110 protein-coding genes and 1 tRNA gene (2 of these 111 only partly in view) are annotated in these 113,905 nt (G+C 64.1%); 72 read left to right on the top strand and 39 right to left on the bottom strand.

Going from position 1 to position 113,905, the window contains the following annotated elements:
• The 3 genes from OOJ09_RS09820 to OOJ09_RS09810 all read right to left on the bottom strand — a co-directional run.
• On the bottom strand, positions 1-586 hold the 5' portion of the coding sequence (locus OOJ09_RS09820; RefSeq protein WP_269905028.1) for an ABC transporter permease. It extends 335 nt beyond the left edge of the window; only the first 586 of its 921 coding nucleotides appear in the window; it begins with the start codon at positions 584-586; its stop codon lies beyond the left edge, outside the window.
• A 2-nt stretch (positions 587-588) separates the two neighbouring features.
• Positions 589-1,689, bottom strand: coding sequence for an ABC transporter ATP-binding protein (locus OOJ09_RS09815; RefSeq protein ID WP_269905027.1), 1,101 nt, complete (start codon positions 1,687-1,689; stop codon positions 589-591).
• Positions 1,690-1,830: 141 nt separating this feature from the next.
• Positions 1,831-3,510: an amidohydrolase gene (locus tag OOJ09_RS09810; RefSeq protein WP_269905026.1), complete on the bottom strand. Its 1,680-nt coding sequence runs from the start codon at positions 3,508-3,510 to the stop codon at positions 1,831-1,833.
• Between the two features lie 261 nt (positions 3,511-3,771).
• On the opposite strand from OOJ09_RS09810, the gene OOJ09_RS09805 reads away from it, so the two are divergent.
• Positions 3,772-4,425 (top strand): TetR/AcrR family transcriptional regulator, encoded by a 654-nt coding sequence (locus tag OOJ09_RS09805; RefSeq protein ID WP_269905025.1) that lies wholly within the window; start codon positions 3,772-3,774, stop codon positions 4,423-4,425.
• 23 nt (positions 4,426-4,448) lie between these two features.
• Positions 4,449-5,480: a histone deacetylase family protein gene (locus OOJ09_RS09800; protein ID WP_269905024.1), complete on the top strand. Its 1,032-nt coding sequence runs from the start codon at positions 4,449-4,451 to the stop codon at positions 5,478-5,480.
• Positions 5,481-5,517: 37 nt separating this feature from the next.
• On the opposite strand, the gene OOJ09_RS09795 is transcribed toward OOJ09_RS09800, so the two are convergent.
• Positions 5,518-6,711, bottom strand: coding sequence for a TMEM43 family protein (locus OOJ09_RS09795; RefSeq protein WP_269905023.1), 1,194 nt, complete (start codon positions 6,709-6,711; stop codon positions 5,518-5,520).
• 518 nt (positions 6,712-7,229) lie between these two features.
• On the opposite strand from OOJ09_RS09795, the gene OOJ09_RS09790 reads away from it, so the two are divergent.
• Entirely contained in the window at positions 7,230-7,940 is a 711-nt protein-coding gene (locus tag OOJ09_RS09790) for a helix-turn-helix transcriptional regulator (RefSeq protein ID WP_269905022.1), read from the top strand.
• The gene (locus tag OOJ09_RS09785; protein WP_269905021.1) at positions 7,937-8,707 is read left to right on the top strand and encodes a helix-turn-helix transcriptional regulator; all 771 of its coding nucleotides are present in this window, start codon (positions 7,937-7,939) and stop codon (positions 8,705-8,707) included. Before OOJ09_RS09790 ends, OOJ09_RS09785 begins: the two co-directional genes overlap by 4 nt.
• A 5-nt stretch (positions 8,708-8,712) precedes the next feature.
• Here the strand turns inward: OOJ09_RS09785 and OOJ09_RS09780 are convergent, their stop codons facing one another.
• The 6 genes from OOJ09_RS09780 to motA are packed head-to-tail and all read right to left on the bottom strand — an operon-like array spanning position 8,713 to position 13,587.
• Positions 8,713-9,189, bottom strand: coding sequence for a hypothetical protein (locus tag OOJ09_RS09780; RefSeq protein ID WP_269905020.1), 477 nt, complete (start codon positions 9,187-9,189; stop codon positions 8,713-8,715).
• Positions 9,186-10,268, bottom strand: coding sequence for a flagellar biosynthesis protein FlhB (gene flhB, locus OOJ09_RS09775; RefSeq protein WP_269905019.1), 1,083 nt, complete (start codon positions 10,266-10,268; stop codon positions 9,186-9,188). Before flhB ends, OOJ09_RS09780 begins: the two co-directional genes overlap by 4 nt.
• Before the next feature lie 9 nt (positions 10,269-10,277).
• Positions 10,278-11,288 carry a flagellar motor switch protein FliG gene (locus OOJ09_RS09770; protein WP_269905018.1) on the bottom strand — a complete coding sequence of 337 codons (1,011 nt, stop codon included), beginning with the start codon at positions 11,286-11,288 and terminating at the stop codon, positions 10,278-10,280.
• Between the two features lie 39 nt (positions 11,289-11,327).
• Positions 11,328-11,714 (bottom strand): flagellar motor switch protein FliN, encoded by a 387-nt coding sequence (gene fliN, locus OOJ09_RS09765; protein ID WP_091577758.1) that lies wholly within the window; start codon positions 11,712-11,714, stop codon positions 11,328-11,330.
• 17 nt (positions 11,715-11,731) lie between these two features.
• The gene (locus OOJ09_RS09760) at positions 11,732-12,679 is read right to left on the bottom strand and encodes a FliM/FliN family flagellar motor switch protein (protein ID WP_269905017.1); all 948 of its coding nucleotides are present in this window, start codon (positions 12,677-12,679) and stop codon (positions 11,732-11,734) included.
• A gap of 32 nt (positions 12,680-12,711) precedes the next feature.
• Positions 12,712-13,587 (bottom strand): flagellar motor stator protein MotA, encoded by an 876-nt coding sequence (gene motA / locus OOJ09_RS09755; RefSeq protein ID WP_269905016.1) that lies wholly within the window; start codon positions 13,585-13,587, stop codon positions 12,712-12,714.
• A 147-nt stretch (positions 13,588-13,734) separates the two neighbouring features.
• On the opposite strand from motA, the gene OOJ09_RS09750 reads away from it, so the two are divergent.
• From OOJ09_RS09750 to OOJ09_RS09600, 31 genes are all read left to right on the top strand, one after another.
• Complete coding sequence (locus OOJ09_RS09750; protein ID WP_269905015.1) at positions 13,735-14,856, top strand: DUF1217 domain-containing protein; 1,122 nt, start codon at positions 13,735-13,737, stop codon at positions 14,854-14,856.
• Positions 14,857-14,863: 7 nt separating this feature from the next.
• Entirely contained in the window at positions 14,864-15,586 is a 723-nt protein-coding gene (gene flgF, locus OOJ09_RS09745; protein ID WP_269905014.1) for a flagellar basal-body rod protein FlgF, read from the top strand.
• A gap of 3 nt (positions 15,587-15,589) precedes the next feature.
• Entirely contained in the window at positions 15,590-17,008 is a 1,419-nt protein-coding gene (gene fliI / locus OOJ09_RS09740) for a flagellar protein export ATPase FliI (RefSeq protein ID WP_269905013.1), read from the top strand.
• Positions 16,989-17,828 (top strand): hypothetical protein, encoded by an 840-nt coding sequence (locus OOJ09_RS09735; protein ID WP_269905012.1) that lies wholly within the window; start codon positions 16,989-16,991, stop codon positions 17,826-17,828. The genes fliI and OOJ09_RS09735 overlap by 20 nt, the downstream gene beginning before the upstream one ends.
• Before the next feature lie 84 nt (positions 17,829-17,912).
• Entirely contained in the window at positions 17,913-18,293 is a 381-nt protein-coding gene (gene flgB, locus OOJ09_RS09730; RefSeq protein ID WP_256751541.1) for a flagellar basal body rod protein FlgB, read from the top strand.
• A gap of 2 nt (positions 18,294-18,295) precedes the next feature.
• The gene (gene flgC, locus OOJ09_RS09725; protein WP_091577769.1) at positions 18,296-18,712 is read left to right on the top strand and encodes a flagellar basal body rod protein FlgC; all 417 of its coding nucleotides are present in this window, start codon (positions 18,296-18,298) and stop codon (positions 18,710-18,712) included.
• Positions 18,709-19,032, top strand: a complete 324-nt coding sequence (locus tag OOJ09_RS09720) for a flagellar hook-basal body complex protein FliE (protein ID WP_269905011.1) — start codon at positions 18,709-18,711, stop codon at positions 19,030-19,032. The genes flgC and OOJ09_RS09720 overlap by 4 nt, the downstream gene beginning before the upstream one ends.
• An 11-nt stretch (positions 19,033-19,043) precedes the next feature.
• Positions 19,044-19,832: a flagellar basal-body rod protein FlgG gene (flgG, locus tag OOJ09_RS09715; protein ID WP_269905010.1), complete on the top strand. Its 789-nt coding sequence runs from the start codon at positions 19,044-19,046 to the stop codon at positions 19,830-19,832.
• Positions 19,833-19,838: 6 nt separating this feature from the next.
• Positions 19,839-20,375: a flagellar basal body P-ring formation chaperone FlgA gene (gene flgA, locus OOJ09_RS09710; protein WP_420107506.1), complete on the top strand. Its 537-nt coding sequence runs from the start codon at positions 19,839-19,841 to the stop codon at positions 20,373-20,375.
• Positions 20,372-21,613, top strand: a complete 1,242-nt coding sequence (locus OOJ09_RS09705; RefSeq protein WP_269905008.1) for a flagellar basal body P-ring protein FlgI — start codon at positions 20,372-20,374, stop codon at positions 21,611-21,613. The genes flgA and OOJ09_RS09705 overlap by 4 nt, the downstream gene beginning before the upstream one ends.
• Before the next feature lie 3 nt (positions 21,614-21,616).
• Positions 21,617-22,204, top strand: a complete 588-nt coding sequence (locus OOJ09_RS09700; RefSeq protein ID WP_269905007.1) for a MotE family protein — start codon at positions 21,617-21,619, stop codon at positions 22,202-22,204.
• Positions 22,201-22,905: a flagellar basal body L-ring protein FlgH gene (gene flgH, locus OOJ09_RS09695; RefSeq protein WP_269905006.1), complete on the top strand. Its 705-nt coding sequence runs from the start codon at positions 22,201-22,203 to the stop codon at positions 22,903-22,905. The genes OOJ09_RS09700 and flgH overlap by 4 nt, the downstream gene beginning before the upstream one ends.
• Positions 22,906-22,924: 19 nt before the next feature.
• Positions 22,925-23,419: a flagellar basal body-associated FliL family protein gene (locus OOJ09_RS09690; protein WP_269905005.1), complete on the top strand. Its 495-nt coding sequence runs from the start codon at positions 22,925-22,927 to the stop codon at positions 23,417-23,419.
• Entirely contained in the window at positions 23,416-24,147 is a 732-nt protein-coding gene (gene fliP, locus OOJ09_RS09685) for a flagellar type III secretion system pore protein FliP (protein WP_091577780.1), read from the top strand. The genes OOJ09_RS09690 and fliP overlap by 4 nt, the downstream gene beginning before the upstream one ends.
• Positions 24,148-24,393: 246 nt before the next feature.
• Positions 24,394-25,389, top strand: coding sequence for a flagellin (locus OOJ09_RS09680; protein WP_269905004.1), 996 nt, complete (start codon positions 24,394-24,396; stop codon positions 25,387-25,389).
• Positions 25,390-25,674: 285 nt separating this feature from the next.
• Positions 25,675-26,742 carry a flagellin gene (locus tag OOJ09_RS09675; RefSeq protein WP_269905003.1) on the top strand — a complete coding sequence of 356 codons (1,068 nt, stop codon included), beginning with the start codon at positions 25,675-25,677 and terminating at the stop codon, positions 26,740-26,742.
• Between the two features lie 128 nt (positions 26,743-26,870).
• Positions 26,871-28,517, top strand: coding sequence for a flagellar basal-body MS-ring/collar protein FliF (gene fliF / locus OOJ09_RS09670; protein ID WP_269905002.1), 1,647 nt, complete (start codon positions 26,871-26,873; stop codon positions 28,515-28,517).
• A 3-nt stretch (positions 28,518-28,520) separates the two neighbouring features.
• A complete protein-coding gene (locus OOJ09_RS09665; RefSeq protein ID WP_269905001.1) occupies positions 28,521-29,147 on the top strand; it encodes a hypothetical protein in 627 nt (208 codons plus the stop codon).
• Positions 29,144-30,538 carry a MotB family protein gene (locus OOJ09_RS09660; protein WP_269905000.1) on the top strand — a complete coding sequence of 465 codons (1,395 nt, stop codon included), beginning with the start codon at positions 29,144-29,146 and terminating at the stop codon, positions 30,536-30,538. Before OOJ09_RS09665 ends, OOJ09_RS09660 begins: the two co-directional genes overlap by 4 nt.
• Positions 30,535-31,917, top strand: coding sequence for a chemotaxis protein MotC (locus tag OOJ09_RS09655; RefSeq protein WP_269904999.1), 1,383 nt, complete (start codon positions 30,535-30,537; stop codon positions 31,915-31,917). The genes OOJ09_RS09660 and OOJ09_RS09655 overlap by 4 nt, the downstream gene beginning before the upstream one ends.
• Positions 31,914-33,305: a flagellar hook-length control protein FliK gene (locus OOJ09_RS09650; RefSeq protein WP_269904998.1), complete on the top strand. Its 1,392-nt coding sequence runs from the start codon at positions 31,914-31,916 to the stop codon at positions 33,303-33,305. Before OOJ09_RS09655 ends, OOJ09_RS09650 begins: the two co-directional genes overlap by 4 nt.
• A complete protein-coding gene (locus tag OOJ09_RS09645; protein WP_269904997.1) occupies positions 33,235-33,822 on the top strand; it encodes a transglycosylase SLT domain-containing protein in 588 nt (195 codons plus the stop codon). The genes OOJ09_RS09650 and OOJ09_RS09645 overlap by 71 nt, the downstream gene beginning before the upstream one ends.
• A gap of 222 nt (positions 33,823-34,044) precedes the next feature.
• Positions 34,045-34,713 carry a response regulator transcription factor gene (locus OOJ09_RS09640; RefSeq protein WP_019860967.1) on the top strand — a complete coding sequence of 223 codons (669 nt, stop codon included), beginning with the start codon at positions 34,045-34,047 and terminating at the stop codon, positions 34,711-34,713.
• 79 nt (positions 34,714-34,792) lie between these two features.
• Positions 34,793-36,049, top strand: a complete 1,257-nt coding sequence (locus OOJ09_RS09635) for a flagellar hook protein FlgE (protein WP_269904996.1) — start codon at positions 34,793-34,795, stop codon at positions 36,047-36,049.
• Between the two features lie 26 nt (positions 36,050-36,075).
• Positions 36,076-37,530, top strand: coding sequence for a flagellar hook-associated protein FlgK (flgK, locus tag OOJ09_RS09630; protein ID WP_269904995.1), 1,455 nt, complete (start codon positions 36,076-36,078; stop codon positions 37,528-37,530).
• 3 nt (positions 37,531-37,533) lie between these two features.
• Entirely contained in the window at positions 37,534-38,577 is a 1,044-nt protein-coding gene (locus OOJ09_RS09625; protein ID WP_269904994.1) for a flagellar hook-associated family protein, read from the top strand.
• Between the two features lie 28 nt (positions 38,578-38,605).
• A complete protein-coding gene (gene flaF / locus OOJ09_RS09620; RefSeq protein ID WP_269904993.1) occupies positions 38,606-38,953 on the top strand; it encodes a flagellar biosynthesis regulator FlaF in 348 nt (115 codons plus the stop codon).
• On the top strand, positions 38,950-39,393 hold the full coding sequence (flbT, locus tag OOJ09_RS09615) for a flagellar biosynthesis repressor FlbT (protein WP_269904992.1): 444 nt from the start codon (positions 38,950-38,952) through the stop codon (positions 39,391-39,393). The genes flaF and flbT overlap by 4 nt, the downstream gene beginning before the upstream one ends.
• A complete protein-coding gene (gene flgD, locus OOJ09_RS09610) occupies positions 39,393-39,800 on the top strand; it encodes a flagellar hook assembly protein FlgD (protein ID WP_269904991.1) in 408 nt (135 codons plus the stop codon). The genes flbT and flgD overlap by 1 nt, the downstream gene beginning before the upstream one ends.
• A gap of 13 nt (positions 39,801-39,813) precedes the next feature.
• On the top strand, positions 39,814-40,080 hold the full coding sequence (fliQ, locus tag OOJ09_RS09605) for a flagellar biosynthesis protein FliQ (RefSeq protein ID WP_023761707.1): 267 nt from the start codon (positions 39,814-39,816) through the stop codon (positions 40,078-40,080).
• 352 nt (positions 40,081-40,432) lie between these two features.
• Positions 40,433-42,076: an MFS transporter gene (locus tag OOJ09_RS09600; RefSeq protein WP_269904990.1), complete on the top strand. Its 1,644-nt coding sequence runs from the start codon at positions 40,433-40,435 to the stop codon at positions 42,074-42,076.
• Positions 42,077-42,103: 27 nt separating this feature from the next.
• Here the strand turns inward: OOJ09_RS09600 and OOJ09_RS09595 are convergent, their stop codons facing one another.
• From OOJ09_RS09595 to OOJ09_RS09555, 9 genes are all read right to left on the bottom strand, one after another.
• Positions 42,104-42,472 carry a cupin domain-containing protein gene (locus tag OOJ09_RS09595; protein WP_269904989.1) on the bottom strand — a complete coding sequence of 123 codons (369 nt, stop codon included), beginning with the start codon at positions 42,470-42,472 and terminating at the stop codon, positions 42,104-42,106.
• A gap of 3 nt (positions 42,473-42,475) precedes the next feature.
• The gene (locus OOJ09_RS09590; RefSeq protein ID WP_269904988.1) at positions 42,476-43,861 is read right to left on the bottom strand and encodes an NAD(P)/FAD-dependent oxidoreductase; all 1,386 of its coding nucleotides are present in this window, start codon (positions 43,859-43,861) and stop codon (positions 42,476-42,478) included.
• A gap of 24 nt (positions 43,862-43,885) precedes the next feature.
• A complete protein-coding gene (locus tag OOJ09_RS09585; protein WP_269904987.1) occupies positions 43,886-45,001 on the bottom strand; it encodes an ABC transporter ATP-binding protein in 1,116 nt (371 codons plus the stop codon).
• Positions 44,998-45,795, bottom strand: a complete 798-nt coding sequence (locus tag OOJ09_RS09580; RefSeq protein ID WP_269904986.1) for an ABC transporter permease — start codon at positions 45,793-45,795, stop codon at positions 44,998-45,000. Before OOJ09_RS09580 ends, OOJ09_RS09585 begins: the two co-directional genes overlap by 4 nt.
• Complete coding sequence (locus OOJ09_RS09575; RefSeq protein WP_269904985.1) at positions 45,795-46,664, bottom strand: ABC transporter permease; 870 nt, start codon at positions 46,662-46,664, stop codon at positions 45,795-45,797. The genes OOJ09_RS09580 and OOJ09_RS09575 overlap by 1 nt, the downstream gene beginning before the upstream one ends.
• A 25-nt stretch (positions 46,665-46,689) precedes the next feature.
• Positions 46,690-47,769: a PotD/PotF family extracellular solute-binding protein gene (locus OOJ09_RS09570; RefSeq protein ID WP_269904984.1), complete on the bottom strand. Its 1,080-nt coding sequence runs from the start codon at positions 47,767-47,769 to the stop codon at positions 46,690-46,692.
• Positions 47,770-47,805: 36 nt separating this feature from the next.
• Positions 47,806-48,465: a helix-turn-helix domain-containing protein gene (locus OOJ09_RS09565; RefSeq protein WP_269904983.1), complete on the bottom strand. Its 660-nt coding sequence runs from the start codon at positions 48,463-48,465 to the stop codon at positions 47,806-47,808.
• Between the two features lie 159 nt (positions 48,466-48,624).
• Positions 48,625-50,406: a chloride channel protein gene (locus tag OOJ09_RS09560; RefSeq protein ID WP_269904982.1), complete on the bottom strand. Its 1,782-nt coding sequence runs from the start codon at positions 50,404-50,406 to the stop codon at positions 48,625-48,627.
• Between the two features lie 228 nt (positions 50,407-50,634).
• The gene (locus tag OOJ09_RS09555) at positions 50,635-50,934 is read right to left on the bottom strand and encodes a putative quinol monooxygenase (protein ID WP_269904981.1); all 300 of its coding nucleotides are present in this window, start codon (positions 50,932-50,934) and stop codon (positions 50,635-50,637) included.
• 115 nt (positions 50,935-51,049) lie between these two features.
• On the opposite strand from OOJ09_RS09555, the gene flhA reads away from it, so the two are divergent.
• The 7 genes from flhA to OOJ09_RS09520 all read left to right on the top strand — a co-directional run bounded on the left by flhA (position 51,050) and on the right by OOJ09_RS09520 (position 56,594).
• On the top strand, positions 51,050-53,137 hold the full coding sequence (gene flhA / locus OOJ09_RS09550; protein WP_269904980.1) for a flagellar biosynthesis protein FlhA: 2,088 nt from the start codon (positions 51,050-51,052) through the stop codon (positions 53,135-53,137).
• Entirely contained in the window at positions 53,134-53,886 is a 753-nt protein-coding gene (fliR, locus tag OOJ09_RS09545; RefSeq protein WP_269904979.1) for a flagellar biosynthetic protein FliR, read from the top strand. The genes flhA and fliR overlap by 4 nt, the downstream gene beginning before the upstream one ends.
• A 2-nt stretch (positions 53,887-53,888) precedes the next feature.
• On the top strand, positions 53,889-54,281 hold the full coding sequence (locus tag OOJ09_RS09540) for a hypothetical protein (RefSeq protein ID WP_269904978.1): 393 nt from the start codon (positions 53,889-53,891) through the stop codon (positions 54,279-54,281).
• 211 nt (positions 54,282-54,492) lie between these two features.
• Positions 54,493-55,035 (top strand): rod-binding protein, encoded by a 543-nt coding sequence (locus OOJ09_RS09535; RefSeq protein ID WP_091577808.1) that lies wholly within the window; start codon positions 54,493-54,495, stop codon positions 55,033-55,035.
• A 100-nt stretch (positions 55,036-55,135) separates the two neighbouring features.
• The gene (locus tag OOJ09_RS09530; RefSeq protein ID WP_269904977.1) at positions 55,136-55,561 is read left to right on the top strand and encodes a hypothetical protein; all 426 of its coding nucleotides are present in this window, start codon (positions 55,136-55,138) and stop codon (positions 55,559-55,561) included.
• 85 nt (positions 55,562-55,646) lie between these two features.
• The gene (locus OOJ09_RS09525; RefSeq protein ID WP_256751506.1) at positions 55,647-56,162 is read left to right on the top strand and encodes a hypothetical protein; all 516 of its coding nucleotides are present in this window, start codon (positions 55,647-55,649) and stop codon (positions 56,160-56,162) included.
• 147 nt (positions 56,163-56,309) lie between these two features.
• A complete protein-coding gene (locus OOJ09_RS09520) occupies positions 56,310-56,594 on the top strand; it encodes an SCP2 sterol-binding domain-containing protein (protein WP_091578059.1) in 285 nt (94 codons plus the stop codon).
• Between the two features lie 90 nt (positions 56,595-56,684).
• Here OOJ09_RS09520 and OOJ09_RS09515 read toward each other — a convergent pair whose 3' ends face one another.
• Positions 56,685-57,293 (bottom strand): GNAT family N-acetyltransferase, encoded by a 609-nt coding sequence (locus OOJ09_RS09515; protein WP_269904976.1) that lies wholly within the window; start codon positions 57,291-57,293, stop codon positions 56,685-56,687.
• A 97-nt stretch (positions 57,294-57,390) separates the two neighbouring features.
• Positions 57,391-58,524 carry an ornithine/lysine decarboxylase gene (odc2, locus tag OOJ09_RS09510; RefSeq protein WP_269904975.1) on the bottom strand — a complete coding sequence of 378 codons (1,134 nt, stop codon included), beginning with the start codon at positions 58,522-58,524 and terminating at the stop codon, positions 57,391-57,393.
• A 542-nt stretch (positions 58,525-59,066) separates the two neighbouring features.
• Here odc2 and OOJ09_RS09505 point away from each other — a divergent pair.
• From OOJ09_RS09505 to OOJ09_RS09485, 5 genes are all read left to right on the top strand, one after another.
• Entirely contained in the window at positions 59,067-60,263 is a 1,197-nt protein-coding gene (locus tag OOJ09_RS09505) for an amidase (protein ID WP_269904974.1), read from the top strand.
• 2 nt (positions 60,264-60,265) lie between these two features.
• The gene (locus tag OOJ09_RS09500; protein WP_269904973.1) at positions 60,266-61,165 is read left to right on the top strand and encodes a LysR family transcriptional regulator; all 900 of its coding nucleotides are present in this window, start codon (positions 60,266-60,268) and stop codon (positions 61,163-61,165) included.
• Between the two features lie 166 nt (positions 61,166-61,331).
• Positions 61,332-62,000, top strand: a complete 669-nt coding sequence (locus tag OOJ09_RS09495) for a DUF1007 family protein (RefSeq protein ID WP_269904972.1) — start codon at positions 61,332-61,334, stop codon at positions 61,998-62,000.
• Positions 61,997-63,187: a nickel/cobalt transporter gene (locus OOJ09_RS09490; protein ID WP_269904971.1), complete on the top strand. Its 1,191-nt coding sequence runs from the start codon at positions 61,997-61,999 to the stop codon at positions 63,185-63,187. The genes OOJ09_RS09495 and OOJ09_RS09490 overlap by 4 nt, the downstream gene beginning before the upstream one ends.
• 147 nt (positions 63,188-63,334) lie before the next feature.
• Complete coding sequence (locus tag OOJ09_RS09485) at positions 63,335-63,688, top strand: hypothetical protein (protein WP_269904970.1); 354 nt, start codon at positions 63,335-63,337, stop codon at positions 63,686-63,688.
• 15 nt (positions 63,689-63,703) lie between these two features.
• Here OOJ09_RS09485 and denD read toward each other — a convergent pair whose 3' ends face one another.
• From denD to OOJ09_RS09465, 4 genes are all read right to left on the bottom strand, one after another.
• On the bottom strand, positions 63,704-64,681 hold the full coding sequence (gene denD, locus OOJ09_RS09480; RefSeq protein ID WP_269904969.1) for a D-erythronate dehydrogenase: 978 nt from the start codon (positions 64,679-64,681) through the stop codon (positions 63,704-63,706).
• Between the two features lie 11 nt (positions 64,682-64,692).
• Positions 64,693-64,905: a hypothetical protein gene (locus OOJ09_RS09475; protein ID WP_091577817.1), complete on the bottom strand. Its 213-nt coding sequence runs from the start codon at positions 64,903-64,905 to the stop codon at positions 64,693-64,695.
• An 89-nt stretch (positions 64,906-64,994) separates the two neighbouring features.
• On the bottom strand, positions 64,995-65,978 hold the full coding sequence (locus OOJ09_RS09470; RefSeq protein WP_269904968.1) for a cation diffusion facilitator family transporter: 984 nt from the start codon (positions 65,976-65,978) through the stop codon (positions 64,995-64,997).
• 13 nt (positions 65,979-65,991) lie between these two features.
• Positions 65,992-66,678: a GNAT family N-acetyltransferase gene (locus tag OOJ09_RS09465; protein WP_269904967.1), complete on the bottom strand. Its 687-nt coding sequence runs from the start codon at positions 66,676-66,678 to the stop codon at positions 65,992-65,994.
• 82 nt (positions 66,679-66,760) lie between these two features.
• Between OOJ09_RS09465 and OOJ09_RS09460 the strand changes: the two genes are divergently transcribed.
• A complete protein-coding gene (locus OOJ09_RS09460; protein WP_269904966.1) occupies positions 66,761-67,945 on the top strand; it encodes a pyridoxal phosphate-dependent aminotransferase in 1,185 nt (394 codons plus the stop codon).
• Positions 67,946-68,077: 132 nt separating this feature from the next.
• The gene (locus OOJ09_RS09455) at positions 68,078-68,452 is read left to right on the top strand and encodes a YciI family protein (RefSeq protein WP_256751497.1); all 375 of its coding nucleotides are present in this window, start codon (positions 68,078-68,080) and stop codon (positions 68,450-68,452) included.
• Between the two features lie 33 nt (positions 68,453-68,485).
• Here OOJ09_RS09455 and OOJ09_RS09450 read toward each other — a convergent pair whose 3' ends face one another.
• From OOJ09_RS09450 to OOJ09_RS09440, 3 genes are all read right to left on the bottom strand, one after another.
• Positions 68,486-69,241 carry an SDR family oxidoreductase gene (locus OOJ09_RS09450; RefSeq protein ID WP_269904965.1) on the bottom strand — a complete coding sequence of 252 codons (756 nt, stop codon included), beginning with the start codon at positions 69,239-69,241 and terminating at the stop codon, positions 68,486-68,488.
• Between the two features lie 293 nt (positions 69,242-69,534).
• Complete coding sequence (locus OOJ09_RS09445) at positions 69,535-70,275, bottom strand: tellurite resistance TerB family protein (protein WP_269904964.1); 741 nt, start codon at positions 70,273-70,275, stop codon at positions 69,535-69,537.
• Positions 70,276-70,398: 123 nt separating this feature from the next.
• Positions 70,399-71,325, bottom strand: a complete 927-nt coding sequence (locus tag OOJ09_RS09440; protein ID WP_269904963.1) for a rhodanese-related sulfurtransferase — start codon at positions 71,323-71,325, stop codon at positions 70,399-70,401.
• A 177-nt stretch (positions 71,326-71,502) separates the two neighbouring features.
• On the opposite strand from OOJ09_RS09440, the gene OOJ09_RS09435 reads away from it, so the two are divergent.
• Positions 71,503-72,141 (top strand): 2-dehydro-3-deoxy-phosphogluconate aldolase, encoded by a 639-nt coding sequence (locus OOJ09_RS09435; protein WP_269904962.1) that lies wholly within the window; start codon positions 71,503-71,505, stop codon positions 72,139-72,141.
• A 413-nt stretch (positions 72,142-72,554) separates the two neighbouring features.
• Here the strand turns inward: OOJ09_RS09435 and OOJ09_RS09430 are convergent, their stop codons facing one another.
• Positions 72,555-74,384, bottom strand: a complete 1,830-nt coding sequence (locus tag OOJ09_RS09430) for a DUF882 domain-containing protein (protein ID WP_269904961.1) — start codon at positions 74,382-74,384, stop codon at positions 72,555-72,557.
• 450 nt (positions 74,385-74,834) lie between these two features.
• Positions 74,835-76,376 carry a sigma-54-dependent transcriptional regulator gene (locus tag OOJ09_RS09425; RefSeq protein WP_269904960.1) on the bottom strand — a complete coding sequence of 514 codons (1,542 nt, stop codon included), beginning with the start codon at positions 76,374-76,376 and terminating at the stop codon, positions 74,835-74,837.
• Between the two features lie 156 nt (positions 76,377-76,532).
• Here OOJ09_RS09425 and OOJ09_RS09420 point away from each other — a divergent pair, with 156 nt between their 5' ends.
• The 14 genes from OOJ09_RS09420 to OOJ09_RS09355 all read left to right on the top strand — a co-directional run bounded on the left by OOJ09_RS09420 (position 76,533) and on the right by OOJ09_RS09355 (position 91,270).
• A complete protein-coding gene (locus OOJ09_RS09420; RefSeq protein ID WP_269904959.1) occupies positions 76,533-78,371 on the top strand; it encodes a M3 family oligoendopeptidase in 1,839 nt (612 codons plus the stop codon).
• A gap of 375 nt (positions 78,372-78,746) precedes the next feature.
• Positions 78,747-79,541, top strand: a complete 795-nt coding sequence (locus tag OOJ09_RS09415) for a proton-conducting membrane transporter (RefSeq protein WP_269904958.1) — start codon at positions 78,747-78,749, stop codon at positions 79,539-79,541.
• 183 nt (positions 79,542-79,724) lie between these two features.
• The gene (locus tag OOJ09_RS09410) at positions 79,725-80,870 is read left to right on the top strand and encodes an aminodeoxychorismate synthase component I (RefSeq protein WP_269904957.1); all 1,146 of its coding nucleotides are present in this window, start codon (positions 79,725-79,727) and stop codon (positions 80,868-80,870) included.
• Positions 80,819-81,481: an aminotransferase class IV family protein gene (locus tag OOJ09_RS09405; RefSeq protein ID WP_269904956.1), complete on the top strand. Its 663-nt coding sequence runs from the start codon at positions 80,819-80,821 to the stop codon at positions 81,479-81,481. The genes OOJ09_RS09410 and OOJ09_RS09405 overlap by 52 nt, the downstream gene beginning before the upstream one ends.
• 42 nt (positions 81,482-81,523) lie before the next feature.
• Positions 81,524-81,811, top strand: coding sequence for a YciI family protein (locus tag OOJ09_RS09400; RefSeq protein WP_269904955.1), 288 nt, complete (start codon positions 81,524-81,526; stop codon positions 81,809-81,811).
• Entirely contained in the window at positions 81,808-82,746 is a 939-nt protein-coding gene (locus OOJ09_RS09395; protein ID WP_269904954.1) for a heme-dependent oxidative N-demethylase family protein, read from the top strand. The genes OOJ09_RS09400 and OOJ09_RS09395 overlap by 4 nt, the downstream gene beginning before the upstream one ends.
• Positions 82,747-82,876: 130 nt before the next feature.
• The gene (locus OOJ09_RS09390) at positions 82,877-84,322 is read left to right on the top strand and encodes a homospermidine synthase (RefSeq protein WP_269904953.1); all 1,446 of its coding nucleotides are present in this window, start codon (positions 82,877-82,879) and stop codon (positions 84,320-84,322) included.
• Positions 84,323-84,510: 188 nt separating this feature from the next.
• On the top strand, positions 84,511-84,888 hold the full coding sequence (locus OOJ09_RS09385) for a hypothetical protein (protein ID WP_269904952.1): 378 nt from the start codon (positions 84,511-84,513) through the stop codon (positions 84,886-84,888).
• Between the two features lie 35 nt (positions 84,889-84,923).
• The gene (locus tag OOJ09_RS09380) at positions 84,924-85,046 is read left to right on the top strand and encodes a hypothetical protein (protein ID WP_269904951.1); all 123 of its coding nucleotides are present in this window, start codon (positions 84,924-84,926) and stop codon (positions 85,044-85,046) included.
• Between the two features lie 31 nt (positions 85,047-85,077).
• Positions 85,078-87,165, top strand: coding sequence for a 5'-nucleotidase C-terminal domain-containing protein (locus tag OOJ09_RS09375; RefSeq protein WP_269904950.1), 2,088 nt, complete (start codon positions 85,078-85,080; stop codon positions 87,163-87,165).
• Between the two features lie 136 nt (positions 87,166-87,301).
• On the top strand, positions 87,302-88,366 hold the full coding sequence (gene hemH / locus OOJ09_RS09370; RefSeq protein WP_269904949.1) for a ferrochelatase: 1,065 nt from the start codon (positions 87,302-87,304) through the stop codon (positions 88,364-88,366).
• Between the two features lie 132 nt (positions 88,367-88,498).
• Positions 88,499-89,710 carry an NAD(P)/FAD-dependent oxidoreductase gene (locus tag OOJ09_RS09365; protein ID WP_269904948.1) on the top strand — a complete coding sequence of 404 codons (1,212 nt, stop codon included), beginning with the start codon at positions 88,499-88,501 and terminating at the stop codon, positions 89,708-89,710.
• 121 nt (positions 89,711-89,831) lie between these two features.
• Positions 89,832-90,782, top strand: a complete 951-nt coding sequence (locus tag OOJ09_RS09360) for an SPFH domain-containing protein (RefSeq protein ID WP_269904947.1) — start codon at positions 89,832-89,834, stop codon at positions 90,780-90,782.
• Between the two features lie 23 nt (positions 90,783-90,805).
• The gene (locus tag OOJ09_RS09355) at positions 90,806-91,270 is read left to right on the top strand and encodes an NfeD family protein (RefSeq protein WP_269904946.1); all 465 of its coding nucleotides are present in this window, start codon (positions 90,806-90,808) and stop codon (positions 91,268-91,270) included.
• A 4-nt stretch (positions 91,271-91,274) separates the two neighbouring features.
• Here OOJ09_RS09355 and OOJ09_RS09350 read toward each other — a convergent pair whose 3' ends face one another.
• Positions 91,275-92,276 carry a KpsF/GutQ family sugar-phosphate isomerase gene (locus tag OOJ09_RS09350; protein ID WP_269904945.1) on the bottom strand — a complete coding sequence of 334 codons (1,002 nt, stop codon included), beginning with the start codon at positions 92,274-92,276 and terminating at the stop codon, positions 91,275-91,277.
• Between the two features lie 252 nt (positions 92,277-92,528).
• Here OOJ09_RS09350 and OOJ09_RS09345 point away from each other — a divergent pair, with 252 nt between their 5' ends.
• Positions 92,529-94,310, top strand: coding sequence for an outer membrane beta-barrel protein (locus OOJ09_RS09345; RefSeq protein ID WP_269904944.1), 1,782 nt, complete (start codon positions 92,529-92,531; stop codon positions 94,308-94,310).
• 22 nt (positions 94,311-94,332) lie between these two features.
• Here the strand turns inward: OOJ09_RS09345 and galU are convergent, their stop codons facing one another.
• On the bottom strand, positions 94,333-95,235 hold the full coding sequence (gene galU, locus OOJ09_RS09340; protein WP_269904943.1) for a UTP--glucose-1-phosphate uridylyltransferase GalU: 903 nt from the start codon (positions 95,233-95,235) through the stop codon (positions 94,333-94,335).
• 205 nt (positions 95,236-95,440) lie between these two features.
• Between galU and OOJ09_RS09335 the strand changes: the two genes are divergently transcribed.
• Together OOJ09_RS09335 and OOJ09_RS09330 are read left to right on the top strand one after the other, a co-directional pair.
• Positions 95,441-96,664: a lytic murein transglycosylase gene (locus OOJ09_RS09335; RefSeq protein WP_269904942.1), complete on the top strand. Its 1,224-nt coding sequence runs from the start codon at positions 95,441-95,443 to the stop codon at positions 96,662-96,664.
• Positions 96,665-96,792: 128 nt separating this feature from the next.
• Positions 96,793-98,016, top strand: a complete 1,224-nt coding sequence (locus OOJ09_RS09330; protein ID WP_269904941.1) for a DUF459 domain-containing protein — start codon at positions 96,793-96,795, stop codon at positions 98,014-98,016.
• Positions 98,017-98,099: 83 nt separating this feature from the next.
• Here OOJ09_RS09330 and OOJ09_RS09325 read toward each other — a convergent pair whose 3' ends face one another.
• Together OOJ09_RS09325 and gltB are read right to left on the bottom strand one after the other, a co-directional pair.
• Positions 98,100-99,554 carry a glutamate synthase subunit beta gene (locus OOJ09_RS09325; protein ID WP_269904940.1) on the bottom strand — a complete coding sequence of 485 codons (1,455 nt, stop codon included), beginning with the start codon at positions 99,552-99,554 and terminating at the stop codon, positions 98,100-98,102.
• Positions 99,555-99,698: 144 nt separating this feature from the next.
• Positions 99,699-104,420, bottom strand: a complete 4,722-nt coding sequence (gene gltB, locus OOJ09_RS09320; RefSeq protein ID WP_269904939.1) for a glutamate synthase large subunit — start codon at positions 104,418-104,420, stop codon at positions 99,699-99,701.
• A gap of 474 nt (positions 104,421-104,894) precedes the next feature.
• On the opposite strand from gltB, the gene OOJ09_RS09315 reads away from it, so the two are divergent.
• Together OOJ09_RS09315 and OOJ09_RS09310 are read left to right on the top strand one after the other, a co-directional pair.
• Complete coding sequence (locus OOJ09_RS09315; RefSeq protein WP_269904938.1) at positions 104,895-105,944, top strand: threonine aldolase family protein; 1,050 nt, start codon at positions 104,895-104,897, stop codon at positions 105,942-105,944.
• Positions 105,945-105,967: 23 nt separating this feature from the next.
• Positions 105,968-106,867: an MBL fold metallo-hydrolase gene (locus OOJ09_RS09310; RefSeq protein WP_269904937.1), complete on the top strand. Its 900-nt coding sequence runs from the start codon at positions 105,968-105,970 to the stop codon at positions 106,865-106,867.
• A gap of 48 nt (positions 106,868-106,915) precedes the next feature.
• On the opposite strand, the gene OOJ09_RS09305 is transcribed toward OOJ09_RS09310, so the two are convergent.
• Positions 106,916-107,383, bottom strand: coding sequence for an Hsp20 family protein (locus OOJ09_RS09305; RefSeq protein WP_269904936.1), 468 nt, complete (start codon positions 107,381-107,383; stop codon positions 106,916-106,918).
• A gap of 479 nt (positions 107,384-107,862) precedes the next feature.
• Between OOJ09_RS09305 and OOJ09_RS09300 the strand changes: the two genes are divergently transcribed.
• Positions 107,863-108,840, top strand: coding sequence for an alpha/beta fold hydrolase (locus tag OOJ09_RS09300; protein WP_269904935.1), 978 nt, complete (start codon positions 107,863-107,865; stop codon positions 108,838-108,840).
• Between the two features lie 81 nt (positions 108,841-108,921).
• On the opposite strand, the gene OOJ09_RS09295 is transcribed toward OOJ09_RS09300, so the two are convergent.
• From OOJ09_RS09295 to OOJ09_RS09285, 3 genes are all read right to left on the bottom strand, one after another.
• The gene (locus OOJ09_RS09295; protein ID WP_269904934.1) at positions 108,922-109,434 is read right to left on the bottom strand and encodes a DUF1579 domain-containing protein; all 513 of its coding nucleotides are present in this window, start codon (positions 109,432-109,434) and stop codon (positions 108,922-108,924) included.
• 161 nt (positions 109,435-109,595) lie between these two features.
• On the bottom strand, positions 109,596-110,369 hold the full coding sequence (gene hisN, locus OOJ09_RS09290) for a histidinol-phosphatase (protein ID WP_269904933.1): 774 nt from the start codon (positions 110,367-110,369) through the stop codon (positions 109,596-109,598).
• A gap of 371 nt (positions 110,370-110,740) precedes the next feature.
• Positions 110,741-111,682: an N-formylglutamate amidohydrolase gene (locus OOJ09_RS09285; protein ID WP_269904932.1), complete on the bottom strand. Its 942-nt coding sequence runs from the start codon at positions 111,680-111,682 to the stop codon at positions 110,741-110,743.
• 162 nt (positions 111,683-111,844) lie between these two features.
• Here OOJ09_RS09285 and cpdR point away from each other — a divergent pair, with 162 nt between their 5' ends.
• Together cpdR and OOJ09_RS09275 are read left to right on the top strand one after the other, a co-directional pair.
• Positions 111,845-112,207, top strand: a complete 363-nt coding sequence (gene cpdR / locus OOJ09_RS09280; RefSeq protein WP_006199474.1) for a cell cycle two-component system response regulator CpdR — start codon at positions 111,845-111,847, stop codon at positions 112,205-112,207.
• Between the two features lie 220 nt (positions 112,208-112,427).
• Positions 112,428-112,502: transfer RNA gene (locus OOJ09_RS09275), tRNA-Val, on the top strand.
• A 192-nt stretch (positions 112,503-112,694) separates the two neighbouring features.
• On the opposite strand, the gene OOJ09_RS09270 is transcribed toward OOJ09_RS09275, so the two are convergent.
• Positions 112,695-113,905: the 3' portion of a hypothetical protein gene (locus OOJ09_RS09270; protein WP_269904931.1), read on the bottom strand. Its footprint extends 277 nt past the window's final position; only the last 1,211 of its 1,488 coding nucleotides appear in the window; the start codon falls outside the window, past its right edge — the gene reads right to left on this strand; the stop codon is at positions 112,695-112,697.

Raw genomic sequence — 113,905 nt, 5'->3', positions numbered from 1 at the left:
TGCTGGCATAGATCGGCAGCACCATCAGCGGCAGATAGACATAGGCCATGCCGATCAGGATCGCCGTGTCGGTGTAGAGAATCTGGATCGGCGCCGAGATGATGCCGAGCTTGAGCAGCACCGTGTTGATGATGCCTTCGTTGCGGATGATCTGCAGCACCGCGAAGGTGCGGATCAGAAGGTTGGTCCAGAACGGTATCGTGATCAGGAATAGCCAGAGATCGCGTGTCTTTTCGCTGCGCGTCGCCATGAAATAGGCGGTCGGGAAGCCAAGCGCCAAAGTGGCGATGGTTGTCACCACCGACAGCTTGATCGAGCGCAGGAAGATGGTGACGTGGGCAGCAGCAACGGAAAGCGTATCGTCAAAGATATCGCGTTCCAGAAACACCGCTATCCAGGCTTCCGGCGAGAATTGCCACTTCACGTCGCCATAGGAACCTGGCGTCAGGAACGAATAGACGAGCACGATCAGCAACGGCCCGGTCGCGGCGAGAAAAATGATCAGCAGCGCTGGCGCGGACAAAAGCCAGCGGTCGCGGATATCGCGCCGCTCCGCTGCCTTGGCGATTTCCTCTGCGGTCGCCATTGTCAGTCCTTCAAGACCTGAGCGGCATCGCCGCCAATCAGGATGCCGACCTTGCCGCCCTGCACGATCCCATCGCCGGCGCCACGGCTGTTCTGGCGTCGCACGATGAAGTGCTCGCCATCGGCAAGGCGCAGATGGAAATGCGTATCCGTGCCGAGATAGACGATGTTCTCGACCGTGCCCAACAGTGAGGCACCGGGGCTGGCGGCACTCAATTGCGCATGTTCGGGGCGCACCACGATGGTCACCTTGCCCTTGGGAACGAGGCCCTCCGGCAGCGAGGCCGGGATTTCCGCGCCCGATGACAGCCTCACTGTCGCACGGCCCCCGGACACACCAACCACATCGGCCTTGAGGAAATTCGATTCGCCGATGAAATCGGCGACGAAGCGTTCGGATGGCCGGTCGTAGATGTCGCGCGGCGAGCCGACCTGCAGGATCTTGCCCGACGACATCACCGCGATGCGGTCCGACATCGTCAGCGCCTCTTCCTGGTCATGGGTGACGAAGATGAAGGTGATGCCGGTCTCGTGCTGCAGCCGCTTCAGTTCGATCTGCATTTCCTTGCGCAGCTTGTAGTCGAGCGCCGACAGCGGCTCGTCGAGCAGCAGCACCTTGGGCTGCGGCGCCAGCGCCCGGGCCAGCGCCACACGCTGCTGCTGGCCACCGGAAATCTGGCTGGTGCGACGGGACGCCAGCGCCTCCATCTGGACCAGCTTCAGCATTTCGGTGACGCGCGCCTTGATCTCGGCCTTCGGCTTGCCCAGCATTTCCAGACCAAAACCGATATTGTCGGCGACCGTCATGTGCGGAAACAGCGCGTAGGACTGGAAGACGGTGTTGACCGGCCGCTTGAAGGGCGGCAGCGGCGCGATATCCTGGCCGTAGAGCAGGATTTCACCCGCGGTTGGGAAGTCGAAGCCGGCGATCAGCCGCAGCAATGTCGTCTTTCCGCAGCCGGAGGGGCCCAGCAGCGTGAAGAACTCGTTCTCGCGGATAGATACCGAGACCGTGTCGAGGGCGGCAACCTGCCCCTCACCTGATCCGAAAATTTTGCTGACGTTTACTACTTCAATCGCATTCCGATCCGGTTTGTCCGGCACGATTACGCCTCACTGTTGACCCCACTCTTGCTGGCGGAGCTCTTCCCCTGTTGGATGTGACCACAAGGCCGGTATGTTGGCAAGCCCGGCATTGAATCACAGTTCAGTCAGTCATTTCGGCTAGCAAGCCGCATGCCATTGTCAGGCCTGATAGGTAACCTTGCCGCCACAGATCGTCGTTACCGGCCGCACCTTGTGCAATGTTTCCGGCGCTGTCGCTTCCAGATCGGCCGAAAGCACCACCAGATCGGCCATATAGCCCGGCTTCAGGGAGCCCTTGCGGTGCTCGGCGAATTCGGCATAGGCGCCTTCGACTGTATAACCGGCGAGCGCTTCATGCAGCGAGAAGCTCTGGTCCGGGTCGCTGTCTGCCCAAGGTTTGCGCAACACTGCCGCCTGAATGCCCAGGATCGGATCGATCGGCGACACCGGCCAGTCCGACGCGAAGACGACACGCGCGCCGGCATCCTTCAAGGTCCGCCAGGCATAGCTCAGCGGCCAACGCGCCGGCCCGATGCGCGATATCGTCGGCTCCAGTGGAAAATCCATGGCGCCAGGCGGATGCGGCGGTTGCATTGACGCGATGACGCCGAGTTCGGCGAAACGGGGCACGTCGGTGGTCGTGATGACCTCGATGTGCTCGACCCGGTGGCGGCTGTCGCGCTTTCCGTTCGCCTTTCGTGCAGCTTCATAACCGTCGAGCACCGCGCGCACGGCGCCGTCGCCGATCGAATGCACGGCGATCTGCAGCCCGCGTCTATCGACTGCGACAGCCAGATCGATGAATTGTTGCGGTGTAAAGAGCGGCTCACCCACCCAGTCCGGACGGTCCGCGTAAGGCTCGACCATGACAGCGGTCCAGGAATCGAGCACCCCGTCGTAGAACACCTTGACCATGCCCGACGACAGCCATTCGCTGTCGTAGCGCCCGGCCATGTCAGACGCCTTGTCGAGCATGTCGAGTGTCATGAAGTTCTTGTAGTGGAAAGGTATCTGCACCCGGCAGGGCAACCCTTCCTCGGCCTCGATCTCGGCCAGCAGCTCGAGCTGATAGAGGTTGCCGTCCATGTTCTGGATCGAGGTGATGCCGTGGCGAGCGCACCAGGCGAGCCCGCGCCGCATGATGTCACGGTCAGCGGCCCGCTCGGCCGCCGTCGGCATCGGGTCCGGCTCGCCGCCGGTTGCCAGGCCCAGCCGCACCCGGCTTTCGCCGGCAAGGTCGAGCACCGGGCCGAAGGCTTCGCCCTCGCGCAATTCGCCCGCGGCGAGGCCATCATCGCCCATGACGATTTCGTTGCCCGGCCCCAGGGTGCGCCCATTCAGGATGCCGGCCATTTCCAGCGCCCTGGTGTTGGCCCACATGGTGTGATGATCGGGCGCGGCCATGACGAAAGGCCGGTCCGGCAGGATCGCGTCGAGATGATGGCGTGTTACCCGCTCGCTGCCGAGCACGGTGTAGTCGACGCCCTGCCCGACCAGCATCTTTGCGTCGAGCCGTGTCGATGCATAGTCGCGGATCGCCTTTTGCAGCGCCTCGAAGCCGTGAACGCCAGCCAATTGTAGATGGGCAAGCTCGGCCGCGCCGGAAAACAGATGCATGTGGGCTTCGATGAAACCCGGGACCACCGAACCGCCCTCGGCGTCGATGACCTTGGTGCCCGGCCCCTTGAGCGCTTCGATGGCGGCCCGACTGCCGACGGCGATGATGGTGCTGTCCTTGATGGCAATGGCTTCGGCGGCGGGATTGCCATCGTCCATGGTCAGCACACGACCATTGATGACGATCAGATCCGCACTACGACCCGCACCCGTGACAGACATCGCGACTCCGCGCTTTTGACGACTGACTGACACCGGCAACGCCCCGTGCCCAACAAGCTGCCACTCCGCTGGAGCGGCGCCATGGGACAAAAAATGATGCCAGCGCGCTGCCTTCGAAATTCCCCTTGTTATCCCTAGGAACAGCGTGGATAAAGAATGCGACTGATTATTCGCGTTTGTCAACATGCGGAATTTAGAATGTATTGTGGGCAGCCCCCTCCACCGGCGTTGAGACCGGGTAGGGAACGAGGACATCAAGCAGTGAAGCGCAGTCTCGACCGCAAAACCAGGATAGCGCTCGAACCACGCAAGCAGCCGCGGCAGCAACGGTCGAGCAAGGTGGTCGACCGGATTCTCGACGCGGCGCTGATCTTGACGCGGGAGCAAGGAACCAGGACGCCGACGACGCTCGCCATTGCGCAGCGCGCAGGCTTGTCGGTCGGTTCGGTCTACCAATACTTTCCCAACAAGGAAGCCATTCTTCTGGACCTCGCCCGACGCTGGCTGTCATCCTTTCCCGAGGTGATCGCGAAGCGCATCAAGGTCGCCCCGCCCGCCAACCGCGAGGAGTTTCGGCAGGAAGTGCGCAAGCTCTTCATCGACACGTCCAGGCTCTATCTCGAGAACGCCACCCTGATGCCGGTGATCGAGGCCATTTCAGGCAATGCCGACCTCAGGCCGATCCAGAACGAATATGACGACCAGATCATCGCCCTCTACGCCGCATGGCTGCAACATGTGAACCCGGCTCTTGAAGACAAGATCGCCGGCCGGCTCGGCGTGGTGATGATGGAGGTCGGACACGTCTGCCGGCTTGTGGGGCTGAAAAAGGATCGCAAGACGTTCGACCTCATCGAGGACGACGTGGAAACCATGTGGCTCGCTCTGGTGAGCCCCCATCTCAATCTTGACTAAATTCACACTTCGAGAGGAAATTTATGAAGACTGTCTATTCGCCGCTTCATGCCGGCCATGCCGGGCAGATGGAACTGGTCACAAGCGCCATCGTGCCGGGGTTCGAAAAACCCTCGCGGGCCGAATTCATCAAGGCGCGGGTCGAAAGCGAGAAACTCGGGCCGATCATCCTGCCGCTCGAGCATGAGCTCGCCGCCGCCAGGCGTGTCCACAAGGCCGACTACATCGACTTCCTGCCGACAGTCTGGCCGCAATGGACGGAAGCCGGCTTCAAGGGCTCGGCAATGCCCTTCACCTGGCCGACGCGCGGCCTGCGCGGCGACGTGCCGCCAAAGCGCATCGACGCCCTGCTCGGCTACTATTCCTTCGATGGCGGAGCCACGTTCGTGGAAGGCACCTGGACCGCGATCAAGTCGTCCTATGACGTGGCGCTCACCGCCGCTGGCCTGGTCAAGGGTGGCGAGACATCCGCCTTCGCGCTCTGCCGTCCGCCCGGCCATCACGCCGGTGCCGGCTTCATGGGCGGCTATTGCTACATCAACAACGCCGCCGTCGCCGCGCAATGGTTCCGCGACCAGGGCGCAGCCCGTGTCTCCATCCTCGATGTCGACTACCACCACGGCAACGGCACGCAGGAAATCTTCTATGACCGCCCCGACGTGCAGGTCATCAACCTGCATGGCGATCCGATGACGGAGTATCCGTTCTTCCTCGGCCATGCCGACGAACGCGGCGCCGGTGCGGGTGAAGGCTTCAACATCAACTATCCGATGCCGTTCGGCACCGGCTGGGACGCCTGGAACGCCTCGCTGGAGGACGCCTGCGCCAAGCTTGCCGCCTATGGGCCGGACGTCGTCGTCGTCTCGCTCGGTGTCGACACCTTCGAAAAGGATCCGATCAGCCAGTTCAAGTTGAAGAGCCCTGACTACCCCAAGATCGGCCGCCGCATCGCCAAGCTCAACCTGCCGACGCTGTTCGTCATGGAAGGCGGCTATGCCGTCGAGGAGATCGGCATCAACGCCGTCGGCGTGCTGACCGGTTTCGAGGGCAAGTAGGAAGCAACTGGGGGCGCTAGCGCCCCCTCGTTTCCACCTAGGCGGCAGCACCAGTACTCGGTGTGGCCACCGGTGCCGGTGCCCTGCGTGAGCGGCCGAGATAGTAGACCGCCGCCGCCGCGATCACACCCGCTGCCAGGATGCCCGCCGCCAGCACCGGCCGATACCAGAACCAGGCAATCGCGATCGTCGTCGTGCCAACCAGGATCGACAGGAAGAAGGCGATGATGCCGGTTCCCATCCGCGCCATGCTGCCAAGGAACGGTATGACGTCGAGGATCACCCCGATCGGACCGAGGAACAGGGCAAAGCCGATCGTCAGCAGCAGCAGGCCGGCGCCGCGCAGCAGCCACGTGATCAGCGTGTTTGCACTCACCGCCTCGGCAAACATCTTGTCGGCAGGCACGGCGCCGGTGTCGACCATCAGCAATTGGTCGCCGGCCACCGTCTGGTAAGGCTCGAACCGGCTACCAGCCTGGCGTGCGACGATGCTGACCACGCCGAGCGGCGCCAGTTCATAGCCGATGCGATAGTCGCCCAGCGCCGGCCTTGTCGTGTCAGCCCCGAGATAGATCTTGCCGTCAACGACGCTGAGCGGCTTGGTGCCGGTATAGGCGGCCTTTATCGCGGCCGATCTGTCAGGCGACAACGAATAGTCCTTGTCGCCCTCGATGCGATCGAGCACCGGCGTATCGAGATCGAAGGCGACGAGCTTGCCCTGTGGAATCTGGAAGGTGCGGCCGTGGATCGCCATCGGCGGATTCTCGTGGCCGTCCGGCTTCTTGAAGTCCGACGAATTGATCTGGCTGTCCTCCCACACCTTCGAATAGCTGTAGGTCGTCACCGTCTCTTCGCCGCCGCCCAGCTTCGTGGTGGTCTCCGATTTGGATTCCTCCTTCCACTGATACATCTCGACGCTGCGCGACAGGCGCAGGCCTTGCGCCGCGATACCGAAATCCGGATCGGACAGGCCGCTGTCCGCCGTCACCGGCCCGCTGACATGCACCAGTTTGCCGTCATTGGCGGCATCGACGCTGTCGGCGCTGGCCGAGACCACGGCGCCGGCGCCTTCGGCCAACGAGCGCGCCGTCTGTACCGCGCGGCCCTCGTTCCAGAACAGCCCGATCACCATCAGCACGGTCAGCAGCAGGCCGAAGATGACCCCGCCGACCGCGCGCTTGATCCGCCCGAACCACGAGACGGATGTAACTTCCCGAAATGAATCGCTCATCGTTTCCCCCGAAACCAAAAAAATGCCACCGCTCTGCGCGCCACCGCCGCGCAATGATCGCGCCGGTCCTCGCCCGCGGACACGGTTGCAAGAGGCGCCCACCTCTTCAACCGCTTCCGAACCTACCGGAATCGATCGGCAGCCGATACGGTTGGCCTGTAACCAGTGCCGGCTTTTCGTGTCCCGGTCTTCGAAAGGCACGAAAATGGGCCTCTGAGTCGCATGCGAGTCGACGCGATTCGATTTTGTCAAATCGCGTTTGATGTCGGATTCATCTGCGGATAGATTAGACCCGAATCAGCCGGTCCTCGGGGGGCGCGGCGACCACCCAAAGTCTCACGTTCCGGAGTTTTCCGGCGCCAGACGCGGACGGCTTCGCGTTCCCTGAATGGATTCGGATCTGGTTGGCGCAGCCCTGCGCCGCGAGTGTGTCTTCGTCAAAGTAATGCGTATTCGGGTTCGGCGGCTGGCTTCCAGCGTCCGGACAGCAGAAACGATTCCGGCCAAAAGCAACAAGAATGAGCAGTCCCGCCGCGCAACTTCAATCCGACACATTGGGCTCGCGCCTGGCGTCGCGCGGTGATCTGACCAGCTTTTTCATGCAACTGACCGCCGAGATCGGCGCCGACAGCTACATGCTGGTCGCCATCGTCCACGACCAGGACCGCAACGACGCGCGCATCGTCTCGTCCAACTGGATTTTCGACGCCATCGAACTGATCGGCAAACGGCTGATCGCCGGCCTTGCGCAAGGGGTGCTCACCGTCGCGCCAGGCATCCGCCCCAAACCGTTGGTGGCGGCCCAGGCACCAGACGCCGGCGGGCTGGTCACCGGCGAAGAGGCCCGCCTCCTCGACGTGCTCGGCCATGCCGAAATCTATTCGCTGCGCCTCAATGTCGGCCGTCAGCGCCTGTTCGCCTTGTTCTCGGCGGCGACCGCCGGCAGCATCGACCCGCCGGCGCTGATGAAGGCCCAGTTGAAGTGCTGCTACGCGCTCTCGAACATCCCGCAACTGATCGCCGCCGCCGCCATGCAGGATCCGCTTTCGGATCGCGAGCGCGAATGCCTGTTCTGGGTCTCCGAAGGCAAGACCACCGACGAGGTCGCCGTCATCCTTGGCGTCTCTTCCAACACCGTCAACAGTTACATCACCCACGCCATCCAGAAATTCGCGGCCAGCAACCGCGCGATGGCCATCGCCACGGCGATCAGGAGCGGCATCATTTGAAACACGCTGACGTCAAGGAGGCTGCCGAAGCCCTTTTCAACGAGCAGCGCAATCCGTTCGGCGCCTTTTCGCTCGGTTCCGAAACCCATCACGCCGTCACCATTCCCGATGCCGTGCGCCGCTGCCGCTGGATCGCCGTCGACATCAACGCGGCGGCCTTCGGCCTGTTCTTCGTCAGCCCGTCGCCGGAGCGGGCGCGCCTCGTCCCTTGCCTCGATTCCGACTATCCGGGCGTTGCGATAGCGACGAAGTTCATTTCAGGCGCCAATGGCGAGGAGATCGTGCGCCACACCCGCATCTCGACGGAGCCACGCTGGTGGACCGACGACGGCGTGGCCGCCGCGGCGGAGACGTTCCGCAATCTCGCCTGGACCGAGCAGATGGCGCCGCTGGCGCCAGGCACCAGCGGCATCGCATTCCCCGTCCACGCCGACCGCGGGCAATGCGGCCTTGTCGTTTTCCTCGGTTCGGAGATCATCTTGCCGCAGGACGCGCTCTACGAAATCCATGCCCGCTGCTTTTCATTGTTCGCCGCTGTCGCCCGCATCCGTCCAAGCGATGCAGGCCGGGCGCGCTCGATCTCCAAGCGCGAGCTCGAATGCCTGAAGCTGACCGCCAATGGCAACACCAGCGAGGAGATCGCGCGCCTCCTGAAGCTGTCGGTGCACACCGCCAACCAGTACCTGACCCAGTCGACCCAGAAGCTCAACGCCGTCAACCGCAACCAGGCCGTGGCCAAGGCGCTGCGGCTGGGCTTGATCGAATAGAGCAGTCAGAGTCCGGCCGGCGGTCGCCGGGAATCGATCGCTTCTCGGCGAAAGGCCACGGGTTCGACCTTGCGGATCCGCGCCTGTTCGATCACCGCCTCCAACAGGGCCGTGTTGTGCTCGGGGTTCTCGCCCGGCTTCTCGAACGAAACATAATTGACCGCCACTGAGCTACCGCGCTCGCTCAGCGTCAGCTGGAAATAGACCGTGACACCGGGCGGCCTCAGTTCCAGATCGAGCACGATGCGCGGACTGCCGCTCCAGTCGACATGCGCCTCGCCGCCATGGCCGAGCCGCAGCGTGCCCGGCATGAAGAACAGCTCCGCCGCTGAATCGACCAGATCCGACAGGCAAGCGAAATGCTCAAGCCGGATGAAGGCGATGTAGTCGGCGACATCGATCAGCCTGAGTTCCTCCACCACCTGTTCGATGGCGTTGGCGACGATGATCTCGCGGGAATTTGCGTGCGGTTGGCGGTTCATGAAGTCTGTCTGTTCTCAGCCTTTTTCGAGTAGACGATCCGCACCAGTTCGGCGACGGCCTGGTAGAATTGCGACGGGATCACATTATCGACCGAAACTTGCTTGTACATGGAGCGGGCGAGCGCCACGTCCTCGAAGATCGGGATGTTGTGCTCGCGGGCGATCTCGCGAATCTTGAGCGCCACCAGATCCTGTCCCTTGGCCAGCACCAGCGGTGCCGCGTCCTCGTCCCGCACATATTTCAGCGCGATCGAGAAGTGCGTCGGGTTGGCGATGATCAGCGTCGCGCGCGGCACCGCCGTCATCATCCGCTTGCGCGCGCGGTCGCGCGCCAGCGAACGCAACCGCGACTTGACGATCGGATCGCCCTCGGACTGCTTGAACTCGTCCTTGACCTCCTGCTTGCTCATGCGCAGGTCCTGCTTCCAGTGGAAGCGCGACCAGACGATGTCGACCGCCGCGATCAGCCCCATGACGAAGACGATCGCCACCAGGATGTCGACGGCGATGCCGCGGATGACAAGGCCGAAGGCGACCGGATTGGTGATCATCCCGGCGAGCAGCTTGCGATGGTCTTCCGACAGCGTGAAGGCAAGCACGGCAATGGCGAAGCCGACCTTGCCAAGCGCCTTCAGGAACTCGACCCAGCCCTGAATGCCGAACAGCCTGCTCCAGCCCTTGGCGATCGAGATGCGCGACAGTTGCGGGCGCACCCGCTCGCCGACGAATTGCGGCATGTTCTGGAACACCGACGCGCCGACGCCTGCAACGGTCAGCAGCACCAGCAGGCTGACGACGGCGCGGCCCACTTCGAGGAGGACGATCTTGTAGAGCGCGATGACGTCGGTCTCGGTGTCCATCGGCCAGGCTTCCGGCTTCTCCAGGAACATCGACAGGAACATGCCGAGATCGACAATGGCGTCCTTGGCGTAGAAGACGGTGAACACCAGGATCGCGACAAAGGATGCCAGGAGCGCCGTTTCCCGCGAATGGGGCAGCTTGCCCTGTTCGATGGTGTCGCGGATCTTCTTTTCCGTCGCCTCTTCGGTTTTCGAATCCTTGTCGACCTCGTCAGCCATGCGGCGGTCTTAGGCGGCGTTCTGAGTCGATGGCAGCTCGAACGCGCCTTCGCGCGACAGCCGGATCGTCGTCGTCACGATCGTCTTGCGGGCCGCCATGATGTCGGCAAGGGGAATCCCCTCCGAGCCCTGTCCGAGTTCGGACTCGATCATGCGCCGCGACCGCGCGCCGATCGCCGACAGCGCCGCCTCGGCCAATGCGGCCGAAGCGCCGCGCAAGGCCAGCGTGACCAGTTCGGTCGACAGCCCGTCGAACAATAGCACCCGCGCCTTCTGTGTCAGCAGCGGCAGGTCGTCGAAGGCGAACAGGCGGGCCCTGACGCCGTCGAGATCGGGCGTGCCGGCGGCCTCGAGATCCTGCATGACCTCCTCGAGCAGCGGCTTGTCCAGTTCGTTGAGCACGCTGGCGACGCGGGCCTGTCCGGCCGATGTGTCCTTGGTCGAGGTTTCCGTCAGCACGCTGGAGCGCAACCGGTCCTCGACGATCCTGCTCGCGGCTTCCGGAACATTCGCCATCGTCACCATGCGCTTGATGATTTCGCCGCGCATCGGCTTCGTCATTGTCAACAGCACGCTCGCCGCCGCCTGCGGCGCCAGCTTCGACAGCACCATGGCGGCGGTCTGCGGATGTTCGCCAGCCAGGAAGGCGCCGAGCCGTGACGGCTCGAGCTTCTCGAGTTCGGGCCAGATCGGCAGCGGGCTTTCCGGCGAGACCTCGAACCTCTTGTCGCCCATGATGGCGCTCATCTCTTCGGGCGAGAGCGATTCATTGAGGATGGTGTCCATCCTGTCGGCCGAATCGAGCAATCCCGCCCCCTCGGTGAACTCGGCCTCGAATTCGGCGACGATGCGCTCGAGATCGCTTTGCGGGATCGTCCGCAGCAGGCGGGCGCCCTCGATCAGCGCCTTCAATTCTTCCTGCTTGAAGAATTTCAACAGGCGGCTGGCCGACGGTTTGCCCATCGCCACCAGTATGGCGGCCGCCTTCTGCGCGCGCGTCAGGGTCGCTGCCGTCGTCATGCCTCTCGCCTCCGCAACCGGCAAGCCCCGCAACCCATGCTAGGCGCCCTTCGAGCCGGCGATGATTTCGGTCAGCCTGATGCCGAAGCGCGACGGATCGCTTTCGAGCACCGTGATCTCGCCGCGCGCGATCTTGCGGCCGTTGACCACGACGTCGACAGGTTCGCCGATACGGCGATTGAGCGCCACCGTCGACCCCTTCTGCAGTGCCATCAAATCGGACACCGGCATCTCGGTGCTGCCGAGGATGATCTGGACATCGACGGGGATGTTCATGATGACGTTCGAATTGGCGCCGGAGGCGGCCCTGAACGCCGCATCGGGGCGCCTCTCCTCTTCATGCAGGACACCGCGCAACTCTTCGATGGCACGGTCTAGCTGTTCGTCCGGCTGGTCGAGGTCGGCTTCCACCTTGGTCATGGCCATGCGTCGTCTCCAAATGCTCAGGCACGCCCGGCGTCAGCCGGCATCAGCCCATCGATGAAGTCCTGCCCGGCATCATAGGGATGCCGGATTCGAACGGTGTAGTTCTGTCCCAGTTTGCCGAACTCGCATACGAACAACGTCTGGCCGCGGGCGCTGAGGCGCGCCCGCGACTGCGCCGTTTCCTCGAATTCGATAACCTGGCCAATTTCGAAATCGGCGAGGTCGCCGAGCGTCAGCCGGGCCAGCGGCATGGTCGCCTCGAGCGCGACCGTGGAGCGCATCACCTCTTCCGAAAAGCGCGCGCGCCAGCTGGCGCTAAGATCGCCCTCGCTGGCCGCGGCAGCGCCGTCGCGGCTGGCCAGCACGATGCGCTGCGGCATCGTCACCGTGATGGTGCCGCTTTCGGCCGGGGTCGAAATGCCAAGGACGATGCGCACCGCCGCGCCGTCGCGCAACACGCGCCGTTTCGCCTCGGTGCCCGACATCGCCCGCGGCACGGGCAGGCGCAGGTCAAGCGAGCGCCGTCCCGATCCGTTGAGCGCCTGCGCGACCTGCTGGAACACCATGGTCGAGACATCGACCTCGATCTGCGACAGATCGCGCTCGATCGGCGACACCGGCAGGTCCGGGTCGCCGCCGAACAGCGTGCAGACCATGATCGCGATCGCCGGAGCATCGATCACCAGGGTCATGGCATCGGAGGAGGTGGATGATGCGACGATTGTCATGGCAAACGTGTCGCCGGCACGCGAGCGCGCCTCCGAGACGCGGCTGACCTCGACGGCCCTGAGATCGACGGTGACCGGGACACCAAGCTCACTGGTCAGGCTCTTCTGCAGCAGCGGCGCGGCGCGCTCGGCCATGCCCCGGCCGGTACCGATGACCTGGGCGGTCTCGCCACTGTCGCCGATGAGACGCTCGATGATCAGCGAACGGGCTTCCGCTGGGCTTCCGGGACTGGTCATGACAGGGCTTGGATCAATCTGTCGCGCATCGTTCAGGCGGCCTTCTTCTCGGCGGAGCCGGTGTTCATCGTGCTTTGCTCGACGGCGTCGATCGTCGGCCGCTCATAGGACGATATGGTCTTGCGGCCGAACTCGATCGCCACCTGCGGCAGCGCGCCGTTCATGTAGGCCAGCAGAGTCTGCTTGACGATGATGTAGAGGCGGTTCTTCTTCTCGCGCACCGTCTTGATCTTGGTGGCGACAGGCCCGACCACCGCGTAGGAAAGGAAGATGCCGAGGAAGGTGCCGACCAGGGCCGCGCCGATCAGGCCACCGAGGATTTCCGGCGACTGGTCGAGCGCCCCCATCGCCTTGACCACGCCAAGCACGGCGGCGACGATGCCGAGCGCCGGCAAGCCGTCGCCGACCGCCACGAGGGCGTGATAGGCCTTCATCTTGTCGGACTTGATGGTCTGGATTTCCTCGTCCATCAACGCCTCTATCTCATGCGAGCGGGCATTGCCGATGATGATGATGCGGCAGTAGTCGCAGATGAAGGCCATCAGGTCGTGGTTCTTGAGCACGGTCGGAAAGGCCTGGAAGATCGCCGACTCCTCGGGATTGTCGATATGCGCCTCGACCTCGCTGCGCGACTTCGAGCGCAGCTCGCGCATCAGGCTGTGCAGCACGCCGAGCGTCTCCAGATAGTCCTGTTCCTTCGGCACCGCTTGCTTGAACGCCTCTATGATGCCCTTGCCGGTATCCTTGACCGTCTTCATCGGATTGGCGACCAGGAAGGTGCCCAACGCCGCGCCGCAGATGACCACGGCTTCCCACGGCTGGACCAGCACGTGCAGATGGCCACCCATGGCCATGAAGCCGCCAAGGACACAGCCGAGCGTAACCACCAGTCCAATCAGAATGCCCACGGCAGGTCCTTCGCATTTCACATCAGGAGCAACGGATAGCCCCCGTGCCTTGTGTGAGGCTTGAATCGGAGCGTGCCGGAGACGATTCAGTTTCGCGCAAGGAAGTGGGGTTATTGTGCTGGCATAGCTTCGGCCGGAGGCGCGTTCTTGCTCAATACCTTTACCAGCTACCAGCTCATCACCAAGGACATCAGCAAGTCGATCGACAGGATCGAGCAGCAGCCCGTGGTCGACCGCGATACCAAATATTATCTGGACAACATCACCAAGGTGAAATCGATCGACGATTTCGTCAACAATGACCGGTTGTTCAAATATGCGATGAAGGCCTATGGGCTGGAGAACATGGACTACGCCAAGGCCTTCATGGTCAAGGCGCTCAAGGAAGGCGTTTCCGATTCCAACAGTTTCGCCAACAAGCTCACCGACAAGCGCTATGCCGAGTTTGTCAGGGCCTTCAACTTCGCCGCCAATGGCGCCGATGCGACCATCTACAACAAGGCGCAGCAGCTGGTGACCAAGAACTACGCCGCGCAGGCGGAAATCGCCGGCGTCGATCCGAATTCGGACTATGTGAAGGGCGAGACGACATACTATCTCGCCAACATCACCAAGGTGAAGTCCATCGATGATCTGATGGGCAACAGCCGGCTTTACACCTATGCGCTGGCCGCGTTCGGCCTCGATTCGGCGACGGAGGACAAGGACCTCATCAAGCAGGTCCTGCAAGGTGGCGTGAGCGATCCCGAAAGCGTCGCCAACAAGCAGACGAACCCGGCTTACGCGGCATTGGCCTCCGCCTTCAATTTCCAGGCCTATGGCGAGAACGCCACCACTTACAATCCCGCGCAGCAGCCGACCGTCGACAAGTATATGCGCCAGACCCTCGAAGAGGATGCCGGCAACACCAACCAGGGCGTGCGGCTGGCGCTCTATTTCGATCGCAAGGCGCCAACCATCACCAGCTGGTACGACGTGCTTGCCGACACCGCCCTTGCAAGCGTCGTGCGCACCGCGCTCGGGCTCCCCGATTCCTTCGCTACCGCCAACATCGACAAGCAGGTGCAGCTGTTCGAGCAGAAGCTCGACATCTCGGATTTCTCCGACCCTGAGAAACTCGGCAAGTTCCTGACCCGCTTCACCAGCATGTGGGAGATCAACAACCCGACCTCACCGGCCGTCACCTCGGTCAGCGTGCTGTTTGCCCAGCCGCTCACGGTGGGCATCTCCACCGACCTTATGATGGCAATGCAGAAACTGAGGTTCTGAAACCATCATGCGGGACAGCCTGTACGTCGCCCTTTCCTCGCAGATCGCGCTCGAGCGCCGCCTCGACACGATCGCCGACAACGTCGCCAACGCCTCGACGATCGGCTTTCGCGCCACCGGTGTGAAATTCGAGGACGTCGTCTCCGGCAGCGGGCCGAGATCGGTGTCCTTCGCGTCCTCGGGCAAGACCTATCTTTCCGGCGCCCACGGTGCCTTGACCGAGACTGGAAATCCGTTCGATTTCGCCGTCCAGGGCGACGCCTGGTTCGCCATAGACACACCGGTCGGCACCGTCATGACCCGCGACGGACGCTTTTCGATGAACGAGAATGGCGAGCTGATGTCGATCGAGGGCCACCCGGTGCTCGATGCCGGCGGCGCGCCCATCCAGCTCGACCCACGCAACGGTCCGCCCAAGGCCGGAGCCGACGGTTCGCTGCGCCAGAACGACCAGCTTGTCGGCTCCATCGGCCTCTACGATTTCGATCCAGGCGAGAATTTCGTCCGCTACGGCAATTCCGGCATCGTTCCGGCGCGCACGCCGGAGCCGGTCACCGATCGTTCCGATGTCGGGATCGCCCAGGGTTTTCTCGAGGAGTCCAACGTCAATCCGGTGCTGGAGATCACCCGGCTGATCATGGTTCAGCGCGCCTTCGAGAACACCGCCGCCCTGATGCGGCAGACGGACTCTTCCACCGACGAGGCGATCAAGACGCTCGGCTCGAAGTAACCCATGTCGATCGACCTGCCATCCATACGCGCACCCGAACGACAGCTCCAGCCGGCGCCGGAAGACCGGCTTGCCGCACTGGAACGGGTGTGGCGGCGTTTCGTCGGCACCGAGGCGCTGCTCAAGCGCGGCGGCCGCGTCGCCGAAGTCACGCCCACGCACTACAAGGTTCGTGGCCTTTCCGATTTCGCCAGGCTGGGCGACATCGTCGAGCAGCGCGGCCTGTCCGGCACGCGCCGCGGCGAGATCGTCAAGATCAGCCGTGACGAAATCGTTGTCGCGCCTTTCGAACGCAGCGCCGATGCCGGTATCGGTGATGCCGTGTTCCGCCGCGGTCCGCTCGCTGTGGCGCCGCATGCCTCGTGGCGCGGCCGTACCATCGACGCGCTCACCAGGGCGATCGACGGCGGCCCGCCGCTGATCAGGGGAGACGACGCGTCAAGCGCCGCCCTGACGACGCCCGGCGCCATGGCGCGGCAGCGCGTCGGCACCGCCTTCATGACCGGCGTCAAGGTCATCGACATCTTCACCCCTCTTTGTTTCGGCCAGCGCCTCGGCGTCTTTGCCGGCTCCGGCGTCGGCAAGTCGACGCTGCTCGCCATGCTCGCCGGCGCTGACGCATTCGACACCGTCGTCGTCGCGCTGATCGGCGAACGCGGCCGCGAAGTCCGTGAATTCCTGGAGGACACGATCGGCGACAGCATGGCCAAGACCGTCGCCGTCGTCGCCACCAGCGACGAGAGCGCCATGATGCGCCGGCGCGCGCCCGACACCGCCATGCGCGTCGCCGAGCATTTTCGCGACCAGGGACAACGTGTGCTCCTGGTGCTGGACTCGATCACCCGCTTCGCCCACGCCTTGCGCGAAGTGGCGACGGGAACCGGTGAGCCGCCGGTCGCGCGCGGCTATCCCGCCTCGGTCTTCACCGAACTGCCCAAGCTGCTCGAGCGCGCCGGGCCCGGCGCGGAAGGCCCCGGGGTAAAAGGCCAGGGATCGATCACCGCCATCATTTCCGTGCTGGTCGACGGCGACGACCACAACGACCCGGTCGCCGACTCCGTTCGCGGCATCCTCGACGGCCATGTCGTGCTCGACCGCGCGATCGCCGAACAGGGCCGCTATCCGCCGGTCAATCCGCTGTCGTCCATATCGCGACTGGCCGGCAAGGCCTGGAGCGCCGAACAGCGCGCGCTGGTGACACGGCTGAAGTCGATGATCTCCCGGTTCGAGGACACGCGCGACATCCGCTTGCTGGGCGCCTATCAGGGCGGCGTCGACGCCGAACTCGATATCGCGGTGCGTCAGGTGCCGCTGATCTACGAGGCGCTCACGCAATCACCCAAGGACCGCCCATCCGCCGATCCGTTCTCCGATCTCGCCCGTCACCTCAAGAGCAAGATGAATGCCGATGCCGGAGACTGAACGCCAGTACACCGAGCGCATCCTGCGCGAAATGATCGACGAGGCCAGGGCCGCGGAGGAAGCCAGGGCTGACGAAACGCGTGTTGCCAAGGCAAAGGCTGCCCGCGCCATAGCCGCCAAAGCCGAGGCCGTTCTGGCCAGGGCTGTCAAGCCTGCCCTGCCGAGGGCCGCCAAGGCCGAGCCTGTCCTGGCCAGGGCAGCCGAGCTCGCGCTGCCCGTGGTTCCCCAGGCAGAGGCTGCCGAGATGACGCAGGCCAGCCGCGACTCGCTGATCGACGGCCTGTTCCCGCTCACCGAATGGCCGCAGCCACCAAAGGCGCGGTTTCCCAGGCTGAAGAAAGAGTCCAGCCGGCGCAGCGACTTCGTCGTCGCCGCGCTCGGCGTCACGCTCGGGCTGATCTGCGCCCTGTTTCCCTGGTATATCTTCTTCAACCAGGAACAGTTTGGCGTCCAGGCGATCAAGTTCGGCGGCACCGGCACCAATTCGGGACGGGCGGGCGGCGGCGTGGTCGCCGAACGCAGCGCGCCGCTGACGGCAAAGGACGTTCCGGCCCCCAATCTGGATCTGCTCGCCACCGGAACGGTGCAGGACGACCCCAATCCCGCGCCCGCCGAGCAGCCCTTTCCGGCCGACGCCACGAAATTCCGCATGGTTCATGTCGCCAATGGCCGCGCCATGATCGAGGACGATGCCGGCCTCTGGATCGTCCAGCGCGGATCGATATTGCCTGATGCCAGCCAGGTGACTTCCATCGAGCAGCGCAACGGCAAATGGGTCATGGTCACCAGCACGGACCAGGTGATCGAGCTTTCCAGGTAGACACCTCGCGTTCCAGGCCCTGCCATCCGCAAGGTCCGCGCAAGACTGACGGCCTAGTCTGCGGGAACCTGCCCGGAGATTCCCATGGAGCCCGTTTCCCTTTTCGACCTCGCCGCCAAGCAAGCGCAATGGCTGGCCGTGCGCCAGTCAGCGATCGCCGGCAACATCGCCAACGCCAACACGCCGGGCTACACGGCGAACGACGTCGAGCCGTTCGAAAAGGTGCTCGACCGCACCGCCGTATCGCTGCAGGCCACCCAGGCCGGCCATCTTGGCAACGCCGCGACCAATGCCGGCTTCACCATCAAGCCGCAGGAAGACGACGGCGTCGTCATGCCGTCCAAGAACTCGGTCGTGCTGGAAGACCAGTTGATGAAGGCCGGCGAGGTGCGTCGCTCCTTCGAGCTCAACACGGCGATCGTCAAGGCGTTTCATTCGATGATGATGATGGCGGTGAAGAGCTGACCATGGACGCATTGACCGCAGCCCTCAAAGTCGCGGCATCCGGCCTCGGCGCCCAGTCGGAGCGCCTGCGCGTGGTGTCGGAAAACCTGGCCAACGCCCAGTCGACCGGCACGACACCGGGTTCCGATCCCTATCGCCGCAAGACCATCAGCTTCGTCTCGGAGCTCGACCGGACTTCAGGCAGCTCAACGGTCGCGGTGAACTCGATCGACCGTGACCCCAGTGACTTTCCGGTCGAGTTCCAGCCCGGCAACGAGGCCGCCGACGACAAGGGCTACGTCAAGATGCCCAACGTCAACGTGCTCATCGAAATGGCCGACATGACCGAGGCCAACCGCTCCTATGAGGCCAACCTTCAGGTCGTCAAGCAGGCGCGCGATCTCATTTCAATGACCATCGACCTGATGAGGAACCAATGATCGTGAGTGGCATCGGCGCGCTTAACCTGAAGCCTGGGTTGAGCGACACGGCGACGGACCTGCTTCAGGGTGGCGTTGCGCCGGCGACCGGCGGCAACCTCGGCACCTCCTTCGCCGAAGCGTTGAGCCAGGCCGCCTCCAAGACCGTCAACACCCTGCAGAATGCCGAGCAGGTGTCGGTGCAGGCGCTCAAGGGCGACGCCGATACCCGCCAGGTGGTCGACGCCGTGATGAGCGCGCAGCAGGCGCTTCAGACCGCCGTCGCCATCCGCGACAAGGTGGTCTCCGCCTATCTCGAAGTCAGTCGAATGGGCATCTGAGGAGTTCCGCCATGAAAGCACTCGCCATCGCCGCCACCGGCATGAATGCCCAGCAGACAAACCTGGAAGTCATCGCCAACAACATCGCCAACATCAACACCACCGGCTACAAGCGCGCCCGCGCCGAATTCTCCGACCTGCTTTACCAGGTCGATCGCACCCAGGGCGTGCCCAACCGCTCCAACGCCTCGCTGGTGCCGGAGGGCGTCTCGATCGGCCTCGGCGTCAAGACGACGGCCGTGCGCAACGTGCACACCCAGGGCGAACTGACCAGCACTGGCAACAGTTTCGACCTGGCGCTCACCGGCAGGGGCTGGTTCCAGATCGAAGGCGCCGATGGCGGCACGCTCTACACCCGCGCCGGCGCCCTCAACACCAACGCCACCGGCCAGTTGGTGACGGTCGACGGCGCCAGTGTCATTCCGGCGATCACCGTTCCCGTCGACGCCGTCGAGGTCATCGTCAACAAGACGGGGCAGGTCTTCGCCCGCATCGACGGCCAGACCGACCTGCAGAATCTCGGCCAGCTTCAGATCGCCAATTTCGCCAACGAAGCAGGCCTTGCGCCGCTGGGCGACAACCTGTTCAAGGAAACCACCGCGTCCGGCCCGGCCAATGTCGGCGTGCCGGGCGACCCTGGCTTCGCCACGATCCAGCAGGGCTATCTCGAGGCTTCCAACGTCGACCCGGTCAAGGAGATCACCGAGTTGATCTCGGCGCAACGGGCCTATGAGATGAATTCCAAGGTCATCCAGGCCGCCGATGACATGGCCTCCGTCGTCTCCAAGAACATCAGGTAACGGATGATGGCCATGCCGATCGCCTGCTCCGCATTCCGCCGCACCGCGCTCGTCCTTGCGTTGGTGGCCGGCGCCATGCCGGCTTTCGCCCAGGAATCGGCTAACCAATCCGCTGACCAATCGGCCACTCAGATCGCCAGCAGCCAGCCTGCCGGCGAGGTTGTGCTGATCCCCAACCGGGTCATCTATCCCGGCGAGACCATCGAACTCGCCGCCCTGAAGCAGGTGACCCTCATGGCGGGCAAGCAAAAGCCCGATGCGGTGGCGACCCGGGCCGAGGAACTCAACGGCAAGATCGCCAAGCGCACGCTGCTGCCCGGGCGCTATATCCCCACCACAGCCATCCGCGAGGCCTGGCTGGTCGAACAGGGTGCCGCCGTGCAGGTCTTCTTCATTGCTGGCGGACTCACCATTTCGGCGACGGCGGTGACGCTGCAGCCGGGTGCCGCTGGCGACCTCGTCAAGGTCCGCAACATCGACAGCGGCAAGATCCTGTCCGGCACGGTGATGGCAGACGGCTCCATCAGGGTCAGCGCTTCATGATGCGTCCGTTTGCCTTTCTGCTTGCCGCGGCACTTGGCCTTCAGCCGGCGCTGGCCGACGGCCTGACGCCCAAGGCCAAGCGCGAACTCGCCGCCAGGAATGGCGGCGTCTACGACGATCCGGAATATGATCCGGCCACCACCAGCCGCATGTTCCGGGTTTCGTCCGGGCCGAGTTCGCTGCCGCCGGGCCAGGTCGCCTCGCGCATCAAGGACATCGCCCAGTTGCAGAGTTCGCGCGATAACCAGCTCGTCGGCTACGGCCTGGTCATCGGACTTGCCGGATCGGGCGACAGCCTGCGCAACTCGCCATTCACCGAACAGTCGATCCGCGCCATGCTCGAAAATCTCGGCATCGCCACCGAAGGCGGCAGCGCACGCGCCAAGAACGTCGCCGCCGTCATCGTCACCGCCAACATGCCGCCCTACGTGCAGTCGGGCGCCCGCATCGACATCGACGTCTCCTCGATGGGCGACGCGACCTCGCTCGCCGGCGGCACGCTGATCATGACGCCGCTGAAGGCGGCGGACGGCGAGATCTATGCCGTCGGCCAGGGCTCGGTCATCGTTTCCGGCTTCACCGCCAAGGGGCAGGCCGAGCAGCTGACGCAAGGCGTGCCGACCGCCGGCCGTGTGCCGAACGGCGCCATCGTCGAACGCACGGTCCAGTCCGAATTCGACGATCAGGCGACGCTGACGCTGCAATTGCGCAACCCTGACTTCTCGACCGCCATCCGCATCGCCGATGCCATCAACGACTATACCAGCCAGCGCTTCGGCATGCGCGTGGCGGCCGAACGCGATTCCCGCACCGTGCAGATCAGAAGGCCCAAGGGTGTTTCGGCGGCGCGCTTCTATGCCGAGATCGAGAACCTGGTGGTCGAATCCGATACGCCGGCCCGTGTGGTCATTGACGAGCGCACCGGCACTATCGTCATCGGCAACGACGTCAAGATCTCGCGGGTCGCCATCAGTCATGGCACGCTGACCGTGCGCATCACCGAAGCGCCGCGCGTCGTTCAGCCCGAGCCCTTCTCCAAGGGCGTAACCGCCGTTGAGCCGTTCACCGCCATCGACGCCAGCCGGCCCGATGCCCGCGTCGCCGTGCTCGACGGACCCGATCTCGAAACGCTGGTCTCCGGCCTCAACCGTCTCGGCGTCAAGCCGGACGGCATCATTGCCATTCTGCAGGGAATCAAGTCGGCCGGCGCCCTGCAGGCCGACCTGGTTCTCCAATAGGCGATGCCGATGACACGCTCCCTCTCGCCCACTGACAGACGCCAACCCGCCAGGATCCTGCTCGCGGCCGCCATCCTTGCCGCCGTGCCCCTTTCCGGCGGCACCGCGCGTGGCGAGGAGAAAGTTCGCCAGGTCCTGCCCGGGGCACCGGCCGCGGAAGCGCCACAGCAATTGGCGCGGGTAAAGGCGCCAGACCAGAGCGAGATCGAGCGCTTCTGCTCCAACATAGCCGACGCCGCTCGCGACCGTCGCTACGCCTTGCAGGCCGAGGAACTGAAACAGCTCCAGGCCGGCATCGACCAGCGCATGAAGGCACTGGACGAAAAAAAAGCCGAATACGAGACCTGGCTGAAGCGGCGCGAGGTTTTCCTGGCCCGGGCCGAGGACGGCGTCGTCCAGATCTATGCCGGCATGAAACCCGACGCCGCGGCCGAGCGGCTGGCAATCGTCAACGCCGATCTGGCGGCGGCCATATTGATGAAGCTCGATTCACGCAAGGCCGGCGTCATCCTCAACGAAATGGACCAGAAGGCGGCGGCGACGCTCACCGGCATCATGGCCAGCGCAGCCCGAAGGGTAGATCCGTCATGATCCGCAAGATGCTTGTCCTGTGCACGGTTGCCGTGCTGTCTGGCTGCGGAAACCTCCGGGAAGTCGGCAAGGAGCCTGCGCTGTCGCCAGTCGGCTCCGGCGTCGACGAAGGCAACACCTCTTCCCTCTATCGCTATCCGGAAACTCCGCGCCTGCCGCCCAAGAAATTCTCGTTGTGGGATGACCGCCAAAGCCGGCTGTTCACCGATCCCCGGGCGCTGTCGCAGGGCGACATCCTGACCGTCAAGATCAAGATCAACGACCGCGCCAATTTCAAGAACCAGAACGACAGGAGCCGCACCGCCAACCGCAAGCTCGGTTTCGACCTCAGCGCGCAGTGGGACAAGTGGAGCACCGCCGGCAAGGGTGCCGGCACGCTCAACTCCGCCACGGACACGACTGCCGATGGCGAGATCAAGCGGTCGGAAACGCTTGAGCTCAATGTCGCCGCGATCGTCACCGATGTCCTGCCGAACGGCAATCTGATGATCAGGGGGTCGCAGGAAGTGCGCGTCAACGCCGAACTCAGGGTGCTGACCATCGCCGGCATCGTGCGGCCGGCCGACATCGGCGCTGAGAACACGATCCCCTACGAACGCATCGCCGAAGCGCGCATCTCCTATGGCGGGCGCGGCCGCATAACCGAGATCCAGCAACCTGCCTATGGCCAGCAGGTTCTCGATCAGGTTCTTCCGTTCTAGGATTGGGGAACACGGCACCGTGGCGAATGTCGAACAGGTTCAGCCGCGCAAGGGTCCCTCCCTTGCCATCCAGGCCGCCATGTTGCTGTTTGTGACGGCCGCCGCCATCGGCATGGGCTGGCTGTCCGGCGGTTATCTCAAGGGTGTCGGGGGACCGGTGCCCGTGCCGGTCGCGCCTGAGAATGAAGGCAAGGTGATGGAGCCCGCCGCGGCCGAGTCGCCGGGCGCGGGGCCGACGCTGGTCGCGCTGGCGCCCATCACCACCAACATCGCCTCGCCGGCGGACACCTGGATCAGAATGGAAGTATCGGTGGTCTATGACGCGCCGCAACTGCCGGCAATGTCGGAAGACATCCACCAGGACCTGCTCGCCCTGGTGCGCACCTTGAAGATGCATCAGATCGAGGGCGCCAGCGGCTACCAGCACCTGAAGGCCGATCTCGAGGAACGCGCCTCGATCCGCAGCCAGGGGCACGCCAAGCAGATTCTCATCAGGATATTGCTGGTCGAATGAAGAAGTTCCTTCTCGCCGCGGCGCTGATCGCCGCCGCCACCTCCGTCGCGGCGGCCCAGCAACTCGACCTCGGCGGCATCGGCAAGGCCGACGGTACCACCGTCGGCTACATCATCCAGATGTTCGGCCTGCTGACCGTGCTGTCGGTGGCGCCGGGCCTGCTGATCATGGTGACGAGCTTCACCCGTTTCGTCATTGCCTTTTCGATCCTGCGCGCCGGCATCGGCCTGCAATCGACGCCGGCAAACCTCATCCTCATTTCGCTGTCGCTGTTCATGACCTTCTATGTCATGGCGCCGACTTTCGATCAGGCCTGGAACACCGGTGTCAAGCCGCTGATGGACAACCAGATCAGCCAGACCGAGGCCTTCGAGAAGATCTCGGATCCGTTCCGCACCTTCATGCTGCACAATGTGCGCGACAAGGACTTCGACCTGTTCGCCGACCTTGCCCGCGAGCGCGGCCAGACCGTTTCGCGCGAGACCGTCGACCTGCGCATCCTGGTGCCCGCCTTCATGATCTCGGAGATCCGCCGCGGCTTCGAGATCGGCTTCCTGATCGTTCTGCCATTCCTGGTCATCGACCTGATCGTCGCCACCATCACCATGGCGATGGGCATGATGATGCTGCCGCCCACGGTGGTGTCGCTGCCGTTCAAGATCCTGTTCTTCGTCCTGATCGACGGCTGGAACCTGCTTGTCGGCAGCCTGGTGCGCTCCTTCAACTGATCGCCCCTGCCCGCCACCTTGGCACCGCCCGCCCGGAAGGGCTGGCGGCGGCCGAGACATCGCCGAATTTTCCAAGATTATTTTCGGTTAACCGTCCAGTTTAGTCCTTTGGTAGGGACTCGCCGCCATAGTCGCTCGCAGATGGCGGGTGATCTATCGCAACGATCATTGGCATGATGCCGCTCCGTCATACCGGGAAAGCCGGTATGCAAAAAAACACCGTGTAAAAACAAGGTACGAGTAGCCATGGCCAGTATCATGACCAACGCTTCGGCGTTGACCGCTCTGCAGAGCTTGAGCGCCACCCAGAAGAACCTCGACACCACCCAGGCCCGCATCTCGACGGGTTATCGCGTTTCCCAGGCTTCCGACAACGCCGCCTACTGGTCGATCGCCACCACGATGCGTTCCGACAACCAGGCCATGTCCACTGTTTCGGACGCACTCGGCCTCGGCGCTTCGAAGGTCGACACCGCCTACACCGGGATGAAGAGCTCGATCGACACGCTCAACCAGATCAAGACCAAGCTGGTCGCTTCCTACGGCCAGACGGACGCCGACAAGGCAAAGACGCAGACTGAAATTGCCGCCCTTCAGAAGCAGTTGAAGGCCTACGCCGATGGCGCCACCTTCTCCGGCACCAACATGCTGTCCGTCGACAGCGGCACGGCCACGGCCGCAGCCGACGTCAAGATCGTTTCGGCCTTCAATCGCGACGCTTCCGGCACCTCGTCGATCAGCACGATCGACGTCAAAGTGGAAAGCACAAAGCTTTATGAAGCCGGCACCACCGCAGGCACGGCCAAGGGCATCCTCGACGCCGACCGCCTCGGCAGCACCGGTGCCATCACCACCACCGCACAGAATCCGACGGCGGGTGCCGCTTCTGTGGCCCTCGATACCTATTCGGTCGCCACGCTGAAGGTCTACGACTCGACCACCGGCAAGGGCTTCAGCGACACGCAGATCGCCGACCAGATGAAGGTCGTCGACGCCGCGCTGAAGGACATGACGAACGCCGCCACCACGCTTGGCGCCGCCAAGAGCTCCATCGACCTGCAGAAGACCTTCACGCAGAGCCTGATGGACTCCATCGACCGCGGCGTCGGCCAGCTCGTCGATGCCGACATGAACAAGGAATCGACCCGCCTCCAGGCCCTGCAGGTTCAGCAGCAGCTCGGCGTCCAGGCGCTGTCGATCGCCAACGGTTCCTCGCAGTCGATCCTGTCGCTCTTCCGCTAATACACTTCGCTCAACCGAAGTTCGCACTAAAACATCGGGCCGCGCCAAAAGCGCGGTCCGATTTGCGTTTGCTCAAGGCTCACGCAATCCTCGTTCCTTAACTCTCGAAAGTCGGCCTTTAACAGGCCGTTAACCATAACGCGCTAGTCATGGTTAACCAATAGCTTACAACGGTTGGCGAATCGGCCGTATCGGGCACGATGACAACCGATGACAGGCCGATCCGGCCTGCGAGGGCAACGCTGGTTCTTCGAGAAGGCCAGCCTTAGAAAAGGAGCGAGTTTCTTGGCGAGCATTATGACAAACGCTGCGGCGTTGACCGCACTTCAAAGCCTCAACGCCACCAACAAGTCGCTCCAGCAGACACAGGCCCGGATCTCCACGGGCTACAGGGTCTCCGAAGCCTCCGACAACGCCGCCTACTGGTCGATCGCCACCACGATGCGCTCTGACAACCAGGCGCTGTCGACGGTACAGGACGCACTCGGCCTTGGCGCCTCGAAAGTCGACACCGCCTATACCGGCATGAACAATGTGCTGGATACGATCGGCAAGATCAAAACCAAGCTCCTTTCGACCGTCGGCCAGACCGATGCCGCCAAGGCAAAGACGCAGACTGAAATCACCGCGCTCCAGGCGCAGATGAAGTCTTTTGCCGATGCCGCGACCTTTTCCGGCTCGAATTTCCTGTCGGTGATATCCAAGCAGACAGCGGCCCCCAACGACGGCGTCCAAGCCGACGCCAAGATCGTCTCTTCGTTCAATCGTTCTTCGTCGGGCGCCATCTCGCTCGGAACGATCGACATCAATGTCGAAAGCACCAAGCTGTTCGATTCCGGCCTTGCCACGGACGTCAAGAATTATGGCATTCTCGATCGCCAGACGTCGGTCTATTCCACGGGAGCCGCCCAGAACCTTTATGACACCGCCTATGCGACCGCGCTCGCCGGCGGAGCCACCGACATCGCCGCCAACACCGCCGGCCAGACCGCGGCGGGAGCGGTCACCAAGATCGACAACGTCTCCGCCTACAACCTCGACATCACGGCATCCGGCGTAACCGACGACATCATCACGCAGATGATCACCAAGATCGACAACGTCATGAGCCAGCTGACCGACTCCGCCACCATCCTGGGTTCGGCAAAAAGCAGCATCGACCTGCAGAAGACCTTCACGCAGAGCCTGATGGACTCCATCGACCGCGGCGTCGGCCAGCTCGTCGATGCCGACATGAACAAGGAATCGACGCGGCTCCAGGCGCTGCAGGTGCAGCAGCAGCTCGGCATCCAGTCCTTGTCCATCGCCAACAGCTCTTCGCAGTCGATCCTGTCGCTGTTCAAGAACGGCTAGTTCCTCCCTGGCAGGGATACTCCGCTTCCGATTGACGGGCCGCGCCGCAAGCGCGGCCCGATTTCATTTTCGCACAAGCTTCGAGGGCTAGTGTTCCGGCGGACAGTCATGCTGGGAGTCGTTGAACCGTGCCGGAACAGATCCAGAGCATCATCTCGAATCTCCGCGGCTTTGGCGTGAAGCGCCTCGCCATGCTGGCGGGCATCGCCATTCTGGTGATGAGCGTCATCGGCGTCGCTTCGGTCTACCTCAACCGTCCTGCCTACGAGACGCTCTATGTCGGGCTCGATCGCGCCGACGTGAACCAGATTGGCCTGGTGCTGGGCGAGGCTGGCATCGGCTTCGACGTCGGCGCCGACGGAACCTCCGTGCTGGTGCCGGCCGGTACCACCGCGCAGGCGCGCATGCTGCTTGCCGAAAAGGGTCTGCCGACCAGCGCCAATGCCGGCTACGAACTGTTCGACAATGTCGGCTCGCTCGGCCTCACCTCCTTCATGCAGCAGATAACCCGCGTGCGCGCGCTGGAAGGCGAGATCGCCCGCACCATCCAGTCGATCGCAGGCATCAAGGCGGCACGCGTCCATATCGTCATGTCCGAACGCGCCAATTTCCGCCGCGACGAGCAGCAGCCTTCCGCATCGGTGGTCATCCGCTACGCAGGCATCGACGCCGAGAAGAGCGCCATGTCGATCCGCCATCTTGTCGCCGCCGCCGTCCCCGGCCTGTCGGCCGACAAGGTGACGGTGCTCGATTCCAATGGCAACCTGCTGGCCGCCGGCGACGATCCTTCCAACACCAGCGCAGCCCGCACGCTCGGCGTCGAGCAGACGGTCGAGGCACAGATCGGCGACAACATCCGCCGGGCGCTGACAGCCTATCTCGGTCCCGACAACTTCCGCGCCAGCGTCAAGGCCGAGGTCAACACCGACACCCGCCAGACCGAAGAAACCATTTTCGATCCGAATTCCCGCGTCGAACGCTCGGTGCAGTCGGTGCGCGCCAACGAAAACAACAACCAGAAGCAGGCCTCCACGCCGGCCAGCGTCGAGCAGAACCTGCCCGAGACACAGGCAACCGCCACCGAGGGTCCGCAATCCTCCTCGCAGAACGACCGCAAGGAAGAGATCACCAACTACGAGATCAATTCGAAGAAGATCGCCACCGTCTCCAATGGCTACACCGTCACCAAGATGTCGATTGCCGTCGTCGTCAACCAGCAGCGGCTGATGACCATTCTCGGCAAGGACGCCACGCCCGAGCAGATTGCCAAGCGCGTCGCCGACATCCAGAAGATGGTAACCTCGGCCACCGGTTTCGACGACAAGCGCGGCGACGTCATCGACGTCTCGGCGGTCGAATTCATCGACGGGCTGGATGGCGAAGCGATCCCGCAAGCTGGAATGCTCGATTCCATCGGCCAGCACGCCGGCACCTTGATCAACGCCGGCGCCTTCATTGTCGTGGTGTTCATGGTCGCCTTCTTCGGCCTGAGGCCGATGGCGGCCGCGCTGACGGCAAAGGCGACCCCGGCTCTGACAGGCCCCAATTTCGATGAAGTCCAGCGCTCGCTGCCGACGCCGGAAGCCACCGCGAACGCAGAAGGCGCTGCCGTTGGCGCCTTGCCCAGCTCACGCCCAAGTCCCGCTCCGCTCGACGATCTTCGCCAGAGGATCAGACCCGCGCCACAGGATCGGCTTGCCCGAATGGTCGACCTCAACGAGGAGCGCACCGCGCAGATCCTGCGCAAATGGGCTGCCCAGGAAGTCGCGGTGTAAACCATGCCTTCCGCTGCCCTTTTCGACCTTCTGCCCGATTTCGGCACGCGCACGCCGCGTGCCGGCCCGCCGCGGGCCGCGGTCGATCCCGAACGCAAGCCCGAGGCGCCGGCCCCGCAGGCCGATATCGGCACGCTGATCGCGGAGGCGGTTGCCCAGGCCGAAGCCGCGCTCGAGGCACGCCTGTCGACTGCTCACGCAGCGGCGCTCGAAGCCGAACGCCAGGCCAATGCCGAGGAAGCAAGGCTATTTCTCGAAAGCCTCGGCGACGATGTCGGCAAGGCGGTTTCGTCGCGCATCGATGCCATGGAGGCACGCGTGACCGGACTCGTCGCCGCCACGGTCGCCCGCATCATCGGCGGCATCGTCAGCGACGACTTGCAGAAACGCTCGCTTGAGGCACTCGCCGGCGCGATCCGCGAAGCGGTCGGCGATGCCGAAGCGGTGCGCATCGCGGTGCGCGGACCGCTCTCGCTGTTCGAGACGCTGAAGGCATCGCTCGGCCCCCGCGCCGCCAATCTCGACTTCGTCGAGACACCAGGCTTCGACCTCACCGTCGCAATCGACGAGGCGGTGTTCGAGACCCGCATGGCCGAATGGTCGACGACGCTTTCCGAGGTTCTGGCATGAGTGTCGCCGATGCCGGACACGCCCACCAGGAAATCATCATCGTGCGGCGTGGTCACGACGACCACGACGAAGCCCACCATGGCGGCGTCTGGAAGATCGCCTTCGCCGACTTCATGACCGCCATGATGTGCTTTTTCCTGGTCATGTGGCTGATCAACGCCGCCAACGAGCAGACCAAGGCAGCCGTCGCCAGCTACTTCAACCCGGTCAAGCTCGTCGACCGCAATTCGAGCCGCAAGGGCCTCGAGGATCTCGGCGACGGTCCGAACGCGATCGGCTCGACGGCCGACAACCCGCAGCAGGCGACAGCCAAGACCGGGCAGGAGGGCAGCGGCGGCGCCGGCTCGTCCGAACGCAAGCAGGACAAGCAGGAGCAGCAACAGTCGGAACGTTCCGACGAGCATCTCTTCGCCGACCCCTATGCGGTGCTTTCGGAAATCGCCACCGACACCGGCGTCATGCAGAATGTCAGCCAGAAGGGCGATGGCGGCGCGCAGGCCGCCGGCCCGGCGACGGGCGCCTCCGGCGGTGCCTCCTATCGCGATCCCTTCGAGCCGGATTTCTGGTCGCAGCAGGTCGCCGCGCCCGGCGCCGAGGCAAGCGCCCAGCGCGCCAGGATCGAGGGCGACCCGCTCAAGCCCGGCGACAAGGCCGCCGAGACGCAGGTCGCCAAGGTCAAGGCCTTGCCGCCGGCCCCGCCTATCACAAACGCACCGCTCGAGCCTCTGGCAAAGGACGGCAAGGACGCCGCCGCCACGACGATGGCCAAGGCCGGCGATACCAAGGCCAGCGATGCCAAGGCCGGCGATGTCAAGCCCGGAGACGCCAAGCCCGAAGACACCAAGGCCACGGATGCGGCCAAGGCGGACGCCGCCACAGCGCAAGAGGCCGCCAAGCCTGACGCCGCGGCGAAAGCGCCGACCGCCGCCGCCCTCAAGGCCGCGGCTGACGTCAAGCAACAGTTGGCCGATGCGTTCAAGCCCGGCGACAAGCTGCATGACGGCGTCTCGGTCGAAGCCACCGACAAGGGCGTCGTCATCTCGATCACCGACCAGCTCGACTTCGGCATGTTCGAGGTGGGCTCGGCGCTGCCGCGCCGCGAACTGGTGCTGGCGATGGAGAAGATCGGTCGCATCGTCAACGGCCAGAAGGGCACCATCAGCATCAATGGCCACACCGACGCACGGCCGTTTCGTAGCGACAGCTACGACAATTGGCGCTTGTCGACCGCGCGCGCCCATTCAGCCTACTACATGCTGGTGCGCGGCGGCGTCGACGAACGTCGCATCACCGAGGTCGCCGGCTTCGCCGACCGCCAGCCGAAGGATCCCGCCGATCCAATGGCGGCCGTGAACCGCCGCATCGAAATCCTGATGGCGACCGGCGGATGAGGCGGGCGACCGTCATCAGCCGATCAATTGGCCTGCTGCTGCTGGCCGGCGGATATCCGTCGGCGGGCTTCGCCCAGGACACGCTGCAGCCGTATCAGCTGGTGCGTTCGTTGCAACTCATCCAGGACCGTATCGCCGCCGGCGATCATGCCGCGCTGCCGATGCAGGCCAAGTTGCTTGAGATGACGGATGCGCGCCTGCGCGCGGCGGATGCCGAGGATTTCAAGAATCCAAAGAACTTTCGCGCCCTGCTTGTCTACGGCATGAGCGGCGGCAACCCGGTGACCGTCGAGGCAGCCACATCGCGCGCCACCAGCGACCCGCAGAACCTTGCCATTGCCAAAGGCGTGATAGATTACCTCAACGGCCGGCCCGGTGAGGCGATCGAAGCCTTGAAGCCGATCGATCCCATGGCGCTGCCGCCTGATCTCGGCGCCTTCCTTGCCCTGGTCAAGGGCTCGCTGCTCGCCGGCGACCAGCCGGTGGCGGCGCTCAAGCTGCTCGACGAGGCAAAACTGCTCAGCCCCGGCACGCTGGTCGAGGAAGCAGCACTTCGCCGTTCGATCGGCATTGCCGCCGCGCAAGGTGACGCGGCACATTTCGCGCTTGCCTCGACCCAGTATGTCGAGCGCTACCTCTATTCGCCCTATGCCAGTCAGTTCGCCGACTCCTTCGTCACCGGCGTCATCGCGCTGCATATGTCGATCAGCCAGGACAAGCTGGCCGACATCACCTCGATGATGGATCCGGAGCGCGAAAAGGTGATCTACCTGCGCATCGCCCGCCGTGCCGCGATCGACGGCCTGAACGACCTGTCGGCCTTCGCCTCGGCGCGGGCCGAGCAAGGGCGCGACGGCATCACCAACCAGGACGACCCGCGCGCCCTGCTCTACGCCAGCCTGTCCACCGTCACCTCCGGCACCATCGAGGACGTGCGTGCCAAGCTGGGCAAGATCGACCGCAGCAGGTTGTCGGAAGGCGACCGCGCCCTGCTTGACGCCGCCCAGGCCGTCGCCGGCGAAGTCGTCGCGCCGCCCGCCGCCCATCCCGAGGAAAACCCCGCCCCTGTAGCGGCCGGGCAACCGCCGGCTCCACAGACCGCCGCGGCGCAAGGCGCCGACGCGAGCGGACTGCCACCGGTCGAAGGCGCGATCTCGGAGCAACCTGCGGTCGCCACGGTCTCGAGCAGACCAGCAACCCATGCGCCGGACACGCCGGCTGTCGCGGCCGCACCTGCCGATGCGGCGACTGTCGTGCCGGCGTCGGCGCCATCGCCGGCGGCCAGTTCCGAACCCGCCGATCCGACCGACGCCGCCATGACCCGAACACGTCGACAGCTCGACCTGATCGACCAGATGCTTGGAGCCGCCCCAAAATGACCACCAGTCTCGGTTCGGCCTTGCCAGGATTTGCCCCCGCGCGCGCGACGCCGGAACAACCGGCTGCGAACGGCAAGACGGACGACGTGGGCTTCGGCAAGATGTTGGGCGGCGACACAGGTCCTGCCCGCCCGGAACGGCGGACGACGACGGAGGCGGGGTCGCGCGAGCAGCGCTGGGGCAAGCTCGCCGCCGGCCTTGCCGGACATGGCGGCAGCGCCGAGCCGACATCGGCCGATCCCGGAAGGATCGTGTCGGCCAAGGCGTTGGCCACAAAGGCCGCCAAGGATGCGGCGGACACCGGGTCCAGCACCGACAACGCCACTGACACCGAAGCGACGGCGGACGACACCGGCACGACACCGCTCCAGGACCATCTGCCGCTGCTGATGGCGTTTCACGACCTGCGCCATTTCTCGACATCGGCCAAGGCAGCCGATGCGAGCGAAACCGGACAGGGCCCGGCGCTCGCCGGGCAACTGCCGAAGGCTCATCCGTCGAAATCCGCTACCGGGCGCGACGACCTCGAAACCATGTCGAAACCCGAGCGGGCGTCGATCGTCGACGGGCCTTTGAGCGAGCTCGACATCCAGGATACGCGCGGCGCCGGCTCGGCCTCCGGCGCGCCGAAGCGCGACACCGCGATCGCTTCCCGTCCGCTGCCGGACGCGCCAGCGGCCGATGTGCCGGGCGTGCAGCCGAAACAGACCGCACCGGTGATGAAGACCATCGCCGACGTCCAGTCCTCGATGCGGTCCGACCCCGGAAAGCAGCCTTCGCCGGCTGGCCGCATCGATGTGGTTTCCGAGCAGAGCTTCCCAGCGCCACCCCAGACCACGATGAGCCAGGCGGCCATGAATGTCATCGGCGCCATAACCGCCGATGACGGAGCGCAGCAGGCGTTCTCGGCGTCCTCCGCGACCTCTCACCTAGCCGGCTCTGTTGCGGTTCCGACACATGTGTTGAAGATCGAACTTCACCCCGCCGAGCTCGGCATGGTGACGGCCAGCCTTCGCCTCTCCGGAGAACAACTTTCGATTGAATTGAAGCCCGAAACACACGACGCCTACCGTCGATTGTCCGCGGACAGCGAGGCGATCGTCAAGTCACTGCGCGGACTCGGTTTTGAGGTTGATAAGGTCACTATCCTGCAACCCTCGGTGGCGGTTCCGGCCGCAACCCGCACTGATGCCACTGCTTCCCTGACTGCGGCGCCGGGCCGCGACCAGTCATCCTTTCAACCCGGAAATTCAGGCGGCGGCAACAGCGGGGCCGGCGGCCAGCAACCAGGTCAGCAATCAGGGGGGAAACGCTACGATGACGCGCAGGATTACGGCCGCGGCGCTTCGCCTTCTCGCGAGCGCGCTGGCGACGATATGTTTATCTAGCGTTCCAAGCGGCGCCGCCGCCGCCACCAACCCTTGCGAGCCGGAGATCCTGCGCGCCGCCGATCGCTATGGCGTGCCCGCCGGCATTCTCTATGCCGTCGGCCTGACCGAGACCGGAAAGAAAGGCAGCCTTCAACCCAACGCATTGAATATAGAAGGAAAAGCGGTATTTCCGAGAAGCCGGACTGAAGCCCTTGCGACCTTCGCCAATGCCCAGCGCGAGGGCAAGACGCTGATCGATCTGGGCTGCATGCAGATCAACCATCACTATCACGCATCGCATTTTCGCAGCGTCGAGGACATGCTCGACCCGCGCCAGAACGTCGACTATGCGGCGCGCTTCCTGGCCAGTCTCCATGCCCGTCACGAGACGTGGTCGATGGCCGTCGCCCGCTATCATGCCGGTCCCGACAACGATCCGGCGCAGAAGGTCTATGTCTGCCGCGTCATCGCCAACATGGTCGCCACCGGGTTCGGGAAATGGACCGCCAACGCCCGCACCTTCTGCAACCCATAGGCGTATTCCCACGTCCAGGACACCAATCGCGCAGTCCTTGGTCTGCCGCTTCGACTAGGCCAAGACTTGCCTCCGCAAGCATATCTGGTTGCATGCTAATACAACCGCCGCGATTCCAGACTCCCAAGAAACTAGTTACAAGAAATGACGGTTGTTCAGGATTCTCGCCAACGGTTACGCCTCTCCCCACGGGGCAAATAATTTGATTCGGAGGCGGGGCCGATGATTGTAATCGTTGACGAGCGCGAGCTCGTAACAGAGGGATACAACTCACTTTTTGACCGCGAGGGCGTCGCCTGTGCAGGCTTCGCGCCCGGCGAGTTCGGCGAGTGGGTGAATTCGGCGGCCGACACCGATCTGCGCTCGGTCAGGGCGTTCCTCATCGGCGACTGCCGAGAGGGCGCCATCTCGCCACGGCAGATCCGCGACCGCACCGGCGCACCGGTCATTGCGCTCAGCGAGCAGCACTCCCTGGAGAACACGCTGCGGTTGTTCGAAAGTGGCGTCGACGATGTCATTCGCAAGCCCGTTCACATCCGCGAGATACTGGCCCGCATCACCGCCATCCGCCGTCGTGCCCATGAAGACGTCGCCTACACCGAGATCGGCGCCATGCGCATCTTCATGGATGGACGTGACCCGGAGATCGACGGTCAGCCATTGCCTTTGCCGCGTCGTGAACGCCGCATCCTCGAATATCTGGCAAGCAATCGCGGGCGTCGCGTCACCAAGACCCAGGTCTTCAACGCCATCTACGGCATCTTCGATGAAGAGGTCGAGGAGAACGTGGTGGAAAGCCACATCAGCAAGTTGCGCAAGAAGCTGCGCGAAAAGCTGGGCACCGACCCGATCGATTCCAAGCGCTTCCTCGGCTACCGGCTGGTCTTCTGATGCCGCGCCGCGCCAGCCTCGCGCAAGAAAAGCCGCGTAGCCTCCCAGCCAGTGGCATGGACATAGCGGAGACGTTTCGATGAGCCTCTACGGAATGATGCGGACCGGCGTTTCCGGCATGAATGCACAGGCAAATCGGCTGTCGACGACAGCCGACAACATCGCCAATTCCGACACCACCGGCTACAAGCGGTCCTCCGCCGAATTTTCGACGCTGGTCATGCCGTCCACGGGCGGCGCGTATAATTCCGGCGGCGTCACCACCACCATCCGTCAGGCGGTCAGTGATCCGGGCGTGCTTCAATACACGACCTCGGTTTCCGACCTTGCCGTCAGCGGCGATGGGTTCTTTGTCGTCCAGGATCCCAGCGGCACGCCGTTCCTGACCCGTGCCGGCGCCTTCGTTCCCGATGCGCAGGGCAGGCTGGTCAACGCGGCCGGCTTCCAGCTGATGGCCTACAGCTACGCCAATGGCGTACCGGCGGCGACGGTGAACGGCTTCGACGGACTGGTCCCGGTCGTCGTCTCAGACCAGGGAATGACGGCGACGCCGAGCACACAGGGCAGCTATACCGGCAACCTGTCGGCTGGTGCCACGCCGGTCGCAGCCGCCAACCTGCCCTCCACCAACTCGGCAGGCGCGCAATACACCTCTAAGTCCTCGATGGTCGCCTACGACAATCTCGGCAACAAGAAGCTGCTCGACGTCTATTTCACCAACACCGGCGCCGGCACCTGGCAGGTGTCGGTCTTCGATCAGTCGACTGCCACGGCTGGAACATCGTTCCCCTACACCGGCGGTGCGCTGGGCACGGCCAACCTCACCTTCGACACCACCACCGGCAAGCTGACCGGCGCGATCACCGGCGTTTCCTTTACCGTGCCGAACGGCGCCAGCCTCAATCTCGATCTGTCCAAGCTGACCCAGCTCGGCACCGGCTTCACGGTTTCCGACGCCCAGGTCAACGGCAACGCGCCGAGCACCATCGACAAGGTCCAGATCAGCAAGGACGGCACCATCTACGCACAGTACAAGGACGGCTCCACCAAGCCGCTCTACAAGATTCCGCTGGCCGACGTGCAGAGCCCGGACCAGCTCAAGGCCCTTCCCGGCAATGTCTACGCGCAGGGCACTGAATCCGGCGCGGTCCGCGTCGGCTTTGCCAATGAAGGCAAGCTCGGCTCCATCATCTCCGGCGCGCTCGAGAATTCCAACGTCGATATCGCCGAGGAACTGACCAACATGATCGCGGCGCAGCGCAGCTACACCGCCAATTCGAAAGTCTTCCAGACCGGTTCCGACCTGATGGACGTCCTCGTCAACCTGAAGAGATAACCGGGCGCCGCCCGTGAAAGACCAGCATGTCGCTTTCCTCCGCACTGAGCATCGCCCAATCGGCGCTTATGAATACCGCGCGGCAGACCAGCATCGTCACGCGCAATGTCTCGGACGCCTCCAATCCGGACTATGCGCGCCGCATCGCCGTCGTCACCAGCACGGCGCCCGGCGCGCGTTCGGTCGATATCCAGCGCGTCGCCAACGACCTGCTCTCCCGGCAGAATCTCGGCGCCTTGTCGGCGTATAGCGGCCAGAACGCGCTCTTCAGCGGCATGGATCAGCTGGACGTTTCGGTCAATGGCGTCGACAACGCCTCCTCGCCCTCGACCGCCATCGCCAATCTGCAGCAGGCGCTGCAGCTCTACGCCACCTCGCCGTCCAACCAGAATCTCGGCTCCAGCGTCATCGACGCGGCCAAGCAGGTCGTGCGCTCCCTGAATGAGGGCTCCCAGGCCATTCAGACTTTCCGCACCCAGACCGACGGCCAGATCGACACGGCGGTCAAAGACCTCAACTCGCTGCTCAACCAGTTCCAGGACGCCAACCAGGCGGTCATTTCCGGAACCCGTTCCGGCACCGACGTTTCCGATGCGCTCGACCAGCGCGACGCGCTGCTGAAGAAGATCGCGGACTATGTTCCGGTCTCGACCTTCACGCGCGGCGACAACGACATGGTCATCACCACGGGTGACGGCACCATGCTGTTCGAGACGATACCGCGCACGGTGAGCTTCACGCCATCGGCCGGCTATGCCGCCGGAGCCGCAGGCAACACCGTCTATATCGACAACGTGCCGGTCTCGGCGGGAACCGGCGGCAACACCAGCGCCAGCGGCAAGCTTGCCGGCCTGCTGCAACTGCGCGACGGCGTCGCCTCGACCATGCAGAGCCAGCTCGACGAGACCGCGCGCGGCCTGATCACGGCCTTTGCCGAGACCGCGCCTTCGATGCCCAGCGCCGCCGGTCTGTTCACCTGGTCCGGCGCGCCGGCCGTGCCGGCCGCGGGCACGCTGGTCAACGGTCTGGCCGCCTCCATCCGCATCAATGCGGCGATGGATCCGAGCGCTGGCGGCAACCCGACCTTGCTGCGAGACGGCGGCGCCAACGGTGCGGCCTATGTCGCCAACACCAGCGGCGGCGCATCCTATTCCAGCCTCCTGGTTGCCTATGGCGACCGGCTCGACCAGCCGATGACGTTCGATCCCGCCGCCGGAATATCGGCAACGTCCAGCGTTTCCGACTACGCCGCCAATTCGATCGGCTGGCTCCAGGGCATGCGCCAGCAGGCCTCCACCGCCGCCGATGCCAAGCAGGCGCTGGCACAGCGCAGCGCCGAGGCCCTGTCCAATGCGACCGGCGTCAATGTCGATCAGGAGATGTCGCTGATGCTCGACCTCGAACACACCTATCAGGCGTCGGCCCGGATGATGAAAACAATCGACGACATGATGACGGCCTTGTTGAGCGCGGTGGGATAAGCCATGACTTCAGTCTCCTCGGCCGCCCTCTCCAACGCCATGCGCTATCAGCAGATGCGCATGCAGGCCGACCTCGTCAAGGCCACGAAAGAGTCCTCGACCGGCAAGGTCGCCGATGTCGGGCTGGCGCTGGGCGGGCGCACGGCCCAGTCCGTCACCTTCTCGCGCGATCTCGACCGGCTCAACGTCATCATCGATTCCAACGGGCTGGTCGCCGCCCGGCTCTCGTCGACGCAAACCTCGCTCAGCCAGCTCTCCAGCGTCGCTCAAAGCTTCCTGTCCAGCCTGACCACCGCGACGTCGGGCGATTCTTCCGACAGCCTCACCCAATCGACCGGCAAGACGACTATCCAGCAGCTTGGCTCGATCCTCAACACCAGCGTCAACGGCGAATATCTGTTCGCCGGCACCAACACCGACGTCAAGCCGATCAACGATTTCACGGCGGCCGGCTCACCCGCCAAGGCCGCCTTCGACGCCTCCTTCGTTTCCCATTTCGGTTTCACGCCCACTGACCCGGCTGCGACCAACATCACCGCCGCCCAGATGGACGACTACATCACCAACGACGTCGCGCCGCAGTTCCTCGGCTCTGGCTGGCAGACCAACTGGTCGAATGCCACCGACCAGCAGATCGTCAGCCGCATCGCGCTCAACGAAACCACCCCGACCTCGACCAGCGCCAACAGCGACGGCATCCGCAAGCTCGCAATGGCGGCCGCCATGGTCTCCACCCTGATGACCAGCAACATCAGCCAGGCGGCGAAGGACACCATCATCGGCCGCTCACAGTCCCTTGTCGGCGAGGCGCTGAGCGGCATCGGCCAGGTTCAGTCCGAGACCGGCATCGTCCAGAAGCGGGTGTCCGACGCCAGCGACCGCATGAAGACGCAGGTCGACCTGTTCGAACGGCACATCCTCGATCTCGAAGCCGTCGACCCGGCCGAAGCCGCGACCCGGGTCGCGAACCTGACCCAGCATATCGAGACGTCTTTCGCGCTGACCGCACGGCTGCAGCAGCTCAGCCTGCTTAAGTACCTGACCTGATACCTCACAACGGAACGGTAGCCCCCCGATGTACCAATTCTCCTACGCCGACATCCAGAGCAACTCCGTTGCCGACGCGAAGGACCGTGAGCGGCAGCTCCTGAGCCGTTCGATCGACATGCTGGCGGCGGCGGCGGCCGTTGGCCGCGACTCGATGGAAGCAATCGAGGCGCTGCATTTCACCAACCGTGTCTGGACTGCCTTCGTCGAGGATCTCGGCTCCAGCGACAACGCCTTGCCCAAGGAATTGCGCGCCAACCTCATCTCCATCGGCCTGTGGCTGCTGCGCGAGACCGAGGATATCCGCCAGGGCCGCACCAACAATTTCGAAGGGCTGATCGAGGTGTCCCAGATTATCCGGGACGGCATTCAATGACCAACACACTGAAGATATCACTGAAGCCGAACGAGAAGATCTACATCAACGGCGCCGTCATACGCGTCGACCGCAAGGTCACCATCGAATTGATGAACGACGTGCAATTCCTGCTCGAGAGCCATGTGATACAGGCCGACGACGCCTCGACGCCACTCAAGCAGCTGTATTTCATCCTGCAGGTCATGCTGATCAATCCGACCGGCGCGGCCGAGGCGCGCGACATGTTCAGGCGTTCGCTGCCGCTGCTGCTGGTAAGCTTCGAGGACGCCCAGATCTGTGCCGCGCTCAAACAGATCGACCGCATGGTCAGCGAGGATCACATCTACGAAGCGCTGAAGGCGATCCGATCGCTCTATCCGCTCGAACGCCGCGCGCTTGGCGGCAATGACGATGTTCCGGGTGCCACGCGCCCGCTGGCTGTGGGAGCACGATACTGATGAACGTGGACATGACGACGACGATCCCGACCGGCGCCAACCAGGCCAGCCAGCAGACCTCCAAGACCGCGGTCGACTACCAGTCCTTCCTGAAGCTCCTGATCGCCGAGATGAAGAATCAGGATCCGACCAAGCCGATGGACTCGACGCAGTATGTCGCACAGCTCGCGACCTTCTCGCAGGTCGAGCAATCGGTGCAGACCAACACAAAGCTCGAACAGATCATGCAGTCGTCGGCGCTGTCGCAGGCCGACGCGATTATCGGCCGCTCGATCACGTCGGCCGACGGCAAGACCACCGGAACAGTGGCTTCGGTGACGCTCGCCAGCAGCGGACTGATCGCGGTGCTGCAGGACGGCACTCAGGTCCCCGTCGGCGCCGGCGTGTCGATCAAGCCGGCAAGCTAGGCCAACCTCCCACATGAACGAGGCCGACGCTCTCGACATCGTTCAGTACGCGGTGTGGACGGTGCTCACCGCGTCCGCCCCGGTGGTGCTGGTCGCCATGGTCGTCGGCATCGGCATCGCCCTCATCCAGGCGCTGACGCAGGTCCAGGAGATCACCTTGACCTTCGTGCCGAAGATCGTCGCCATCATGCTTGTGGTGGCGTTGACCGGACCTTTCATCGGCAGCCAGATATCGGCCTTCACCAACGTCATCTTCGAGCGCATCCAGAACGGGTTCTGAGCAATCAGGATAGGTGCGGCGGCTTTCCGTCCGCAATCGCGTGAAAGCAGCCGCCCGCTGGCGGGCAACGGGTTCGGTCGGATTGCGTCCATGCCGGCAAGGCGGTCGCCGGCTGATCTCACCGCATGTGCATCGATGTCTTGCGCACGCGCCATGCCGCGGTCGGTGACGCACGCTGTTCACGCATGCCCCTTGGCCGGAGATAAGCGCGTGGACCGCAGCTATCCCATTGTTGGACCATGATCCTTTTTTGAAAGGCGTTCGCCCTTTGCGGTGCGATGCCCTACTTTCGGCGAATGATCTTAGCAAACGGATCATCTGACGAATCCGTACGACATGACAGGAACCCCCGATGATTGACGAAAAGCCGGAAAGCGAGGGCGCCTCGGCGCTGGCGCCCTTCCGGCATGGCATTTTTCGCGCCGTATGGGCCGCAAGTCTTGTCTCGAATTTCGGCGGCTTGATCCAGGGCGTCGGCGCGGCCTGGATGATGACCACGATCGCCACCTCGTCCTACCAGGTGGCTCTGGTCCAGGCCTCGACCACCTTGCCGATCATGCTGTTTGCGCTCGTCGCCGGTGCCATCGCCGACAGTTTCGACCGGCGCAAGGTGATGCTGGTCGCCCAGACCTTCATGCTGGTCGTTTCGGTGCTCCTGACCCTGTTCACCTATTCTGGCCTGATCACACCGTGGACGCTGCTTGCCTTCACCTTCCTGATCGACAGCGGCACGGCGCTGAACAGCCCGTCATGGCAGGCCTCGGTCGGCGACATCGTTCCCCGCAACAAGGTGCCGGCCGCCGTCGCGCTCAATTCGATGGGCTTCAACCTGACCCGCAGCGTCGGCCCGGCGATCGGCGGCATCATCGTCGCGGCGGCCGGTGCGGCGGCGGCCTTCGCGGCCAACGCCGTGAGTTATATCGGCCTGATCGTCGTGCTGGCGCGCTGGAAGCCGGACGTGCCGGTATCAACCTTGCCGCGCGAATCGCTGGGGGCTGCCATGGGCGCCGGCCTGCGATATGTCGCCATGTCGCCCAACATCGGCAAGGTGCTGGTCAGGGGCGCCGCCTTCGGCTTCAGCGCCGGCGCGGTGCTGGCGCTGCTGCCGCTGGTGGCGCGCGACGTGGTCAAGGGCGACGCCCTCACCTACGGCATCATGCTTGGCGCCTTCGGCATCGGCGCCGTCGGCGGCGCGCTGATCAGCGTGCGGCTGCGCCAACTGCTGTCCAGCGAGACGATGGTGCGCTCGGCCTTCGCCGGCTTCGCCGTCTGCGCCTTCAATGCCGCCGTCAGCCACCATGCCTGGCAGACGTCGCTTGGCCTGCTTGTCGGCGGCGCCTGCTGGGTGATCGCCCTTTCGCATTTCAACGTCACGGTGCAGATGGCGACGCCGCGCTGGGTGGTCGGCCGGGTGCTGTCGGTCTATCAGACCGCGACCTTCGGCGGCATCGCGCTCGGCAGCTGGATCTGGGGCGTCGTCGCCGACGCGCATGGCGCCGAGACCGCACTGATCGCGGCCAGCATCGCCATGCTGGCCGGCGGCGCCATCGGCTTGCTGTTGCCGCTGCCGCAACAGCAGGTGCTCAACCTCGACCCGCTCAACCGCTTCAAGGAACCGCACCTGGCACTCGACCTGAAGCCGCGCAGCGGCCCCATCGCCATCATGATCGAATACATCATCCGCGATGAGGACGTGCCGGAGTTCCTCGCCACCATGGCTGAACGTGGCCGCATCCGCCGCCGTGACGGCGCCCGCAACTGGACGCTGGCGCGCGACCTTGAAAACCCGGCGATCTGGATCGAGCATTACCACACGCCGACCTGGCTCGAATATGTGCGCCACAATGGACGCATCACCCATGCCGACGCTGTCGTGGGCGAGCGCTTGCGGGCCTTGCACAGCGGCGACGAGCCGCCCCGCGTGCGCCGCACGATCGAACGCCCGACGACCGCCGGCACGACTCTCGTCATGGCCAGGGGACCGATCGAGCACTGATTTCGGTACGGCGCTGACGCCTGTCGATCACCCCGCCGACTGGATCATGTAGAGCTTGCGCGTGGTCTCCCGGATCCGCCATTCGCCCTTCCATCCCTGCGGCAGCACGAGAAGGTCGCCTGGCCCCAGCTCACGCGCCTCGCCGTCGGCGCGGCTCACCTCCACCCGTCCGGAAATGATGTGGCAAATTTCCGATGAATCCGACCGGTCGGCGGTGAAGCGACCGGGCGTGCACTCCCAGATACCGATATCGACGGTACCGTCCGGTGACTGGAAAAGCGAGCGCGCCGCTTCGACCTGATCTCCCTCGATGGAAGTGGGCTTGGGTGAGAACGCGCCGATGTCGGCCTTGGCGAGATCGTGGAAGGTCGAAAGATCGATCAAATTGGACTCCATGGATCAGTGACCGGTAATGCTGTCGGCGAGCGCGGCCAGTCTCGACGTATGCGCAAGCCCGGCGGCTTCGCGTCCGTCAGCGATGCGATAAAGCTGGTACATCGAATGCACGCCAAGCCAGCGGAACGGCTCCGGCTCCCATGGCCTGACCTTGCGGTTGACCCAGGGCAGCTTCGTCAGCTCCGTCTGCTGGCCGAGGATCAGGTCGGCCAGCGTGCGCCCCGAAAGATTGGAGCTCGACACGCCAAGTCCGACATAGCCGCCGGCCCAGCCGATACGGGTGGCGGGATCGAGGCCAACGGTCGTGCACCAGTCGCGCGGCACGCCGAGCACACCACACCAGGCGTGCTCGATGCGGCAGTTCGCCGTCTGCGGCAGCAGCGTCGTCAGGATCTGATGCAGCTGGTCGATCGTGGCCTGCTGCGTCTGCCCATTGATGTCGGTGCGCGAGCCATAGCGATAGGGCACGCCGCGCCCGCCCATGGTGATGCGTCCCTCGCGCGTGCGCTGGGCATAGCAATAGGCGTGGGCGGCGTTGCCGAGAAGCTCGTGCCCTTCCCAGCCGATCTGGCGCCAAAGCGCCTCCGACAGCGGCTCGGTCACGATCTGCGCGCTGTTGAGCGCCAGCCAGGTCCGTTCCTCGCCGGGAATGCCTGCAGTAAAACCCTCCGTCGCGCGGATGACGGTCTCCGCCCGCACCGTGCCGCGGTCGGTCGTCACGGTGCCCTTGGCGATGGACGTCACCGTCGTCTGTTCGTAGATCGGCACGCCCAGGCGCTCGACGGCGGCGGCAAGCCCGCGCACCAGCTTGGCCGGCTGCACCCGCGCCTGGCCATGGACGACGAAGCCGCCCATGACATTGCGCACATTGATGCGCGCCCGCGTCGCCGCTTGATCCAGCATCTCGACGCGGTCCGGATCGACGTCCCAGGCGCGGATCGTTTCGCATTCCTCGCGCGCGCGTTCGAGCTGCGCCGGGTTGGTGGCCACCGTCAGATTGTCGACGCGACGGATATCGGCATCGATCCCTTCCGCGCTCGCCACCCGGATCACCTCGTCGACGCAGCCCGCCATGGCCGCCTGCATGGCGCTCACCCCTTGCCGGGTCGAGGTCTTGAGATATTTTTCGCGCGACCAGGAGAAGCCCCCCGACAGCCAGCCGCCATTGCGGCCCGAAGCGCCGAAACCGGCAAACTCGCGCTCGATCAGCACGACGCGCAGCGACGGCCTGGCCTTCTTCAGATAATAGGCGGTCCACAGCCCGGTATAGCCGGCGCCGACGATCGCGACATCGGCCTCGATATCGCCGGGCAAGGGCGGCCGGGGCGTGGGAACCCCGCCCAGATCCGCATACCAGAACGATATGTCGCCGTTGCGTTTGGCTTGCATGGGATGACTTTCAGGTTGATTGGATCAGGTCAGCGTCGCGTCGGCCGTGCTGTCATCGGCCAGAAGCTTGGCATCGGCACCGTCGAAGCAAAGCTCCACCTCCTCGCCTAGGCCAAAACTCTCACCGGTCAGCGGCGAGCGCACGATCGCCGTGGAGCCGTCGGCGAGCCTGACTTCATATTTCGATCCCGACCCGAGATAGATGGCTTCCGCGATCGTCCCCGGCAGCCGGTTGGTGGTGCCCGCCGCGCTCTGGCCGGGCCGGCGGATGGCAAGCTTTTCCGGGCGCAGCAGCATGACCGGACGGGCTTCGCCCGCCATCCGCCGCGGCGCTGTCACCGTCTCGCCGGCGATGCGCAGCGCCGTGCTTGCGCCATCGCTTCGCGCCTCGCCGCGCAGCACCGTGGAATCGCCGATGAAGCGGCCGACGAACAGCGTCGTCGGTTCGTCGTAGAGTTCGCGGCCGGTGCCGACCTGCTCGATCCGCCCGCGGTTGAACACGGCGATGCGGTCCGACAGGACCAGCGCCTCCTCCTGGTCGTGCGTCACATAGACGAAGGTGGTGCCGAGCTCGCGATGGATGCGCTTGATCTCGAGCTGCAGCCATTCGCGCAGCTTCTTGTCGAGCGCGCCGAGCGGCTCGTCCATCAAAAGCAGCGGCGGATCGAAGACTATGGCGCGGGCCAGCGCCACGCGCTGCTGCTGGCCGCCCGACAGCTCGCTGGGATAGCGATGCGCGAAGTCGCCCATCTTGACCATGTCCAGCGCTCTTGCCACGCGCGCTTTTCGTTCCGCCGTGCCGACGCCACGCAGCGTCAGCGGATAGGCGACGTTGCGGCCGACGCTCATATGCGGGAAAAGCGCGTAGTGCTGGAAGACAACGCCGATGTTGCGCTTGTGCGCCGGCACGCCGACCACGTTCTTGCCGCCGACCAGCAGCTTGCCACTGGTCACGTCGGTAAAGCCGGCCACGACGTTCAGCGTCGTGGTCTTGCCGGAACCGCTCGGGCCAAGCAGCGTCATGAACTCGCCGGGCTCGATCCGCAGCGAAACGCCATCCAGCGCATTGAAGCCGCCATAGGCCTTGCTGATCGATTCGAGATCGATCGCCGCGCCCTTGCTCTCCTGTCCCGGCTTCATGGGCGTCCCTTCCGCTCGCGGCCAAGAAGAAGCATGCCGCCGCCGATCAGGATCGTGGTGGCGAAAAGCAGGATCGTTCCGACGGCGGCAACCGTCGGGTCGGCGTCGCGGGTGATGGAGGAGAATATCTGCACGGGCAAGGTCTTGAGATAGGGGTTGGCGATGAACAGCGACACGACGATCTCGTCGAAGGAGGTGGCGAAGGCAAAGAGCAGGCCGGACAGCATGCCTGGCAGGATCAGCGGCAGCGTCACCGTGCGAAACGCGGTCAGCGCTCCCGCGCCGAGGCTTGCCGCCGCCGTCTCGAGGCGCCTGTCGAACACTTCGAGGCTGGCGGAAACCGCGATCAGCACGAAGGGAAGTGCAAGGATGGTGTGGGCAAGCACGAAGCCCAGCATCGTGCCGACGAGATGGGTGTCGAGATAGACGGCGTAGATGCCGATGGCCAGCACCACGCCCGGCACCACCATCGGCGTCAGCATCAGCATCCGCAACAGGCTGGCCGGCCCTGCCTTCATGCGATCGAGGCCGAAGGCCGCCAGCGTGCCAAGCACCGTCGCCAGCACCGCCACCACCGAGGCGACCTTCAGCGAGTTGAGGAAGCTCGACGACCAGTCCGGATTGGTGAAGAAGTTCTGGTACCACTGCCAGGAGAAGCCTTGCGGCGGGAAGGCGAGCGACTTGTTCTCGTTGAACGACATCGGCACCACGACCAGCGTCGGCGCGACAAGCCATATCGCCACCAGCAGGCAGACGAGGCCGAGGATCACGCGGGTGAGCGGCTTCATCTCCATCAGCTTCGTCCTGCTTCCCGGTACCGCGAGCGCATCACGGGTGCCGCGAGCGCCAGAAGCACAAACGTGGTGACGAGCAGCACCACGCCCATGGCGCCGCCGCGGCCCCATTGCAGCAGGCTGAGCACCTGGGTCTGCACCAGCGTCGACAGCATGGTCGAGCGCGGCCCGCCGAGCAGCGCCGGCGTGATGTAGAAGCCCAGCGCCAGGATGAACACGATGATCGCGCCGGCATAGACGCCGGGCAGCGACAGCGGCAGGTAGACGGTAAAGAACGCACGCGAAGGTCGCGCACCCAGGCTTTGCGCAGCCCGCATCAGCCTGAGGTCGATGCCCTTCATCACCGAATAGAGCGGCAGGATCATGAAGGGCAGAAGCACTTGCGCCATGCCGATCACCACCCCGGTCTGGGTGCGGATCAGCCGGATGCCGTCAAAACCGGCCGCGCGCAACAGCGAATTGATGACGCCCGAATCCTGCAAAAGAATCACCCAGGAGAGCGTGCGCACGACGCCGCTTACCCAGAACGGGATGAGCACGCAGAGCACCAGGACGAGCCGCACGCGCGGCCCGACGGCGGTCATCAGATAGGCGTAGGGATAAGCGCAGATCACGCAGACGATCGTCACCCACGCCGAGATGGTGAAAGTGCGCTGTAGCACCGTGAGATTGATGGGCGCACCGAAGAACCAGACGTAGTTCTGCGCGCCCCACTGCGGTTCCGACAGGCTGCGCAGCACGATGGTGAGCAGCGGATAACCTATCACCGCGGCAAGCAACACCAGCGCCGGCAGCGTGAGCGCGAACGGCCGCCATGCCCATCCGGCCCGTTTCGGGGCGGATGGCGTCGTCGGTTCGTGCGCGCTCACGGGCCTTGCCTTCTTGGTCAGCCGGTCAGTTGCCGGCCATCAGCGCCGACCACTTCTCCTGCGCCGCCGCGAAGTTCGGGACCCAGAACTTGAAGTTCTGCTTGTAGCCCTGCTTCTGGCGGTCCGGAGTATTGGTCAGGAAGGCGGCAACGGAAGCGTCGACCTTGGGCTGCGCGTCGCTGTTGATCGGCGTATAGGACGTCTGCTCCGCCAGGACCTCCTGGGCATGCTTGCCGAGATAGGCATTGAGCAGCGCGTAGGACGCGTCCGTGTCCTTCACGCCGACCGGGATCGTCATCTGGTCCATCACCACCAGCCAATCCTGCCAGGCGGGCGCATATTTGGCGCCGTTCTTGACCGCGGTCATGGCGCGGCCGGTCCACATCATCAGCATATCGGCTTCGCCGGATTCGGCGAGCTGCTGCGATTCGGCACCCGTCTTCCAGAAAATCGTGTCGGGGCCGAGCTTGCGGACCACGTCGATGGCCTTGTCGATATCGGCCACCGTCATCGCCTTCGGGTCGCCGCCGGTGACCTTGAGCGCCTGTTCGAGCAGGCCGCCGGTCGGGCTGCCGGAGCCGTCGATTCCGCGCACGCCCGGGAACTTTGCCGTGTCGAAGAAGTCGGCCCAGCTCTTGGGCGGATTATCCTTGTACTTCTCGGTGTTGTACATCAGCACGACGCCGTAGTTCATCGCCGGCACCGAGCATTCGCCGACCTGACCTTCCGGGATTTTCGAGACGTCGAGCTTCGTCAGATCCAGCTTCTGGAACAGCTTGCCGCAATAGACGTAAGGCGGCAGGTCGTCGGTATCGACAACGTCCCAGGTGACGTTGCCGGACTCGACCTGCGCCTGCAGCTTGGCGATCTCGGTCGGGCCATCATTGAGCAGCTTGACGCCGGACTTGTCGACGAATTCCTTCAGCGCGGCCGCCTGGCCGTCCTGGTAGATGCCGCCATAGGAAACGAGCGTCAGGGTCTTGCCCTTGAGCGAGCCTTCCTTCACCTCGCCCGCCACCGGCTTGTCCTGCGCAAAGGCCGCGCCGGCCACAACGCCAAGCGCCAGAATGGCGCCAAGGCCTGCAAATCTCGATTTAAACTTCACACTAACTCTCCCATTCATGCCCGCGTTTTGATCGGACTACCTGGCCGCGAGCGGTTTCCAGGCCGTATATTGTTCGAGTTCGGCGCGCGCCGAGGTCGGCGGCGCGATGATCCACATCACTTCGGCTCGGCCACTGCCGATGTTCTCTGAGCGATGCGGTGTCGACGTCGTGTATTCGATGCTGTCGCCCTCCTCGAGCACGTGGCGCGCCTCGCCGAGCGAGACCTCGACGATCCCGCGCAGCACGACGAGCATCTCGTGCGCATCGCCATGAGTGTAGCGATCGGGCCCGGTCGAGCCGCCAATGTCGAATTCCCCGACATAGACTTCCATGTCGCTCAGCGGCGGGCGCGACAACAGCATCTTGCGGCAGCCGTCGCTGGGCGGCAGGCTCGGCCGCTCGCTTCGTCTCAGAACGCCATGGTTTTGCGCCGCGCTTTCCTCGAACAACATGGCGACGCTGACGCCAAGCGCCGAAGCCATCTGGTTGAGCGATGCGGTGCTGGCCCCGGTCAGGCCGCGTTCGAGCTGGCTGATGAAACTGGCGCTGGTTCCAGTCGCCTCCGCAAGCTCCCGCAATGACAGCCTGCGGGCGAGGCGAAGGCTCTTGAGGCGCATGCCCAGCACTTCATGTGCACGGGTCGCGGCGGGCGCGTTGCCCGTCTTTACCGAAGCCGCGCCAGAGGCCTTGCGCATGCTGTCTCCTCGCTTCACTTAACAATCTGTACAGTACCACTGCACAACTGGCAAGCCACGCGTGGCGCCAGGACCCCGCCAATGGCTGGGCCAGGCTTGCAAGCTGGGAAGATCTGTCGGCTGAAGTAAGCCGCAACCGTCGGGAACGCGTAGGGAGCCCTACCCCTCGCCGGACAGGTCCCTGCGCGCCTTGTCGAGTTCCTCGGCATAGCGCCGCATCAGGTGACCCTCGGTCAGCAGCCCCCGCACGATGCGGTCGGTGAAATCCTCGACGACGGCCAGCTCTTCGGCGCCGGCGCGCTGGAAAGTCTCTGCGGCCGACTGCACGTTCATGCTGGGCACCAGCACGGCATCCTGGAACTGGGCGAGCGAGCGCACTGGCACCTCGCCGTCGGAAGGATCGCTGTGCAGTTCGGCCACGATCAGCACGCCGACATAATGATCGCCCGCGTCGACGGCGATGACGCGCTGGGCCGACCCGAGCGGCACTTGCGTGCGGAAGGTGGCAAGCGTCGTTGCCGCGTCGATGGTCTTGATGTCCTTGCGCATCATCGAGCCGACGGTGAGACTGCGCATCCAGCCGACATCGTGGGCGCTGCGGATGGTTTCGCCGCGCAGGTGGAAGCGCCATGTCGAGAACGAATAGCCGAAGGTCTCGCGCACCAGGATCGCCGCCATGATCGAGGCGGCCAGGACAACGCCGGTCAGCGTCAGGTCGCGGGTCGATTCCAGCGCCAGGAACGTCATCGTCAGCGGGCCGCCGACGACACCGACGGCCAGCGACGTCATGCCGACGACGGCGGCGACGGAGGGGTCGATGCCGGTCGCCGGCGAAACGAAAGCCATCACGCCGGCGAATGCCTTGCCGAGCAACGCGCCGAGAAACAGCGAGGCGAAGAACAGGCCGCCGCGGAAGCCCGACCCCAGCGAGATCGCCGATGCCGCCAGTTTCAGCACGAAGACGCTGGCCACCACGGTCAAACCATAGTTCATGGCGAACTCGCGATGCAGCGCGCCATGGCCGCTGGACAGGACCTGCGGCGTGATCAGTCCGAGCAGCCCGACGATGACTCCACCGATGACGGGCCGCAGCGACGCATCGACCGACAGCCTGGCAAAACCGCGTTCGATCAGCGTCACCAGATGCATGATGGCGATCGAGGCAGCGCCACCAAGCAGGCCGAGCAGCAGGAACGGCACGTACTGGCTGGCGGTGAGCGCCGGCAGGCCTGCAAGCTCGAGCGGAAACGGCACGCCGCCGAACATTTCCGCCGTCAGCGAAGCGCAGATCGCCGCCGTCATGACCGGCGCGACATTGGCGACCGAGTAGATGCCGATGACCAGTTCGAAACCATAGAAGGCGCCGGTCAGCGGCGCGTCGAAGGCGGCGGCGATGGCGCCGGCCGCACCGCAGCCAACCAGGATGCGGACATCGTTGCGGCGCAACCTGAACACGCGCGCCAACCGTGAGGCCAAGCCGGACCCGACCTGCGTATAGCCGGCTTCCAGTCCGACCGACGCGCCGAAGCCGCTGGAGATCATGGTCTGGCCGGCGATGATGAACGTGTCGGTCAGCGACATGCGCCCGCCGTAGAGCGCGTTGGCCTCGATCGGATCGACCGGAGTGCGGAATTTACGCAACCGCAGCCAGATCACACTGAGCCCGAGCAGGATGCCGCCGATCGCCGGTATCAGCGCTTGCAACGGGTTGGCGAGCGAGAACATGCCGGAAAGCCGGCCGCCGGGCTGGACGCCGAACAACAGCCCGTGCAGGTCCTGCACGATCTGGCTCATCGCCGTGACCAGGATGCCCGCCATCACCCCGACGGCGCCAGCCAGGATGACCACCGCGATGCCGCGCGCCTCGAGCAGCGGCAGCGACCTGATCAGCACCGCGCGCAGCCGGCGGGCGTAGACTTGCGGTTGGTTTCTGGAAAGCACCGGGGCGGCTCGCCGATATCGGAAAGGCAATGGAAGGCTCGCCTGATACGCCCGGCGACACGGCGTGGCAACCACAATGGCGACATGCAGGGCGCCATTGTGGCGCTGGACCGGCTGGTTGCGGCGCTTTGCAGCCTCGACTGGAGCGCGACCGGCGTTGCCGTTGGCCGACACCACCATATCCTGGGCACTCGACCTTGGCTCAAGGCATCCCGCCCGTGAGATCGATCAGGTCGGCTTGGGCTCCCCGGCTTCATAGAGCACGAGCTTGCGTTCGCCGATGCCAAGCGCCGGCCAGCTCGCACGCCAGTCCGCAAGGTGCGGCGCGCGGAAATGCGCGTCGAGGGCTGCCCTGTCGCTCCAGACTTCCGTGACCCGGATGAGCCCGGCGTCGAAGACATCCTGCGCATAGGAATATTCGAGGCAGCCAGGCTCGGCGCGGCTGGCGCAAACCATGCGCTCCATTGCCGGCCTTGCCTCCCCGAGCTTGTCGGGCGGCAAGCGGATCGTGCCGATGATCAGAAGCATGGGTTTCCCTTCCTGCGAGACGTTCGGACCTGGCAGTCTCCCACCCTCGCGCAAGCTTGGCCAGCTACCCTCACCGAGCTGTCGCACGTTCGGCAGCCTATGGTTTGGGGACGACATGGCGATCAGCGAAAGCATAGCGGCGGGGGCAGTTGCCAAGAACGGCCGCGACGTCTTCTTTGCCATCGGCATCGTCATCATCCTGGCCGTGCTGTTCCTGCCGATCCCGGCCTTTCTCATCGATATCGGCCTCGCCTTCTCGATCGCCCTTTCGGTGCTGATCCTGATGGTGGCGCTGTGGATCCAGCGGCCGCTCGATTTCTCGTCGTTCCCGACTGTGCTGCTCATCGCCACCATGCTGCGGCTGTCGCTCAACATCGCCACCACGCGCATGATCCTGTCGCATGGCAATGAGGGCACGCATGCCGCCGGCTACGTCATCGCCGGCTTCTCCAAGCTGGTCATGGCCAGCGACTTCGTCATCGGCCTCATCGTCTTCATGATCCTGATCGTGGTGAACTTCATCGTCATCACCAAGGGTGCAACCCGTATCGCCGAGGTCGGCGCCCGCTTCACCCTCGACGCCATCCCCGGCAAGCAGATGTCGATCGACGCCGACCTCTCCGCCGGCATGATCGACGACAAGACGGCGCAGCTGCGCCGCCGTGAGCTGGAAGAGGAATCCTCCTTCTTCGGCTCGATGGACGGCGCCTCGAAATTCGTCCGCGGCGACGCCATCGCCGGCCTCATCATCACCGCCATCAACATCGTCGGCGGCATCGCCATCGGCTACATCAGGCACGGCATGGGCATGGGCGAGGCAGCCGACGTGTTCATCAAGCTGTCGGTCGGCGACGGCCTCGTCACCCAGATCCCGGCGCTCATCGTCTCGCTCGCCGCCGGCCTGCTGGTTTCCAAGGGCGGCACCCGCGGCTCGACCAACCAGGCGGTGTTCGGCCAGCTCGGCGCCCATCCGCGCGCCCTCTATGTGGCGGCTTCGCTGCTGGTGCTGCTCGGCCTGATGCCAGGCCTGCCGCTGTTCCCGTTCTTTGCGCTGGCCGCCGGCATGGCCGGGCTCGGCTACGTCATCCCGATGCGCGCCAACCGGGTCCTCGCCGAAGCCGAAGCGGTGAAGAACCAGGAGAAGGCGAGCAAGGCCGAGGAAGAGAAGAACTCGGTCAAGGCCTCGCTCGCCACCGCCGAGATCGAGCTGCTGATCGGCAAGCAGCTTTCGACCCGGCTCCTGGTTTCGCATCAGGAACTGGTTTTCCGCATGTCCAAGATGCGCAAGAAATTCGCCACCCAGTACGGCTTCGTCGTGCCGGAGGTGCGCGTCGCCGACGATTTCGCCATCCCGCCGAAGAGCTACCAGATCAAAGTGCACGGCACCGTGGTGGCCGAATACCAGATGCGCGTCGGCGAGATCATGGTGCTGCTCGGCAACCGCGACCTGCCCGAAATACCGGGCGAGGAAATCCGCGAGCCGGCCTTCGGCATGCGCGCCTATTCCGTGCTCGAAACCTTCGCCGAGGATTTGAAGCGCGAGAACTACACCTTCGCCGACAACATGTCGGTGCTGCTCACCCATCTCTCCGAGGTCATCCGCAACAACCTGCCGCAGCTTCTGTCCTACAAGGACATGAAGGCGCTGCTCGAACGGCAGGACCAGGAATACCGCAAGCTCGCCGACGATATCTGCACCACGCACATCTCCTATCCCGGCCTGCAGGCGGTGCTGAAGCTGCTGCTCGCCGAGCGCGTCTCGATCCGCAATCTGCATCTGATCATCGAGGCGATCGCCGAGATCGCGCCGCATGTGCGCCGCACCGAGCAGATCGTCGAACATGTCCGCATCCGCATGGCCCAGCAGATCTGCGGCGACCTCTCCGAGGGCGGCGTACTCAAGGTGCTCCGTCTTGGCAACCGCTGGGACCTCGCCTTCCACCAGAGCCTCAAGCGCGACGCCAAGGGCGAGGTGCGCGAGTTCGACATCGATCCGCGCCAGCTCGAGGAGTTCGGCCAGGACGCGACCAAGGCGATCAAGAAATATCTGGAAGCCGGCGAGCGTTTCGTGCTGGTCACCGCGCCCGATGCCCGCCCCTATGTGCGCATGATCATCGAGCGGCTGTTCACCACGCTGCCTGTGCTCAGCCATGTCGAAATCGCCAAGGGCGTCGAGATCAGGGTGCTCGGGACCATATCGTGAGCGTGCTTTCGCAGAGCGTCGTCATCGCGGCGTTCCTCGCCTTCTGCCGCATCGGCGCCTGCTTCATGCTGATGCCCGGCCTGTCCAGCGCCCGCGTTCCAGTCCAGGTCAGGCTGTTCGTGGCGGTCGCCGCCACCGGCGGACTGCTCGCCTTCCTGTGGGACCGCATCTTTCCCTTCGTCGATCCGCGCCCGCAAATCCTCGTACCGATGATCATCTCGGAACTCTTGGTCGGCGGACTGATCGGCGCCATGACCAGGCTCTACATGGAAGCCTTGCGCTTCATGGGCTCGGCCATCGCCATGCTGATTGGCTATGGCGGCACCGGCGGACCGGCGATCGAGGAGCCGGAACCGCAGGCGGCGCTCGCCGCCATCATCTCGTTCTCGGCGCTGTTGATGCTCTTCGTCTTCGATTTCGACCATGAGATCGTGCGCGCACTGGTCGCGTCCTACACGGTCGCGCCGGTCAACATCTTCTTCAATCCGCAGGCCGCACTCGTCGATGTCACAGACACGGTGTCGGACACCTTCTTCCTTGTCATCCGGCTCGGCAGCCCGTTTGTCGCCTATGCCATTCTGGTCAATCTGACGATCGGCTTCGTCAACAAGCTGACCCCGCAGATCCCGATCTACTTCATCTCCCAGCCCTTCGTCATCGCCGGTGGCATGATCATATTCTATTTCGCCGTCGGCACCATGCTGTCGTTGTTCGTCAACGGCTTTGTCGACCTGACGCTGGCGAGATGACAATGAGCACGCGCAGGGACCGCCTGAAGAAACTGGTCAAGGTGCAGGAACAACTGAAGGCGTTGCACGAAACCCGTCATGCCACCTTCCTTGCCGCGGCCAGCGCCGCCGAGGCCGAGGCCAGGGATCTGGTCGGACATTTCGACCAGGCCAATTCCCTCTCGGGCCTGTTTCCCGACCTTTACCATCGCCGCATCGCCAGCGCGGTCCGGCGCCAGGAGGCGAACTTAGAAAGCGCCAGGCGAGAGGCCGGCCTCATCGCCGCGGCAACCGCGCGCACCAACATGGTCGAGCGCACCTACAAGGATGTGCGCAGCCGCGATGAACGCCAACGCTCCGACCGCGAGCGCCTCGACCTGATCGCGCAGAAGCGGCAACCGGAAAGTGACGATTAGTACATGTCGCCCGAAAGTGGGTCCGGTCTTGAGACAACGACATGCATGAAAACAAGGACTTGAAGCGCGTCGCAGGATTCGGTTCCGAGGCGACGCGCTTCAGCCCGCGACCGCGCAAGCCTGCCACAAGCTTGTTGAGGCATTGTCCTAACCACGGAAAACCGACAAAAGGCGGACTTTCTTGGCGATCTCTCCACCCAGCGACATCGTTATGGATGTTGCCCGAGCCGTCGACCCGACGGATATCGAGGCTGCCCGCGCCGCGCTGACAAAGCGGGCCGGTGGCGCCGCCGGGACGTTTTCGGTCGACACCGCGGCGTCGGTCGATGCCGGCTCGATCCTGTCGCGCGCCACCGCCGACAAGGCGGCCGCGTCAACCGACCCCGCCAAGAAGTTCAAGAAGTTCGAGGCGATGGTGCTGCAGACCTTCATCCAGAACATGCTGCCCAAGGACACCGAAGGCGTCTACGGCAAGGGCCTGGCCGGCGACATGTGGAAATCGCAGCTTGCCGAGCGGGTGGCCGACGTCATGGCCGAGCGCGGCGGCATCGGCATCGCCAAGTCGATGCTTGCCGACCACTATCTCGAAGGCAAGCGCGTTGTGCCGGTCGGCCCGGTTTCGGGCGGGCCGGAAAAGACCGAGATCGATCAACAGAACAGCCTGTCAACCTCGTTGGTCCACGAATTGCAGCGCAAGGCCGCGCGGTCGATCACCGGTGACGAGACGACGATCAAGACCGACATCAAGATCTAGGGCACGATCCGCAAAAAGGGGAACCGGTTTTGCGGAAAGATCATGCCCAAACACTGAGATAGCGCGTATCCGAGTTCAATCTAACTAGACCAGGATTCTCATGGCCGACTTTTCGGAATTCACCGCCAACCTGCCCGCGCGCACGAGCGCGCCGGAAGCGCCGATCCCGTTCGCGCGGCCTGGCAATCTCGCCGCCATCATCGGCCGCATCGAGGAAGTGGTCGAGGAAGAGACCGCCGGCATCCGCAGCGACACCAGCTATGACCTCAAGGCATCGAACGCCCGCAAGAGCCGCTATCTCTACGAACTGACCCGCGCCATGAAGGGCGGCGGTGAAGCCGAGTTCCTCGAACAGCACCGCGAAGGCCTGACCCGGCTGCGCCAGAAGCTGGCGAAGAACGAGGCTGCGATCCTGGCTCACCTCAGCGCGGTCAATGAAGTCGCCAGCCTGTTGCGGAGTGCCATCCAGCGCTCGGAAGCCGACGGCACCTACTCGGCCGGCGAGTTCGGCTGGGCGAAGGCATGATGCCGAGCCCAAGGAACGCATCGGCAATCATGCCCGTGCAAATGGGAAGCGCCGCGTTTCCATCGCCAGGGAATGACAAGGCCCGATGATCAAGGTCATCGCCATCGCCATCTGGATCTGCGCCGCCACGCTCGGCGCCGTGTTCTATTCGTTCCAGGCGGCGGGCGAAAAAGGCGTCGGCGAAACCCCGAAGCCGATGCTGGGCGGGCTCGACTACGTCAAGACCGATATCATTTCAGTGCCGCTGATCCGCGATTCCAGGATCGACGGCTATTTCCTGACCAAGCTTGTCTACACCGTGGAACCCGAGCAGATAAAGAAGCTGTCCATCCCGGCCGAAGCGCTCATTACGGATCAGGTCTATTCCTACCTCTATTCCAATCCGCAGGTCGACTTCACCAAGAAGGAGACGATCGACCTCGATGCCTTCCGTGCCGCGATCCGCGACACCGTCAACAAGCGTGTCGGCGCCACCCTGGTGCATGAGGTCCTGATCGATCAGGTCAACTTCCTCTCGAAGGACGAGATCCGCGACAACTGGCTGCGCCGCAAGAAAAGCGAGACGGCGTCGGAAATGACCAAGCCGTTCAAGGAACATTGAACCGCCCGAAGCCGGAATTCGCGTTGACGTAAACGTCAACCCAAAGCTATATGCGGCAGCGACCGAGATCGCGGAAAACACGGCATGGGGCTTCGGCCGGATCGAAGCGCCGGTGCGCGACAGATGCAACCAGACAAGGAGAACAGCGTGAGCGTTCAGGAGATTGCCGAGAAGATCAAGTCGCGCGTGGCCAGCAGCGGGTTCGATCGTTCCGTGAAGTTCGACACCGGCGGCGACGGCGTCATCGTCATCGACGGGGCGACCATTTCGACCACCGACGCCCCCGCCGACTGCACCATCAAGCTCTCGCTCGACGATCTGGATTCGCTGATATCAGGCGACCTGAACCCGACGATGGCGTTCATGACCGGCAAGATCAAGGTCGAAGGCGACATGACCGTCGCCATGGCGCTCAGCCAGTTGCTGGGCTGATCGATTTCAGACACACAAAACGCCGCCTGACCGGCGGCGTTTTGTTTTGGACGATAGGCCGCGTACCCGCTTCAAGCTGCCCTTGAAGCCTCAGGCCGCCGACGTCAGCTCCTGCGCCTTCAGCTTGCGTCCCGCCGCCCTCAGCGTGCCTTGCACACCGTCAAGCGCGCCGTCCACCAGCTCCAGCGCCAGCAGGCGGTGCCGCTCATAGGGTCCCGGCATGGCAAGCGAACCGGTCCTGGCAGCCGAGAACCCGAATCGTCCATAGTAGGGCGCGTCGCCGACCAGCAGGATCGCGGCGTGGCCGAGGCGCGCCGCCTCGGCCATTGCATGGCGCATCAGCGCCGAGCCGATGCCGGCACTCTTGAGCGATGGGGCGACGGCGAGCGGGCCAAGCAGCAGCGCTGCCGGACCGCCCTCGCCCAGCGTGACATCCCACAGCCGCACCGTGCCGACCACGGCGCTCGATGCATCGCGCGCGACGAAGGCAAGACCTTCCGAAGGGCGACGGCCACGCCGCAGCTTCTCCGACGACTTTGCCTTGCGCTTCGGCCCCATGGCCTCGTCGAGCAAGGCTTCGCGCGCCGCGACGTCGGCCGCGGTCTCGGCAACGATGGCGACAGCGCCGGCCACCTCTCCCCCAACGGAGGAGATCGGCCAATGCGCGGCGCCTTCAACAGTGAAATTTGCAATGTCCATTTCCGCAATCCCTGGCGAGCGGAGATCTGTTCCACAAGCGAGCCCGGGCGGGCGACGGGCGCCCACCTGGGATGATCTGATCGGCTCCCGCGAACCGTCAGATCACGTAGGATCGGAGAGGCTCGAAGCCATTGAAGGCGACCGCCGAATAGGTGGTCGTGTAGGCGCCGGTGCCTTCGATCAGCACCTCGTCGCCGATGGTCAGCGACAAGGGCAGCGGATAAGGCGTCTTCTCGTACATCACGTCGGCCGAATCGCAGGTCGGGCCGGCGAGCACGCAAGGCGCTGTCTCCGTGCCGTCATGCGCGGTGACGATCGGGTAGCGGATCGCCTCGTCCATCGTCTCGGCCAGGCCGCCGAACTTGCCGATGTCGAGGAACACCCAGCGCACATTGTCGTTGTCGGCCTTCTTCGAGATCAGCACGACTTCCGACTTGATGACGCCGGCGTTCCCCACCATGCCACGGCCCGGCTCGATGATGGTTTCCGGAATGGCATTGCCGAAATGCTTGCGCAGCGCAGAAAAGATCGCCTGGCCATAGGCCTGGGCGGCCGGCACGTCACGCAGGTAGCGCGTCGGGAAACCGCCACCCATGTTGACCATCTTGAGCACGATGCCTTCCTCGGCGAGCGTCGCGAACACCGCCTTGGCGTCGGCGAGCGCACGGTCCCAGGCGGTCAGGTCGGTCTGCTGCGAGCCGACATGGAACGACACGCCATAGGCGTCGAGGCCGAGCCCCTTCGCATGGCGCAGCACGTCGACGGCCATCGCCGGCACGCAGCCGAACTTGCGCGACAGCGGCCACTCGGCGCCTTCGCCATCGGTCAGCACGCGGCAGAACACGCGGGAGCCTGGAGCGACACGGGCGATCTTCTCGACCTCTTCGACGCAATCGACCGCGAACAGGCGAATGCCGAGCTGGTAGGCGCGCGCGATATCACGCTCCTTCTTGATGGTGTTGCCGAAGGAAATGCGGTCCGCCAGCGCACCGGCGTCCATGGCCATCTCGACTTCGGCAACGGAAGCGGTGTCGAAGGACGAGCCCATCGCAGCAAGCAGGCGCAGGATTTCCGGCGCCGGGTTTGCTTTCACCGCATAGTAGATCTTCGAATCGGGGAGCGCCTTCTCGAAGGCGCGGAAATTGTCGCGCACGACATCGAGGTCGACCACGAGGCAGGGGCCGGTCGGACGTCGGGTGGCGAGGAAGTCAAGGATGCGCTGGGTAGCCATCGGGTCTCTCCATCAGCGCCTTTCGGCGCGCACAAAGGCTGCGGGACGCGGGCCCTCGGCCTCGCGAACACGCGGTGGACAAAGGCGGGACGGAAATCCATGGAACCAGCCGGTGGAGACCCCGGAACCATGAAACGCCGTCTCGCGGCGGTGAACCTTGGCCTTGCCCGGCCTCGGTTCGCTTTGTCTGCCTTGGCTTGGATTGGGAGACCCCGTTCCGCACTGCCGGCAATGAAGGTGTGCCTCTTCAGTAACCCCGGTCTTTGGACGACCGGCAGAACACCAGAAAGGCCCGCACCGTCGTTGCTTCAAGGTGTCCTCGGTCTGGCGGTTGGCCGCTAAACCGACTGGAGGGGTTGGCTCCAGTTACCTTACCGATTTCCCTCACCATTCGAGGATCGGCGGACACCCACAGGCACGTGCGACTTTGGGCAAGCGCGATATAAGAGCGAAGCGTTTCACAATCAATAAAAATCGCATCCAAGGTTGTAAAATTCCCGGCATCGAACAATGTTGCGACAACCGTATCCGGATATCGAACGATGACAGGCACGCTCGGCCCTCTCAACGCCTTTCTCGATCTTCGCCAGATGCCGGTGGCACATGCCGAGCTCGGACCGCTTGCCGGCCTGCGGCTGGCCGTCAAGGACATCTACGACGTTGCCGGCTACCGCACTGGCTGTGGCAATTTACGGAAATTCGCCGAAAGCGATGCCGCCTCGCGCACCGCACCCGCCGTGCAGATGATTCTCGATGCCGGCGCCCGCTTCGTCGGCAAGACCCAGACCGACGAGCTCGCCTTCGCGTTGTTTGGCCAGAATGCGCACTTTTCGTTTCCGGTGAACCCGGCAGCGCCCGACCGCGTCACCGGCGGCTCATCGTCGGGGTCGGCGGCGGCGGTGGCGGGCAAGCTGGCCGACATCGCGACAGGCTCCGACACCGGCGGCTCGATCCGCGCGCCGGCGAGCTTTTGCGGACTGATTGGCCTGCGCACCACGCATGGACGCATCTCGCTCGGCGGCGCCATGCAACTGGCGCCGAGCTTCGACACGTTCGGCTGGTTCGCCGACGACATCGAGACCTACGAGACGGTCGGCAAGCTGCTGCTTGGCCGCGACCCGCACCACCACCCGTTGGACCGCCCGCTGTCGCTGGACTGGCTGGATGATCTTGTCGCCCGCCCGGCGATTGCCGAATATGCGGGGATGAGGGCGCTGGCGAGCGCGGTTTTCGGCGCGCCGGCGTCGCCGGCAACGCCCTTCACCTCGTCTGCGGATGAACTCTACTGGTGCTTTCGCCGGCTGCAGGCCAAGGAAGCCTGGGCGGTGCACGGCGAATGGATCACCAGCGGCGAGCGCGACCTCGGCCCCGGCGTCGAGGAACGTTTCGGCTTTGGCCGTGCCGTCGACGACAAGACAGCGCAGGCCGAGACGGTGCGCCGGCTGACCTTTCGTGGCGAACTGGCCGCCCTGCTCGGCAAGGATGGCTTCCTTGTCCTGCCGACGGTTCCGGGTCCGGCGCCGTATGTGGACTCGACACCGGAGCAATTCCAGGCCTATCGCGAGCGGGCGCTGCGGCTTCTGTGCCTAGCCGGACTGTCCGGCTTTCCGCAAATCACCTTGCCCGTCGGCTCGGTCGCCGGCGCGCCGTTCGGCCTGTCGCTGCTTGGCCCTTCCGGCAGCGACATTGCCCTGATACGGCTCGGCCGGAAACTTCTCGACGCGGCACGAAAGGCCTGACCATGGACACACTGACCCGCATGCGTGCCTTCATCGATGTGGTCGAAGCCGAGGGCTTTTCGGCGGCGGCGCGCAAGATCGGCCGCTCCAAGGCGCTGCTGTCGAAATATGTGCGCGAGCTGGAGGACGAGCTCGGCGCGCTGCTGCTCAACCGCACCACCCGCCAGTTCTCGATGACCGAGGCCGGCCACACCTACTACCGGCGCGCCTCGGAGATCGTGCGCGAGGTCGACAGCCTGGCCGACGCCGTGCGCGAATCCTCCGGCGACGTGCGCGGCCGGATCAAGCTGTCAGCGCCGCGCACCTTCGCCGACGCGCCGATCGGCCAGTCGCTGATCGACTTCGCCAAGCAGCACCCCGACATAGTGCTCGACATCCAGCTCGACGACCGTTTCGTCGATCTCGTCGAGGAGGGCTTCGACCTTGCGGTGCGCATCTCGCGGCTGGAGAACTCGTCGCTGATCGCCAGGCGCCTGGCGCCGTTTTCGATAAAGCTCTGCGCCTCCCCCGAGCTGATCGCCAAGCATGGCACGCCGACACGGCCGCAGGACCTTAGCCGCATGCCGTGCATCATCGACACCAATGGCCGAGGCCTGAACAACTGGCCGTTCAAGGGTGACAATGGCGATCCGGTAAGCGTTTCGGTGTCGGGCCCGATCGAAGTCAACAGCCCGATGACGGCGCGCGCCGCGGCGGTGGCGGGGCTGGGATTTTCCGTCCTGCCGGACTTCATCGCCGCGCCCGACATCGAGAGCGGCCGGCTGGTGACTGTGCTGGATGACCGCATCCTGTCCGGCGGCGGCATTTTTGCCGTCTACCCGCATCGCCGCTATCTACCGGCGAAGGTCCGCGTCTTCGTCGATTTCCTGGTGCAGTGGTTCAGGACGCGCGAGGTTGCCTGACCAGTCTCAGCCGCCAAGGCGCATTGCGCCGCGACGCGCTTTAAGCCTTTGCCGATGTCCCAAAGCCGCTACGCACATCCGGGCGACACACCCCAGCGGTCCCAATTTCGCCCCCTTTCTGGTAACTCTCGATATCTCTCCGAGGCCGATGGAATCGCGACCGAGAATGCATCTTAAACGGCACGCAATCATGCTGGCTTCGGCCTTGGCGGCGACCTTTGCCGCCGTCGGACCGGCTGAGGTGCATCCGCACGTCTTCGCCGAGGCCCGCCTCGACGTGATCCTTTCCCCGGATCACCAAAGTGTGAAGGCGCTGCGTCATCTCTGGCGCTTCGACGATCTGTTCTCCAGCACGGTGATGATGGAGTTCGACAAGAACTCCGACCTGAAGCTCGACGACAACGAGCTGAAGGAGGTTGCCGACACCGTCCACGCCTCGCTGGCCGAGTTCAACTATTTCCAGCTCGTCACCGTCGACGGCAAGGACGTGGCGATGACACCGCCGCCGCATTTGATGGCCAATTTCGACAACGACCAGTTGATCATCCTGTTCGAGTCCGAACCGAAGGTGCCGATCAAGCTGGCCGGCAAGATCGACATCGGCGTCTACGATCCGACATTCTATACCGCGATCGACTTCACCGAGGATTCCCACATAACGGTTGAAGGCCTGCCGTCGAATTGCACCAGCAAGGTCGTTCGGCCGGACCCGGATGAAGCCATCAAGGAAAACCAGAAGACCCTGACGGATGCCTTCTTTAACGACCCGACAGGCACCGACATGAGCAAGATCTTCGCCACCAAGCTCGAACTGACCTGTCAGCCAGAAGGATGAAGCCGGTGACGAAACCGTCCCTGCGATTGGCATTCGGCCTGTTGGCCATCACCTTCGCCATGATGCACTTCGCCAACGTCGCCCATGCCCAGAGTTCGCTCGGCATCGGCGTCAATGACGGCATGGCGCCCACCACCGGCCCGTTCGCCCACATCCTGATGTGGATCAATCTGCGGCAGCAGGAATTCTATCGCGCGCTGGCGACGGCGATGAAGGCGATGCGCCAGGATGGCAGCAAGCTTTGGCTGCTCATCGGCCTGTCCTTCGCCTACGGCATTTTCCATGCCGCCGGTCCCGGTCACGGCAAGGCGGTGATCTCGTCCTACATGGTGGCCAATGAAGTGGCGCTGCGGCGCGGCATCCTGTTGTCCTTCGTCTCGGCCCTGCTGCAGGGCCTGACCGCGGTCGTGGTGATGGCGGTCGCCTATTTCGTCCTGCGCGGCACCGCCGTCTCGATGACCGACGCGGCCTGGTTCATGGAGATCATGAGCTTTGTTTTCGTCACCCTCTTCGGCGCCTGGCTGCTGTGGCGCAAGCTTGGCCCCTCCGTCCTGCGCCTGTTTAGCAGAGGGCCCGCCTACAGCCTGTCGGCGGCCCACGCCGGTCATTCCCATGGCGGCCACTCGCACGCCGGTCATTCGCATGCCGCTCACGGCCATTCGGCGCATGCTCATTCGCACGCCCTGCACGTTCATGACGAGCACGATCATGCGCCTGACCCTTCGCACGATCATCATGACCACGGTGCGCACGATCATGGTCATGCCGCGCATGATCATGTTCATCACGATCACGCCCCGGGCGAGGTCTGCGACACCTGCGGCCATTCGCATGCGCCAGATCCGGCGCTGCTGTCGGGCGACCGCTTCGACTGGCGCACGGCATGGTCGGCGGTGGCGGCGGTCGGCATCCGCCCCTGCTCCGGCGCGCTGATCGTGCTGAGCTTTGCCCTGCTCAACGGGCTCTGGCTCGGCGGCCTGCTGTCGGTGCTGGCAATGTCGCTGGGCACCGCCATCACCGTCTCGGCGCTGGCAACACTTGCCGTGACCGCCAAGAACTGGGCGGTGTATTTCGCCGGAGACGGCCGCATGGGCAACCGCATCCATTCGATCGTCGAGATCGGCGGCGCCGCCTTCGTCTTCCTGTTCGGATTGCTGCTGCTGTCGGCGAGCTTGGCCGGCGCCTAAGTAGCGTCAAGTGTCTGAGGCTCTAAGATTTAGCTCCTGATTTCCCTCAGGCTCTTCGACTTGCTATTTCCCCGAATGGCGAAGAGGCTATTTTAACGAGTTGCCGTCTTTCGTGTGAGCGTGTCAGGCTCGTGCGGGTATCTCGCGATGAACAAAGACTTCAGGACGTTTTTGTTGCGTATGGCGCTCGGCATCCCCGCCATCATTGCAGGAGTGGTATTCCGCCCGTTTTGGCTATCTGACTGGGGAATGCCCACTTTTATTTTCTTGGCTTGGGTCGCAACGTCAATAGCGATAATTTGGGCCGGAAAAGGGACCAGACATTCCTTCCTCATAGGGATCATTGTAGGAAGCAGTTTTGCACTGGCTCTTGTCGCAGTAGCCCTTACCCACAGCGTTCTTGTCGGAATAGGGTTATTGCTGGCTTTGCTTTACGTGGAAGCAAAGACGAGATTCTTCGCGCGGTGGGGCGAACAAGAAAATTCCCATCCGAAAGAGTAGCGGCAACAGCAGATTTCAGACGCTGTCCTTACCGCCCAGCTCATCCTCGATATGGGCGCGGATGATTTCGTCGAAGCTCTGTTCGGCGCTGAAGCCGAGTTCCCGTGACCGCCGCGCCTCGAATCGTGTCGGCCAGCCCTTGACGATGGCCCAGATCGTTTCGTCCGGTTCCTCGCGGATCAGTTTCACCGCCTGGGCGCCGGCAACCCGCTCCAGCGCCTCGATCTGTTCGCCGACGCTGACGGCGACGCCGGGCATGGTGAGGTTGCGGCGCGGCCCGACGGCGGCGCCGTCGATCTCCGCCGCATGGATCAGGAAATTCACCGCCGAACGCGGGCTGGCGTGGGTATGCACGACCGAACGCGGCACCGGCAGGATCGCCTCCTGACCGCTCAACGGCTCGCGGATGATGCCGGAGAAGAACCCCGAAGCCGCCTTGTTCGGCTTGCCGGGCCGCACGCAGATGGTCGGCAGCCGGATGCCGATGCCATCGAAGAAACCGCGCCTGGAATAGTCGGCGAGCAGCGCCTCGCTCATCTGCTTCTGCGTTCCATAGGAGGTCAGCGGCGTCGGATGGAAGTCATCGGAAATGACATCCGGGAACGGCGCGCCGAACACCGCGATCGACGAGGTGAAGACGACGCGTGGCGCAAAGCCGGCCAGGCGGATGGCATCGAACAGCGCCCGTGTGCCGTCGAGATTGACGCGGTAGCCGAGTTCGAAATTGGCTTCCGCCTCGCCGGACACGATGCCGGCGAGATGAAAGACGACATCGGGGCGCGACGCGACCAGGCCTTCGCCGGCACCCGCCACGGCGAGATCGCCGGTATGAATAGTGACGCTGACGCCGTCCATGATTGGCGCCTGCGGCGGCACTATGTCGTGCAGGTCGAGCGCGGTGATCTTGCGGCCGCGCAGTGTGCCGTCCTTGGCCAGCCGGGCGATGAGCTTGCGGCCGACCATTCCCGCGGCGCCAGTGATCAGAATGCGCATGTCAAAGACCTCTACTTACCCTGGTTTTTGCGCTGGTTGCGGGCCCGCAGCCAGAACACCGAGAAAAACGCCAGCACGAAGACAATGCCAAACGCACCGGCCAGCACGGTCGAAAGGCTACCCAGTGCCAGCATCACGGTCGGCAGATAGAAGGCCGCGATGCCGAACAGAAGCATGATCCACACCGCCGCGATGGCGGCATTGCGCGTGTCGCGGTCCATCACGCTGCACCCGGGCAGCGGTCATTCATCGAGCTGGCTTTCAAGGCTTTGGAACTCCTGAGACAGGACCAATCGGTATCAATCGATCGGCCCTAGTGATAATGGCCATGATGCGGCGCCGCGTCGTGCCCGTGATCATGATCGTGGTCGCCGCCAGTGTCGGTGCACTGGCCGAACTCCGGTTCCACCGTGGCATGGCTGATGCCGTGCTCTCTGGCAAGCCGCTTCTTGACGGCGCTGACCGCCTGATAGGCATCGACGCCCTCGCCAAGGCAGGCATGCAGCGTCGCCATGTTGCTTGTTCCGTCGAGTGACCAGACATGCATGTGGTGCACTTCGCGCACGCCCGGGATCGTCGTTTCCAGGTCCCTGGCGATCAGATCCCGGTCGAGGGTCGGCGGCACGCCCTCGAGCAGCACATGCGCGGCTTCGCGCATCAGCGACCACGCCGTGTACAGGATCAGCAGCGAGACCAGGACCGACAGGATCGGGTCGATCGGCGTCCAGCCCGTGGCCAGGATGACCAGCGCGGCAACGATCGCGGCGGCCGAACCGAGCAGGTCGCCGAGGACATGCAGGATGGCGCCGCGCATGTTCAGGCTTTCGCGGTCGCCGCCATGCAGCACGAAGAAGCAACCGATATTCACCACGAGGCCGAGGATCGCCACCACCAGCATCGGCCCGCCAAGCACCGGCACCGGCGCCTGCAGGCGCCCCCATGCCTCGTAGACGATCCACAGCGCGATGACGAAGATGGCGATGCCGTTGGTGTAGGCCACCAGTGTCTTGACCCGCCCGAAGCCATATGTGAGACGGCCGGTCGCCGGGCGCCCCGCAAGATGAAACGCATACCAGGCAAGGCCGAGCGCGATCGAATCGGCAAGCATGTGGCCCGCATCGGCCAGCAGCGCCAGCGACCCGGTGAAGAGTCCGCCGAGCGCTTCGGCGATCATGAAGCCGCCGGTCAGGCAGGCGGCGATCAGGACGCGTTTCTTGTCGGTCGAGCCATGCACATGGCCGGCCCTATGATCATGCCGAGTGTGATCGTGCCCGCTATGATCGTGGGTATGCGCCAATGACGAACTCCCGTTACGCGCCGAACTCCGCGCGAAAATCCTCAAGCCGTCGCTTCTGTTGGCCGCCACCATCGAAGTTGGCCGGATCGAGCCACGCTTCATAGGCTTTGCTCAAGCGCGGCCACTCCTTGTCGATGATCGAATACCACGCGGTATCGCGGTTTTCACCCTTGACGATGAGATGCTGGCGGAAAATGCCTTCGAACTTGAAGCCGAACCGTTCCGCTGCCCGCTTCGATGGCTCGTTGCGGTTGTTGCACTTCCATTCGTAGCGGCGATAGCCGAGCTCGTCGAAGATGTATTTCATGAACAGGTACTGCGCTTCCGTCGCCGCTGGCTTGCGCGAGATGAGCGGACCCCAATAGATGTTGCCGATCTCGATGACGCCATAGGCCGGATCGATGCGCATCAGCGTCTGGCGTCCGGCGACCTTGCCGCTGGCCTTGTCGATGACGGTGAAGAACAGCGGATCTTCACTGGCTTCCACTCTGTCCAGCCATGGCTGGAAGGCGGCGCGGGTTTCCGGCGGATAGTCGGGCAGCCAGGCGAAGCGGCCGTCGGCATCGGGTACGGAGGACGCCTCATAGAGACCGTCGCCATGCTTTGCGGCGCTCAGCGGTTCGAGCCTGACATACCGGCCGTCGATGGTCTTGCGCGCGGGGCGCGGGCGCGGCTGCCAATCTTTGAGATTTTCCGACACCGAAAGCTCCAATCCGTTGACATTTGCCCGCCGAGGCTCACAAAAACGCACGCCAACAGTAAGAACCACACGGACGGGAAAAATGCTCCACACGATTTCGGCCTTCGACCGTCTCGGCGAGGAAAACGCCTTTGCCGTGCTGGCGCGGGCAACAGCACTCGCGAGCCAGGGCCGCGACATCGTCAATCTCGGCATAGGCCAGCCGGACTTCAAGACGCCGCAGCATATCGTCGAGGCCGCCATCAAGGCGCTGCGCGACGGCCACCACGGCTACACGCCGGCCAACGGCCTGCTGGCGACGCGCGAGGCGGTGGTGCGCCGCACGTTGACCACCACCGGCGTCGAGGTCTCGCCCGAAGCGGTGATGATCCTGCCCGGCGGCAAGCCAACCATGTTCGCCGCGATCCTGATGTTCGGCGAGCCGGGCGCCGAGATCCTCTATCCCGACCCCGGCTTTCCCATCTACCGCTCGATGATCGAGTTCACCGGTGCCGCCCCGATCCCGGTACCGATGCGCGAGGAGAACGGCTTTGCCTTCTCCGCCGAGGAGACGCTGGCGCTGATCACGTCCAAGACCAGGCTCCTGATCCTCAACTCGCCGGCCAACCCGACCGGCGGCGTCACGCCACGCGCCGAGATCGAGAAGCTGGTCAAGGGGCTGGAGAAGCACCCCGACGTCGCCATCCTCTCCGACGAGATCTACGACGTCATGACCTATGACGGCGAGACGCACTGCTCGCTGCTTGGCTTCCCCGAGATCCGCGACCGGCTGATCGTGCTTAACGGCTGGTCGAAGACCTGGGCGATGACCGGCTGGCGCATGGGCTGGTCGATCTGGCCGAATGGCGACAAGGGCGCCCATCTCTACGACAAGGTCCGCAAGCTGGCGGTCAATTGCTGGTCCTGTGTCAACGCGCCGAGCCAGTTGGCCGGCATCGCCGCGATAGACGGCCCGCAGGACGATGTCGACACCATGATGCGCGCCTTCGACCGCCGCCGGAAGGTCGTGGTCGAGGGGCTGAATGCCTTGCCCAACATCTCCTGCATCACACCAAAGGGCGCGTTCTACGCCTTCCCCAATGTTTCGAAGACCGGCTGGAAGGCCAAGAAGCTCGCCTCTGCCCTGCTTGACGATGCCGGCGTGGCGCTGATCGGCGGCCCCGATTTCGGCATCCTCGGCGAAGGCTATGTCAGGCTCTCCTACGCCAATTCCGAGGAGAATATTTTGCGTGCGCTGGAGCGGATCGGGGCGTTCCTGGCGAAGTGATATCCAACGCCTCGCGAGCCCACGAGGTTTCGGTCGGCTGTCATGAACTGTCCGGAGCCGAGCAATCGAGACTGGGCGCGTATCGCCGGAACGATTACGGTCCCCGGATAAGGATCGAATCGGGTGCTTCTGATGTTCTATGCAATCCTTGCCTATCACGTGGAAGATGCGATCAAGGCTCTGACGCCGCAGGAAGATGCGGCCCTGATGGCCGACCTGCTGAAGATCAACACCCGGCTTCATGAGGAAGGCACGCTTGGACCGTCCGCGCGCCTGGGGCCGACCCAGGATGCCTGCACCCTGCGCGGCCCGGGCGACGGCATGATCATCGACGGCCCTTTCGCCGAGACCAAGGAACAGTTGCTCGGCCTCTATGTCGTCGACTGCGCCACGAGAGACGACGCCATCGCGATCGCCCGCGACCTTCGCCGCGTCAATCCGACCGCCGTTTACGAGATCAGGCCCATTCTGCTCTTCAAACCCGGAGTGCCGCTGGCGGGCAAATGAGCCGATGACGAAGCCCCAGCCGGGGCCTGCTGCTCACCCACGGCCGACGAACGGCATCTTGGTCGCCATCACCGTCATGAACAGCACATTGGCGTCGAGCGGCAGGCTGGCCATGTGGACGACGGCGTCGGCGACGCGCTGGACGTCCATCACCGCTTCGGCCGCGATGGAGCCGTTGGCTTGCGGCACGCCGACCGTCATCGGCTGCGCCATGTCGGTCAGGGCGTTGCCGATGTCGATCTGGCCGCAGGCGATATCATAGGGCCGGCCGTCGAGCGCCAGCGTCTTGGTCAGCCCGGTGATGGCATGCTTGGTCGCCGTATAGGGTACCGAGCCCGGGCGAGGCGCGTAGGCCGAAACCGAGCCATTGTTGATGATGCGGCCACCCATCGGCCGCTGCTTGCGCATGGCACCGAAGGCGGCGCGGGCGCACAGGAACGAACCGGTGAGATTGACGCCGACGATATCGTTCCACACCTCGACCGGGATCTCGTCGATCAGCGTCGATTTGTAGCCCATGCCGGCATTGTTGAAGAGCAGGTCGACACGGCCGAAGGCCTCCGCCACCGTCTCGAACAGATCATCGACCTCGCCGGCCTTGCTGATGTCGCAGGCAACCGCCAAGGCCTTGGCGTCCGTGGGGCCGGCCTCGACGATCGCCGCATCCAGCACGGATTTGCGGCGCCCGCAGAACACCGTGTTCCAGCCGGCCTCGAGCAGCGCCGTGGCGACGCTCTTGCCGATGCCGGTGCCGGCGCCGGTGACGATGGCGGTTCTTTGCTCGGTCATGGCTGTCCTCCTGGTGCCTAAAAGTGCGCAGCGTTTTTGGGACAACGACACGCATAAAACAAGGTGCCGCGCTTCCTCGCCTGATTTTCAGGATTTGGCGCGGAGGCTTTGCACATAACGGCGTGATGGCAAGCGAGACCGCCAACGGGTCCCGACAAAAAGGGCGGTCATTGGCGACCGCCCTGATCTGAACCGGGCTTGGGAGGAGGAAAGCCGGTCCGACTGCATAGAATCATGCGCTTCCTGAGTTAACGAAAGGTTAACGCCGGGAAGGCGACCTGTGCCGATTTGGATTACCAGCGCGGATTGGGTGAGGTCCCGGCCTGTGTTGCCGGCACCTTGGCCGCCGAAACCGTCGCCTCGACATGATCGACCAGCGCGTCCGGAAGGCCAAGCCGGCCGGCAAGCAGGTCGAGGTAACCGCGCTCGGCGCGTGTGTCGGGATCGACGGTAAGGCGCGACGCGGTGTAGAGTTCGAGCTTCTGCGCATCGGTCTTTGCGCCGGCCACCAGCGTGTCGAGATCGAGCGGGCTCTCCAGCTCCGCCATCAGGAATTTTTCGGCATCGGTGCCGATCCCCGAGAGGCTCAGCTTGCCGGCGATCTTCTGGCGTTCGTCATCGTCGATATGGCCGTCTGCCTTCGCGGCCGAGATCATCGCGCGAATCAGGGTCAGCGTGAATTCGTCCTCGCCTTGCGGCGCCTGCGACGGGTGGAAGGCGGTGTCCTTGGGAGGCGGCAGCAATTCCGGCTCGCCGGCTGCCGGCGCTTCCGCCGGTGCGTTGCCGGCCTTGTAGTTCTGGTACGCCTTGTAGGCGAGGCCACCGATAGCAGCCAGTCCCCCAAGCCTCACCGCGGCGCCCGTGACCTCGCGACCGGCACCCGTTCCGAGCAGCACGGCAGCGAGTGCGCCGGCGGCCAGCGGATTGTCCTTGGCCATCTGCACGGCTTGCCCCGCCTTGTCGCGGACGGTGCCGCTGGTGCCGGGAATTTGCGAGCCGAGCAGATCGTCGAGAAGCTTCTTGGGATCGAACATCAATGCCTCCAGGATTTGCCCGGCCGAACGGGCAGGTTTCGAACGTCGAAGACGTAGGGCCCGGATCTTTGCATTACAATGACAAACCGTCGCTTTGCCGCAGCCGTCGAAACCAGCACGGACCTAAGATCCGATATGCGGACCCCTGCCCCGTGCCTGCGCCAGTTCGACCTGACGCTGGCGCTCGGCATAGCGCTGGCGGTCCTCGTCCGAACGGGCGTCGAAGCACTGCGGGCACGAGACGCCGGCGGCAAATTCAGGCGACAACCGTTCGCTCGGCGTCAGCGGATGGCGACAGGCGCGACACAGTTCGGCCTCGCCCTCGGCGAGGCCGTGCGACACCGAAACCCGCTCGTCGAAGACGAAGCACTCGCCTTGCCACAGGCTCTGTTCGGGCGGAACATCCTCGAGGTATTTGAGGATGCCGCCCTTGAGGTGGAACACGTCCTCGAAGCCGAGCGACTTCACGTAAGCGGTCGCTTTCTCGCAGCGTATGCCTCCGGTGCAGAACATCGCGACCTTGCGGCCTTCGAGCTCTGTCCGGTGCGCTTCAACCCAGGCCGGAAACTCGCGAAAGCTCGCCGTTGCCGGATCGACCGCCCCCTTGAAGGTTCCGATCGACACTTCGTAGGCATTGCGGGTGTCGATGACGATCGTGTCGGGCTCGGAAATCAGCGCGTTCCAGTCGGCCGGCGCGACATAAGTGCCGGCGCTTGTCGTCGGGTCGATATCCCCGACGCCCATGGTGACGATCTCGCGCTTCAGCCGCACCTTCATGCGGTGGAACGGCATTTCCGCGGCTGCGCTGTACTTGACCTCGAGGCCGGCCAGTCCTTCGAGGGCTTCGAGATGGGCGACCAGGGCGGCGATGTCGGCCTCGCTGCCGGCGACGGTGCCGTTGACGCCCTCACGCGCCAGCAGCAAGGTACCCTTGATGCCGCGCCCGCAGCAGAAGGCAGCGAGCGGCGCGCGCAATTCCTCGAAGGCGTCGAGCCGGGCGAACCGGTAGAGTGCGGCAACGCGAAAAGGTTGAGGCGTGGACGAAGTCATTGCCGAAGCCACTAAACGCTCATGCAAGCCGATTCAAGGCAGAGCCGGAGATCCTTCCTTCATGGAGAGAACATCTGACTGATCGCGACTGCGTGACATCGCGACACGGCTGGTTTCGTGGACAGGAAAACGACCTTCTGCTAATCGGTTGAATTGTCCAGCTCAAGGAGAGACGAAGTGCCCAGCAAGACCGAAAAGCTCCTGTCACTCCTCAACGGCCAACCGGTCATTCCAGTGCTGAAGATCACCAATGTCGCTGACGCGGTACCGCTGGCGCGCGCTCTGGCACGCGGCGGCCTGCCGGCAATCGAGATCACGCTCAGAACCGCCGATGCGCTGGAAGCGATCCGTCGGGTGGCAGCCGAGGTCGAGGAAGCAATTGTCGGTGCCGGCACCATTCTCGATGCCCGCCAGTTCGACGAGGCCGCCGCCGCGGGCTCGCGATTCATCGTCAGCCCCGGCATCACCCGCGAGCTTCTGGCCGCGGCCGCTGACAGCGAGGTTCCGCTGTTGCCCGGCGCCATCACGCCCGGCGAGATCATGGCCGCGCGCGAGGCGGGTTTGCGCTTTCTCAAGTTCTTCCCGGCCGAACAGTCGGGTGGCATCGCCTCGCTGAAGGCCTTCGCCTCGCCGCTCGCCGATGTGAAGTTCTGCCCGACGGGCGGCATCACCGGCAGGAACGCGGCCGATTATCTCAGCCTGCCGAACGTCGTCTGCGTCGGCGGCTCCTGGGTGGCGCCAGACGACCTGGTCAAGGCAGGCAAGTGGGACGAGATCGAAGCCTTGGCGCGCGCGGCCAGCAAGCTCGCGAAGTAAGACATTTCCGCACGGCATGAAAGACCGGGCTTTGCTGGATCGGCTTCAGGCCGCTTGATTGCCGACCCTGACCTTCTCGACCACCTTGCGGTGATGCCACCAATGCGTGACCACCTTGGTCCCTTCTTCATCCCATGCATGTGGTCGTTGGTCTTGACGATCAGGGCAGCGGCCCGCGCTGGAGCGATGGCGCCGAAGCGGCTGCCAACGCAGTGACCGATGCCAATGGAATGCTCTTCACGGATATCCGGGTTTGAATGAACTTGGGAGAACCTGTTGAATTGGCGAGCAGTTCCACGCTCACTGCAATGCCAGACTGATCGGACTTACGGGGGGCGGTGCGACCCGCGTCTGGCCGCGCAACAAAAAGCCGCGCAGGTTGCCCGGCGCGGCTTTGTTGATTGCTTGGTCCGTTACTTGGTCTGGAAGCGGGCGACGGACAGGAACTTGACGGCATTGCCGGTGAAGCGGTTGGCATCGGCCATCTGGTTGCCCGGCTGGAAGCCGGCCGTGTAAACCTCGCTCGGCGGCGTGTGCACGATATTGTAGGCATAGCCCGGCGCCGTCGTCGCGCTCGAAACGGTGGCGACATTGTCGCCACTGGTCAGCGCCCAGCGAGCGGCCTGCGGCGCGGCGGCAACCACCATGGCCCTGGGGCCTGGTTTCAGGTCGCGGGCGGTGGCCCTCGATTCCTTGCGCGTCGTCTTCACGCCGGCGCCGATCGCGGCGACCGGGTCGGAGCCTGCCGGGCGGGCGGCCACGGCCTCGCGCGGCGATGCGGCATCGGCGCCCGATGGATCGTTGAAGGCCGAACGCGGCTCGGGCAAGGAAGCGACCTGGTAATCGTCAGCCGCCTCGCCGACCTGGGCGTTGGCCTCGTCGAGCACGGCCTTTACCGCATCCGGCTTGGTCGTCTCGGGCCGTGCCGACGGCAGCACCGAGAACGCGTCGGTCGCGGTCGCGCCTTGCTCAGCCGTATTGGCCAGCGCCATCAGCACATCCTTGCTGGGCGGCGGAGCCAAGGCTGCCGGCAGCGTGCGCTCGGGACGCCATGTCGGCAACGGTATGTTGTTGACGGCAACCTGTGCGGGGTCGGCGGAAGCCGATGCATCGGCGGTGCCGAAAGGAACACTGGCCGGCGCCTGCGCGGTCGCCACGGCCTGTTCGGTGGTGGCCGTCGCATCCGCCGTGCCGAACGGCACGGTCTCAGGCGGCTGAGCGCCAATGTCGGCCTTCGGCCGCGGCGCGAAATCGGGCAGCGGAATCTCGCGGGCAGGCAGCGCCGCGATGATCGTCTCCGGCGTATCTTTTTCCGGTTCCTGAGCCTGCTCTTCGGCGACCTGCGGAATTTCGGCGCGCTGCGCGTTCTCGGGCGCCACGATGGCGATGCCCGGCAGGTTGCTGGTCTTGGCGCTCACCGCCGGCTTCAGGTTTCTGGCCTTGGGCGGAGGCGCAGCCGACGCGGTCACGACATCGGCGCTGTCGTCAGCCTCGTCGTCGCCGCCGCCGCCAAAGAAAGCCGACAGGAACCCGCCCGACTTCTTGCCGCTGCCACCAGCGCTGGCCATCTCGATGGCCGGAGCGCCAGAACCCCTGCGCGCCTTGTAGGAGGCAAGCGCCTGCTCGTAGCCGGGCAGAGGCCTGCCATCGCTCGGCACATGCAGCGTCTTGCCGTTGGGGAACAGGCTGACCAGTTCCTGGCGGCTGATGCCGGGCCAGTGGCGCACGTTGCCGACATCCATATGGACGAACGGTGAACCGGATGTCGGGTAGTAGCCGACGCCGCCGCCCTGCATCCTGAGACCGATGTTGCGCAGCTTCTTCAGCGGCACGCCGGGAATGTAGAAGTCCATCGCCTTGCCAAGCATATGCTGGCTCTTTTCGGCGACACCCTTGCTGCGGCTGCGCAGCATCGAGTTCGTCGACGGCGAGCGATAGCCGCAGACGACCTGGATGTAGTCCGAGGAGCCGCTTTCCCGATAGGCTTCCCAGACCAGGTCCAGCAGGCGCGGATCCATCTTGGTCGGCTCGTTGCGACGCCAGTCGCGCAGAATGATGTTGATCTTCCTCAGGCCCTCCGGATCGTAGCGGCCATTGCGCTTGTAGACGATCTCGGCCTTCTCATGCGTGTGGAGGTGGTAGAGCTTCAGCGAACGTGTTTCGGCGCTGGCGCCCGTCGCAGCAGCGGCAACAAAACCAAATGCGACAATCAACGCCGCCAGCCACTTCGGCCAGACGCTCACGTGATGATGCCGCCCGTCTGTGTGTCGTTCGATTCTGTTCAAATCAAAAGGCCTTGCAGGCTGCCGTTTGTCCCCGGATTTGCCCAAACGGATGTGTCGTTATCACATCCGAATATCGATCCTAATGGTTAATCATCGCTTATTGAAGCCGAAATGCGGTAACACCATGGCGATATCCCGTCAAAAATTGTTCACAGGGTTTCTTGGTAAACCGCTGGTTTAGATCATGTTTCCGCCCTCGCACGAAACACGATCTGTTACCGTTAGCCTTAATGCGTGAACAGGCCTGTCCATTGGCCCTCCGCATTCCCGCCAAAACCCGATACCGGGCCTGTTCTGGCATTACAAGCTGGTCCCGGCCTTGCGTGAGGGGCATGATCCAGGTTTTCGGACAAGGTCACGCACGGGCAAACAGACGGAAAATCCAGATTCGATCTGAAAGGAAGCTGGCTAGGAAGCGAGACGTTCGACGCGGCCGGTTTCCGGGTCGATGCCGTATTCCTTGAGCTTGCGGTAAAGCGTCGAGCGGCCGATGCCGAGCCGGCGGGCGACTTCGCTCATCTGGCCGTTGTAGTGGTCGATGGCGAGCTTGATCATCTCGAGTTCGACGTCGGCCAGCGCACGCACATTGCCGCGCTCGTCGAGCGCCCGCAACGTGCCGAAGCGGGACTGAAGCCTGGCCGGCGGATCGAACTCGGTCATCGAGGCGGCCTCGCCAGGCAAGGCTTGCTCGTCGCGCTGCTGGATATCCAGGGGCAAGGACGGCGTCTGCCTGACGCCACCGGCATCGAGATTGACGGTGCCTTCCACCTGCGCCCGGATCTGCGGGAAGTCCTCGGTGGTCAGCACATCGCCTTCGCAAAGCACCGAGGCCCGGAAGACGGCATTTTCGAGCTGCCGGATGTTTCCGGGCCAGTCATAGGCCTGCAGCACGGCGAGCGCCGCGGCCGAGATGCCTTGCAGGCGATGACGCGGGTCGGCCGGCGCCACCTTCTGCATGAAATGCGCGACCAGATAGGGAATGTCGTCGCGACGGTCGCGCAGCGGCGGCACGAAGATCGGGTAGACGTTCAGCCGGTAGAAAAGATCCTCGCGGAACTTGCCGTCCTTGACCTGTTGCAGCAGGTTGCGGTGCGTCGCCGAAATCAGCCTGATGTCGACCCTGACGGTCGAGCGGCCGCCGACCGGATCGACCTCGCCATCCTGCACGGCGCGCAGGAGCTTGACCTGCACGTCGAGCGGCAGGTCGCCGATCTCGTCGAGAAACAGCGTTCCCGAATGCGCCTCGACGAACTTGCCGGTGTGCTTGTCGGTGGCGCCGGTGAACGAGCCCTTCTCGTGACCGAACAGGATCGATTCAACCAGATTGTCGGGAATGGCGCCGCAATTGACGGTGACGAAGGGTTTCGAGCGGCGGTCGCCGCTGCCCTGGATGGCGCGCGCCACCAGTTCCTTGCCGACGCCCGACTCGCCCTCGATCAGGATCGGTATGTTGGATGCCGCTGCCTTCTGGCCAAGGCGGATCACCCTGTCCATGGCCGGGCCGTGGGTGATCATGTCCTTGAAGGTCAGAAGGCCGCCGCGACGGCGCGACGTGCGCTTGACCTCGCCCTCGACGGCCTCGACCTTGAGCGCGTTGCCGATCGACGCCTGCAGCCTGTCGGGAGACGCTGGCTTGACGACGAAATCGAAGGCGCCGTGGCGCATCGCCGAAACCACGGTCTCGATGCCGCCCTGGGCGGTCTGGACGATCGTTGGGACATTTATGTCGCGCTCGCGCATCGCCTTCAGCACGCCGATGCCGTCGAGACCGGGCATGACCAGATCGAGGATGACCACCGAGACGTCGCGGGCGCTGGGCCCATCGAGAACATCGAGCGCGGCCGCGCCGCCGTCGACGACAATTGCCGTGTGGCCGATCCGCGTCACGGCGGCCTCGAGCAGGCGGCGCTGCACGGGATCGTCATCGACTATGAGTATGGAACCTGTCATGACTGGTACGACTATGCCCGCCCGAGGAATTTTGCCCTGTGGACCATCTTGGCACAGGGTTCTAAATAAGGTTTCAAAAAACCCGGTGAACGAATTCCTTAGGATTTGACCGGCTTCACGTTTCTCCTTGAACCTTGGTCACGGAAGGTGTTGGCAATGCGCATGGTTTCCGGTCGTCAGCTTGCGGCGCCCACGTCCAGTCAGGGCGCGGCCGAGCTTGGCGACCTGCCGGAGTGGAACCTTGCCGATCTCTATGCCGGCATGGAGGCGCCGGAACTGCAGCGCGACGTTGCCAGGGCCGCCACTGACGCAATCAGCTTCGAGAGCCGCTGGAAGGGCACGCTGGCCGCCGAGGCCGGGCGCGGCGGCGCCGGCAGGCTGGGCGAGGCGCTTGTCGCCTACGAGGCGCTGGAGGAACTGATCGGCCGCATCGTCTCCTATGCGGGCCTGGTCTATGCCGGAAACACCGCCGATCCGCAGCGCGCCAAGCTCTATGGCGACGTCCAGGAGAAGATGACCGACGCCAGCGCCCACCTTCTGTTCTTCACGCTCGAACTCAACCTGATCGACGACGCGGCGATCGAAGGCGCGCTGGCCGCCGATCCCGCGTTCGGCCACTACCGGCCATGGGTGCTCGACCTGCGCAAGGACAAGCCCTACCAGCTCGAGGATCGCGTCGAACAGCTTTTCCACGAGAAATCGATCACCGGACGCGGTGCCTGGAACCGCCTGTTCGACGAGACGATGACCGACCTTCGGTTCGACATCGATGGCGAGGAGCTGACGCTGGAACCGGCGCTCAACCGCCTGCAGGACGCCGACGGCGAGGTGCGCCGGCGGGCCTCCGAGGCGTTGGCCGCGACCTTCCGCAAGAGTCTGCGCACCTTCACGCTGATCACCAACACGCTGGCCAAGGACAAGGAAATATCCGACCGCTGGCGCGGCTTCGAGGACATCGCCGATTCACGTCATCTCGCCAACCGTGTCGAGCGCGGCGTGGTCGATGCGCTCGCCACGGCGGTGCGCGAGGCCTATCCGCGCCTATCGCACCGCTACTACGCGATGAAGGCACGCTGGCTGGGCATGGAGGTGATGAACCACTGGGACCGCAACGCGCCGTTGCCGGATACGCCGCAGGCGATCATCGGCTGGGACGAGGCCAGGAACACCGTGCTTTCCGCCTATCAACGCTTTTCGCCCGACATGGCCGAGATCGCGCGGACCTTCTTCGACCGCAACTGGATCGACGCGCCGGTGCGGCCGGGCAAGTCGCCCGGCGCCTTCGCGCATCCGACCGTGCCGTCGGCGCATCCCTATGTCCTGCTCAACTACATGGGCAAGCCGCGCGATGTGATGACGCTGGCGCACGAGCTTGGCCATGGCGTGCATCAGGTGCTGGCCGGCGGCCAGGGCGCGCTGATGGCCTCGACGCCGCTGACGCTGGCCGAAACGGCGTCGGTCTTCGGCGAGATGCTGACCTTCCGCTCGCTGCTCGACCAGACCTCCGACAGGCGCGAGCGCAAGGCCATGCTCGCCCAGAAGGTCGAGGACATGATCAACACGGTCGTGCGCCAGATCGCCTTCTACGAATTCGAGCGCAAGGTGCATGCCGAGCGCAAGAACGGGGAACTGACCTCCGACAGGCTCGGCCAGTTCTGGCTGGAAGTGCAGGCTGAGAGTCTCGGGCCGGCGATCAAGCTGCGCGAAGGCTACGAGGTGTTCTGGACCTACATCCCGCACTTCATCCATTCGCCCTTCTACGTCTATGCCTATGCGTTCGGCGACTGCCTGGTGAACTCGCTCTACGCGGTCTACCAGAACGCCGAGCGCGGTTTCCAGGACAAGTATTTCGAGATGCTGCGCGCCGGCGGCACCAAGCATCATTCCGAGCTTCTGGCGCCCTTCGGCCTCAACGCCGCCGATCCCGCCTTCTGGCAAATCGGGTTGGGCGTGATCAGCGGCCTGATCGACGAGCTCGAAGCGCTCGACGCATGAAACGCGTCCCGTAGATCTCATCTGTTCGCAAAGCAGTTTAGCCGGAATGCATATGGGTAACAGCTCTATTCTTGGCCTGAATATCTGTTCTTGAAGTACTCTCCACGGAAGTTTTCCGATAGCTTTCCACAAGCTCTATGGTAGCTTCGCTCCAAGCTCAGCCGGAGCCCATGCGGATCGGCGAGGAGAAGTCCCAGCCGGACGTGGCGCTCAGGCGAACGCGACAACGGCCGTTGGCCATGGGCAAGCAAAGCCATCGCCGACAGCTCGATCGAAGCCGGCTGTTCTGCGAACCCGCGGAACCACCATCGAGTAGTCCTTCCGAAAGTCATGGCCTCATGCCACGGCAGACGGACCTGACTGGAGAAAGAGACAATGGGCACTTTTTTCTACATGCTCCTGGCGTTCCTTGTGGGTTTGTTGGTTGGCTGGTTCATCTGGGGACGTCTGCGCGGCGAGCTCGACAGCGTGCGCGGCGACCTCGACCGCACACGCAGTGAGCGCGACAAGTTGCGCGCCGACAGCGACCGCCTGACCGGCGAACTGGATGCATGCGGCAAGACCCGCGCCGATCTCGAGCGCCGGCTGCGCGAGGCGCAGGCAACGCCTGCTGCCGGGACCAGCGCGGCAAAGCCGGCCAGCCAGGCGCCCGCGGCTTTGATGTCGACATCCGCGGCGGCCAAATCCGCTCCCGCAAAGCCTGCACCCGCCAAACCGGCCGCCGCGAAGGCCACCCCCGCAAAATCGCCGGCGCCAAAGCCGGCCGCGGCGAAGCCTGCGGCCAAGGCAACGGCGCCGGCCAGATCCGTGGCGAGCAAACCCGCCGGCTCGGCCTCGGCAGCCAAGAGTTCGGCCGCGCCAAAGGCGGCGGCCGCCAAGAAAGCGGCGACGGCGACAGCCAAGCCAGCATCCGGCAAGCCCGATAATCTACGCCGGTTGATCGGCATTGGCCCGGCCAACGAGAAGCTGCTCAAGGCGCAGGGTGTCACCAGCTTCGCCCAGATCGCCGCCTGGACCGCCGCCGACATCAAACGGATCGAGGATGTCATGAACTTCGACGGCCGCATCGCGCGCGAACGCTGGATCGAGCAGGCCAAGCTGCTCGCCGCCGGCAACGAGAAGGAATTCGCCAAGCAGTTTCCGACGGCGGGAACCGCCAGCAACACCTGAGCGGTTGGCAGGCTCCAACGACTGCGGCCGGCGGCGCGACCATGGCGCCGCCGGTTTGCTTTTGGCCGCGAGGCCGGCCCAGAGGTCGGCTTTGAGGGAGAGGCTGCCGTTCCCTCGATTGCGCGTGGGCGGCCCCCCATATAGAGCGGTCGATGGCTTCATAGACCGCAGCATCCGAGTCCCATGTCCCTGCCCGCCGCAATTTTCCGCAACGACGAAAGCGCGCGCGAGCTCGTTTTCGACCGGCCGGCCGAAATCATCGTGGCGCATGAGGCAAAGGATTTCGGGCCGGCGCTGGCGGCGGCACAAGCCGCGCACGACGCCGGCAAATGGCTGGCCGGCTATTTTTCCTACGAGGCGGGATACCTGCTTGAACCAAAGCTCGTTCCCCTGCTGCCGGACGGACGCCGAGCGCCTCTTGTCTGCCTGGGTGTCTTCGATACGCCGGTCGAACAGGCGGTGCCGCCCCGCAATGCTGCGGCGACCAACGGCCCGATCTTCGATGCCCGCGCAACCTGGTCGTTCGAGGATTACGAAAAGCGCTTCGCGCGGCTGCACCGGCACATCAGGCAAGGCGATTGCTACCAGGGCAATCTAACCTTTCCGGTGCATGCGCAATGGTCGGGCGACCCGCTGGCCGCCTTCGACGCGCTGACAGAACGCCAGCCGGTGAAGTATGGCGCGCTGGTCGCGCTCGGCGAGCCCATCGTGCTGTCGCGTTCGCCGGAGCTGTTCTTCGAGATCGACGCCGAAGGCATGATCGAGACGCATCCGATGAAAGGCACGGCGCCGCGTGGCGCGACCAAAGCCGAGGACGAACGGCAGAAGATCTTCCTGCGTAACGACGAGAAGAACCAGGCCGAGAACCGGATGATCGTCGATCTGCTGCGCAACGATATCTCGCTGATCAGCGAGGTCGGCACGCTGGAGGTGCCGGCGCTGTTCCGCATCGAAACCTATCCGACCGTCCACCAGATGGTGAGCGACGTCAGGGCGAGACTGCTGCCGGGCCTCACCATCCGCCAGCTCCTCGCGGCGCTGTTTCCTTGCGGCTCGATCACCGGTGCGCCAAAGATCCGCGCCATGGAGATCCTGCACGACCTGGAGGGGACGCCGCGCGACGTCTATTGCGGCGCCATCGGCTGGATCGCGCCCGGCGGCACGATGCGCTTTTCCGTGGCGATCCGCACCATCTCGCTCTTTTCCAGCGGCGAGGCCGTCTACAATGTCGGTGGCGGCATCGTCTTCGATTCGACGGCGCAGGAGGAGTATCAGGAGTGTCTCTTGAAAGCGCGCTTCGCGACGGGAACGCCGCCAATTTCGACCTGATCGAGACCATGCGTTGGGAACCCGGCTCGGGTTTCCTGCGGTTCGAGCGCCATCTGGCGCGTCTCTACGGGTCGGCGGCGGAATTGGGCTTCCTCCATGATCCGGGCAAGGTCGGCGAGGCCCTGAGCAGCGCGGTGAACCGGTCCGGCATTGCGCTGCGCACGCGCCTCGTCCTGTCGCGCCACGGCGAGGTGTCCGCCTCCGCGCAGCCCTATGAACGGCTCGCCGCCGACAAGGTCTGGGTGCTGCGGCTGGCGCGGACAAGGCTCGATTCGCACGACATGCTGCTGCGCCACAAGACCAGCCGGCGGCAGGTCTACAGCCACGCCCGCGCCGAATATCTTATCACCCAGGCCGACGAGGTGCTGCTGGCCAATGAACGCGGCGAAATCTGCGAAGGCACCATCACCAACGTCTTCGCCGATCTTGGCGACGGCATGCTGGCGACGCCCCGGCTCGACTGCGGCCTGCTGCCTGGTGTATTGCGCGCGGAGCTTCTGGATGAAGGCCGCGCACGCGAAGCGATATACAGCCTGGCTGATCTGCAATCCGCCAAGGCGCTGTTCGTTGGCAACTCGCTGCGCGGACTGATCCCCGCGAGACTTGCCTGAGAGCCAGCTTGTCAGAGGGCCAAACGTGTCTGGGAGAATGCCATGTTCATCGTTTCGCTGAACTACAAGGTGCCGCTGACCGAGATCGACCGCTTACAGGCGGCGCATGTCGAATGGCTGAAGGCCTGCTATGCGGAAGGTATCTTCGTCGCCTCCGGGCCGAAGAAACCGCGCACCGGCGGCATCATCATCGCGCGCGGCTCTCGCGACGTGCTTGATGCCAGCTTGGCCGCCGACCCTTTCGCCAAGGCAGGCGCGGCCGAATACGATGTCACCGAATTCACGGCGAGGATGACCGCGACCGGGCTCGACTCTTTCAGGGAAGCATGAGCTTGGCCGAGATCCTGCCCACCCATACGCCCTATGACGGCTCGTCGAAACTCTTCACCATCGGGCTGAAGCCGCTCGATCCGGCGGACTGGATCGAGGTCGACGACCATCTGCTGCCGTATCTCGCCGAGAAGCGCCGGCTCTATGCTGAGATCCCCGAGCGGGTTTTCGTCGAGGAGGACGGCACGCGAGATGCCCAGCAGGAAGTGCTCGACCTGCTCGGCACACATTTACGGGAGAAGTTCCCAGACACCTATCGGAGCACCGGTTCGGGCATCGAGGCAGTGGGTGCGGCGAGCCGTTTCACCGCCCCTTCCGGTCTCGATGGCGCCCCGCTTGTCGCGGCCTCGCTGCTCATCCAGGAAGATCTGATCCTGATGCGCCGCGACGACAAAGGCTGGCGGCTTGTCGCCGGCTCGCTGTGCTTTCCCTCTTCCTGGTCGCTGGTCGAGAAATTCGGCCGGCCGCTGCAGGATATCCATGCGCCGGTGCCGGGTTTCGGTCCGGGCACAAGGCCCGCCGAGCTGATCAACCGCATGTTCGACGGCCTCCAGGGCCAGGCCGTCGAGCGCTACAACTGGTCGATCCAGTCCGATAACGCGCTCTACCATCCGCTCTCCGACCTGCAGCGCATCGACCGCGCCACCAACCGCCCGTCGCGGTTTCCGGATGGCGACATCGACGCGCATGCCTTCATCCGGGTCGAGCGGCAGACTCTGAGGAAGCTGCCGGCATCGCGCGACATCCTGTTCACCATCCGCATCCATCTCGATCCCCTGGCGGTGATGGCGCGGCACCCGGATCGGGGGAAGCTCGCGGCGTCTTTCGCGGCCCAGCTCGAAGCCCTCGATCTCGCCCAGCTCGACTACAAGGGCCTGACATCAGACCGCGACCGGCTGGTTGTCGTCCTTAACCACATGGCCAATGACACGTAGCCGCTGGTTGGCGCTTTTCGCTGGTTTGTGACAATGATCTGTGATGTAGCGCATGGCCGCCGGGCAAGAAATGCCCGGTTTCGCGCGTGTTTTCCCCGGTTTCCTGGGTTTTGAAGGAGTGTTCGATAAAATGGCGACTGAAAACTGGCCCGTTTACGGTGAGATCACCGGCCCTGTCGTGATGATCGGCTTTGGTTCGATCGGCCGGGGAACGCTGCCGCTGATCGAACGCCATTTCAAGTTCGACAAGTCGCGCATGACGGTCATCGACCCGCGCGACACCGACCGCAAGCTGCTCGACGAGCGCGGCATCGCCTTCGTTCAGGAAGCAGTGACCGAGAAGAACTACAAGAAGCTGCTCACGCCGCTTCTGACCAATGGTGGCGGCCAGGGCTTTTGCATCAACCTGTCGGTCGATACCGGCTCGGTGGATCTGATGCGGCTCTGCCGCAAGCTCGGTGTGCTCTACATCGACACCGTCGTCGAGCCATGGCTTGGTTTCTATTTCGATGCCAATGCCGACAATGCCAGCCGCACCAACTATGCGCTGCGCGAGGCGCTGATCAAGGAAAAGCACGACAAGCCCGGCGGCGCGACGGCGGTCTCGACCTGCGGCGCCAATCCAGGCATGGTCTCGTGGTTCGTCAAGCAGGCCCTGGTCAACCTCGCCACCGATCTTGGCCTCGAATTTTCAGAACCCGCGCAGGAAGATCGCGAGGGCTGGGCCAGGCTGATGAAGAAGGCCGGCGTCAAGGGCATCCACATCGCCGAGCGCGACACCCAGCGCGCCAAGAAGCCGAAGCCGATGAATGTGTTCTGGAACACATGGTCGGTCGAGGGCTTCATCTCCGAGGGCCTTCAGCCCGCCGAGCTCGGCTGGGGCACGCATGAGAAGTGGATGCCGAAGAACGCCAAGAAGCACAAGCATGGCTCCAAGGCCGCGATCTATCTGGAACAGCCCGGCGCCAACACGCGCGTGCGCTCATGGTGCCCGACGCCCGGCCCGCAATACGGCTTCCTGGTGACGCACAACGAGGCGATCTCGATCGCCGATTTCTTCACCGTGCGCGGCAAGAAGGGCAAGGTGCATTACCGCCCGACCTGTCATTATGCCTACCATCCCTGCAATGACGCGGTGCTGTCGCTACACGAGATGTTCGGCGCCGCCGGCAAGGCTCAGCCGGTACACCACGTGCTCGACGAGAATGAACTGGTCGACGGCGTCGACGAACTCGGCGTGCTGCTCTACGGCCACGACAAGAATGCCTACTGGTACGGCTCGCATCTCTCGCTCGCCGAGGCGCGCAAGCTGGCGCCCTACCAGAACGCCACAGGCATGCAGGTCACCTCGGCGGTTCTTGCCGGCATGGTCTGGGCATTGGAAAACCCGCAGGCCGGCATCGTCGAGGCCGACGAGATGGACTACAGGCGCTGCCTGGAAGTGCAGTCCCAGTATCTCGGGCCGATCGAGGGCCACTACACCGACTGGACGCCGCTCGATAACCGCCCCGGCCTGTTCCCGGAAGACCTCGACCGGAACGACCCGTGGCAATTCCGCAACATCCTCGTTCGATAGCACCCTGCGGAGCATATCTCCCTGCCTTGCAATCGCCCGGAAATCGGGCGATTGAAGGGATGCGGACGAGAGCGACGTGCGTCCATTTGGACGCACAAGGTACGCTCTCGAAACTTGGATGCACGCATCGGGGCTTCCCGAAAATCGATTCCGATTTTCGGGCCGATGCGAGAGGAGAGGATTTTCATATGACCATTGCGCGCAAAGTTCTTTCGATGAGCATGGCTGGCGCCCTTGCGACGATGCTTGCCGCTTGCGCCACCAGCGGCCCTGATCAGCCGCCGATGGCGGCCGCGCCGAAAGGCGTCGAAGGCTCCTGGATCGATGCCAAGGGCACCGGCCTTTCGACCTTCACCGGCGGTACCTTTACGACAGTCGCCACCGACACAGGCCAGAAGCTCGCCGACGGCAGCTACACGATGACCGGTGCCACTTCGGTGCAGATCAACGGCACCTCGCTGATCCGCCAGACGCCGGTCAGCTTCAACTGCCTGATGGTTTCGACAAGCCAGCTCAACTGCACCAGCGCCTCGGGCCAGAATTTCGTGCTGACACGGCGCACCTGAACCAGCGCATCCATTCCTGCGCAGGACGGCGGCCGATGGCCGCCGTCCTTTTTTATGCCGGCAAAGCGCATCCGGATTTCCGCTTGCGTCATCCGGAACGCGATGGGAACATGTCGGAAAATGCCGGCTGTCATGTTCCAGTCTGGCAAGAGCGTTAAACGCCTCTGATCAGCTTTCCGGGAGACGAAGATGAAGAAACTTGCTGCCATTGCCGCCCTTTCTGCCTCCACGCTCGGCCTGTCGGCTGGCGCATCCTTTGCCGACTACACACTGAACATCCTGCACATCAACGACTGGCACAGCCGCATCGAAGGCAACAACAAATACGAGTCGACCTGCTCGGCCGAGGAGGAGACCAAGGGCGAATGCATCGGCGGCGCGGGCCGGCTGATCACCGCGATCGCCCAGGAACGCAAGAAGCTCGAAGGCCAGAACCTGCTGCTGCTCAGCGCCGGCGACAATTTCCAGGGGTCCCTGTTCTACACGACCTACAAGGGCAAGGTCGAAGGCGAGTTCCTCAACGAGATGAGGTTCGACGCCATGGCGCTCGGCAACCACGAGTTCGATGACGGCGAAACGGCGCTGGCGCCGTTCCTCGACATGATCAAGTTTCCGGTGCTCGGCGCCAATGTGAAGGCCAACGCGCAGTCCAAGCTCGGCGACCGCGTCAAGCCGTCGATCGTCGTCGAGGTCGGTGGCCAGAAGATCGGCATCATCGGCGCCGTCACCAACGACACGCCGGAACTCGCCTCGCCCGGCCCCAACATCAGCATTGAGGACGACGTCAAGTCGATCACCGCCGAGGTCGAGAAACTGAAGGGCGAGGGCGTCAACAAGATCATCGCCGTAACCCATATCGGCTACAGGCGCGAGCGCGATGTCATTGCCAGGATCCCGGGCATCGACGTCGTCGTCGGCGGCCACAGCCATTCGCTGTTGTCGAACACCGACCCGAAGGCGGAAGGCCCCTACCCGACGATGGTCGACAACCCGGACGGCTACAAGGTGCCGGTGGTGCAGGCGGCGTCCTATTCGAAATATCTCGGCGAGTTCAAGGTGGTGTTCGACGACAATGGCGTCGTCAAATCGGCCAGCGGCGACCCGATCTACCTCGACAAGTCGATCACGCCCGATCCCGCCGTGCTGGCCCGCATCAAGGAGCTTGGCGCGCCGATCGAGGCGTTGAAGAACAAGGAAGTGGCCGAGACCACCGACGTGATCGACGGCAGCCGCGAGAGCTGCCGCACCCGTGAATGCGCGATGGGCAACCTCGTCTCCGACGCCATCCTCGACCGCGTCAAGGGACAGGGCGTCGAGATCGTCATCTCCAATGGCGGCGGCCTGCGCGCCTCGATCGACAAGGGCACCGTGACCATGGGCGAGGTGCTGACCGTGCTGCCGTTCCAGAACACGCTGGCAACCTTCCAGATTTCCGGCAAGGACCTGGTGGCGGGGCTCGAAAGCGGTCTCAGCCAGATCGAGGACGGCGCCGGCCGCTTCCCGCAGGTCGCCGGCCTGAAATACTCCTTCGACAAGTCGGTCGCGCCCAATGCCGGCCGCGTCAAGTCGGTGGAAGTCATGGAGGGCGGCGCCTGGACGCCGCTCAATCCGGACAAGGACTATCTCGTCGCCACCAACAATTATGTCCGCCAGGGCGGCGACGGCTACAAGGTTTTCGCCGAGAAGGCCAAGAACGCCTATGACTACGGTCCGGGCCTCGAACAGGTCGTCGCCGACTATCTCGGCGCGCACCGGCCCTACACGCCGAAGCTCGACGGCCGCATCACCGAGATCGCCGCGACCGTCGCGGCGGCTCCGGCAGCGCCTGCCGCCGAACCAGCAAAGCCGGCCGAGCCCGCCAAACCCGCGGAGGCGGCTCCAGCAGCTCCGGCTGCAGAACCGGCAAAGCCAGCTGAAGCCGCGCCGGCCGAACCGGCGATGCCAGCGCTGCCGGCCAATTCGGGCGATATCGCCGCCACGCCGCCGGCCGTACCGGCCGAAACCGCACCGTCGACGCCGGCGCCCGCCGAACCGGCCAAACCAGCCGAGACTGCACCTGCGCCAGTGACTCCGGCGCCCGCTGCCGAGCCGGCAAAGCCGGCCGAGGCCGCTCCGGCCGAAAGCAGCCATGTCATCGTCGCCGGCGATACCTATTGGGATCTGGCCAAGAAGGCCTATGGCGACGCGACGAAGTGGAAACAGATTTATGAGGCCAACAAGGGCCAAAGGCCCCACCAGCTTAAGCTTGGCGCGACGCTGACCATCCCAGCCAAGTAACGTCGCTTCGCCCCTTTCAAAGGAAGACCCGCCCGTGAATTCGGGCGGGTTTTCTGTTTTCAGCCCAGGGTGCGGCCAGACGCGGTATTGAAAGCGCGCGCGAGATGATTAGGTTCGCGTCTCCCGGAGAACCCTCATGACGCTTTCCACCCCTGTCGATCCCAAACCCGCGAAGGCCATCGGCCCATTGCCGGCCGGACATCCGCCGGTCAAGGCTGGCAAGATCGGCGTCCTGCTGGTCAATCTCGGCACGCCCGACGGCACCGATTTCAAGTCGATGTGGCGTTATCTCCGGGAATTCCTGTCCGACCCGCGCGTCATCGAACTCAACAGGGCGATCTGGTATCCGATCCTCTATGGGCTTGTGCTCACCGCGCGACCGAAGAAGTCCGGTGCCAACTATGCCCGCATCTGGAACCAGGAGAGGAACGAGTCGCCGCTGCGCACCTACACCCGTGCCCAGGGCGAAAAGCTGGCCGAGGCGCTCGCCGACCTGCCCAATGTCGTCGTCGACTGGGCGATGCGCTATGGCAGTCCTTCGACCGCGAGCGTTGCCCAGGGGCTGGTCGAAAAAGGCTGCGACCGTATCCTGTCGTTCCCGCTCTATCCGCAATACTCGGCGACCACCACCGCCACCGCCAATGACCAGCTCTTTCGGGCCTTGATGAAGATGCGTGCGGCGCCAGCCATCCGCAGCGTGCCGCCTTACCATGACGAGCCCGTCTATATCGAAGCGCTCGCCCGCTCGATCGAACGGCATCTGGCGACGCTGGATTTCGAGCCGGAGGTCGTCATCGCCTCCTATCACGGCATCCCGAAGCCCTATTTCGAGAAGGGCGATCCCTACCATTGCCACTGCCAGAAGACGACGCGGCTGTTGCGCGAACGGCTCGGTTGGAGCGAGAAGAAGCTGATCATCGCCTTCCAGTCGCGCTTCGGCGCACAGGAATGGCTGCAACCCTATACCGACAAGACGGTGGAGAAACTGGCCAAGGATGGCGTGAAGTCGATTGCCATCGTCAATCCCGGCTTTTCGGTCGACTGCATCGAGACGCTGGACGAAATCGGCCGCGAGGCGGCCGAGACCTTCCACCATGCCGGCGGCAAGAACTTCGCCCACATCCCGTGCCTCAACGACAGCGCCGAAGGCATGGCGGTGATCGAGGCGATGGTGCGGCGCGAACTGTCCGGCTGGGCATAAGGCAATTCCAGGAAAAGTGTGAAACGGTTTTCCGTCCGGAATTGCCTCGAACAAAGAGTTGGAGCGGCTCGCCGCTCTGACACCGGAACCACACACGCTTCGGAGCGTTGAGCGGCACCTCCGGAGAATTCAATGTCTCGCAAACTCGACCTCAGAACCGGCCGGCCCGTCTGGTCCGCCTATCGCGCGCCTGCTGTGCCGACGGCTAGTCTGACAAGAGACGTGAAGACCGATGTGCTCATCATCGGCATGGGCATCAGCGGTGCCATGATGGCCGAGGCGCTGACGGCCGACGGCCATTCGGTGATTGGTATCGACCGCCGCGGCCCGCTGAAAGGCTCGACCCCCGCAACCACCGCGCTGGTGCAGTTCGAAATCGACCAGCCGCTTTCGACGCTCTCGAAGATGATCGGCAAGGGCCCGGCGGAGCAGGCCTGGCGGCGCTCGCGGCTCGCCGTCTCCAATCTCGCCGCCCGCATTGCCGAACTCGGCATCAACTGCGGCCCAAGCCGCACCCAGTCACTCTATCTGGCCGGCACGGTGCTCGGCCCGTCGGAATTGCGTGATGAAGCCGACGCGCGTCGGCAAGCAGGCATCGCCGCGACCTATCTCACGCCGGCACCGCTGGCGGAGACATTCGGCATCGACCGCGACGGCGCCATCCTGAGCCATGGCAACATCGCGCTCGACCCGCGCAAACTGACGGCCGGGCTGCTGCTCGAGGCACTCGAGCGGAAGGCACGCTTCTACGCCCCCGTCGAAGCGACGACGATCGAGGACAGCGCCGACGAGGTGGTCGTCGCGACCAGGGATGGCCAGACCATCACGGCACGGCATGTTGTTCTGGCCACCGGTTACGAGCTGGTCGACGTCGTGCCGGCAGCGGCTCACCAGATCATCTCGACATGGGCGATGGCGACGCGCTCGCAATCGCGAAAGATCTGGCCGCGGGCGGCGTTCATCTGGGAGGCTTCGGACCCGTACCTCTATATGCGCGCGACGGCCGACGGCCGGGTCATCTGCGGCGGCGAGGACGAGGATTTTGTCGACGAGACGCGGCGAGATCGACTGATCGCCGAAAAGAGCGCGCGGATATCCGAGAAGCTTGGCCGGCTGTTTCCGCATCTCGATGTCAGGCCCGAATTCGCCTGGGCCGGTTCTTTCGGCACCACAACCACCGGCCTGCCCTATATCGGTGCCATTCCCAGGCACCCCCGCATCCACGCCGTCATGGGCTACGGCGGCAACGGCATCACCTTTTCACAGATCGCATCGGAAATTGTCTCGGCCTCGATCAACGGGCTGGAGGACACGGATGCAAGGCTGTTTGCCTTCAACCGCTGATCGCAAGCCCACAAACAATCCCTCATCACCTGATTGTAACGCTCCTGAAACACACTTAAGTCTTTGGTGAAGTCGGCCGCGCGAGAATGGCTCGCGCGGCCGATGTCTGAGGGAGAGCCAAATGGATTTCAGTGGTTTTGATATCGCGGTCATTGTTCTGGTCGCGCTTGTCGTGCTGGTGCTGTTCAAGGGCATCAAGACAATTCCGCAAGGCTATAACTATACCGTCGAACGTTTTGGCCGTTACACCAAGACACTGAGCCCTGGCCTCAACCTCATCATGCCCTTCGTCGACCGCGTCGGCGCCAAGATGAACATGATGGAACAGGTGCTCGACGTTCCGAGCCAGGAGATCATCACCCGCGACAACGCCATCGTCGGTGTCGACGGCATCGCCTTCTACCAGATTCTCAATGCGGCACAGGCCGCCTATCAGGTTGCCGGTTTGCAGAACGCCATCCTCAACCTGACGATGACCAACATCCGTACCGTCATGGGCTCGATGGACCTCGACGAGCTCTTGTCCAACCGCGACGCCATCAACGAGCGGCTGCTGCGCGTCGTCGACGAAGCCGCGCATCCGTGGGGCATCAAGATCACCCGCGTCGAGATCAAGGACATCAACCCGCCGGCCAATCTGATCGAATCGATGGGCCGGCAGATGACCGCGGAGCGCAACAAGCGCGCGCAGATCCTCGCTGCCGAGGGTCTCAAGCAGTCGCAGATCCTCGAGGCCGAGGGCCGCAAGGAAGCAGCCTTCCGCGACGCCGAGGCGCGCGAGCGTTCGGCCGAAGCGGAAGCCCGCGCCACGCAGGTGGTGTCGGAAGCGATTTCCAAGGGCGACGTGCAGGCGCTGAATTACTTCGTCGCGCAGAAATACACCGAGGCGCTGGGCAAGATCGGCACGGCCACCAACAGCAAGATCGTGCTGATGCCCTTCGAGGCGTCGTCTCTGATCGGCTCGCTCGGCGGCATCGGCGAGATCGCCAGGGAGGTCTTCCGCGGCGAAGGCACGGCCGGCGCGCAACGGCAGGCCGCGCGCCCGCCGGTCGTGCGCCCAACCGACAACTGATGTCTCCAACATAGGAGAACGCCATGATCGATCGTGTCATTTCCGAACTCGGCCCGTGGAACTGGATGGTTCTCGGCTTCGTCCTGCTGGCGATGGAAATCATCGCGCCGGGCATCTTCATGCTGTGGGTCGGCATCGCCGCAATTCTGATCGGCGCCGTGTCGCTGTTGCTCTGGGATGCTGGCTTCTGGACCTGGCAGGTTCAGGTCCTCGCCTTCCTGGCGCTGTCGCTGGTCTCGGCCTATGTCGGCAAGAGGCTGGTGGGTGGCCGCGACGAACCGACCGATCAGCCGCTGCTCAACAGGCGCGGCGCGCAGATGGTTGGCAAGACGGCGACGCTTGCCGAACCGATCGCCAACGGGCGCGGCCGCATCAGGCTGGGCGATACGCTGTGGCGTGTCTCCGGGCCGGACCTGCCGGCTGGCACGCAGGTGCGGGTGACGGCTGCGGCCGATACGGATCTGGAACTGACGGTGGAGCCGGTCTGAGCCTTCAGGCGGCGCCGATGCGCAAGAGATCGTGGAAGTGAACCACGCCCAACGGCATGTTGTTCTTGGTCACCACCAGCGCGCCGATATTGTACTCGTTGAGCAGCGCGATCGCCGTACCCGCAAGCGTCTGCGGATCGATCGTCTTCGGCGTGCGGGTCATGACCTCATCCACGATAACGTCGGCCAGGTTGCGGTGCAGGTTGCGCGCGACATCGCCGTCGGTGATGATCCCGGTCAGCTCGCCATTCGTGTCGACGATCAAGACGCAGCCGACCTTTTTCTGAGACAGCGTCATGACCGCTTCCGGCATCTTGGTGCCTAGCACGGCCAGCGGAATCTGATCGCCGACCCGCATGATCTCGGAGACCAGGGTCAGGTTGGCGCCGAGCTGGCCGCCGGGATGGAAGGTGCGAAAATGGTCCGGTGTGAAGCCGCGGGCCTCGAGCAAGGCGATCGCCAGCGCGTCGCCCATCACCAGTTGCAGCAGCGTCGACGTCGTCGGCGCCAGGCCGTGCGGACAGGCTTCCTGAGCCCGTGGCAGCAGGAGCACCACATCCGCCGCGCGCGCCAGCGCCGACGTCTCTCCGGCAGTGATCGCAATCAGCGGAATGGAGAACCGCCTGGAATAGGCGATGATGCCCTTGAGCTCGAGACTCTCGCCCGACCACGACATGGCGATGATGGCATCGTCCTTGGCGATCATACCGAGATCGCCGTGATTGGCTTCGACAGGATGGACAAAGAAAGCCGGCGTGCCGGTCGAAGCCAGCGTCGCCGCGATCTTCGAGCCGATGTGGCCGCTTTTGCCGACACCGGTGACGATGACCCGGCCTTCGATTTTTGACACGATGTCGACAGCCTGGGCGAAAGGCCCGGCCAGTCCGTTCTCGAGCGCCTCCGCGAGCGCCGCGACACCGGCCTGTTCGGTTGCCACCGTTCTCAGCGCCGAAGCGATCGACGCTTGCCGGTCCAAGGGCTTCTTATCGAGGGATCCCGCATGCATGGGTGATGCGATTAGCGCTTTGCCGTCCGCCTGTCCAACGGAAATGCCGCCGATGCGCATTGCCCAAGACTGTGCGGTGGTCTGGCCTAACGGCATTCATGAAATACAAGACGCCTGGCGCAAGCCGCATGTATCGCTTTGGAAATCGGCGGCCGAGGGTGCCGGCGGGTCGCTGCCTCAACCCTCCGTTAACCATCCCCATTTACGGTTCGGTAAGTATGGCGCGCGTGCGCCGCGCAAGCAGTGGTGGCGATGTCCGGGGCCCAGCCAGAAAAATCAAGAGGACGAAGGGGCAAGGCGGCCTGCGCCTTGCTGCTGGCGACCAGCATGCTTGCCTTGCTGCGCCCGGCGCCCCTCCATGCCCAGGAAACGGAACTGCGTGGCGAGGTCTCGGAATCGGCGATCCTGTCCGATCAGCAGCGCAAGGCGAGAAAACTGGCTCTTGCCAAGCAGGCCCAGCAGGCATCGGCCAACGCGGCGCAGGACAACGCACCGGCGCGAACCTACCTGCCGGCCAGCGCCGGCGCCGTGCCTGACGACACGAACACCAACGACGCGACCGCGACCGGCAGTGTTTTCGATCCTCCGGCTGCCACCGACGACACATCCACCGACACCACGGCGCCGCCGAAGCCTCGCCGCCCATCGACTGCCAGGCAAAAGGCGGCGGACAAGTCCAGGGCCGCCGACAAATCGAAGAAGAAGTCGACGACCGCGACCACGGGCCCCGCCGCGACCACGGGCGCCACTGCGGCCGCGGTGGGAAGCGCTGACAATACCGACGCGGATCAGACGGCCAACCGCCGTGCCCTCACCATCGACAGCGCCGACCGGCAGAAGCTCGACCCCGGCGCCGAACGCATCGCCTCCATCGAAGGCCAGAACAAGAAGGTCGAGGACGATCCCTTTGCCGCCACCGGCGTCAAGTGGGGCTCCTTCGTCATACGGCCGACGATCGAACAGGGCCTCACCGCCACGTCGAATGGCGATTCGAGCAATGCCGGCAAGTCGGCGCTGTTGTCCGAGACGGCGCTGCGCTTTTCCGCCGCCTCGGACTGGCGCGAGAACTCGGCGACGATCGACGGCTACGGCCTTTTCCGCGAGACCGTATCGGGTTACCCGGTTCATAATGCGCAGGGCCGCATCGAAGGCCAGCTCAACGTTGACCTCGACAATGAGTTGCGCGCCATCGCCAAGCTCGGCTACGAGGCCGTACCGGAATCGGCCTCGTCGCCGGACGCCATTGCCGGTGTCTCCTCGCAGCCGCTGCGGCAGACCGTGAACGGCAGCCTCGGCATCGAGAAGGATGTCGGCAAGATGCGCTATGCGTTGACCGGCGCGGTCGCGCACGACTTCTATGGCAACGCCAAGCTTTCGGACGGCACCTCCTTGTCGCAGAAGGATCGCGACTCCACGCTCTATACGGCGACCTTGCGGACCGGCTACGAAATCTCCCCCGCCATCACCCCCTTCACCGAGATCGAGGTCGGTCGCCGGGCCTATGATCTTCGCTTCGACACCGATGGCTTCGAGCGCTCCTCGACACGGCTCGGCGCGCGCGCCGGCCTGCAACTGGACATGGGCGAGAAGCTCTCCGGCGAATTCTCGGCCGGCTGGCTAAGGGAAGCGATCGACGACGACCGGCTGGAGGCGATCTCGGGTGCGACCATGAACGCCGACCTCAAATGGTCGCCGGAACGCGGCACCATGATCGGCCTGACCGGGAAGACCACCGTCGAAGGCACGACCACCGCCGGGCAAAGCGGCGACATCCTCTATTCAGGTCGCTTGACGGGCGAACGGCAGATTCGCGCCAACCTGACCGGGAATGCGGCTCTGGGCCTGGACTGGCGCGACTATATCGGCATCGATGGCCACGACATGACCTTGAGCGCCGAAGCCGGGCTGACATGGTGGTTGAACCGCTATGCCGGCCTCACCAGCCGGGTGAGAACCGAAAAGCTGACCAGCAACCTGCCTGGCCGCGACTACACCGCCAACAGCATCTACCTGGGCCTGAAAGTGCAGAGGTAGGAAGTATGGCGGGGTGGTTGCCTTAGGCCGCGCCGCGCCGCGCCGATGGTTTTATCTCATCGAGCAGCGTGCGGATGACGCCAGCGATGTTCTCGTTCATGTCGCTGCGCCACAGCGCGAAGGCGACATTGGCCTCGACGAAGCCTTCCGGCGATCCGCAATCGAAGGTGCGGCCCTGATAGTGGTAGCCATAGAAGGGCTGCTGCTTTTCCAGTTTCAGCATCGCGTCGGTGAGCTGGATCTCGTTGCCAGCACCTTGTTCCTGGTCTTCGAGTATCTTGAAGATCTCGGGCTGCAGGATGTAGCGCCCATTGATGTAGAGATTGGACGGCGCGGTGCCGGTCTTCGGCTTTTCCACCATCTCGGTGATGCGGAAGCCATGATGCGTATCCTCGCCGCGGCCGACGATGCCGTATTTATGGGCTTCGGCGGGATCGCACTCCTGCACCGCGATGATGTTGTTGCCGGTTTCCTCGTACAGCTCGACCATCGCCTTCATGCAGCTCTTTTCCGACTGCATGATCATGTCGGGCAACAGCAGCGCGAAAGGTTCGTCGCCAACCAGTTCGCGCGCGCACCAGACGGCATGGCCGAGCCCCATCGGTGCCTGCTGGCGGGTGAAGCTGGTCTGCCCCGGCGCCGGCTGCAGCCGCTGCAGGCGGGCAAGCTGCTCATCCTTGCCGCGCTGTGCCAGCGTGTCATAGAGCTCGAACTGGATATCGAAATGATCTTCTATGACTGCCTTGTTGCGGCCGGTCACGAAGATGAAATGCTCGATGCCCGCCTCGCGCGCCTCGTCGACGACATATTGGATGACCGGCCTGTCGACGACGGTCAGCATTTCCTTGGGAACAGCCTTGGTGGCCGGGAGAAACCGTGTGCCGAGGCCGGCGACCGGGAAAACTGCCTTGCGAACTCTCTTCATGCTTTCAATTATCCGTTTGCTGGCCGGCTCCGCAATCCCTGTCTCGCGACATTTTCGCGCCGGAATTGAAGATTACTGGGTGGGTAAGGGGCACCGGTTAAAGCATCGAGGTGTCTTTTCGTTCCAGGCGACACCTATGGTAAACTAATTCCTAACCCGGTTCGGCGATGAATGGTCTTTCCTGAGACAGAGAAGGAGGAAAAAAATGTCCGTTCGCAATGCCGCAAAACGTTTGACCAGCGTCATGACGGCCGCCAGCCTCTCGCTCGCTCTGCTGATGCCTGCCGGGCCTGCCTTCGCCGATGCCGGTTTCCGGCAATGGGTCGCCGGATTCCGCGCCACTGCCGTGCAAAGCGGCGTTTCCGGCGCCCTTTACGACCAGGCCTTCGGGGACATCAAGGACGTCGATCCGGTCGTGCTGGAAAAGGCACGCACGCAACCTGAATTCACCGCGCCTGCCTGGGATTACTTCGACAACCGCGTCCACGACCAATCTGTCGCCGTCGGCCAGCAGATGGCCAAGAAGTGGAGGCCGTGGCTGGACAGGATCGAGTCCAGGTTCGGCGTCGACCGAAACATTCTTCTGGCCATATGGTCGATGGAATCGAACTATGGCGAGATCCTCAAGCGCGATGACATCATGCGCAATGTCGTGCGCTCGCTGGCGACTTTGGCCTATGCCGATCCGAAGCGTTCGAAATACGCCCGCACCCAATTGATCGCCGCGCTGAAGATCCTGCAGACCGGTGACATTGACGAAAGCCATCTGAGCGGGTCCTGGGCCGGCGCCATGGGCCAGACCCAGTTCATCCCGACCAGCTATCAGCACTATGCCGTCGACATGGACGGCAATGGCAAGCGCGACATCTGGAATTCGATCCCCGATGCGCTGGCGACCGCGGCCAACCTCTTGAAGAAGAATGGCTGGCAGGCCGGCAAGACCTGGGGCTATGAAGTCACCCTGCCGGCCGGCAAACTTCCCGCCGGATCGAAAACGCTGGCGCAATGGCAGGCGCTCGGCGTCGTCAGGGCCAACGGAAAACCGTTCAAGAACGGCACGGACAAGGCGACGCTGAAAGTGCCGGACGGCCGCGGTGGACCAGCCTTCCTGATGATCAGGAATTTCTCGGTCATCAAGGCCTACAACAACGCCGACAAATATGCGCTTGCCGTCGGTCTGCTTGCCGACGAAATCGCCGGTTCCAGCGGTCTTGTGCAGGACTGGAAGCGGCCCTTTACGAAGCTCACTTTCGAGGAAAGGCAGGAGCTGCAGAAGCGGCTTTCCCAGCACGGCCTTTACGACGGCAAGTTCGACGGCAAGATCGGCGACGGCTCGAAGACCGCCATCATGGCCTTCCAGGCCAAGGCCGGCTTGACCCAGGACGGCTATCCGAGCATGGAAGTGCTGAAGTGGCTCCGGAAGAAATAGGGCCACCCGCGGTGCCGCGCGGCCTTTCGGACGCGCCAAGGACACTGTAGCAATCTGATTGGCGCAAGGTTCTCCTGAAAGTCGATGCGATTTTTCACGGGAAGCGCGCCAAGGGATGGAGGAAACGATTGGCTTCGGCTGCGCGCATCGCAAGGCTTGTTCGTCGCGTGCCGGTGCTGATTCTGGCCGTCGTCGTACTCACCGTCGGTGTTGCGGCAGCCCTCCACAGCCCGGCCATGGCGCAGGAACAGCAGCAAAGCCGTGGCTGGTCGTTGCGCGATCTTTTGTTTCCGCGCCGCAGCGAGCGGATCGAGCCGCCGCTCGACATCCAGAAGGCGAGGCCAAAGCCGCGCAAGCCCCGCGTCCCGCGTGCGCCGGCCGAGCCAGAGACGCCGATCGTCGAGAAGGCGCCCGATGCCCGCACCGTGCTGGTGGTCGGTGATTTCATGGCGGCCGGCCTTGCCGAAGGCCTCGACACCGCCTTTGGCGAAAACGCCGGCATCAGGATAGTCGCTCGCTCCAATGGCTCATCAGGCTTCGTGCGCGACGACTTCTACAACTGGCCCGAACAGATCAAGTCGCTGATCGAGGCTGAAAAACCCGCCGCCGTGGTCGTCATGCTGGGTTCCAACGACCGCCAGCAAATGAAGGTGGGCGACGTGCGCGAACAGCCTCGGTCCGAGAACTGGACCAAGGAGTATGAGCACCGAACCGACGCGTTCGGCAAAGCCATCGCGGAGGCCAAGGTGCCTTTCCTGTGGGTCGGCATGCCGGCGTTCCGGGTGCCGAAGATGACCTCGGACATGCTGGCCTTCAACGACATCTACCGGCAGGCGGCCGAAGCCCATGGCGGCGAATTCGTCGACGTCTGGGATGGATTCGTCGACGAGAACGGCGCCTTCGTCACCAGCGGCCCCGACATGAACGGCCAGCCCGTGCGGCTGCGCGCCGATGACGGCATCAACGTGTCGAAGGCCGGCAAGCGCAAGCTCGCCTTCTACACCGAAAAACCGCTGTTGAAGATCCTGGGCCTCACCGCGCCGGGAAGCCCGGTCACGGCTTCCGCTCCGGCGGGCGCTCCCGTCGAGGCGCCAGCGCCTGCCGCGGCGCCCATCGTCATCGACCGCACCGCGCCGATGCTGCTCAGCGATCCGGCGCTCGACGGCGGTTCCGAACTGCTGGGCGCGGCACCGCCGGCAAAGGCCAATCCGAACCTGCCCGGCGAAAAACTGGTGGTCGAGGGCAAGGCGTCGCAGGCTTCGCCCGGCCGCGCCGACGATTTCTCGTGGCCGCCCAAGGCAAATCCCGCGGCCACCGCCACAGTCGATACGACGACGGCGGTCAATCCTTAGGGGTCCCTGAGAACTGCGGACCTCCGAGGCGGTTTCGAAACTCGCCCCTGCCGGTCTTGTGGCCGCGGGAGTTTCCAGCGGGCTCAGCGGGGTAGGACGCTCGACCCCATCAGCGCCTCGTCGATCGAACGCGCCGCCTGACGACCCTCGCGGATCGCCCAGACCACCAGCGACTGGCCACGACGCACGTCTCCCGCTGCGTAGAGCCTGTCGACGCTGGTCCTGTAGTCGCGGTCATTGGCCTCGACATTGCGAGAACGGCGGCTGTCGGTGGCAATCTTCATCTGCCCGTCCAGCTCCGACACCACCCCGGCCACGGCCGGCCCGGCAAAGCCGATGGCGATGAAGGCGAGATCGGCGCGGATGACGAATTCGGTGCCGGGGATCGGCTTGCGCTTGTCGTCGACCTCGCAGCACTTGACGCCGGTCAGTTGGCCTTCTTCGCCGATGAACTCGAGCGTCGCCACCTGGAATTCGCGCTCCGCCCCCTCCGCCTGCGAGGACGAGGTGCGCATCTTGGTCGCCCAGTAGGGCCAGACCGAAAGCTTGTCTTCCTTCTCCGGCGGCTGCGGGCGGATATCGAGCTGGGTGACGCGCACCGCACCCTGGCGGAAGGCGGTGCCGACGCAGTCGGACGCGGTATCGCCGCCACCGACGACGACGACATGCTGGCCACCGGCGATGATCGGATGCGACGGCCATGCCACCGACTGGATCGGCTCGCCACCGACGCGCCTGTTCTGCTGCACCAGATACGGCATCGCGTCATGCACGCCGCCGAGGTCGTCGCCTGGAATGCCGGCCGCGCGTGGGGTTTCGGAACCGCCGCAATACAACACGGCATCATGTTCGGCGAGCAGCTCGGCAACGGGCTTGCCGACACCGACATTGACGTCGCAGTGGAAGATCACGCCCTCGCCCTGCATCTGCTCGATGCGCCGGTCGATATAGTGCTTCTCGATCTTGAAGTCCGGAATGCCGTAGCGCATCAGCCCGCCGGGCCGGCTCTCGCGCTCGTAGACATGAACATCATGGCCGGCGCGGCCAAGCTGCTGGGCGGCAGCCATGCCGGCCGGGCCGGAGCCGATGATGGCGACACGCTTGCCGGTCTTCTTTTCCGGCGGATAGGGCCTGATGTGACCGGTCTCGTAGGCCTTGTCGGCGATCGCCTGCTCGACCGTCTTGATGGCGACGGGAATGTCCTCGAGGTTCAACGTGCAGGCTTCCTCGCAGGGCGCGGGGCAGATGCGGCCGGTGAACTCCGGGAAGTTGTTGGTCGAATGCAGGTTGCGGATCGCGTTGTCCCAGTCGCCATTGTAGACGAGGTCGTTCCAGTCGGGGATCTGGTTGTGGATCGGGCAGCCCGTCGGCCCGTGGCAGTACGGAATGCCGCAATCCATGCAGCGCGCGGCCTGTTTCTCGACCTCCTTGTCCGACATCGGCAGCGTGAACTCACGGAAATGCCGGATGCGGTCGGAAGCCGGCTGGTACTTGTGCACCTGCCGGTCGATTTCGAGAAAGCCTGTTACCTTGCCCATAGTCCAGTTCCTGCTGTCCAGATGGTGCGGTTTTCGCCGCACCCGTTAACCTCTTGAGGCAGCCATGGCAACCTTCCGCACGAGGTCAAACTGTCGTTGAAAGTTGGGGCCGGGAAACCTGGGCTTCCCGGCAATTCCAAAAGTCTATTCGGCCGCCACGCCCATGCGCATGCGTTCCATCTCGATCAGCGCACGTCGGTATTCGACCGGCATGATCTTGCGGAATTTCGGCCGGAAAATCGCCCAGTCGTCGAGGATCTCGCGGCCGCGCACCGAGCCGGTGTAGTGCACATGGTTGGAGATCAGCTGATAGAGCCGCTCCTCGTCATGGCTGGTCATGTCGCCCGATACGTCGACGCGACCCTTGTGGTCGAGGTCGCCGCCATGATGCAGCAGTCTTTCCATCAAATCGTCTTCTTCCGGCACCGGTTCCAGTTCGACCATCGCCATGTTGCAGCGTTCGGCGAAATCGCCCGCCTCGTCGAGCACATAGGCGACGCCACCCGACATGCCGGCGGCGAAGTTGCGGCCGGTCTGGCCGATGACGACGACGATGCCGCCGGTCATGTACTCGCAGCCATGATCGCCGACACCTTCGACGACGGCGGCCACGCCCGAGTTGCGCACCGCGAAACGCTCGCCGGCGACACCGGCGAAATAGGCCTCGCCCTCGGTCGCGCCATAGAGCACCGTATTGCCGACGATGATGGATTCCGCCGCGACGATCTTGGCCTCTTCCGGTGGCCGGATGACGATGCGTCCGCCCGACAGCCCCTTGCCGACATAGTCATTGCCGGCGCCGACGAGATCGAACGAGATGCCGCGCGCCAGGAAGGCGCCGAAGGACTGGCCGGCGGTGCCGGTCAGCTTCACCGAGATCGTGTCCTCGCGCAGGCCCTTGTGCTTGAAGCGCTTGGCCACTTCGCCCGACAGCATGGCGCCCGTCGAACGGTCGACATTGCGGATGTCGACCTCGATGCTGACCGGCTGCTTGCTCTCGAGCGCCGGCTTTGCCAGTTCGATCAGCTTGCGGTCGAGCACGTCGTCGATCGGATGCTTCTGCCGTTCGGTCCAGTGCACGGCTTCATGCGGCGCGTCCGGCTTGAAGAACATCTTCGAGAAATCGAGCCCGCGCGCCTTCCAGTGCACGATCAGGTCGCGCTTTTCCAGAAGGTCGGTATCGCCGATGATCTGGTCGATATGGGTGTAGCCCATCTCGGCGAGCAGCGCCCTCACCTCTTCCGCCACATAGAAGAAGAAGTTGATGACGTGTTCGGGCGTGCCCTTGAAGCGCTTGCGCAGCACCGGATCCTGCGTCGCGACGCCGACCGGACAGGTGTTGAGGTGGCACTTGCGCATCATGATGCAGCCGGCCGCGATCAGCGGCGCGGTCGAGAAGCCGAACTCGTCGGCGCCGAGCAACGCGCCGATGATGACGTCGCGCCCGGTGCGCAACCCGCCATCGACCTGCAGCGCGACGCGCGACCGCAGGCCGTTCAGCACCAGCGTCTGGTGCGTCTCGGCCAGGCCCATTTCCCATGGGCTGCCGGCATGCTTGAGCGAGGTCAGCGGCGAGGCGCCAGTGCCGCCATCATAGCCCGAGATGGTGATATGGTCGGCGCGCGCCTTGGCGACGCCCGCCGCAACCGTGCCGACGCCGACCTCCGACACCAGCTTGACCGAGACATCGGCCGCCGGATTGACGTTCTTCAGATCATAGATCAGCTGTGCCAGATCCTCGATTGAATAGATGTCGTGATGCGGCGGCGGCGAGATCAGGCCGACGCCCGGCGTCGAATGCCGGACCTTGGCGATGGTGGCGTCGACCTTGTGGCCGGGCAATTGGCCGCCTTCGCCGGGCTTGGCGCCCTGCGCCACCTTGATCTGCATGACATCGGAATTGACAAGATACTCCGCCGTCACGCCGAAACGGCCCGAGGCGACCTGCTTGATCGCCGAGCGTTCGGGATTCTTGCCGCCGCCAGGCAGTGGCAAATAGCGGTCGGCCTCTTCGCCGCCCTCGCCGGTGTTGGACTTGCCGCCGATCTGGTTCATGGCGCGCGCCAGCGTGGTGTGCGCCTCCCGCGAGATCGAGCCGAAGGACATCGCTCCGGTCGAAAACCGCTTGACGATGTCGGCCGCCGGCATCACCTCATCGAGCGCGACCTTCTTGCGGCCAGTCTCATCCGCGAGCTTGATCCTGAACAGGCCGCGAATGGTCTGGGCCCGCGCCGTCTCGCTGTCGATCTGGGCGGAATAGTCCTTGAACGTCTCCCACGATCCCTGCCGCACGGCATGCTGCAGGGTGGCGACCGCGTCGGGCGACCATATATGCGCCTCGCCGCGCATGCGGAACATGTATTCGCCGCCGACTTCGAGGCTGTTGCGCAACACCGGATCATTGCCGAAGCCGTCTGTGTGGCGGCTGAGCGTCTCGGCCGCGATCTCGTCCAGTCCGACGCCTTCGATCAGCGTGGCGGTGCCGGTGAAATACTTCTGCACGAAATCCGACTTCAGCCCGATGGCGTCGAAGATCTGTGCACCGCAATAGGACTGGTAGGTCGAGATGCCCATCTTGGACATCACCTTGAGGATGCCCTTGCCGATCGACTTGATGTAGCGGGAGACAACCTCGTAGGCGTCGACTTCCGCCGGCAACTCGCCGCGCTTGTGCATGTCGGTGAGCGTGTCGAAGGCGAGATAGGGATTGATCGCTTCGGCGCCGTAGCCGGCAAGGCAGCAGAAATGATGCACTTCGCGCGGCTCCCCGGATTCCACGACAAGGCCGACGGAGGTGCGCAGGCCCTTGCGGATCAGGTGGTGATGGACCGCGGCCGTTGCCAGCAGCGCCGGTATGGCGATGCGGTCCGGCCCAACCTGGCGGTCGGACAGGATGATGATGTTGTAGCCGCCGGCGACCGCCGCCTCCGCTCGCTCGCACAAGCGGTCGATGGCGCCCTGCATGCCCGCGGCCCCCTCATTCGAGGCATAGGTGATGTCGATCGTCTTGGTGTCGAAACGGTCCTCGGTGTGGCCGATGGAGCGGATCTTCTCGAGATCGCCATTGGTCAGGATCGGCTGGCGCACTTCGAGCCGCTTGCGGCGCGAATTGCCGACCAGGTCGAAGATGTTGGGACGTGGACCGATGAAGGAGACCAGGCTCATCACCAGCTCCTCGCGGATCGGGTCGATCGGCGGGTTGGTGACCTGGGCGAAGTTCTGCTTGAAATAGGTGTAGAGCAGCTTCGACTTGTCCGACATGGCCGAGATCGGCGTGTCGGTGCCCATCGAGCCGACCGCTTCCTGGCCTGTCGTCGCCATCGGCGACATCAGCAGCTTGGTGTCTTCCTGGCTGTAGCCGAACGCCTGCTGACGGTCGAGCAGGCTGACATCCTTGCGCAGCGCGCGCGGCTCGACCGGCTTCAGGTCTTCCAGGATCAGCTGCGTGTTGGCGAGCCAGGTCTTGTAGGGGTGCTTGGTCGCGATCTCGGACTTGATCTCCTCGTCGGAGACGATGCGTCCCTTCTCGAGGTCGATCAGAAGCATGCGGCCGGGCTGCAGCCGCCACTTCTTGACGATCCTCTCCTCCGGCACCGGCAGCACGCCGGCTTCCGAGGCCATGATGACACGGTCATCGTCGGTGACGATGTAGCGCGCCGGGCGCAGTCCGTTGCGGTCGAGCGTGGCGCCGATCTGGCGACCATCGGTGAAGACGACCGCCGCCGGTCCGTCCCACGGCTCCATCAGCGCGGCATGGTACTCGTAGAAGGCCTTGCGGTCGGCATCCATGAGCTTGTTGCCGGCCCAGGCTTCCGGGATCAGCATCATCATGGCGTGGCTGAGCGTGTAGCCGCCCTGGAACAGGAACTCGAGCGCATTGTCGAAGCAGGCGGTGTCGGACTGGCCGTCGTAGGAGATCGGCCATAGCTTCGAGATGTTGTTGCCGAACAGTTCGGAATCGACCGACGCCTGGCGCGCCGCCATCCAGTTGTTGTTGCCGCGCACGGTGTTGATCTCGCCATTGTGCGCGACCATGCGATAGGGATGCGCCAGCTTCCACGACGGGAAGGTGTTGGTCGAGAAGCGCTGGTGGACCAGGATCAGCGCGGTGTCGAAGCGCGGATCGGTCAGGTCCTTGTAATAGGCGCCGACCTGATAGGCCAGGAACATGCCCTTGTAGACGATGGTGCGCGCCGACAGCGACACGCAGTAGGCGCCGATGTCCTTGTTGTCGTTCTCGGCGTAGATGCGGCCCGATATGACCTTGCGCAGCAGGTAGAGCCTGGCCTCGTACTCCTCGTCGTCGGTGATGTCGGCTGTACGGCCGATGAAGATCTGCCGATGGAACGGCTCGGACGCGGCGATGTCCGGAGCCTTCGACAGGGAGGAATTGTCGACGGGCACGTCACGGAAACCGATGAGCGGAAGCCCCTCGGACTGCGCCGATTCGGCGATGATGTCCTCGATATGGGCGCGAAGCGCTGCGTCCTGCGGCATGAACCAGTGTCCGACGCCGTACTGGCCCACCGGCGGCAGTTCGATGCCCTGGGCCGCCATCTCCTCGCGGAAGAAACGGTCTGGAAGCTGCACCAGAACGCCGGCACCATCGCCCACCAGCGGATCGGCGCCGACGGCGCCGCGATGCGTCAGGTTTTCAAGCACGGCAAGCCCGTCCTTGACGATCTGATGCGACTTCACGCCCTTCATGTTGACGATGAAGCCGACGCCGCAGGCGTCATGCTCGTTGCGCGGGTCGTAGAGGCCGTGCGCGGAGAAACCGGTGTTGGTTCGGAACGCGTTTTTGACGGTTGCCGCTTTCGTCTGCGCGGCCGGGCCGTTCGTCGCAGAGAGCGTCATGTCCGTCATCGTCCTGTCCTCCGTTCCCAGCCCTTCGGGCGCTGGTTTGCCTCGGCAAGCGCTTGGCTCACCCCTGATCCTTGCGGCACGTCTTGCGAAATCCTTGCCGAACCAGGCGGCTTTCCGCATGGCTCGTATTCGTACAGGCCAGATTGAGGCCGTCCACCTGTCGCTCGCGGCTATAGCCGGAGAGGCCCAAATGATACGCCAATCCAGCCTGTTTTGCGCGACAAAATAAGACAGCACTACTGTCCTAAATTTTTATGACAGAAATCTTGGACGCACACAAGACCGATTCACAAAAAACTTGGGCCGCCGACGACAGAAAATTACGTCAAGCCGAGCAGAAACGTAAGCTTCGGTCGCCGGCCGATGCCCGGCCAGATTGACTGGCTTTAACGGTTTTCCAGCGTCTGGCCCCTTGCGGTCGACCTGCGAAACCAGTCAACTTCAAGCTGATTTCCCCAAAACACAGGCAGATGCATGTTCTTCGCTTCCGACAATTGGGCAGGCGCCCATCCCAACATCGCCGCTGGCCTGTCCGCCAATGCCGGCGGCTTTTCCACCGCCTATGGCGACGGCGCACTCGACCAGGCCGTTTACCGGCGCTTCAGCGAGATTTTCGAACGCGAGGTCGCGGTGTTCTTCGTGGCGACCGGTACGGCCGCCAACTCACTGTCTCTGACCACCTTCAACAAGCCCGGCGGTATTTCCTTCGCCCACCGCGAATCGCATGTGATCGAAGATGAATGCGGCGCGCCGGAGTATTTTTCCGGCGGCTCGCGGCTTCATGCCGTCGACGGCGCGCTGGGCAAGGTCGACCCGCACAATCTGGAAAGGATCATTGGCCGCTTCGCGCCCGAAATCGTCCATTGGGGGCGCCCGATGGCCGTTTCGGTCACCCAGTCGACCGAGGTCGGCACCATCTACGGCCTGGACGAGATCGAGACGATTTCGGCGATCGCCAAAAGGCATTCCGTGCCGCTGCACATGGACGGCGCCCGCTTTGCCAACGCGCTGGTCGCGCTCGACACGAGCCCGGCCGAAATGACCTGGAAACGCGGCGTCGACATCCTGTCCTTCGGCGGCACCAAGAATGGCTGCTGGTGCGCGGAAGCGATCGTGCTGTTCGATCTCGACCGCGCCCGGGAATTGGCCTTCCTGCGCAAACGCGCCGCCCAGCTGTTTTCCAAGTCGCGCTTCGTCGCGGCGCAGTTCGAAGCCTATTTCAGGGATGGGCTGTGGCTCGACACAGCCAGGCATGCCAACGCCATGGCCGCCCGCCTTGCGGCGGCGATCGAGGACTCGGCCTCGGCGAAGCTGGCATGGCTGCCGCAGGCGAATGAGGTGTTCGCGGTGATCAGGAAAGCCGAAGCCGAAAAGCTGCAGGCGGCGGGCGCTGCCTTCTACGACTGGCACAAGCCGCATGGTTTCGACGGCCACATAGGCGAGGACGAGGCGCTCTATCGCTTCGTCACCAGTTTTGCCACGACGGCCGAAGAGGTCGACCGCTTTGGCCAGCTGATCGCCTGAGCTGCGGAGTTGCGAGCAAACAGATGACCAGACCGCCTCTCGGCTCGACCATGCGGCTCATTCGTCCGGCGCCAAACGTCCTCGGCTTCTACGATGGCCGCATCGACGGCGTTCGCGCCTGGTCGGATGAGCCAAACTGGCTCGACGACGGTGCCTATACCCTCGGCATCTGCACCTATGCGATCGTCGATGGATCGCAGGCGCTTGTCTATGACACGCATATTTCGCTGCCTCATGCCCGCTTTATCAGGCAAACGCTTGAAGGCTTGGGCGTAAAATCGATCCGCGTCGTGCTCAGCCACTGGCATGACGATCACATCGCCGGCAACGAGGTGTTCCGGGATTGCGAGATCATCGCCAACGATCTCACCGCCTCGGCCCTGGCGCGCAACCGCGCTGAAATCGAAGGTGGGAATCCGCCGATCATGCCGCTTGTGCTGCCGACCAGGACCTTTGCTGGCAGCCTCAGCCTCATGGTGGGGTCGGTCGCCGTCGAGCTTCGCCAGGTCGAGATCCACAGCCATGATGGCAGCGTGCTGCTCATGCCCGACACCGGCCTGTTGCTGGCGGGCGACACGCTGGAGGACCCGATCACCTATGTCGCCGAGCCAGATCGACTGGCCGAACATTTGATCGATCTCGAACGCATAGCCAGCTGGAAAATAAACCGGATCTTGCCAAACCACGGCTCCCTGGAAGCAATAGAGGCGGGCGGCTATGACACGAGCTTCATCGCGGCGACGCAGGCCTATGTCGCCAAGCTGCTTGCCTGCCGGCACGAGCCAGATCTGGCGAGGCAGGATCTGAGAACTTTCGGCGCCGACATGTTCGCCAGGGGTGCGGTGGATTATTTCGCGCCATACGAACCCGTTCACCGGCAAAACGTCGAGGCCGTCGTCGCTGCCGCAACGGGCCGCCAATAAAAAAGGCGGCGCCTTTCGGCACCGCCTTTGCCTTGGGAGGCTATTGGATCAGTTGGCGGTCTTGGCCTCGATCTGCTTGGCCTTGGCCGAAGACGCCGTAATGGCGATCTTGCGCGGCTTCAGCTCTTCGGGAATGTTGCGCTTGAGGTCGACGAAGAGCAGGCCGTTCTTCAGTGTAGCGCCGACGACGTCGAGATGGTCGGCAAGCTGGAAGCGGCGCTCGAAGGCCCTGGAGGCAATGCCGCGATAGAGCAGTTCGGAACCTTCACCGGTGCCCTCGTCCTTGCGCTCGCCTTTCACGGTCAGCACGTTGCGGTGGGCTTCGATCGAGATTTCGTCGTCCGAGAAGCCGGCAACCGCCATCGAGATCCGGTAGGAATCCTCGCCGGTGCGCTCGATGTTGTAGGGCGGGTAAGTCTGCGCGCCGTCAGGCTGCGCAAGCGAATCGAGCATGGTGAACAGGCGGTCGAAGCCGACGGTCGAACGATAAAGCGGGGAAAAATCAACGTGACGCATGAGGTGTTCTCCTGTTGAGCAACATGGTTTGCGTATGGCCGCTGCGAAACCCACGATCGGCGTTCCGGATGGACCAGCGGCCCCGACATTGGCGACCGCATCCAACATTTGGGGAGCGCTCGAAAGCATTTCAAGATTTCTCCTGCTGGCAAAAAGACGACCGGTGACGTGATCGATGAACGGCAGATGAACCGCCGCTTCGGCGTCCGTTCAGACTGCCGGCGCTAGAGTGTCCCCAGGATCAAGGACACGCGGCGCCGGATTCATAGGACAGGCACCGCGACGAGGCCGACCGGGTGTTAACGTCCCTTCCTCCCGGATCGACAGAGGCCGGAGGCACGCGTGAAGCGGCTTCCGGCCTTCCCGCTGCAGCTCGTCGTCACCCGGAATTCCTTTGCTTTTGGCGCATGGGCGTCTATCACCTTGGCGGAGCCAGCCAGCACCGGCGGGCACGCCAGACGCCAAGCACGAAGCGCCGAATGATGGATTTTGTTCACGACATCCCCCTTTTTCACGAAATCGAGGGCAATCCGCGACCGGAAAACGCCACTGGCGGCTTCTTCACCACCCGTGACGGCAAGAAGATCCGCTACGGCCTGTTTGCAGCGGTCGCTCGCCCGTTGAAGGGCACCGTGGTCGTGCTTTCCGGCCGCAACGAGTGCATCGAGAAATACTTCGAAACCATCCGCAACCTTGCCGATCGCGGCTTTGGCGTGGCCACCCTCGACTGGCGCGGCCAGGGTGATTCCGACCGGCTGATCCGCGATCGCCAGCGCGGCTATGTCAGGAGCTTCCGCGACTATACCGCGGACCTGGAGCAGTTCTTCGAGGAGATCGTGCTGCCCGACTGCCGCGGGCCGTACTATATCCTCGCCCATTCGGCCGGCGCCGTGATCACGCTGCTTGCCGCGCCGTCGATGGTGAACCGCGTGCGGCGCATGGTGCTGATCGCACCGTTCCTGACGCTTCCCGATCTGCCGGTCTCGATAAGGACGGTTCGCCGCGTCTGTTCGCTGTTCTGCGCCCTCGGCCTTGGCCGGCTCTATGCCGCCTGGGGTCCGCGGCCGAAGGTGACGGCCCCTTTCGACACCAACAAGCTGACGTCCGATCCCGAGCGCTACCGGCGCAACACGCGGATCTACGAAGAGTACCCGCAACTGGCGCTTGGCGGCCCGACGATCCGCTGGCTGCAGGCCGCCGCGAAAGCATCCGAAGCCGTCAGCGACCCCGATTTCATGGCCAGGATTCAGGTTCCCCTGCTGATAATTGCCGCCGGCGCCGACCAGGTCGTCTCGACCAAGGCCGTGGAAGCCTACGCCCGGCATCTGCGGCTCGGCTCGCTGCTGATGATCGACGGCGCGCGCCACGAAATCCTGCAGGAAGCCGACATCTACCGCGAGCAATTGCTTGCCGCCTTCGACGCCTTCATCCCCGGCAGCGACGACCCCACGGCCTGATGGCGCCCAGCCCTGATAGCGGCCGGCCCTGATAGCGGATTGTCGAACGGCGGAAGGCCTGCCCGGTGTCGATCGGTCGGCTCATGTCTGGCGGGCGAAGTCCATGACCCAGTTGGTCTCCCAGCTCGTGCCGCCATCCGCTGAGAAGGCCTGCTCCCAGCGCGCCGTATCTTGCGTGATCCCGGACCAGAGGAAACGAACCCGGATCGGCCTGTTGTCGAAGACATCCTCGCACAGGAATGTGCCGACGCCGTCGGTGAACGTGCCGCGCATCGGCACGTCGATGGCCAGGGGAGTGCGGCCGTCGATCCACCAGATCGACCATTGCCTCGTCGCCGGATCGAAGGTTCGCACGGTGGCGGCACGATAGGCGCCGCCCGGCAGCTCGATCACATTGTCGTCGACATTGCCGAGCCCGCCGAGCAGCGAGCGCACCGCGCATGTGCCGCCAAGCGCATCCCAGTTGCCGTCGCCTGCCAGACGCCTTTGCAGCCTTCGATGGCTGACGTTCCAGTTGCCGAAGAAGAAATCGAAATCGCCGCGGCCATCCACCGCAACGTCATTGACGTGGCTGGCTGTTGATTGCGTCGGCATGGCATCCTCCCTCTGGCGACATGCTTTTATAGCGGAAGGATGCCGACAGCTTCCTGTCAGGAGGATTGCCCTGTCGGATTTGGCAATCGTTGCCTTGACCCGAACCTGCGCGTCACCGCGCCAGTGTCCGTTGAGTTTCAGGTCCTGAATATCAGCGGACCTTAACCGCGCAAGGCTGCCATGGCGGCCGCATGCAGCTCCGGCGTCGCCGCCGCCAGCACGTCGCCACCCTTTTCCGCCGGTCCGCCGTCGAAAGTGGTGACGACGCCGCCCGCCTTCTCGATGATCGGGATCAGCGCCACGATGTCGTAAGGCTTCAGTCCGGGATCGGCGACAATATCGACGCTTCCTGACGCGACCATGGCGAAGGCATAGCAATCGGTGCCGTAGCGGGCGAGCTGGACCTGCTTTTCGAACTGATCATAGCGCTTGCGCGCCTCACCCTTGTAGAGCGCCGGCGTCGTGGTGAAGAACGTCGCATCGGCAAGCTTCGTCGTCTTGCGAGTTGTCAGCTTGCGGGGGCCGCCCGGCCCCTCATAGTGCGAGCCCGAGGCATTGGCGTAGAAGAGCTCGCCGGTGAAGGGCTGCGACATCATGCCGGCGACCGCGTCGCCGTCGACCGTCAGCCCGACCAGCGTCCCCCACACCGGCAGGCCGGAGATGAAGGCGCGCGTGCCGTCGATCGGATCGATCACCCAGACATTCCTGCTGGCGGTATTCTCGCTGCCATGCTCCTCGCCGAGGATGCCGTGGTCTGGATACTCCGCCGATATCAGCGCCCGGATGGCGCGTTCGGCCTCGCGGTCGGCTTCTGTGACCGGATCGAAACTGCCCTTTTCCTTGTTGGCGACCGCGCCCTGGCTGCGAAAACGCGGCAAGGTTTCCGCCGCAGCCGCCTGCGCAATGCGACGCATGAAATCGATGCTGATGTCCAACTGATTCTCCCGCGTTGCAGCATGGCCAAGCCATGCTCTGCCGCCACTTTCCAGCCAAAACAAGGGTGTTCGACGACTTTCCGCTGCGACAAATCGTTGCCAAAATGTCACGCCAACGCCATCGAAACGCAATTTCCACATCACTATGAATTAAAAAAGCCTGAAGATCGCTTGACATTTGTGCAGCGCACAATACCCTCAGCCTCGGATAGGTTTTCCTGTCCATGCCCTCCTTGGGCGTTTCCTCCCTAGACTTCGACCGTATCGTGCAAACGATGCGGTCTTTTTTTATGCCGCAAGTCCCGATGCATGTCGCCCAAAAGTGCGCGGCGTTTTTGGGACAACGGCTTGTATGAAAACAAGCCTCTATTTCACTCCGCGGCCAGCGGCAGGTCAACGAAATGATGGTCGGGCATCGCCATCAGATCCGCCGAGAATCGCGTCAGGTCGTCAGCCAGCGCGTCGAAGCCGGCAGCCTTCTCGAAGGTCCGCTCGTTCATGTAGAGCCCGCGATTGACCTCGATCTGCAGCGCATGCAGATGGCGCGCCGGGCGACCGTAATGTTCGGTGATGAAGCCGCCGGCATAGGGCTTGTTGTGGGCGACGGTATAGCCCATGGCGGTGAGCAGACCGATGGCGGTCTCGGTCAATGCCGCGGTGGCCGAGATGCCGAAACGGTCACCGACGATGAAATCGGGCCGCAAACCGTTGTCGCCGACACGGATGCTCGCCGGCATCGAATGACAGTCGATCAGCACGGCAAAGCCGAAGCGGGCATGGGTTCTGGTCAAAAGCCGTTTCAGCGTCTCGTGATAGGGCTTGTAGACAGCCTCGATGCGGGCCACCGCTTCGGCCAGCGGCAAGCGGCCGGAGTAGATGTCCAGCCCCTCGCCCACCAGCTTGGGCACGGTGCCAAGCCCGCCGGCCACCCGCGCCGACCGGATGTTGCAGAAGGAGGGCACCGGCTCGGCGAACATGCGCGGATCGAGTTCCCAGGGCTCGCGGTTGACGTCGAGATAGGCGCGCGGGAAATTCGCCGCCAGCATCGGCGCGCCGAGTGCGACGGCGCCGCCGAACAGCTCATCGACATAGCAATCTTCCGACCGGCGGATGGCGGTGCGATCCAGCCTCGCCATGGCAAGGAAGCGCTCCGGATAGTAGCGGCCGCTATGCGGTGAGTTGAAGAGGAAGGGGACGCGCTGCTCGGCGCCCGACCGGATCTCGAAGGGTGGAACGACCGAAAAATCCTCGGCTGCCGTCTTCAATTTGAACGAACCCGAAAACACCAGTGCATCATGGTGTGAAAGTGCCACCTTGCTGGCCGCGTGTCCAGCATTTCAGCGGCCGAGCCGCCGGGCAAATATGGCTTATCGCCGTCTTCGTTCACTTGATGTTTACCCTCACCTCCTCATATACAGGATGGTTAACGGGCTTGCCCAACGGCAATCTCGGGCGGGTGATTCGGACGGGATATCATGGCACGCATTCTTCTGGCGGAAGACGACGACGATATGCGTCGGTTCCTCGTCAAGGCGCTGGAGCGCGCCGGCTATCAGGTCAGCGATTTCGACAACGGCGCCAGCGCCTATGAGCGGCTGCGCGAAGAACCGTTCTCGCTGCTCTTGACCGACATCGTCATGCCGGAGATGGACGGCATAGAGCTCGCGCGGCGCGCCACCGAGATCGATCCCGACCTCAAGGTCATGTTCATCACCGGTTTCGCCGCCGTCGCGCTGAACCCAGATTCCAAGGCGCCGAAAGACGCCAAGGTGCTGTCGAAACCATTCCACCTGCGCGATCTCGTCAACGAGGTCGAAAAGATGCTGCAGGCGGCCTGAGCAGCTTTCCTGGCTAATGCATGTCGCCCAGAAGTGGCCCCAGTTTTGGGAGAACGACATGCATGAAAACAAAGACCTGAAGCGCGGCGCCTGAATCCATCCAGACGCGACGCGCTTCAGGCATCGTCGCCCGTTCGCCGCTGCGGCGAGACGACGCCTTCTTTCCTTTTTCCTGCTATTGACGCGCCGGATCAAAAATGGTGTATGCGCGGCTTCGGATGGGCGTGTAGCTCAGCGGGAGAGCACTGCATTGACATTGCAGGGGTCACAGGTTCAATCCCTGTCACGCCCACCATCCAATCCAGACAGTCCTATAGGTTCGTCGAAACGGCGAGCGCCGCCAAAGAAACCGATGCCGGCGCATTACCTGCTTGCATGAGCGGACGGTCCGGATGACACCTCCGTGCCGCCAGCCGGCGGCCGCACATCATCTTGATCGCCGCTGCGGTCGCGCCGCGAGGCCTCAAGACCCATGCCCGATCGCAGCTTAGAGCCAGGACGTCCTCAGCCGGCCGAGCCGCCACATGGCTCTCGACATTCGTCCTGATTTCGGCTTCTTGCCCAACCCCACGCGCCGCCTGATTCTCCTGAAAATCCGGTTTCCAGGCTCCGTCTTCACCAGCCTTGCCGCCATCTCCACCGCCGACTTCCTGTCCCCCAGCACTTCGAGAAGAATATAGGCCGAGCAAGCCATGGCGTAGGGATGGCCAGCGTTCGCCGCCGCGAAGAAAACCTCGAAGTCCTTTTCCATCGTCAGGTGACCGCCGATCCGGTCGGTCAGGATGTCCATCATCGGCAAGGGAATCTTGGAGCGCGCCATGGACTGGCTGGTCATCAGCGATTTCAGGATCGCCTCGCCCGAGGCAGGATCGCCATCACGAAAACAGGCTGCCGCCATTTTCAGGTCATAGGCGTCGTTTCGCGGGTCCAGCGCCTGGGCTTTCTCCAGAAGCTCCCTTGCTCGCGCCGGACTGATCTCGTCTTCCAGGGTCAGAAGGGTCCATTGATAGCCAAAGGCAGCCTCGAGCGGGTGATAGTCGGTTTGGTGCGTCCGCAACTCCTCCAGGATGATTTCCGCCGCGCGCGACGTGCTGAACAGTGCGCTGGCGCCGACGCAAGGGACATCGCCCATCACCGATGCTACCGCCGCATAGATGCTGCCTCCGGCATGGATCTGCTGGCATCTTGCCATCAGCGCCATCTCGAAGAATGCGCTGAGGGCTTCCTCCCCCCTGAAGTCTCCGGCGCCGAAGTCGTCGGTCCGCAGCGCCCCGGTTTCGGCCCTGAGATAGTCGAGCGTGGCATGATCCTGGCCGATCAGGAGGGTTGTCAGGCCCCTCGATGAAAGTTCCGACACGATCGCCCTGGCCAATGTCGAGGGAATGACCTTGTCGGCGAAAACCAGCCGTCTGCGATGATGGCCGTAGACGATGTCGCCGCTGCGAAGATGCAACGCTGCCATCGGGCCGGGAAAGCGGCATTTTGCGGCTGCATCGAGCGCCTGCCGCACGGCCGGCGAGAACCCGAAGGCTCGCAGCGTTTCGGACCTTCGCACCGGTGCGGCATCATCGTCGCGGAAGAAATCGAGGACGTCGAAGTCGTCGCAGATCCAGCCGCGCAGCCTTCCCTGTCGTGCCTCCGCATCAAGGTCCGACGGCGTGAACGCAGTGCCGCCAAGGACGCCGAAATCAGAGGCTT

This window comes from Mesorhizobium qingshengii (genome assembly GCF_027563465.1).
Taxonomy (GTDB): Bacteria; Pseudomonadota; Alphaproteobacteria; order Rhizobiales; family Rhizobiaceae; genus Mesorhizobium; species Mesorhizobium qingshengii_A.
The sequence above is the reverse complement of the archived record's forward strand: the minus strand, read 5'-3'. Positions and strand labels throughout refer to the sequence as shown.

Excerpts from the sequence above, each read along its gene's own strand:
- OOJ09_RS09810 (WP_269905026.1), bottom strand. The coding sequence starts at position 3,510 with ATGTCTGTCACGGGTGCGGGTCGTAGTGCGGATCTGATCGTCATCAAT.
- OOJ09_RS09800 (WP_269905024.1), top strand. The coding sequence starts at position 4,449 with ATGAAGACTGTCTATTCGCCGCTTCATGCCGGCCATGCCGGGCAGATG.
- OOJ09_RS09795 (WP_269905023.1), bottom strand. The coding sequence starts at position 6,711 with ATGAGCGATTCATTTCGGGAAGTTACATCCGTCTCGTGGTTCGGGCGG.
- OOJ09_RS09790 (WP_269905022.1), top strand. The coding sequence starts at position 7,230 with ATGAGCAGTCCCGCCGCGCAACTTCAATCCGACACATTGGGCTCGCGC.
- OOJ09_RS09780 (WP_269905020.1), bottom strand. The coding sequence starts at position 9,189 with ATGAACCGCCAACCGCACGCAAATTCCCGCGAGATCATCGTCGCCAAC.
- flhB (WP_269905019.1), bottom strand. The coding sequence starts at position 10,268 with ATGGCTGACGAGGTCGACAAGGATTCGAAAACCGAAGAGGCGACGGAA.
- OOJ09_RS09770 (WP_269905018.1), bottom strand. The coding sequence starts at position 11,288 with ATGACGACGGCAGCGACCCTGACGCGCGCGCAGAAGGCGGCCGCCATA.
- fliN (WP_091577758.1), bottom strand. The coding sequence starts at position 11,714 with ATGGCCATGACCAAGGTGGAAGCCGACCTCGACCAGCCGGACGAACAG.
- OOJ09_RS09760 (WP_269905017.1), bottom strand. The coding sequence starts at position 12,679 with ATGACCAGTCCCGGAAGCCCAGCGGAAGCCCGTTCGCTGATCATCGAG.
- flgF (WP_269905014.1), top strand. The coding sequence starts at position 14,864 with ATGCGGGACAGCCTGTACGTCGCCCTTTCCTCGCAGATCGCGCTCGAG.
- fliI (WP_269905013.1), top strand. The coding sequence starts at position 15,590 with ATGTCGATCGACCTGCCATCCATACGCGCACCCGAACGACAGCTCCAG.
- OOJ09_RS09735 (WP_269905012.1), top strand. The coding sequence starts at position 16,989 with ATGCCGATGCCGGAGACTGAACGCCAGTACACCGAGCGCATCCTGCGC.
- flgB (WP_256751541.1), top strand. The coding sequence starts at position 17,913 with ATGGAGCCCGTTTCCCTTTTCGACCTCGCCGCCAAGCAAGCGCAATGG.
- flgC (WP_091577769.1), top strand. The coding sequence starts at position 18,296 with ATGGACGCATTGACCGCAGCCCTCAAAGTCGCGGCATCCGGCCTCGGC.
- OOJ09_RS09720 (WP_269905011.1), top strand. The coding sequence starts at position 18,709 with ATGATCGTGAGTGGCATCGGCGCGCTTAACCTGAAGCCTGGGTTGAGC.
- flgG (WP_269905010.1), top strand. The coding sequence starts at position 19,044 with ATGAAAGCACTCGCCATCGCCGCCACCGGCATGAATGCCCAGCAGACA.
- flgA (WP_420107506.1), top strand. The coding sequence starts at position 19,839 with ATGGCCATGCCGATCGCCTGCTCCGCATTCCGCCGCACCGCGCTCGTC.
- OOJ09_RS09705 (WP_269905008.1), top strand. The coding sequence starts at position 20,372 with ATGATGCGTCCGTTTGCCTTTCTGCTTGCCGCGGCACTTGGCCTTCAG.
- OOJ09_RS09700 (WP_269905007.1), top strand. The coding sequence starts at position 21,617 with ATGCCGATGACACGCTCCCTCTCGCCCACTGACAGACGCCAACCCGCC.
- flgH (WP_269905006.1), top strand. The coding sequence starts at position 22,201 with ATGATCCGCAAGATGCTTGTCCTGTGCACGGTTGCCGTGCTGTCTGGC.
- fliP (WP_091577780.1), top strand. The coding sequence starts at position 23,416 with ATGAAGAAGTTCCTTCTCGCCGCGGCGCTGATCGCCGCCGCCACCTCC.
- OOJ09_RS09680 (WP_269905004.1), top strand. The coding sequence starts at position 24,394 with ATGGCCAGTATCATGACCAACGCTTCGGCGTTGACCGCTCTGCAGAGC.
- OOJ09_RS09665 (WP_269905001.1), top strand. The coding sequence starts at position 28,521 with ATGCCTTCCGCTGCCCTTTTCGACCTTCTGCCCGATTTCGGCACGCGC.
- OOJ09_RS09660 (WP_269905000.1), top strand. The coding sequence starts at position 29,144 with ATGAGTGTCGCCGATGCCGGACACGCCCACCAGGAAATCATCATCGTG.
- OOJ09_RS09655 (WP_269904999.1), top strand. The coding sequence starts at position 30,535 with ATGAGGCGGGCGACCGTCATCAGCCGATCAATTGGCCTGCTGCTGCTG.
- OOJ09_RS09650 (WP_269904998.1), top strand. The coding sequence starts at position 31,914 with ATGACCACCAGTCTCGGTTCGGCCTTGCCAGGATTTGCCCCCGCGCGC.
- OOJ09_RS09645 (WP_269904997.1), top strand. The coding sequence starts at position 33,235 with ATGACGCGCAGGATTACGGCCGCGGCGCTTCGCCTTCTCGCGAGCGCG.
- OOJ09_RS09640 (WP_019860967.1), top strand. The coding sequence starts at position 34,045 with ATGATTGTAATCGTTGACGAGCGCGAGCTCGTAACAGAGGGATACAAC.
- OOJ09_RS09635 (WP_269904996.1), top strand. The coding sequence starts at position 34,793 with ATGAGCCTCTACGGAATGATGCGGACCGGCGTTTCCGGCATGAATGCA.
- flgK (WP_269904995.1), top strand. The coding sequence starts at position 36,076 with ATGTCGCTTTCCTCCGCACTGAGCATCGCCCAATCGGCGCTTATGAAT.
- OOJ09_RS09625 (WP_269904994.1), top strand. The coding sequence starts at position 37,534 with ATGACTTCAGTCTCCTCGGCCGCCCTCTCCAACGCCATGCGCTATCAG.
- flaF (WP_269904993.1), top strand. The coding sequence starts at position 38,606 with ATGTACCAATTCTCCTACGCCGACATCCAGAGCAACTCCGTTGCCGAC.
- flbT (WP_269904992.1), top strand. The coding sequence starts at position 38,950 with ATGACCAACACACTGAAGATATCACTGAAGCCGAACGAGAAGATCTAC.
- flgD (WP_269904991.1), top strand. The coding sequence starts at position 39,393 with ATGAACGTGGACATGACGACGACGATCCCGACCGGCGCCAACCAGGCC.
- fliQ (WP_023761707.1), top strand. The coding sequence starts at position 39,814 with ATGAACGAGGCCGACGCTCTCGACATCGTTCAGTACGCGGTGTGGACG.
- OOJ09_RS09600 (WP_269904990.1), top strand. The coding sequence starts at position 40,433 with ATGATTGACGAAAAGCCGGAAAGCGAGGGCGCCTCGGCGCTGGCGCCC.
- OOJ09_RS09595 (WP_269904989.1), bottom strand. The coding sequence starts at position 42,472 with ATGGAGTCCAATTTGATCGATCTTTCGACCTTCCACGATCTCGCCAAG.
- OOJ09_RS09590 (WP_269904988.1), bottom strand. The coding sequence starts at position 43,861 with ATGCAAGCCAAACGCAACGGCGACATATCGTTCTGGTATGCGGATCTG.
- OOJ09_RS09585 (WP_269904987.1), bottom strand. The coding sequence starts at position 45,001 with ATGAAGCCGGGACAGGAGAGCAAGGGCGCGGCGATCGATCTCGAATCG.
- OOJ09_RS09580 (WP_269904986.1), bottom strand. The coding sequence starts at position 45,795 with ATGGAGATGAAGCCGCTCACCCGCGTGATCCTCGGCCTCGTCTGCCTG.
- OOJ09_RS09565 (WP_269904983.1), bottom strand. The coding sequence starts at position 48,465 with ATGCGCAAGGCCTCTGGCGCGGCTTCGGTAAAGACGGGCAACGCGCCC.
- OOJ09_RS09555 (WP_269904981.1), bottom strand. The coding sequence starts at position 50,934 with ATGCTTCTGATCATCGGCACGATCCGCTTGCCGCCCGACAAGCTCGGG.
- flhA (WP_269904980.1), top strand. The coding sequence starts at position 51,050 with ATGGCGATCAGCGAAAGCATAGCGGCGGGGGCAGTTGCCAAGAACGGC.
- OOJ09_RS09540 (WP_269904978.1), top strand. The coding sequence starts at position 53,889 with ATGAGCACGCGCAGGGACCGCCTGAAGAAACTGGTCAAGGTGCAGGAA.
- OOJ09_RS09535 (WP_091577808.1), top strand. The coding sequence starts at position 54,493 with ATGGATGTTGCCCGAGCCGTCGACCCGACGGATATCGAGGCTGCCCGC.
- OOJ09_RS09530 (WP_269904977.1), top strand. The coding sequence starts at position 55,136 with ATGGCCGACTTTTCGGAATTCACCGCCAACCTGCCCGCGCGCACGAGC.
- OOJ09_RS09525 (WP_256751506.1), top strand. The coding sequence starts at position 55,647 with ATGATCAAGGTCATCGCCATCGCCATCTGGATCTGCGCCGCCACGCTC.
- OOJ09_RS09515 (WP_269904976.1), bottom strand. The coding sequence starts at position 57,293 with ATGGACATTGCAAATTTCACTGTTGAAGGCGCCGCGCATTGGCCGATC.
- odc2 (WP_269904975.1), bottom strand. The coding sequence starts at position 58,524 with ATGGCTACCCAGCGCATCCTTGACTTCCTCGCCACCCGACGTCCGACC.
- OOJ09_RS09505 (WP_269904974.1), top strand. The coding sequence starts at position 59,067 with ATGACAGGCACGCTCGGCCCTCTCAACGCCTTTCTCGATCTTCGCCAG.
- OOJ09_RS09500 (WP_269904973.1), top strand. The coding sequence starts at position 60,266 with ATGGACACACTGACCCGCATGCGTGCCTTCATCGATGTGGTCGAAGCC.
- OOJ09_RS09495 (WP_269904972.1), top strand. The coding sequence starts at position 61,332 with ATGCATCTTAAACGGCACGCAATCATGCTGGCTTCGGCCTTGGCGGCG.
- OOJ09_RS09490 (WP_269904971.1), top strand. The coding sequence starts at position 61,997 with ATGAAGCCGGTGACGAAACCGTCCCTGCGATTGGCATTCGGCCTGTTG.
- OOJ09_RS09485 (WP_269904970.1), top strand. The coding sequence starts at position 63,335 with ATGAACAAAGACTTCAGGACGTTTTTGTTGCGTATGGCGCTCGGCATC.
- denD (WP_269904969.1), bottom strand. The coding sequence starts at position 64,681 with ATGCGCATTCTGATCACTGGCGCCGCGGGAATGGTCGGCCGCAAGCTC.
- OOJ09_RS09460 (WP_269904966.1), top strand. The coding sequence starts at position 66,761 with ATGCTCCACACGATTTCGGCCTTCGACCGTCTCGGCGAGGAAAACGCC.
- OOJ09_RS09455 (WP_256751497.1), top strand. The coding sequence starts at position 68,078 with ATGTTCTATGCAATCCTTGCCTATCACGTGGAAGATGCGATCAAGGCT.
- OOJ09_RS09450 (WP_269904965.1), bottom strand. The coding sequence starts at position 69,241 with ATGACCGAGCAAAGAACCGCCATCGTCACCGGCGCCGGCACCGGCATC.
- OOJ09_RS09445 (WP_269904964.1), bottom strand. The coding sequence starts at position 70,275 with ATGTTCGATCCCAAGAAGCTTCTCGACGATCTGCTCGGCTCGCAAATT.
- OOJ09_RS09440 (WP_269904963.1), bottom strand. The coding sequence starts at position 71,325 with ATGACTTCGTCCACGCCTCAACCTTTTCGCGTTGCCGCACTCTACCGG.
- OOJ09_RS09425 (WP_269904960.1), bottom strand. The coding sequence starts at position 76,376 with ATGACAGGTTCCATACTCATAGTCGATGACGATCCCGTGCAGCGCCGC.
- OOJ09_RS09420 (WP_269904959.1), top strand. The coding sequence starts at position 76,533 with ATGCGCATGGTTTCCGGTCGTCAGCTTGCGGCGCCCACGTCCAGTCAG.
- OOJ09_RS09415 (WP_269904958.1), top strand. The coding sequence starts at position 78,747 with ATGGGCACTTTTTTCTACATGCTCCTGGCGTTCCTTGTGGGTTTGTTG.
- OOJ09_RS09410 (WP_269904957.1), top strand. The coding sequence starts at position 79,725 with ATGTCCCTGCCCGCCGCAATTTTCCGCAACGACGAAAGCGCGCGCGAG.
- OOJ09_RS09400 (WP_269904955.1), top strand. The coding sequence starts at position 81,524 with ATGTTCATCGTTTCGCTGAACTACAAGGTGCCGCTGACCGAGATCGAC.
- OOJ09_RS09395 (WP_269904954.1), top strand. The coding sequence starts at position 81,808 with ATGAGCTTGGCCGAGATCCTGCCCACCCATACGCCCTATGACGGCTCG.
- OOJ09_RS09390 (WP_269904953.1), top strand. The coding sequence starts at position 82,877 with ATGGCGACTGAAAACTGGCCCGTTTACGGTGAGATCACCGGCCCTGTC.
- OOJ09_RS09385 (WP_269904952.1), top strand. The coding sequence starts at position 84,511 with ATGACCATTGCGCGCAAAGTTCTTTCGATGAGCATGGCTGGCGCCCTT.
- OOJ09_RS09380 (WP_269904951.1), top strand. The coding sequence starts at position 84,924 with ATGGCCGCCGTCCTTTTTTATGCCGGCAAAGCGCATCCGGATTTCCGC.
- OOJ09_RS09375 (WP_269904950.1), top strand. The coding sequence starts at position 85,078 with ATGAAGAAACTTGCTGCCATTGCCGCCCTTTCTGCCTCCACGCTCGGC.
- hemH (WP_269904949.1), top strand. The coding sequence starts at position 87,302 with ATGACGCTTTCCACCCCTGTCGATCCCAAACCCGCGAAGGCCATCGGC.
- OOJ09_RS09365 (WP_269904948.1), top strand. The coding sequence starts at position 88,499 with ATGTCTCGCAAACTCGACCTCAGAACCGGCCGGCCCGTCTGGTCCGCC.
- OOJ09_RS09360 (WP_269904947.1), top strand. The coding sequence starts at position 89,832 with ATGGATTTCAGTGGTTTTGATATCGCGGTCATTGTTCTGGTCGCGCTT.
- OOJ09_RS09355 (WP_269904946.1), top strand. The coding sequence starts at position 90,806 with ATGATCGATCGTGTCATTTCCGAACTCGGCCCGTGGAACTGGATGGTT.
- OOJ09_RS09350 (WP_269904945.1), bottom strand. The coding sequence starts at position 92,276 with ATGCATGCGGGATCCCTCGATAAGAAGCCCTTGGACCGGCAAGCGTCG.
- OOJ09_RS09345 (WP_269904944.1), top strand. The coding sequence starts at position 92,529 with ATGTCCGGGGCCCAGCCAGAAAAATCAAGAGGACGAAGGGGCAAGGCG.
- galU (WP_269904943.1), bottom strand. The coding sequence starts at position 95,235 with ATGAAGAGAGTTCGCAAGGCAGTTTTCCCGGTCGCCGGCCTCGGCACA.
- OOJ09_RS09335 (WP_269904942.1), top strand. The coding sequence starts at position 95,441 with ATGTCCGTTCGCAATGCCGCAAAACGTTTGACCAGCGTCATGACGGCC.
- OOJ09_RS09325 (WP_269904940.1), bottom strand. The coding sequence starts at position 99,554 with ATGGGCAAGGTAACAGGCTTTCTCGAAATCGACCGGCAGGTGCACAAG.
- gltB (WP_269904939.1), bottom strand. The coding sequence starts at position 104,420 with ATGACGGACATGACGCTCTCTGCGACGAACGGCCCGGCCGCGCAGACG.
- OOJ09_RS09315 (WP_269904938.1), top strand. The coding sequence starts at position 104,895 with ATGTTCTTCGCTTCCGACAATTGGGCAGGCGCCCATCCCAACATCGCC.
- OOJ09_RS09310 (WP_269904937.1), top strand. The coding sequence starts at position 105,968 with ATGACCAGACCGCCTCTCGGCTCGACCATGCGGCTCATTCGTCCGGCG.
- OOJ09_RS09305 (WP_269904936.1), bottom strand. The coding sequence starts at position 107,383 with ATGCGTCACGTTGATTTTTCCCCGCTTTATCGTTCGACCGTCGGCTTC.
- OOJ09_RS09300 (WP_269904935.1), top strand. The coding sequence starts at position 107,863 with ATGATGGATTTTGTTCACGACATCCCCCTTTTTCACGAAATCGAGGGC.
- OOJ09_RS09295 (WP_269904934.1), bottom strand. The coding sequence starts at position 109,434 with ATGCCGACGCAATCAACAGCCAGCCACGTCAATGACGTTGCGGTGGAT.
- cpdR (WP_006199474.1), top strand. The coding sequence starts at position 111,845 with ATGGCACGCATTCTTCTGGCGGAAGACGACGACGATATGCGTCGGTTC.